This window comes from Thalassospira mesophila, assembly GCF_002115755.1.
GTDB classification, from domain to species: Bacteria; Pseudomonadota; Alphaproteobacteria; order Rhodospirillales; family Thalassospiraceae; genus Thalassospira; species Thalassospira mesophila.
Genome location: NZ_JFKA01000001.1, coordinates 170,368 through 285,710 on the forward strand (window position 1 = coordinate 170,368; position 115,343 = coordinate 285,710).

The 115,343-nt window shown below is 54.2% G+C and carries 105 protein-coding genes and 2 tRNA genes (1 of these 107 running past the window's edge); 60 read left to right on the forward strand and 47 right to left on the reverse strand.

The window, feature by feature from the left end; translation table 11 throughout:
- Window positions 1-107: 107 nt before the first annotated feature.
- From TMES_RS00790 to TMES_RS00850, 13 genes are all read left to right on the forward strand, one after another.
- Window positions 108-938: a pyruvate, water dikinase regulatory protein gene (locus TMES_RS00790; RefSeq protein WP_085578505.1), complete on the forward strand. Its 831-nt coding sequence runs from the start codon at window positions 108-110 to the stop codon at window positions 936-938.
- Entirely contained in the window at window positions 935-1,531 is a 597-nt protein-coding gene (locus tag TMES_RS00795) for a Maf family protein (protein WP_085578506.1), read from the forward strand. The genes TMES_RS00790 and TMES_RS00795 overlap by 4 nt, the downstream gene beginning before the upstream one ends.
- Before the next feature lie 50 nt (window positions 1,532-1,581).
- Complete coding sequence (locus tag TMES_RS00800) at window positions 1,582-2,448, forward strand: shikimate dehydrogenase (protein WP_085578508.1); 867 nt, start codon at window positions 1,582-1,584, stop codon at window positions 2,446-2,448.
- Between the two features lie 20 nt (window positions 2,449-2,468).
- A complete protein-coding gene (gene coaE, locus TMES_RS00805) occupies window positions 2,469-3,092 on the forward strand; it encodes a dephospho-CoA kinase (protein ID WP_085578510.1) in 624 nt (207 codons plus the stop codon).
- The gene (gene dnaQ, locus TMES_RS00810; RefSeq protein ID WP_085578511.1) at window positions 3,073-3,768 is read left to right on the forward strand and encodes a DNA polymerase III subunit epsilon; all 696 of its coding nucleotides are present in this window, start codon (window positions 3,073-3,075) and stop codon (window positions 3,766-3,768) included. Before coaE ends, dnaQ begins: the two co-directional genes overlap by 20 nt.
- Before the next feature lie 25 nt (window positions 3,769-3,793).
- Window positions 3,794-4,648, forward strand: a complete 855-nt coding sequence (locus TMES_RS00815) for a substrate-binding periplasmic protein (protein WP_085578513.1) — start codon at window positions 3,794-3,796, stop codon at window positions 4,646-4,648.
- A gap of 268 nt (window positions 4,649-4,916) precedes the next feature.
- On the forward strand, window positions 4,917-5,735 hold the full coding sequence (locus TMES_RS00820) for a (Fe-S)-binding protein (protein ID WP_085578515.1): 819 nt from the start codon (window positions 4,917-4,919) through the stop codon (window positions 5,733-5,735).
- Between the two features lie 3 nt (window positions 5,736-5,738).
- Window positions 5,739-7,169 (forward strand): LutB/LldF family L-lactate oxidation iron-sulfur protein, encoded by a 1,431-nt coding sequence (locus TMES_RS00825; protein WP_085578517.1) that lies wholly within the window; start codon window positions 5,739-5,741, stop codon window positions 7,167-7,169.
- A gap of 15 nt (window positions 7,170-7,184) precedes the next feature.
- The gene (locus tag TMES_RS00830; protein WP_085578519.1) at window positions 7,185-7,913 is read left to right on the forward strand and encodes a LutC/YkgG family protein; all 729 of its coding nucleotides are present in this window, start codon (window positions 7,185-7,187) and stop codon (window positions 7,911-7,913) included.
- A 463-nt stretch (window positions 7,914-8,376) separates the two neighbouring features.
- Window positions 8,377-9,069 carry a Smr/MutS family protein gene (locus TMES_RS00835; RefSeq protein ID WP_085578521.1) on the forward strand — a complete coding sequence of 231 codons (693 nt, stop codon included), beginning with the start codon at window positions 8,377-8,379 and terminating at the stop codon, window positions 9,067-9,069.
- Window positions 9,066-9,422, forward strand: coding sequence for a helix-turn-helix domain-containing protein (locus TMES_RS00840; protein WP_085578523.1), 357 nt, complete (start codon window positions 9,066-9,068; stop codon window positions 9,420-9,422). Before TMES_RS00835 ends, TMES_RS00840 begins: the two co-directional genes overlap by 4 nt.
- A 259-nt stretch (window positions 9,423-9,681) precedes the next feature.
- The gene (rho, locus tag TMES_RS00845; protein WP_085578525.1) at window positions 9,682-10,947 is read left to right on the forward strand and encodes a transcription termination factor Rho; all 1,266 of its coding nucleotides are present in this window, start codon (window positions 9,682-9,684) and stop codon (window positions 10,945-10,947) included.
- Window positions 10,948-11,308: 361 nt separating this feature from the next.
- Window positions 11,309-11,869 (forward strand): HD domain-containing protein, encoded by a 561-nt coding sequence (locus TMES_RS00850; RefSeq protein WP_085578527.1) that lies wholly within the window; start codon window positions 11,309-11,311, stop codon window positions 11,867-11,869.
- A gap of 85 nt (window positions 11,870-11,954) precedes the next feature.
- Here the strand turns inward: TMES_RS00850 and TMES_RS00855 are convergent, their stop codons facing one another.
- Window positions 11,955-12,452, reverse strand: coding sequence for a methylated-DNA--[protein]-cysteine S-methyltransferase (locus TMES_RS00855; protein ID WP_085578529.1), 498 nt, complete (start codon window positions 12,450-12,452; stop codon window positions 11,955-11,957).
- 346 nt (window positions 12,453-12,798) lie between these two features.
- Window positions 12,799-14,853, reverse strand: coding sequence for a thioredoxin domain-containing protein (locus TMES_RS00860; RefSeq protein WP_342746297.1), 2,055 nt, complete (start codon window positions 14,851-14,853; stop codon window positions 12,799-12,801).
- Between the two features lie 285 nt (window positions 14,854-15,138).
- Here TMES_RS00860 and TMES_RS00865 point away from each other — a divergent pair, with 285 nt between their 5' ends.
- The 7 genes from TMES_RS00865 (at window position 15,139) to TMES_RS00895 (ending at window position 22,279) form a co-directional block, all read left to right on the forward strand.
- Window positions 15,139-15,387 carry a DUF6489 family protein gene (locus TMES_RS00865; protein WP_085578531.1) on the forward strand — a complete coding sequence of 83 codons (249 nt, stop codon included), beginning with the start codon at window positions 15,139-15,141 and terminating at the stop codon, window positions 15,385-15,387.
- A 6-nt stretch (window positions 15,388-15,393) separates the two neighbouring features.
- Complete coding sequence (locus TMES_RS00870) at window positions 15,394-15,723, forward strand: (2Fe-2S) ferredoxin domain-containing protein (RefSeq protein WP_085578532.1); 330 nt, start codon at window positions 15,394-15,396, stop codon at window positions 15,721-15,723.
- A 205-nt stretch (window positions 15,724-15,928) separates the two neighbouring features.
- Window positions 15,929-17,338: a tRNA uridine-5-carboxymethylaminomethyl(34) synthesis GTPase MnmE gene (gene mnmE / locus TMES_RS00875; protein ID WP_245835150.1), complete on the forward strand. Its 1,410-nt coding sequence runs from the start codon at window positions 15,929-15,931 to the stop codon at window positions 17,336-17,338.
- Between the two features lie 158 nt (window positions 17,339-17,496).
- Window positions 17,497-19,383 carry a tRNA uridine-5-carboxymethylaminomethyl(34) synthesis enzyme MnmG gene (gene mnmG / locus TMES_RS00880; protein ID WP_085579748.1) on the forward strand — a complete coding sequence of 629 codons (1,887 nt, stop codon included), beginning with the start codon at window positions 17,497-17,499 and terminating at the stop codon, window positions 19,381-19,383.
- Between the two features lie 207 nt (window positions 19,384-19,590).
- Window positions 19,591-20,232 carry a 16S rRNA (guanine(527)-N(7))-methyltransferase RsmG gene (rsmG, locus tag TMES_RS00885; RefSeq protein ID WP_085578536.1) on the forward strand — a complete coding sequence of 214 codons (642 nt, stop codon included), beginning with the start codon at window positions 19,591-19,593 and terminating at the stop codon, window positions 20,230-20,232.
- Window positions 20,229-21,044: a ParA family protein gene (locus TMES_RS00890; RefSeq protein ID WP_085578538.1), complete on the forward strand. Its 816-nt coding sequence runs from the start codon at window positions 20,229-20,231 to the stop codon at window positions 21,042-21,044. The genes rsmG and TMES_RS00890 overlap by 4 nt, the downstream gene beginning before the upstream one ends.
- Window positions 21,041-22,279, forward strand: coding sequence for a ParB/RepB/Spo0J family partition protein (locus TMES_RS00895; RefSeq protein ID WP_085578540.1), 1,239 nt, complete (start codon window positions 21,041-21,043; stop codon window positions 22,277-22,279). The genes TMES_RS00890 and TMES_RS00895 overlap by 4 nt, the downstream gene beginning before the upstream one ends.
- A 165-nt stretch (window positions 22,280-22,444) precedes the next feature.
- On the opposite strand, the gene holA is transcribed toward TMES_RS00895, so the two are convergent.
- The 4 genes from holA to TMES_RS00915 all read right to left on the reverse strand — a co-directional run bounded on the left by holA (window position 22,445) and on the right by TMES_RS00915 (window position 25,360).
- Complete coding sequence (holA, locus tag TMES_RS00900) at window positions 22,445-23,476, reverse strand: DNA polymerase III subunit delta (protein ID WP_085578542.1); 1,032 nt, start codon at window positions 23,474-23,476, stop codon at window positions 22,445-22,447.
- An 18-nt stretch (window positions 23,477-23,494) separates the two neighbouring features.
- Entirely contained in the window at window positions 23,495-23,887 is a 393-nt protein-coding gene (locus TMES_RS00905; protein ID WP_245835151.1) for a hypothetical protein, read from the reverse strand.
- A gap of 121 nt (window positions 23,888-24,008) precedes the next feature.
- Complete coding sequence (locus tag TMES_RS00910) at window positions 24,009-24,785, reverse strand: hypothetical protein (protein ID WP_143589496.1); 777 nt, start codon at window positions 24,783-24,785, stop codon at window positions 24,009-24,011.
- 11 nt (window positions 24,786-24,796) lie between these two features.
- The gene (locus TMES_RS00915; RefSeq protein WP_245835152.1) at window positions 24,797-25,360 is read right to left on the reverse strand and encodes a DUF3576 domain-containing protein; all 564 of its coding nucleotides are present in this window, start codon (window positions 25,358-25,360) and stop codon (window positions 24,797-24,799) included.
- Window positions 25,361-25,502: 142 nt separating this feature from the next.
- On the opposite strand from TMES_RS00915, the gene TMES_RS00920 reads away from it, so the two are divergent.
- The gene (locus TMES_RS00920) at window positions 25,503-26,648 is read left to right on the forward strand and encodes a porin (protein WP_245835153.1); all 1,146 of its coding nucleotides are present in this window, start codon (window positions 25,503-25,505) and stop codon (window positions 26,646-26,648) included.
- A gap of 840 nt (window positions 26,649-27,488) precedes the next feature.
- A complete protein-coding gene (locus tag TMES_RS00925) occupies window positions 27,489-28,541 on the forward strand; it encodes a porin (protein ID WP_085578549.1) in 1,053 nt (350 codons plus the stop codon).
- 116 nt (window positions 28,542-28,657) lie between these two features.
- Here the strand turns inward: TMES_RS00925 and TMES_RS00930 are convergent, their stop codons facing one another.
- Window positions 28,658-29,899: a glycosyltransferase family protein gene (locus tag TMES_RS00930; RefSeq protein ID WP_085578551.1), complete on the reverse strand. Its 1,242-nt coding sequence runs from the start codon at window positions 29,897-29,899 to the stop codon at window positions 28,658-28,660.
- Window positions 29,900-29,976: 77 nt separating this feature from the next.
- Window positions 29,977-30,600 (reverse strand): thiamine phosphate synthase, encoded by a 624-nt coding sequence (locus TMES_RS00935; protein WP_085578553.1) that lies wholly within the window; start codon window positions 30,598-30,600, stop codon window positions 29,977-29,979.
- A gap of 50 nt (window positions 30,601-30,650) precedes the next feature.
- Here TMES_RS00935 and TMES_RS00940 point away from each other — a divergent pair, with 50 nt between their 5' ends.
- On the forward strand, window positions 30,651-31,364 hold the full coding sequence (locus TMES_RS00940) for a YggS family pyridoxal phosphate-dependent enzyme (protein ID WP_085578555.1): 714 nt from the start codon (window positions 30,651-30,653) through the stop codon (window positions 31,362-31,364).
- A gap of 231 nt (window positions 31,365-31,595) precedes the next feature.
- Here TMES_RS00940 and TMES_RS00950 read toward each other — a convergent pair whose 3' ends face one another.
- Entirely contained in the window at window positions 31,596-32,285 is a 690-nt protein-coding gene (locus TMES_RS00950) for a response regulator transcription factor (RefSeq protein ID WP_085578559.1), read from the reverse strand.
- 240 nt (window positions 32,286-32,525) lie between these two features.
- On the opposite strand from TMES_RS00950, the gene ribA reads away from it, so the two are divergent.
- Complete coding sequence (ribA, locus tag TMES_RS00955; protein WP_143589497.1) at window positions 32,526-33,662, forward strand: GTP cyclohydrolase II; 1,137 nt, start codon at window positions 32,526-32,528, stop codon at window positions 33,660-33,662.
- Between the two features lie 211 nt (window positions 33,663-33,873).
- Window positions 33,874-35,313, forward strand: a complete 1,440-nt coding sequence (locus TMES_RS00960; protein ID WP_085578563.1) for a hypothetical protein — start codon at window positions 33,874-33,876, stop codon at window positions 35,311-35,313.
- Window positions 35,314-35,457: 144 nt separating this feature from the next.
- Here TMES_RS00960 and trpS read toward each other — a convergent pair whose 3' ends face one another.
- The 4 genes from trpS to mutS form a co-directional block, all read right to left on the reverse strand.
- Window positions 35,458-36,459, reverse strand: coding sequence for a tryptophan--tRNA ligase (gene trpS / locus TMES_RS00965; RefSeq protein WP_085578565.1), 1,002 nt, complete (start codon window positions 36,457-36,459; stop codon window positions 35,458-35,460).
- A gap of 326 nt (window positions 36,460-36,785) precedes the next feature.
- Entirely contained in the window at window positions 36,786-38,336 is a 1,551-nt protein-coding gene (gene murJ, locus TMES_RS00970) for a murein biosynthesis integral membrane protein MurJ (protein WP_085578567.1), read from the reverse strand.
- Between the two features lie 367 nt (window positions 38,337-38,703).
- Window positions 38,704-41,445 carry a [protein-PII] uridylyltransferase gene (locus tag TMES_RS00975; RefSeq protein WP_085578569.1) on the reverse strand — a complete coding sequence of 914 codons (2,742 nt, stop codon included), beginning with the start codon at window positions 41,443-41,445 and terminating at the stop codon, window positions 38,704-38,706.
- 254 nt (window positions 41,446-41,699) lie between these two features.
- On the reverse strand, window positions 41,700-44,420 hold the full coding sequence (mutS, locus tag TMES_RS00980; protein ID WP_245835201.1) for a DNA mismatch repair protein MutS: 2,721 nt from the start codon (window positions 44,418-44,420) through the stop codon (window positions 41,700-41,702).
- A 137-nt stretch (window positions 44,421-44,557) separates the two neighbouring features.
- Between mutS and TMES_RS00985 the strand changes: the two genes are divergently transcribed.
- The gene (locus tag TMES_RS00985) at window positions 44,558-45,061 is read left to right on the forward strand and encodes a hypothetical protein (RefSeq protein ID WP_085578573.1); all 504 of its coding nucleotides are present in this window, start codon (window positions 44,558-44,560) and stop codon (window positions 45,059-45,061) included.
- 45 nt (window positions 45,062-45,106) lie between these two features.
- Here TMES_RS00985 and TMES_RS22190 read toward each other — a convergent pair whose 3' ends face one another.
- Window positions 45,107-45,466 carry a hypothetical protein gene (locus TMES_RS22190; protein ID WP_143589498.1) on the reverse strand — a complete coding sequence of 120 codons (360 nt, stop codon included), beginning with the start codon at window positions 45,464-45,466 and terminating at the stop codon, window positions 45,107-45,109.
- On the opposite strand from TMES_RS22190, the gene TMES_RS00990 reads away from it, so the two are divergent.
- A complete protein-coding gene (locus tag TMES_RS00990; protein WP_085578575.1) occupies window positions 45,416-47,683 on the forward strand; it encodes an NADP-dependent malic enzyme in 2,268 nt (755 codons plus the stop codon). The two genes, TMES_RS22190 and TMES_RS00990, sit on opposite strands and share 51 nt — an antisense overlap.
- A gap of 159 nt (window positions 47,684-47,842) precedes the next feature.
- Window positions 47,843-48,295: a hypothetical protein gene (locus TMES_RS00995; protein WP_085578577.1), complete on the forward strand. Its 453-nt coding sequence runs from the start codon at window positions 47,843-47,845 to the stop codon at window positions 48,293-48,295.
- A gap of 126 nt (window positions 48,296-48,421) precedes the next feature.
- On the opposite strand, the gene TMES_RS01000 is transcribed toward TMES_RS00995, so the two are convergent.
- The 7 genes from TMES_RS01000 to TMES_RS01035 form a co-directional block, all read right to left on the reverse strand.
- Complete coding sequence (locus TMES_RS01000) at window positions 48,422-49,411, reverse strand: glucosaminidase domain-containing protein (protein ID WP_085578579.1); 990 nt, start codon at window positions 49,409-49,411, stop codon at window positions 48,422-48,424.
- 482 nt (window positions 49,412-49,893) lie between these two features.
- Window positions 49,894-50,466, reverse strand: coding sequence for a NifU family protein (locus TMES_RS01010; RefSeq protein ID WP_085578583.1), 573 nt, complete (start codon window positions 50,464-50,466; stop codon window positions 49,894-49,896).
- Window positions 50,467-50,615: 149 nt separating this feature from the next.
- Window positions 50,616-51,590, reverse strand: a complete 975-nt coding sequence (locus TMES_RS01015; RefSeq protein ID WP_085578585.1) for a DUF2333 family protein — start codon at window positions 51,588-51,590, stop codon at window positions 50,616-50,618.
- Window positions 51,591-51,660: 70 nt separating this feature from the next.
- The gene (locus tag TMES_RS01020; RefSeq protein WP_085578587.1) at window positions 51,661-52,203 is read right to left on the reverse strand and encodes a L,D-transpeptidase family protein; all 543 of its coding nucleotides are present in this window, start codon (window positions 52,201-52,203) and stop codon (window positions 51,661-51,663) included.
- 276 nt (window positions 52,204-52,479) lie between these two features.
- Window positions 52,480-53,004 (reverse strand): inorganic diphosphatase, encoded by a 525-nt coding sequence (gene ppa, locus TMES_RS01025; protein ID WP_085578588.1) that lies wholly within the window; start codon window positions 53,002-53,004, stop codon window positions 52,480-52,482.
- Between the two features lie 165 nt (window positions 53,005-53,169).
- A complete protein-coding gene (locus tag TMES_RS01030; protein WP_085578590.1) occupies window positions 53,170-54,018 on the reverse strand; it encodes a glycosyltransferase in 849 nt (282 codons plus the stop codon).
- A gap of 101 nt (window positions 54,019-54,119) precedes the next feature.
- Window positions 54,120-55,049 carry a LysR family transcriptional regulator gene (locus TMES_RS01035; RefSeq protein WP_085578592.1) on the reverse strand — a complete coding sequence of 310 codons (930 nt, stop codon included), beginning with the start codon at window positions 55,047-55,049 and terminating at the stop codon, window positions 54,120-54,122.
- A 248-nt stretch (window positions 55,050-55,297) separates the two neighbouring features.
- Here TMES_RS01035 and TMES_RS01040 point away from each other — a divergent pair, with 248 nt between their 5' ends.
- Window positions 55,298-56,257: a DMT family transporter gene (locus TMES_RS01040; RefSeq protein WP_085578594.1), complete on the forward strand. Its 960-nt coding sequence runs from the start codon at window positions 55,298-55,300 to the stop codon at window positions 56,255-56,257.
- A 21-nt stretch (window positions 56,258-56,278) separates the two neighbouring features.
- Here TMES_RS01040 and TMES_RS01045 read toward each other — a convergent pair whose 3' ends face one another.
- The 3 genes from TMES_RS01045 to TMES_RS01055 are packed head-to-tail and all read right to left on the reverse strand — an operon-like array spanning window position 56,279 to window position 57,913.
- Entirely contained in the window at window positions 56,279-56,626 is a 348-nt protein-coding gene (locus tag TMES_RS01045) for an antibiotic biosynthesis monooxygenase family protein (RefSeq protein WP_085578596.1), read from the reverse strand.
- Complete coding sequence (locus TMES_RS01050) at window positions 56,623-56,952, reverse strand: NIPSNAP family protein (protein ID WP_085578598.1); 330 nt, start codon at window positions 56,950-56,952, stop codon at window positions 56,623-56,625. The genes TMES_RS01045 and TMES_RS01050 overlap by 4 nt, the downstream gene beginning before the upstream one ends.
- Before the next feature lie 46 nt (window positions 56,953-56,998).
- Entirely contained in the window at window positions 56,999-57,913 is a 915-nt protein-coding gene (locus tag TMES_RS01055) for a DMT family transporter (RefSeq protein ID WP_085578600.1), read from the reverse strand.
- A gap of 83 nt (window positions 57,914-57,996) precedes the next feature.
- Here TMES_RS01055 and TMES_RS01060 point away from each other — a divergent pair, with 83 nt between their 5' ends.
- The gene (locus TMES_RS01060; RefSeq protein ID WP_085578602.1) at window positions 57,997-58,692 is read left to right on the forward strand and encodes an ArsR/SmtB family transcription factor; all 696 of its coding nucleotides are present in this window, start codon (window positions 57,997-57,999) and stop codon (window positions 58,690-58,692) included.
- Here TMES_RS01060 and cobB read toward each other — a convergent pair.
- From cobB to hrcA, 3 genes are all read right to left on the reverse strand, one after another.
- The gene (gene cobB / locus TMES_RS01065) at window positions 58,659-59,420 is read right to left on the reverse strand and encodes a Sir2 family NAD+-dependent deacetylase (RefSeq protein ID WP_085578604.1); all 762 of its coding nucleotides are present in this window, start codon (window positions 59,418-59,420) and stop codon (window positions 58,659-58,661) included. The genes TMES_RS01060 and cobB overlap by 34 nt on opposite strands.
- 144 nt (window positions 59,421-59,564) lie before the next feature.
- Window positions 59,565-60,206 carry a nucleotide exchange factor GrpE gene (gene grpE / locus TMES_RS01070; RefSeq protein WP_085578606.1) on the reverse strand — a complete coding sequence of 214 codons (642 nt, stop codon included), beginning with the start codon at window positions 60,204-60,206 and terminating at the stop codon, window positions 59,565-59,567.
- Between the two features lie 52 nt (window positions 60,207-60,258).
- Window positions 60,259-61,317, reverse strand: coding sequence for a heat-inducible transcriptional repressor HrcA (gene hrcA, locus TMES_RS01075; RefSeq protein WP_085578608.1), 1,059 nt, complete (start codon window positions 61,315-61,317; stop codon window positions 60,259-60,261).
- 262 nt (window positions 61,318-61,579) lie between these two features.
- Between hrcA and rph the strand changes: the two genes are divergently transcribed.
- The 14 genes from rph (at window position 61,580) to ptsN (ending at window position 74,211) form a co-directional block, all read left to right on the forward strand.
- The gene (gene rph, locus TMES_RS01080; RefSeq protein WP_085578610.1) at window positions 61,580-62,296 is read left to right on the forward strand and encodes a ribonuclease PH; all 717 of its coding nucleotides are present in this window, start codon (window positions 61,580-61,582) and stop codon (window positions 62,294-62,296) included.
- Window positions 62,297-62,383: 87 nt separating this feature from the next.
- Window positions 62,384-62,980 carry an RdgB/HAM1 family non-canonical purine NTP pyrophosphatase gene (rdgB, locus tag TMES_RS01085; RefSeq protein WP_085578612.1) on the forward strand — a complete coding sequence of 199 codons (597 nt, stop codon included), beginning with the start codon at window positions 62,384-62,386 and terminating at the stop codon, window positions 62,978-62,980.
- A 130-nt stretch (window positions 62,981-63,110) separates the two neighbouring features.
- A complete protein-coding gene (hemW, locus tag TMES_RS01090; protein WP_085578614.1) occupies window positions 63,111-64,298 on the forward strand; it encodes a radical SAM family heme chaperone HemW in 1,188 nt (395 codons plus the stop codon).
- Between the two features lie 156 nt (window positions 64,299-64,454).
- Window positions 64,455-64,541 (forward strand) — tRNA-Leu (locus TMES_RS01095).
- A gap of 93 nt (window positions 64,542-64,634) precedes the next feature.
- The gene (locus tag TMES_RS01100) at window positions 64,635-65,585 is read left to right on the forward strand and encodes a glycosyltransferase family 2 protein (RefSeq protein ID WP_245835154.1); all 951 of its coding nucleotides are present in this window, start codon (window positions 64,635-64,637) and stop codon (window positions 65,583-65,585) included.
- Entirely contained in the window at window positions 65,582-66,865 is a 1,284-nt protein-coding gene (locus TMES_RS01105; RefSeq protein ID WP_245835155.1) for an O-antigen ligase family protein, read from the forward strand. Before TMES_RS01100 ends, TMES_RS01105 begins: the two co-directional genes overlap by 4 nt.
- A 147-nt stretch (window positions 66,866-67,012) precedes the next feature.
- Complete coding sequence (locus tag TMES_RS01110) at window positions 67,013-67,624, forward strand: ribonuclease D (RefSeq protein ID WP_085578616.1); 612 nt, start codon at window positions 67,013-67,015, stop codon at window positions 67,622-67,624.
- 133 nt (window positions 67,625-67,757) lie between these two features.
- Entirely contained in the window at window positions 67,758-68,732 is a 975-nt protein-coding gene (locus tag TMES_RS01115) for a KpsF/GutQ family sugar-phosphate isomerase (RefSeq protein WP_169718821.1), read from the forward strand.
- Window positions 68,733-68,734: 2 nt separating this feature from the next.
- A complete protein-coding gene (lptC, locus tag TMES_RS01120; protein ID WP_085578620.1) occupies window positions 68,735-69,445 on the forward strand; it encodes an LPS export ABC transporter periplasmic protein LptC in 711 nt (236 codons plus the stop codon).
- A complete protein-coding gene (locus TMES_RS01125) occupies window positions 69,442-70,311 on the forward strand; it encodes an LptA/OstA family protein (RefSeq protein WP_085578622.1) in 870 nt (289 codons plus the stop codon). The genes lptC and TMES_RS01125 overlap by 4 nt, the downstream gene beginning before the upstream one ends.
- Window positions 70,312-70,383: 72 nt before the next feature.
- Window positions 70,384-71,151 carry an LPS export ABC transporter ATP-binding protein gene (gene lptB, locus TMES_RS01130; RefSeq protein ID WP_085578624.1) on the forward strand — a complete coding sequence of 256 codons (768 nt, stop codon included), beginning with the start codon at window positions 70,384-70,386 and terminating at the stop codon, window positions 71,149-71,151.
- Window positions 71,152-71,375: 224 nt separating this feature from the next.
- Window positions 71,376-72,950, forward strand: a complete 1,575-nt coding sequence (gene rpoN, locus TMES_RS01135) for an RNA polymerase factor sigma-54 (protein ID WP_085578626.1) — start codon at window positions 71,376-71,378, stop codon at window positions 72,948-72,950.
- A 161-nt stretch (window positions 72,951-73,111) separates the two neighbouring features.
- Window positions 73,112-73,708: a ribosome hibernation-promoting factor, HPF/YfiA family gene (gene hpf, locus TMES_RS01140; RefSeq protein WP_085578628.1), complete on the forward strand. Its 597-nt coding sequence runs from the start codon at window positions 73,112-73,114 to the stop codon at window positions 73,706-73,708.
- Window positions 73,709-73,746: 38 nt separating this feature from the next.
- Complete coding sequence (gene ptsN / locus TMES_RS01145) at window positions 73,747-74,211, forward strand: PTS IIA-like nitrogen regulatory protein PtsN (RefSeq protein ID WP_085578630.1); 465 nt, start codon at window positions 73,747-73,749, stop codon at window positions 74,209-74,211.
- Between the two features lie 133 nt (window positions 74,212-74,344).
- Here ptsN and TMES_RS01150 read toward each other — a convergent pair whose 3' ends face one another.
- The 3 genes from TMES_RS01150 to TMES_RS01160 all read right to left on the reverse strand — a co-directional run bounded on the left by TMES_RS01150 (window position 74,345) and on the right by TMES_RS01160 (window position 79,210).
- The gene (locus TMES_RS01150; protein WP_085578632.1) at window positions 74,345-75,916 is read right to left on the reverse strand and encodes an AmpG family muropeptide MFS transporter; all 1,572 of its coding nucleotides are present in this window, start codon (window positions 75,914-75,916) and stop codon (window positions 74,345-74,347) included.
- A 181-nt stretch (window positions 75,917-76,097) separates the two neighbouring features.
- Window positions 76,098-77,906, reverse strand: a complete 1,809-nt coding sequence (gene typA / locus TMES_RS01155) for a translational GTPase TypA (protein ID WP_085578634.1) — start codon at window positions 77,904-77,906, stop codon at window positions 76,098-76,100.
- Between the two features lie 308 nt (window positions 77,907-78,214).
- Window positions 78,215-79,210, reverse strand: coding sequence for an adenosine kinase (locus TMES_RS01160; RefSeq protein WP_085578636.1), 996 nt, complete (start codon window positions 79,208-79,210; stop codon window positions 78,215-78,217).
- A 654-nt stretch (window positions 79,211-79,864) separates the two neighbouring features.
- Between TMES_RS01160 and TMES_RS01170 the strand changes: the two genes are divergently transcribed.
- The gene (locus TMES_RS01170) at window positions 79,865-80,314 is read left to right on the forward strand and encodes a MarR family winged helix-turn-helix transcriptional regulator (RefSeq protein ID WP_085578641.1); all 450 of its coding nucleotides are present in this window, start codon (window positions 79,865-79,867) and stop codon (window positions 80,312-80,314) included.
- 1 nt (window position 80,315) lies between these two features.
- On the forward strand, window positions 80,316-81,713 hold the full coding sequence (locus TMES_RS01175; RefSeq protein ID WP_245835156.1) for a multidrug effflux MFS transporter: 1,398 nt from the start codon (window positions 80,316-80,318) through the stop codon (window positions 81,711-81,713).
- Window positions 81,714-81,868: 155 nt separating this feature from the next.
- On the opposite strand, the gene TMES_RS01180 is transcribed toward TMES_RS01175, so the two are convergent.
- Both TMES_RS01180 and TMES_RS01185 read right to left on the reverse strand, forming a co-directional pair.
- Window positions 81,869-82,861 (reverse strand): SirB1 family protein, encoded by a 993-nt coding sequence (locus TMES_RS01180; protein ID WP_425444039.1) that lies wholly within the window; start codon window positions 82,859-82,861, stop codon window positions 81,869-81,871.
- 53 nt (window positions 82,862-82,914) lie between these two features.
- Window positions 82,915-83,511, reverse strand: coding sequence for a BON domain-containing protein (locus TMES_RS01185; protein ID WP_245835157.1), 597 nt, complete (start codon window positions 83,509-83,511; stop codon window positions 82,915-82,917).
- A 455-nt stretch (window positions 83,512-83,966) separates the two neighbouring features.
- On the opposite strand from TMES_RS01185, the gene TMES_RS01190 reads away from it, so the two are divergent.
- Window positions 83,967-84,989, forward strand: coding sequence for an aldo/keto reductase (locus tag TMES_RS01190; protein WP_085578647.1), 1,023 nt, complete (start codon window positions 83,967-83,969; stop codon window positions 84,987-84,989).
- A gap of 79 nt (window positions 84,990-85,068) precedes the next feature.
- Here the strand turns inward: TMES_RS01190 and TMES_RS01195 are convergent, their stop codons facing one another.
- Entirely contained in the window at window positions 85,069-85,971 is a 903-nt protein-coding gene (locus TMES_RS01195; protein ID WP_085578649.1) for an AraC family transcriptional regulator, read from the reverse strand.
- Window positions 85,972-86,010: 39 nt separating this feature from the next.
- On the opposite strand from TMES_RS01195, the gene TMES_RS01200 reads away from it, so the two are divergent.
- A complete protein-coding gene (locus TMES_RS01200; protein WP_085579758.1) occupies window positions 86,011-86,418 on the forward strand; it encodes a DUF2000 family protein in 408 nt (135 codons plus the stop codon).
- A 23-nt stretch (window positions 86,419-86,441) separates the two neighbouring features.
- Here the strand turns inward: TMES_RS01200 and TMES_RS01205 are convergent, their stop codons facing one another.
- Window positions 86,442-86,852: a YraN family protein gene (locus TMES_RS01205; RefSeq protein WP_085578651.1), complete on the reverse strand. Its 411-nt coding sequence runs from the start codon at window positions 86,850-86,852 to the stop codon at window positions 86,442-86,444.
- Between the two features lie 5 nt (window positions 86,853-86,857).
- Complete coding sequence (gene rsmI / locus TMES_RS01210) at window positions 86,858-87,871, reverse strand: 16S rRNA (cytidine(1402)-2'-O)-methyltransferase (RefSeq protein WP_085579760.1); 1,014 nt, start codon at window positions 87,869-87,871, stop codon at window positions 86,858-86,860.
- A 53-nt stretch (window positions 87,872-87,924) separates the two neighbouring features.
- Here rsmI and TMES_RS01215 point away from each other — a divergent pair, with 53 nt between their 5' ends.
- Window positions 87,925-89,214 carry a penicillin-binding protein activator gene (locus tag TMES_RS01215; protein ID WP_245835158.1) on the forward strand — a complete coding sequence of 430 codons (1,290 nt, stop codon included), beginning with the start codon at window positions 87,925-87,927 and terminating at the stop codon, window positions 89,212-89,214.
- Between the two features lie 64 nt (window positions 89,215-89,278).
- Here the strand turns inward: TMES_RS01215 and nth are convergent, their stop codons facing one another.
- On the reverse strand, window positions 89,279-89,920 hold the full coding sequence (nth, locus tag TMES_RS01220) for an endonuclease III (protein ID WP_085579762.1): 642 nt from the start codon (window positions 89,918-89,920) through the stop codon (window positions 89,279-89,281).
- A 308-nt stretch (window positions 89,921-90,228) separates the two neighbouring features.
- Between nth and TMES_RS01230 the strand changes: the two genes are divergently transcribed.
- From TMES_RS01230 to dnaJ, 3 genes are all read left to right on the forward strand, one after another.
- On the forward strand, window positions 90,229-90,720 hold the full coding sequence (locus TMES_RS01230) for a DUF2244 domain-containing protein (RefSeq protein WP_085578657.1): 492 nt from the start codon (window positions 90,229-90,231) through the stop codon (window positions 90,718-90,720).
- 314 nt (window positions 90,721-91,034) lie between these two features.
- The gene (gene dnaK, locus TMES_RS01235) at window positions 91,035-92,945 is read left to right on the forward strand and encodes a molecular chaperone DnaK (RefSeq protein ID WP_085578659.1); all 1,911 of its coding nucleotides are present in this window, start codon (window positions 91,035-91,037) and stop codon (window positions 92,943-92,945) included.
- A gap of 106 nt (window positions 92,946-93,051) precedes the next feature.
- Complete coding sequence (gene dnaJ / locus TMES_RS01240) at window positions 93,052-94,191, forward strand: molecular chaperone DnaJ (protein ID WP_085578661.1); 1,140 nt, start codon at window positions 93,052-93,054, stop codon at window positions 94,189-94,191.
- Window positions 94,192-94,426: 235 nt separating this feature from the next.
- On the opposite strand, the gene TMES_RS01245 is transcribed toward dnaJ, so the two are convergent.
- From TMES_RS01245 to TMES_RS01255, 3 genes are all read right to left on the reverse strand, one after another.
- Window positions 94,427-95,119, reverse strand: coding sequence for an O-methyltransferase (locus TMES_RS01245; RefSeq protein ID WP_085578663.1), 693 nt, complete (start codon window positions 95,117-95,119; stop codon window positions 94,427-94,429).
- Between the two features lie 169 nt (window positions 95,120-95,288).
- On the reverse strand, window positions 95,289-96,128 hold the full coding sequence (locus tag TMES_RS01250) for an AraC family transcriptional regulator (RefSeq protein WP_085578665.1): 840 nt from the start codon (window positions 96,126-96,128) through the stop codon (window positions 95,289-95,291).
- Between the two features lie 174 nt (window positions 96,129-96,302).
- Complete coding sequence (locus TMES_RS01255) at window positions 96,303-97,220, reverse strand: NAD(P)/FAD-dependent oxidoreductase (protein ID WP_085578667.1); 918 nt, start codon at window positions 97,218-97,220, stop codon at window positions 96,303-96,305.
- Between the two features lie 175 nt (window positions 97,221-97,395).
- Between TMES_RS01255 and TMES_RS01260 the strand changes: the two genes are divergently transcribed.
- On the forward strand, window positions 97,396-97,866 hold the full coding sequence (locus TMES_RS01260) for an Rrf2 family transcriptional regulator (RefSeq protein WP_085578669.1): 471 nt from the start codon (window positions 97,396-97,398) through the stop codon (window positions 97,864-97,866).
- 23 nt (window positions 97,867-97,889) lie between these two features.
- On the opposite strand, the gene TMES_RS01265 is transcribed toward TMES_RS01260, so the two are convergent.
- Window positions 97,890-98,813, reverse strand: coding sequence for a LysR family transcriptional regulator (locus TMES_RS01265; RefSeq protein ID WP_085578671.1), 924 nt, complete (start codon window positions 98,811-98,813; stop codon window positions 97,890-97,892).
- A 94-nt stretch (window positions 98,814-98,907) separates the two neighbouring features.
- Here TMES_RS01265 and TMES_RS01270 point away from each other — a divergent pair, with 94 nt between their 5' ends.
- Together TMES_RS01270 and dapB are read left to right on the forward strand one after the other, a co-directional pair.
- Window positions 98,908-99,807 (forward strand): aldo/keto reductase family oxidoreductase, encoded by a 900-nt coding sequence (locus TMES_RS01270; protein WP_085578673.1) that lies wholly within the window; start codon window positions 98,908-98,910, stop codon window positions 99,805-99,807.
- 180 nt (window positions 99,808-99,987) lie between these two features.
- On the forward strand, window positions 99,988-100,788 hold the full coding sequence (gene dapB, locus TMES_RS01275) for a 4-hydroxy-tetrahydrodipicolinate reductase (RefSeq protein ID WP_085578675.1): 801 nt from the start codon (window positions 99,988-99,990) through the stop codon (window positions 100,786-100,788).
- A gap of 164 nt (window positions 100,789-100,952) precedes the next feature.
- Here the strand turns inward: dapB and polA are convergent, their stop codons facing one another.
- Window positions 100,953-103,784: a DNA polymerase I gene (gene polA / locus TMES_RS01280; protein ID WP_085578677.1), complete on the reverse strand. Its 2,832-nt coding sequence runs from the start codon at window positions 103,782-103,784 to the stop codon at window positions 100,953-100,955.
- 183 nt (window positions 103,785-103,967) lie between these two features.
- Between polA and TMES_RS01285 the strand changes: the two genes are divergently transcribed.
- Complete coding sequence (locus TMES_RS01285) at window positions 103,968-104,837, forward strand: hypothetical protein (RefSeq protein WP_085578679.1); 870 nt, start codon at window positions 103,968-103,970, stop codon at window positions 104,835-104,837.
- Between the two features lie 264 nt (window positions 104,838-105,101).
- Here TMES_RS01285 and TMES_RS01290 read toward each other — a convergent pair whose 3' ends face one another.
- From TMES_RS01290 to TMES_RS01310, 5 genes are all read right to left on the reverse strand, one after another.
- The gene (locus TMES_RS01290) at window positions 105,102-106,412 is read right to left on the reverse strand and encodes a bifunctional folylpolyglutamate synthase/dihydrofolate synthase (RefSeq protein WP_143589500.1); all 1,311 of its coding nucleotides are present in this window, start codon (window positions 106,410-106,412) and stop codon (window positions 105,102-105,104) included.
- A 2-nt stretch (window positions 106,413-106,414) separates the two neighbouring features.
- The gene (gene accD / locus TMES_RS01295) at window positions 106,415-107,347 is read right to left on the reverse strand and encodes an acetyl-CoA carboxylase, carboxyltransferase subunit beta (RefSeq protein ID WP_085578681.1); all 933 of its coding nucleotides are present in this window, start codon (window positions 107,345-107,347) and stop codon (window positions 106,415-106,417) included.
- Between the two features lie 54 nt (window positions 107,348-107,401).
- The gene (gene trpA, locus TMES_RS01300) at window positions 107,402-108,250 is read right to left on the reverse strand and encodes a tryptophan synthase subunit alpha (protein ID WP_085578683.1); all 849 of its coding nucleotides are present in this window, start codon (window positions 108,248-108,250) and stop codon (window positions 107,402-107,404) included.
- The gene (gene trpB / locus TMES_RS01305) at window positions 108,247-109,470 is read right to left on the reverse strand and encodes a tryptophan synthase subunit beta (RefSeq protein ID WP_085578685.1); all 1,224 of its coding nucleotides are present in this window, start codon (window positions 109,468-109,470) and stop codon (window positions 108,247-108,249) included. Before trpB ends, trpA begins: the two co-directional genes overlap by 4 nt.
- Window positions 109,471-109,596: 126 nt before the next feature.
- The gene (locus TMES_RS01310) at window positions 109,597-109,773 is read right to left on the reverse strand and encodes a zinc-finger domain-containing protein (protein ID WP_085578687.1); all 177 of its coding nucleotides are present in this window, start codon (window positions 109,771-109,773) and stop codon (window positions 109,597-109,599) included.
- Window positions 109,774-109,908: 135 nt separating this feature from the next.
- On the opposite strand from TMES_RS01310, the gene TMES_RS01315 reads away from it, so the two are divergent.
- The 4 genes from TMES_RS01315 (at window position 109,909) to TMES_RS01330 (ending at window position 114,308) form a co-directional block, all read left to right on the forward strand.
- Window positions 109,909-110,883, forward strand: coding sequence for an ABC transporter ATP-binding protein (locus tag TMES_RS01315; RefSeq protein WP_085578689.1), 975 nt, complete (start codon window positions 109,909-109,911; stop codon window positions 110,881-110,883).
- A gap of 130 nt (window positions 110,884-111,013) precedes the next feature.
- Window positions 111,014-112,180, forward strand: a complete 1,167-nt coding sequence (locus TMES_RS01320) for an alpha/beta hydrolase (RefSeq protein WP_245835159.1) — start codon at window positions 111,014-111,016, stop codon at window positions 112,178-112,180.
- Window positions 112,181-112,277: 97 nt separating this feature from the next.
- A complete protein-coding gene (locus TMES_RS01325; protein WP_085578691.1) occupies window positions 112,278-114,014 on the forward strand; it encodes an adenylate/guanylate cyclase domain-containing protein in 1,737 nt (578 codons plus the stop codon).
- A 217-nt stretch (window positions 114,015-114,231) separates the two neighbouring features.
- Window positions 114,232-114,308: transfer RNA gene (locus TMES_RS01330), tRNA-Arg, on the forward strand.
- 371 nt (window positions 114,309-114,679) lie between these two features.
- On the opposite strand, the gene TMES_RS01335 is transcribed toward TMES_RS01330, so the two are convergent.
- Window positions 114,680-115,343, reverse strand: the 3' portion of a protein-coding gene (locus TMES_RS01335) for a glycosyltransferase family 4 protein (protein WP_085578693.1). It continues 446 nt past the right edge of the window; only the last 664 of its 1,110 coding nucleotides appear in the window; the start codon falls outside the window, past its right edge — the gene reads right to left on this strand; the stop codon is at window positions 114,680-114,682.

The window sequence follows — 115,343 nt, forward strand, 5'->3', positions numbered from 1 at the left end:
TCGTACCCGTTATGCACATTTATCCACAGGCGCGACTCCGATTCTGGAAAAAGTGATTTTTAAGTGCGTAAAAAACAGGCAATCCCGACAATCCCGATGGAGCAGATATGAGCGACCAAACCAGCATTTTTCATCTGCACCTTGTTTCTGATTCCACCGGCGAAACTGTCGACGGGGTTGCAAGGGCCTGTGTAGCCCAGTTTCCCGATGTTCAGGCCCACGAACATGTGTGGCCGCTGATTCGGACCGATGCCCAACTGGCCCGGGTGCTTGCCGATATTGAACGCCATCCGGGCATTGTTCTTTATACGGTTTTTAACAGTGAAATTCGCCGCAAGCTGGAAGAAGGCTGTCGCCGCATTCAGGTGCCGCACAGTCATGTGCTTGATACCACCATCACCATGATGGCCGGTTATCTGGGGCAGCAGTCGCGCGGGCGCATTGGCGCGCTTCATAAAATGGACGAGGATTATTTCAATCGTATCGAAGCGATTGATTACGCCCTTAGCCATGATGACGGGCAGGCGACCTGGGATTTGGAAGATGCCGATGTGGTAATTGTTGGTGTATCGCGCACCTCAAAAACACCAACATCGGTTTATCTGGCCAATCGCGGGATCAAAACGGCAAATATTCCGTTTGTGCCAGGTTGCCCGGTGCCACCGGAGCTGGACCAGCTTAAAAAACCGCTGGTGATTGGCTTAATCAAGGATGTGGACCAGCTGGTATCGATCCGCAAAAACCGTTTGCGCCAGATTGAACGGGGTGAAGGCGGCGATTATGTTGACCCGGTTGCTGTTCGGGCCGAGGTTTTTCAGGCGCGGCGTTATTTTACCGAGCGCAACTGGAAAATTATCAACGTTACCCGCCGCTCGATCGAAGAAACAGCAGCGATGATTATGGCGATCCTGAATGATCGCCGGGAGGAAAATGAATGAACCGTCTTATTTTGGCATCCAGCAGCAAGGCCCGGCAGCAAATGCTGCATAATGCCGGTGTCGATTGCGAAGCCGTTGCCTCGATGATTGATGAAGACGGATATAAGCAGGCGATGAAAGCCGAAGGCGCATCGGCAATGGAAGCCGCTGAAACCCTGGCGGAAATGAAAGCCTTGCGCATGTACCGCCAGCGGCCCGAAGCGATCGTGATTGCTGCCGATCAGATGCTGGAATGCAATGGTGTATGGTTTGACAAGCCAATGGACCGTGATCAGACACGGGCACAATTGCGCGCCTTGCGCGGCAAGCGCCATCAATTGGTATCGGCGGCGGTGGTTTATAAGGAAGGTTCGCGCATTTGGGGCAAAATCGACACTGCCCATTTAACCATGCGCAATTTTACCGATGAATGGCTGGAATGGTATCTGGACCAGGCAGGCGAAGACATTTTTCACTGCGTTGGTGGTTATCAGCTTGAAGGGTTGGGCGCCCAGCTTTTTACCGAGGTCAAAGGTGATTATTTCACCGTTCTGGGCATGCCGCTTTTGCCCCTGATCGGGTTTTTGCGCGATCATGGCATATTGAAAGCGTAGTTTGAGATGTCTGATTGCCTGAATTTGCCCAAAGCAGTGGAAAACCATTTATGAGCACCCCGGTCACTATTCACACATTATCTGGCACATCGCGATTGGCCGGTGTTATGGGTTGGCCTGTTTCCCATTCCAAATCACCGCGTTTGCAGGGTTATTGGCTGGCACAATACGGGGTGGATGGCACATATATGCCCTTGCCCGTTTTGCCGGAAAATTTTGCAGCTTCGGTGAAATCGTTGCGTGATCTGGGCTTTGCCGGGGTTAACGTGACCATTCCCTATAAACAGGCTGTTTTCGCCGTTTGCGATGAATTGACTGATCGGGCCAAACGCATTGGTGCGGTAAATACCGTTACATTTTCGCCCGATGGTAAAATACAGGGCGATAATACTGACGGTTTCGGATTTATCGAAAATTTGCGCCAATATGTGCCCGATATAGATTTTTCATCCGGCCCGGCCGTTGTTTTAGGGGCAGGCGGGGCATCGCGGGCGGTGATTGTGTCGCTGCTGGATGAAAATTGCCCGCAAATTCGCCTGACCAACCGCACCGCCAGCCGCGCCCATGAACTTGCCCGCGAAATTGGCGATGACCGGATTACGGTAGTGGATTGGCCAATTGCCAAAACAAGCCTTTGTGATGCCGCCTTGCTGGTCAATACCACCAGTTTGGGCATGGTCGGGCAACCGGCACTGGAAATTGACCTGGGCGGCTTGGCCCAAAGCGCGATTGTGACCGATATTGTCTATGCGCCGCTTAAAACCAACTTGCTACTAGGGGCCGAGGCCCGGGGCAACAAGGTGGTTGATGGTTTGGGCATGTTGCTTCATCAGGCCCGGCCGGGGTTTCACCGCTGGTTTGGCGTTGACCCTGTTGTCACATCAGAGTTGCGTGAATTCGTTCTTTCGCCGGTTTAAGAATAAAGGCTGTTTTCAAAATGGATATTCTTGGTCTTACCGGGTCTATCGGTATGGGAAAATCGACGGCGGCGGGCATGTTTCGTTATCTTGGCGTGCCAGTTTATGATGCCGACGCCAATGCCCATGATTTGATGGCACCGGGCGGGGCGGCGTTTAGCGATATTGCCATCCTGTTTCCCGACGTGATTGTTGATGGTAAAATTGACCGGCAAATATTGGGCGGGCATGTTTTTGGTAATGCCGATGCGCTGGCACAGCTGGAAGGTATTTTGCACCCGCTGATAAGGGCGAAACGCGATGCCTTTATTCGCAATTGTCGGCGGGCGGGATATGCGGTGGTGGTGCTTGATGTGCCATTATTGTTTGAAACCGGTGGTGATAAACAATGCTATTATGTTGCGGTGGTGTCGGCACCGGGCTTTATTCAGCGCCAGCGCGTGTTACGCCGGGGTGGGATGAGCGAGCGGAAATTTGCCGGGATTTTGCAAAAACAGTTGCCTGACCCCCAAAAACGCCGCCGGGCGGATTTTATTATTCCCACCGGGCTGGGTCGTGCGGTGACATTTAGATCCATTCAGTCCATTATCGGGCACTTGAACAATCGGAATAAACGGACCAAAAATGCGCGAAATCGTTCTTGATACCGAAACCACCGGCCTTGACCCCTATTCCGATCACCGGCTGGTTGAAATTGGCTGTATTGAACTGATCAATCACATGCCGACGGGCGAGCATTATCATCAATATATCAATCCGCAGCGCTCCATGCCCAAAGAAGCCTTTGATGTGCACGGATTGGGCGATGAATTTTTGGCAAAGCAACCGGTTTTTGCCGAAGTGGTCGATGATTTTATTAAATTTATCGGCGATGATTCAAAGCTGATCATTCATAACGCTGCGTTCGATATGAAGTTTTTGAACGCCGAACTGGGTTGGTTGAACAAACCGTTGATTGCCAAAGACCGGGCGATTGATACGGTGCAAATGGCGCGCAAAAAATTTCCCGGATCCCCGGTTAGTCTGGATGCGCTGTGCCGCCGTTTTAAAATCGATAATTCCAATCGTACCTTGCACGGGGCGTTGCTTGACTCCGATTTGTTGGCACTGGTTTATCTGGAATTGCTGGGTGGGCGCCAGCACGGGCTTATCCTTGATCCCAATGCGCAGGCGCAGGCGGACAGAGACCAGGCGGTGCGGGCAGGGCAGACCTCCAAGCCATTTCGCGCGCCACGCCCGCATGTTGCAAAACCCGACGAGCTTGCCGCGCACCAAGTTTATATTGCTGAAAAAATCAAAGATGCAGTCTGGTTAAAATAACAAATATCGTTTCGGGGCGGGGGTGATGGGTCAGAAAAAGGGGCGGTTTTTCTGTGTGGCGAAATGGGCAAGTTTTAGTCTTGTTCTAATGTCATTCGGGGTCGGGTGCCGCGCAGGTGCACAAACACCGCCGGTATCTGCGGGAACACCTTATATTTTGCATCAAAGTTACCCGCAAAATGCTGAAGAAGGCCGCCCGGAGCAGCTGTTTTTTGACGAACTGGTACGATCGCTGTTTAAAAACGCGAAATTGCCCTTTATCGAACAGCTTCAACAACCGTGGAAGCGGGCCTATCAGGAAACCCTGTATGGCCCCCGGCACGTTGTTTACCCCACCACCCGCACGGCGGATCGTGAAAACGAACTTGAATGGGCTGGCCCGATAAGCCGGACAGTGTGGAATTTATACGGGATGAAACATGCCGGTTGGGCGGGACGACAGCTGGCCGATATTTTTGCATCTGCCCGTATTGGTGTGGCCATGGGCTCGGCCCGGGAAGATTATTTAAGATCACGCGGGGCTAAAAATATCGTCGCGGTTCAGCGTGATGACCAACTGTTGGCGATGTTGCTGGCCGACCGGATTGATGTTTTGGCGATGGGGGCGTCCTCGCTTGGGTTTTTAACCAGCGATGCCGAGGCCCGGGCCGTTGGGCGGCTGGCAAGTTACCGGGTTTGTTATCTTTATGTCGCGTTGAGCAAGGATAGCCCGCCGGGTGATGTTGCAAAATTACAGGCCAGCCTGGACCGGTTTTATCTCGACGGGCATTTTTTGGCGATGCGTCGGGATTTTAAATTAAATGCCGACCCGCACAGCGATTTTATCCAATCGCTTTTGCATCCTGCGAGCCACAATATTGGCTGCGTTGATATGAATTAAAGATTATCTCTAAATCAGGAATAATCATTTATATCTAAATAATGATTTACCGGCAAAATCGCATCGATAATCCTGCTGATATCATCCTTGCCGGGCGGGCCAACAAGGCTTTTGCAGATTTGCGCGGGTTATCTTATCGCCATCGCGTGTCATCAAGTGCTGGACCGTGGTTTTTAAAATTGGTAATACCAGTTAGATGTTTTTGGCAAAAGAGCAGACAGACCCCGCATCGTCATGTTTGCCAGCGCCTATCAGAGAGGGAACCAGGATGTCTTTCGCGCCATCATCCACGTCTACGCCGTCCTCCACACCGGATCCCACGCCAAAGCCACGGGTTGGCCTGTTTGTGACCTGTCTGGTTGATATGTTTCGCCCAACGGTCGGTTTTTCGGCGGTCAAGCTGCTTGAAGAAGCGGGTTGTGTTGTTGATGTGCCGATGGAACAGGTTTGCTGTGGTCAGCCTGCCTTTAATGCTGGCGATCTGGCATCGGCGCGCAAGGTGGCAAAGCCCCTGATCGCGATGTTTGCCGACCATGATTATGTGGTGGCTCCCAGCGGGTCCTGTGCGGGCATGATGATCAAACATTTTCCCGAACTGTTTGCCAACGACCCCGAAATGGCTGAACCGGTAAAGGCGCTGGCGGCAAAAACCTGGGAACTGGTATCGTTTCTAACCGATGTGATGAAACTGCAAGGTGTTGCCGCCGCCTTTGATGGCAGCATTACCTATCATGACAGCTGTTCGGGCCTGCGCGAATTAAAGGTCAAGGAACAGCCGCGAAAATTGCTGCGCTCCGTCACGGGATTGTCGATTAATGAATTACAGGAACCTGAAACCTGCTGCGGTTTTGGCGGGACTTTTTGCGTTAAATACCCCGAAATTTCCGGCAAAATGGTTGGTGATAAAACCACCGATATTAAAAACAGCGGTGCTGACATGCTGCTGGCGGGGGATATGGGCTGTTTGATGAATATGGCCGGTAAACTGCGCCGGGAAGGGTCTGACATGGAAGTACGCCATGTGGCCGAGGTGTTGGCCGATATGACAATGGCAGCACCGGGCATTGCCGGATCGGAAAAGGGCTAGGTCATGGAAAATTCGACATCCCCCAAATTCAAACAAAACGCCCATGATGCCCTAAACGATGCCAGTTTGCAGCGTGCCCTTGGCCGCCTGAAAACCGGGTTCAAGGACAAGCGCACGGCCGCCATTGCCCAATTGCCGGAATTCGAGCAATTGCGTGACGCCGCGCGTGACATAAAAAACCACACCTTGGCCAATCTCGACCATTATTTAACGGCATTTGAAGCCAATGTTATTGCCAATGGCGGCCATGTGCACTGGTGTGCCGATGCCGAGGAAGCCCGGCAAACGGTTTTGAAAATTTGCCAGGACAAGGACGCCAAATCGGTCCTGAAGGGCAAGTCGATGATTTCCGAGGAAATCGGCCTGAATGCCTTTTTGGAAAAGCAGGATTTGAAGGTCGTTGAAACCGACCTTGGCGAATATATCATTCAACTGCGCAACGAACCGCCCAGCCATATTATCGCCCCCGCCATTCATGTTCATAAAGAACAGGTGGCAGACAGTTTTCGCGCGACCCACAAGGGGCGTGACATTAACCGCCCGCTTGATGAACCGCGCGAATTGCTTGATGAAGCCCGCGAGGTAATGCGCGAGCATTTTTTTGCCGCCGACGTCGGTATTACCGGTGCCAATTTCCTGATCGCTGAAACCGGCACATCGGTCATTGTTACCAATGAAGGCAATGGCGATTTAACCCAGACCCTGTCCAAAGTGCATATCGCGATTGCCAGCCTGGAAAAGGTGGTGCCAACGCTTGAGGATGCCTCGACGATTTTGCGGGTTTTGGCGCGCTCGGCCACCGGGCAGGAAATGTCATCCTACACCACATTTTCGACCGGTCCGCGCCGGACCGAAGACCTTGATGGTCCCGAAGAATATCATGTGATCTTGCTCGATAACGGCCGGTCCAACATGCTGGGCACCGAATTTCAGGACATGTTGCGCTGTATTCGCTGTGCGGCGTGCATGAACCATTGCCCGGTTTACGGGGCGGTGGGCGGCCATGCTTATGGCTGGGTTTATCCCGGCCCGATGGGGTCGGTTTTAACGCCGTCGCTGATCGGGGTGGAGGAGGCTGGCCATTTGCCCAATGCCTCGACCTTTTGTGGCAAATGCGAAGAAGTCTGCCCGATGCGGATTCCCTTGCCGAAAATGATGCGGCATTGGCGCGAACGCGAATTTGAAAAACATCTGGGCCCGCAATCGATGCGGTTCGGGATTCAGGCGTGGGCGTGGATGGCGAGCCAGCCAAAGCTGTATCAATTTGCCACCGGAATTGCCGCCAGGGCCTTAAAATTAATCGGCGGCAGTAAACGTGCCATTCGCAAATTACCGCTGGCCAGTGGCTGGACCGATATTCGCGATTTGCCCGCCCCGCAGGGTAAAACATTCAAACAGCTTTGGGCGGAACAGCAAGCCGCGAAAAAAGCCTGATCCCGGAGCGTTAAAATGACCGATCCTTCATCATTGTCACCTTCTTCGTCGCGAAGTGCCGTTTTGGGCCGTATTCGCAAAAATCTGGGCCGGGCAGCTGGCCCGCAGGATGCCCCGGCCGAGGTTGTAACGCGGCTTGCCAACCCGCCGCGCAATGTTATGCCTGCACGGGGGCAAATTCCTCATGACCAGCAATTAAACCTGTTTGTCAAAATGGCCGAAGATGTGAATGCCAGTGTTCGCCGGGTTGAAAATAGCGATGCCATTGTTGGTGAGGTATCGCGCTATCTGGCCGAGCATAATCAGCCTGCGGTGGTGCGCCTGGCACCCGATGCGACGATTACCGGGCTGGACTGGAATAAAACAACGCTGGAAACATCTTCTGGTGTGGCCGGGCCGCTTGATATGGTGAGTGTGACGCCGGCTTTTGCCGGTGTTGCGGAAACCGGCAGCCTGATGTTGCGCTCCAGCCCTGATCAGCCCTATACGCTTAACATGCTGCCCGATACCCATATTGTTGTGGTTCGTGCCAGCCAGATTGTTGGCACGTATGAAGAAGTGTGGAGTTTGCAACGGCAAAGCCAGGGCCGGGGCACCATGCCGCGCACGTTTTTGTGGGTGACGGGCCCGTCGCGGACTGGTGATATTGAACAGACCTTGCAGCTTGGCGCACACGGTCCCCGTCGCCTGCATATTATTCTGGTTGATGATACCGGCGAGACATCTGTGGGGCAGCCTGATTAACTCGCCACAACATGCCGCTTACCGGTGTGTGAAGCTGATAATCGGACCATGACATTATCGAACGGCAATGACCGGGGGCCTTTGGCCTCCGGTTTTTGTGTGATGCACCCTGTTTTGTTTGGCTTTTTGGTAAATTTCGCATGATTTACCTGTTTCCCGGCGGTGCATTTTTAAAACAATGCGGCTATATGTTAGAGCATATTTCCTTTAATAAGACCCATTCTGCCCGCGCATTTTGCTGCTCGGCAAGGAGAAGTCCGCAGGGCGTAACGGGGTTACGGACAAGGATTTCGACGTAGCCGAGCAGCAAAATGCGCGGGCCCGGAGGGTTCAATTTTGACGGCGTTTGACGGCGTTACACCGCTTGCCCGATGCGCCGCATCGCGCGGCGCGCTGTGCCTTGCCAAACGGCACGTCAAAATTAAACAAAATGGGTCTTATTAAAGGAAACATGCTCTAGCCAATGACAGATCGCAAGAACCACAAAAAGCGCCGCAGCGTGACAGAGTCGGAGAAAGCCCTTTGGCAGGCTTTCACGCATGATGTCACGCCTTTGCGTGCGCGTCGCAAGGGTTTAAGCGATGAAGACGCCAGCGCGTTTGAAGAGGCGTTAGGGACAGATGCCAGTTTTTCGGGCGGTGAGACGGCTTTGCCACCCACTGCATCCCTGAGCGCTTCGGCGACATCATCTTTGGGTGATGAAATTTCGCGCTCCGAGGCGACGCGGCTGGCGCGCAATTTGCCATCTGCCCGCGATGCGGCGCGCAAACCGGTGGCAAAGGCCAAAGGACTGGAAGAATTGCAGACCGGCAAAACCGCCGGGATTGATAAATCGACCGCCGATAAATTTAAAAAGGGCCGCATGGCCATTGAAGGCCGGATCGATTTGCACGGCATGACCCAGGAAGTGGCGCATCATGCCTTAAATTCCTTTATTGAAATGGCATGGCGCAACGACAAGCGCTGTGTGCTGGTAATTACCGGCAAGGGCAGCCGGGCCGACGAATATGGCCGGACGGGTCTTTTGCGGCAGCGATTGCCCCAATGGCTCAGCGCACCGCGTTTGCGCCCGCATATTCTGGCCGTGACCCAGGCGCAGATCAGCCATGGCGGGGCAGGTGCCTTTTATGTTTTGTTGAAACGGAGACGCGTGTGACACCTTTTGGCAATCGCATTCGCGAATTGCGAACGCGCCACAACGTAACCCTGACCGAAATGGCAAATGCCCTGCAATTGTCGCCAGCTTATCTGTCAGCATTGGAGCATGGGCACCGCGGGCGGCCCAGCCCGGGACTGGTTCAGCAGATTTGTGGTTATTTTAATTTGATTTGGGATGAAGTCGATGAGATAAAGCGTCTGGCGCAATTGTCTCATCCCAAGGTGACGGTTGATACCGCCGGTCTGGAACCTGCTGCGACCGAACTTGCCAACCTGTTGGCCGAACGCATTGCGGGATTAAATCAGGATCAATTGACGCGGATCTTGCGAATTGTGCAGGAACGCGGTTGAAAAAGCCCGCCAGTGTGACCTCAATCACAATGACGACAGGTGTTTTGCCCAAACCGGTTTGACTAATCGTCGAATCGGCGTTATCAGTTTCCCATGTTTTGTTACTCTTACACGAAACATTCCTACCTTAAGCAATCAGCGGTTTATAGTCGGTATTTGAACGTCGTATTTTTTAATGCGGCATAGAAAACTGCACTCAAATACCACCCTCCTTACCAATTCGCCCTTCCCCGGCAATTACAGATCATCATACGCACATATGCATCTCCAGGACCTGAAACTTAAATCTCCGACCGAGCTTCTTGCCCTTTCGGAAGAGCTCGAAATTGAAAACGCCAGCACCTTGCGCAAGCAGGAGCTGATGTTTGCCATTCTCAAGCAACTTGCAGAAAACGACCACGCCATTTATGGCGAAGGTGTTCTGGAAGTATTGCCCGATGGTTTTGGCTTTCTGCGGAGCCCGGAAGCCAATTATCTGGCGGGACCGGATGATATTTATGTCTCGCCAAGCCAGGTTCGCCGGTTTGGCTTGCGCACCGGTGATACTGTGGAAGGGCAGATCCGTTCCCCGAAGGAAGGTGAACGTTATTTTGCCCTGCTGAAAGTGGACAAGGTCAATTTTGATGCGCCGGAAAAAGTCCGTCATCGTATCAATTTTGATAACCTGACCCCGCTTTATCCGGATCAGCCCCTGAAAATGGAGCGTGATGTGGACCAGGACGGCAATAACAGGGACATCACCAACCGGGTGATCGAACTTGTGTCGCCGTTAGGTAAAGGTCAGCGCGCCCTGATCGTGGCACCGCCGCGCACCGGTAAAACCGTGATGCTGCAAAATATTGCCCACGCGATCGAGGAAAACCATCCGGAAGCTTATCTGATCGTTCTTCTGATTGATGAACGCCCGGAAGAAGTGACCGATATGGACCGCTCGGTAAAAGGCGAAGTTATCAGCTCGACCTTTGACGAACCGGCACAGCGCCACGTTCAGGTGACCGAAATGGTCCTGGAAAAGGCAAAGCGCCTGGTCGAACACAAGCACGATGTTGTCATCCTGCTCGATTCGATTACGCGTCTGGCGCGTGCATACAACACCGTTGTGCCGAGCTCAGGCAAGGTTTTGACCGGTGGTGTCGATGCAAATGCCCTGCAGCGCCCCAAACGTTTCTTTGGTGCGGCCCGTAATATTGAAGAAGGGGGATCGTTAACGATCATTGCGACCGCCCTGATCGATACCGGCTCGCGCATGGATGAAGTCATTTTCGAAGAGTTTAAAGGGACGGGTAACTCCGAACTTATTCTCGATCGGAAACTGGCTGACAAACGTATCTTCCCGGCGATTGATATCCTTAAATCGGGTACCCGTAAGGAAGAGCTGCTGGTTGGCAAAAGCGAGCTTTCCAAAATGTGGGTTCTGCGCCGTATCCTCAACCCGATGGGTCCGCAGGACGCGATGGAATTCCTGCTTGGCAAGCTTAAATCGACCAAGAATAACGATGATTTCTTCGATTCAATGAACGGCTAGGCCGTTGGTGCTGGAATATCGGGCATATTGAACGAGACGAATTAAAACGGAGTCCGGTTTGGGCTCCGTTTTTTTGTGTCTGGTTTTGGCTTTGTGTTTTGGCAAATTGTTTCACGGGAAACATTTTGGGCTGGGATGGGGATGTGTCGTTTTACCCTGCCAATTCGAACATACAGATACTGCATGAATGATTGATCCTGCGGTGGTGCGTTGATGCCTGGCAAACTGGCGACACGCTGATGAGACCATGGGACGGGGCAGGGGCGTGCAGCGTGCGATGTGCAGATCGGGACTTGCAGCTTTTGCCAAGGCATGGGACGCTGGCATCTATCATCTATCATTCACTATGACCGTCAGGAAGATGCAGCTTCTTTTAAAATCTGTCGATTTTGCCGCCCGTGCCCATCGCGACCAGCGGCGCAAGGGCCCGGCCGACGAGCCCTATATCAATCATCCGATTGAGGTTTCGCGTTTAATTGTGGAATGCGAGCCAGATACCGCCGAAGATGTGCTATGTGCCGCACTATTGCACGACGTGATCGAGGATTGCGGCGCGACACACGGCGAAATTGCCGCCTGTTTCACTGAAAATATCGCAAATATCGTTCTTGAAGTCAGTGACGATAAAGCCTTGCCGCGCGATGAGCGCAAAGCCATGCAAATTCAATTGGCTCCCCGGCTTAGTAACGATGCCAAACTGGTGCGGCTGGCCGATAAAATTGCCAATGTCGGGGCGATGTTAACCGATACGCCGATTGGCTGGGACCGGACACAGATTTTATATTATGTCGATTGGGCCGAAAACGTTATTGCCCCGTGCCGCAGTGTCAGCCAGCGATTAAGCGACCGTTTTGATGCCATCGCCCGCGATGTTCGGGCATGGCATGCGCGTGATGGTGATGGTGAAAAAACCGGTTTTTAAGGATGATTTTTCCGGTTGATGCCTCACGTAAATGCAGTGTAAGGCAAGGGCCTTTATGAAGGACGTTTGCCCGCCAAGCGAGGAATTAAAGGTCAAAAGCTGTTTGCTGGCTGGCCTTTTTCACCGGGTAAAGATCAACACCTTCAAGTTTCAGCAGGGCTTCCTTGGTTTCCAACCCGCCATCGCCCGAATACCCGCCCGGTTTTCCGCCAGTGGCAAGAACACGGTGGCAGGGGATCAGGATGGGAATGGGATTTTTGCCGCACGCCATGCCAACGGCGCGAAATCCTTTTGGCGACCCGGCTATGCGGGCAAGATCCTGATAAGTAGCGGTTTGTCCCAGTGGAATATCACACATTGCCGCCCAAACCGCTGCCTGAAAAGGCGTGCCACCTGGTGCCAGGGGCAGGTCAAATCTGGTTAGTTTTTGGGCAAAATAGGCGTTGATTTGCGATTTGGCCTCGTCCAGCACCGGGCTGGTTTCCATATCTTCGACAAAACCCCAATCCAGCGAGACAATCTGGCCGTCAAATTCAAAAATTGTCAGCGCGCCAACCGGGCTGTTGAAAGAGATCTGGGGCATTGTGGCTCCTGTCTTGGCGGAAAATTGCGGCGTCAAATCGTTTTGAATGTCGCTTATATGCCGGTTTTACAGCCAGCCTTGCAAGCAATTTGCGTTTGTGCCGAACCGCATTGATTGAACCTGATTAATGCGGCCCTCAATTGGCGGGTGGGCTCTTGTTAAGTTCTTGCCTGCTGTTGCGACACAAGCCGCGCGGCGGCGTCGCGGCTTACATTTCTCCCGATGCTGTTCTGGTCGGGTTCGACGCCTGTTGGTGCCGCAATTTATTGTAGCCGCTGCAATTTTACACGGATTAATCCCTGTTTAGGGATTATCGACATGTCGTAATGTGTGAAGAAAGCCGTTTTTACGCGGCTTCGTTGCCATCCGAGATATCTTTAAGGTGTTTGGCCAGGGTTTCGGCATTGGTAATCGGTACGGAGCAAACCGGGCCCTGGCAGATATAGGCGGTTGCTTTGCCGTCAATGCGGGTTTTACCAAAGGCCGGATGATCTGGCGGAAGATCCTGATCATCGCCGATCAGGGTAACGGCCCGATGCGGCAGGTAACGGGCAAATACCGCCCGGCGCATGGCGTAAAGCCCGGCACTGCCAGAGGGGGCCAGAATAACAATTTGCAGCGGGTTTTGGAGCATTTCGGCACCAAGTAACAGACCGGGCATACTGGGGAACTGGTCGCGCAGGCGACCGCCAAAGCAGGCGAGGGTGGTATCGGCCCGGGTTTGATAGCGGGTTTCGCCTGTCAGGGCATAAAGACGTGCCAGATTTTGTACCATGATGCCATTGCCCGAGGGAACCGCGCCGTCACTAACAGGTTTGCTGCGCACGACCAGATCATTGCTGCTGGCTGCAGACTGGAAATAACCGCCGCGTTGCGTGTCGGCAAACTGGGTTTCGACCTGTTCGCTCCAGCCCACGGCATCGCGCAGATAAGATGCCGAACCTGAAATTTCAAACAGGCGCAACGAAGCGCGAATCATATGGGCGTAATCTTCGAGCATCGCGGCATGTTGCGCCCGCCCGGCACGATAGCTGTGTAACAGGGTGTTATTATTACCAAGAGTCTGCTTGATAAAATTATAGGCAAGTTTAGCGTAATCGAGCCATTCGGACCGGTGAAAAACCATGGCAGCTTCGCAAAGTGCGGCAATTGTCATGGCGTTCCAGTCGGTCAGAACCTTGTCATCCCAACCCGGGCGGACGCGGTTGTCCCGCGTTGTCATCAAGGTTTGACGCATTTTGGCAAGCGAGATTTCAGTTGGATCATCTGCAAGCGATAACCCCGACCGGGTCCGGTTCAGGATGGTGTGACCTTCCCAGTTGCCTGACGGGGTAACGTCGTAATAGCGGTTGAACAATGCGCTATCCTGATCGGCGAGCAGGTCATCTATCGCGGATTTGTCCCAGACATAAAATTTGCCTTCTTCGCCTTCGCTATCGGCGTCAAGGCTGGCGCCAAAGGCGCCGCCAGAAACGCGCATTTCCCGCATAATCCAGTCGATTGTTTCTTCGATGCGCTGCGCATAAAGCGGGTTGGTGGTAACGCGCCACGCATCGCACAGCACATCGATCAGCTGGGCATTGTCATAAAGCATTTTTTCAAAATGGGGTGCCAGCCATTGGTCATCGACGCTGTAGCGGGCATAACCGCCGCCCAGATGGTCGTAAATCCCGCCTTGTGACATGCGATCAAGGCTTAACGTAACGGCATTTTTCAGGTTTTCGTCGCCGGTGCGGTTGGCGGTGCGCCATAAAAAGGCCAGCAGGGTTGGCTGCGGAAATTTGGGCGCACCCTTGGTGCCGCCATTTTCCATATCCATCAATTGCAGGCTGCTTTTGCCAAATTCATCAATGGTTTCAAGCAAGGGTACATCGCCGCTGCGGGTATTATTCATGCGTACAAGGGCAGTATTGATCTGCTTGACATTATGGGCGACGTTTTCGGGTTCGCTGGCATAGATATTGGCGATTGATTTTAAAACGTCATCAAATCCCGGCCGGCCATATTTGGCGTGTTTGGGAAAATAGGTTCCCCCCCAGAACGGCTCGCCATTCGGGGTTAGAAACATGGTGAGCGGCCATCCGCCCTGTTGGCCCAGCAAGGCCAGGGCATTTTGATACAAGGCATCAAGGTCTGGTCGTTCTTCGCGATCAAGTTTGATATTGATGAACAGGTCGTTCATCAGCGCGGCAATTTCCGCATCCTCGAAACTTTCATGGGCCATGACGTGGCACCAGTGGCAGGCCGCATAGCCGATTGACAGCAAAACGGGTTTGTTGGCCGCCTGTGCCGCAGCAAGCGCCTGTTCGGACCAGGGTTGCCAATGGACAGGGTTTGTCTGGTGTTGCAAAAGATAGGGGCTGGTTTCGCGCCCCAGATTGTTGCGGTCAAGATCCATCATCACGCGTGTCCCATGCTGTTCCGATTGCGTTTGGCGGTCCTTCGCGTTAGGGCGACGATATGGCGATGTCGCCCCGGAAAGGGTAAATTCGCAAATTCTTATCTTCCCAAAATACGAGCAAAACTATTGAAAAGAAAGGGAAATGCTTTGCACAATTGCCATATAAGGGAAATGCGACGAATATGGGATATGCGAAAAGCGTGGTAATGCCGCACAGACGCGCCTTTCAGGATTTATACACTGTCATTGCCATAGAATAAAAAGTGCCCGTCAGGAGGTCAGGTTATGAAAATTTCAGTTGATATCGATTGCAGCCCGGAAGAGTTGCGCACATTTTTTGGGTTGCCCGATGTGCAACCCATGCAGCAAGCGCTGATGAAGGAAATTGAAGAGCGGATGAAGACCAATCTGCAAGCGATGGACCCGGAAACGATGTTAAAAACCTGGTTGCCGCAGGGCATGCAGAACTGGGAACAGATGCAAAAAGCATTCTGGAACCAGTTTAACAATGGCGGCCCCATGAAGAAGGATTGATCGAGCTTGAGTGATACAGAACATTTCTATCAGTCCCATATTTTTGTCTGCCAGAACGAAAGACCAGACGGGCATCCACGCGGATGTTGCCAGGCCGCCGGGGCAACCCGGTTGCGCAATTATATGAAGGTTCGGGTCAAGGAACTTGGTATTGCGGCTGCCCGTGTGAATACCGCAGGCTGCCTTGACCGTTGTGAACTGGGGCCGGTAATGGTGATTTACCCGCAGGGAACCTGGTACCGCTATGACAATCAGGATGACATCGACGAAATTCTTCAGACACATCTGATAGAAGGCCGGGTGGTTGATCGCTTGCAATTGCAGCCTGATCAGTAAGATAGATCTCTATGATTTGGCCCCTTTTGTAGGGCGCGATGGCGCCGTGCGGTTTATGAAGTCATTGGCAAGGATTCGTTGGGACTGTTTGCGGACGGATGATCCTGGTGATCGCTTTGGATCGACGATATTTGACAAGATTTAACAAGGCCGCCACTAATCGGGCGGCCATTTTTGACATCGCCAAAATACGGAACATATGGTTTTGCACGCTCGCACGGATACGATTGATACAATTTTCGCCTTGTCTAGCGGCGCAGGACGCGCAGGCGTTGCGGTTATTCGCCTGTCGGGGTCGCAGTCGCTGCCGGTGTTATGCGCGCTTTTGGGGCGCGATACACCGCCACGCGCGCGGGTGGCGGTGTATGCACCCATTGCCGACCCGCAAAGCGGCGAGCGGCTTGATGATGCCATTGCCTTGTATTTTGCCGGTCCGGCCAGCTTTACCGGCGAGGACGTCGTTGAACTGCATGTGCATGGCGGACGGGCGGTGATTGAAGGCGTGCTGGACTGTCTTGCCCGTCAGCCCGGCTTGCGACTGGCGGAGCCGGGGGAATATAGCCGTCGTGCCTTTCAGAACGGCAAAATGGACCTGACCGAGGCCGAAGGCATTGCCGATTTGATTGATGCCGAAACCGCCGCCCAGCGCCGCCAGGCCGTGCGCCAGATGGCCGGGGAACTGGGCCAGCTTTATGAAGACTGGCGCTTGCGCCTGATGCGCGCGCTGGCCCATATCGAAGCCGATATTGATTTCCCCGACGAAGATTTACCTGATGGTATTGTTGCGGTTTTGCGCAGTGATTTGCAGCGGATTGCCAATGAAATTGCCGGGCATCTGGCCGACAACCGGCGTGGGGAGCGGCTGCGTGAAGGCTTTCAGATTGTTATTCTTGGCGCACCCAATGCCGGTAAATCAAGCTTGTTAAACCGGTTGGCGCGGCGCGATGCGGCGATTGTTTCTGACATTGCCGGCACCACGCGCGACGCCATTGAAATCCATCTCGATCTCGGCGGGTTCCCCGTCACGATGGTCGATACAGCGGGCTTGCGCGAAACAGGTGACGCGATTGAAACCGAAGGGGTTCGCCGCGCGACAGAACGAGCAGAAAATGCCGATCTTCGGCTTGTGGTAATTGACCGTGCCGATTGGCCGAGGATCGACGGCGAGGCCGCGCGACTGATAGATCGCAACACGGTTATCCTGATCAACAAGGCGGATCAGGTGGATGACGGTATTACGGCCTCCCCGTCACATGATCAGTCCGCCGGGCTGGTGTGGTCGGGTGTGGACGCTGCGGGGGCAGTGCTGGAGCTACCGGTTTTGGCGATATCGGCTATGACCGGGGCAGGGATGGAAAGCCTCTTGCAACTGCTGGAAAGTCGCGTAAAAGAGGGGCTCGATTTTGCCGGGCCTGTCCCGTTGACGCGGATGCGTCATCGCCGCGCCCTGGAACAGGCACTGTCCCATCTTCACCGTGGTTTGGGGACTGATATTGCCGAACTGGCTGCCGAGGATATTCGCTTGGCAGTGCGGGAAATCGGGAAGATTACCGGACGTGTTGATGTTGAAGATTTGCTCGATATCATCTTTGGTGATTTCTGCATCGGTAAGTAATTATCGGGAAATAGGTTTAATTAGCTATGTTTCACGTGAAACATTACCGATTCCGATGTTGAAATAATAACCAATTAAGTTGACCTTATAGGCGATCCGGGCATTTTGCCTTGTGGATTGTCTTGCTAAAAACCGCCCGTTGCGGGCATGAGGAACTGATGTCACAGAACCGTTTTGATGTGATTGTGGTCGGTGGTGGCCATGCCGGATGCGAGGCCGCTGCGGCTGCCGCGCGCATGGGGGCTAAAACTGCCCTGGTCACACACCGTGCCGACCGTATTGGCGAAATGTCCTGTAACCCGGCCATCGGCGGGTTGGGCAAAGGCCATATGGTGCGCGAGGTTGACGCGCTTGACGGTGTGATGGGCCGCGCGATTGATCGCGCCGGTATTCAGTTCCGGATGCTTAACCGCTCCAAGGGGCCCGCTGTACGTGGCCCGCGCGCTCAGGCTGACCGCAAGCTGTATCGCACTGCTGTGCAGGATATTCTGGCAGAACAGCCAAACCTGACGGTGATTGAAGCCGCCGTTGAGGATTTGGTTATTGATGAAGATAACCGGGTCGGTGGCGTTATCACCGGCGAGGGCGCGCAGTATCTGGCCGGCGCAGTTGTGCTGACCACCGGAACGTTTTTGCGCGGCATTATTCATATTGGCGAAGAAACCATGGCGGCGGGCCGCATGGGCGATGCGCCGTCCATGGGATTGTCCGATACGCTGGCGAAATACGAATTTGCCCTTGGCCGCCTTAAAACCGGGACACCGGCACGGCTGGATGGCCGGACAATTGAATGGCATCGGCTGATCGAGCAGCCCGGCGATAACCCGCCAGAACCGTTTTCGTTCTTAAATGACACGATCACGGTGCCCCAGATTTCGTGCTATATGACGCATACCACCGAAGAAACGCACAAGATTATTCGCGATAACCTACATCGTGCGCCGATGTATAGCGGCCAGATCAGCAGCAGTGGTCCGCGTTATTGCCCGTCGATCGAGGATAAGGTGGTTCGTTTCGCCGATAAATCCGAACACCAGATTTTCCTTGAACCCGAGGGGCTGGATGACCCGACGGTGTACCCTAATGGCATTTCAACATCCTTGCCCAAGGATGTTCAGTTGGCCCTGTTGGCCAGTATTCCCGGGCTTGAAAAGGTCGAAATTTTCCGTCCCGGCTATGCCGTTGAATATGACTTTGTTGATCCGCGCGAGCTGCGCCATACCCTTGAAACCAAGAAAGTCGCCGGGTTGTTTTTCGCCGGGCAAATCAATGGCACCACGGGTTATGAAGAGGCCGCAGGGCAGGGTTTGATTGCCGGGGTTAATGCCGCGCTGGTGGCTGATGGTGGCGAACAGCAATTTGTTCTCGACCGGGCCGATGCTTATATCGGCGTGATGATTGATGATCTGGTGACGCAGGGCACGCGCGAACCTTATCGGATGTTTACCTCGCGGGCGGAATATCGTTTGATGTTGCGGGCCGATAATGCCGACCAACGATTAACCGGGTTGGGTATGGCTATTGGCTGTGTCGCATCGACGCGCCAAAATGCCTGGACCGATAAGCGGGATGCTTTGGCGTCTGCCAAGCAGCGGATCGGCGATTTGGCGGAAACCCCCAACCAACTGATCAAACACGGGATCAGGGTTAATCAGGATGGGGTCCGTCGCAGTGCCTTTGATTTGTTGGCATACCCGGATATTTCATTCGAACAGCTGGCTATTGTTTGGCCGGAACTTCGCGATGTTGCCCCGTCAATTCGCGATCAACTTGCCATCGATGCCCAGTATAAAGGCTACCTTGATCGCCAGGCTGCCGATGTGGCGGCATTTCGGCGCGATGAAGAATTGCGGTTGCCGCGCAACCTTGACTATGAACGGGTAGGAGGGCTCTCTACCGAAATTCGGTTGAAGCTGCAGCAAATTATGCCGGAAACCATCGGTGCCGCCTCGCGCATTCCGGGTGTTACCCCGGCGGCGGTTACGGCACTTCTTGGCCATATTCGCTCGCATCGTCATCAGGCGATTAATCAAAAATCCGCCTGACAGATTGGTTGGTCGAGCCATAAAACGTTGTGAAATACTTGTTTTGCGACGGATGCGCAGGTATTGAACGTAAATATTAAAGCCGCCGATGTTTCACGTGAAACATCGGCGGCTTTTTTTTTGAAAAATATCGTCATAAACGCTAAAAACCGACGGGAAACAAAAACAACGCTGGCGTGACGCTCAAACCAGTTTTATAAGAAATTCATGCAAACAAATACAGAATCCGTCAAAAAATGGTTTGAGACTGAACTTCATGTTTCACGTGAAACAATGTCTCGCCTGGAGCATTATGCCGATCTGGTCGTGAAGTGGCAGCCAAGTATTAATATTGTGGGCGCCAGCACAGCCGAAGACGTATGGGCACGTCATTTACAAGATTCAGCACAAATTTGGCCGCATCTTGCCGATATTGCCCAAAAATCCGATACAAAAATTGTTGATTTTGGCTCCGGCGCCGGATTTCCCGGTGTGGTTTTGTCCATACTGGGCGCCAATCACGTCACCATGATGGAAAGCGTTACCAAAAAAACGATCTTCCTGACAGAGGCCTGCCGTTTATGTGACTGCCTGGGTAAAACCCGTGTTGCCCGCGAACGGATCGAAGCCGCAAAGCCGGAAAATGCCGATATCATTACCGCACGTGCATTTGCACCCTTGCCAAAATTATTGGACATGGGGCAGCGCCACTTAAAACCGGGCGGAAAATATGTGCTGCTAAAAGGACGTGCCTTTGAAAGTGAACTGGCCGACGCGCGAAATGCCGGGTGGCGTTTTTCTGTAACAACCTTTCCGGGGCTTGTTGATCCGGAAGGCGTGGTGATGATCCTTGAGGGAGTAGAGCGATGACAGATGTGATTGACTTGCCCGTAAATACCGGTGGAAACCGCCCTCGTATTATTGCCGTTGCCAACCAGAAAGGCGGAGTGGGTAAAACCACCACCACGATTAATCTGGCAACGGCGTTGGCGGCTGTCGATCAACGCGTTCTGATTGTCGATCTTGACCCGCAGGGCAATGCCAGTACCGGCTTGGGATTGCGGCCATCGGAACGCGATATTAGTTCGTATGATGTGTTGATTAATGGTGCGAGTTTGATGGAAGCCCGGCGGCCGACGGCCATTCCCCGGCTTAATATTGTGCCATCGGGCATGGATTTATCGGGTGCCGAGATTGAGCTGGTTGATTTTGAACGCCGGGAGATGCAGCTTAAAGAATCGCTGTCGCGTCTGCCGCAAGATGTTGATTATGTGCTGATCGACTGCCCGCCATCATTGGGCCTGTTAACGCTAAATGCGCTTGTGGCATCCGATGCAGTTTTGGTGCCGTTGCAATGCGAGTTTTTTGCGTTGGAAGGGATCAGCCATCTGGTGCGGACCATTAAACGGGTGAAAAAGGCGTTTAATCCCAAGCTGGAAATTCAGGGCATCGTGTTGACGATGTATGACAAGCGCAATAATTTGTCGGCGCAGGTTGCCAAAGATGTCCGGGATTATTTTGGCGATGTCGTTTATAGAACCGTTATTCCGCGCAATGTGCGTGTTTCCGAAGCGCCCAGCCACGGCGCACCGGTCCTTGTTTATGATATTAAATGCCCCGGTTCGAAGGCTTATCTGAATTTGGCAAGTGAAGTCCTGAAACGCGAAGGAGTGAAGGCATGAGTGAGACAAAAAAACGCGGTTTGGGACGAGGCCTTTCGGCATTGCTGGGCGAAGAAGACGATGAAGTCGGGGCGGCGGTGAGTGGTGGGGCGGCTGGTTCGGCCGAGCCAGTGCATCCCGGCCCCGGTGGCACGACACAGTTGGTTGCCATTAGCGATTTAGCACCATCACCGTTTCAGCCGCGCAGCAATTTTGATGACGAGGCGATTGACGATCTGGCGGCATCAATCCGTCAGAAAGGCATTATTCAGCCTATTTTGGTGCGGGCCTCGTCGACCGGTGCGACGGTTTATGAAATTATCGCCGGGGAACGGCGCTGGCGGGCCGCCCAACGGGCGCAGTTGCACGAAGTGCCGGTATTGGTACGCGAATTTGACGACCGCGAAACCGCCGAAATTGCCCTGATCGAAAACCTGCAACGCCAGGATTTGTCGGCTTTGGAAGAGGCAGAGGGTTATAACCGCTTAATGGCGGAATTTTCGCATACCCAGGAAGCCTTGGGGCAGGCGCTCGGTAAAAGCCGCAGCCATATTGCCAATAGTTTGCGGCTCTTGTCGTTGCCGTCGCCAATTAAACAAATGCTGTCTGACAAGGTGTTAAGTGCGGGGCATGCACGGGCGTTGTTAGGCGCTGATAACGCGGTAGAGCTGGCAACCCAGATTGTTAAAAAAGGCCTGAATGTTCGCCAGACCGAAAAACTGGTTAAAACAGACGGCGGTAAGGCATCGCGCCCCAAGCGTGAAAAAGGGGCCTCGGGCCCCCAAAAAGACGCCGATACGGTGTCGCTGGAACGCGATCTAAGCAACATGCTGGGCCTTGCCGTTAGCATTGATTTCGACGGGGCAGGCGGCCGCCTTACGGTTCGCTATGATACGCTTGAGCAGCTTGATGATATTTTGCAGCGCTTAACGCATGGTCGTGCGGACAGTATCACCCCTGATGAGGGTGCGCCTGGCGCTGCCGAGTCGGCAGATGATGACAATGAATTCGACTCGATGTTTATTGATGATTCCAGCGACGATCATGCAAGCGATGGTGCATCGGATGAAGATATAACCAAGGAGCTCGAATCGATTGCTGATACATCTGGTATCACGCTTGATTTGAGCAAGGATGAAGACGACAGCGATCATCGGGTGTCGGCACCCGAAGCAGATGCACCGGTTTCACGTGACGAAATCGACGAGGCCGTATTTGCCGATGTTCTTTCAGAACGTAATAAAGACCGTTCCTGATATCAAAACAAACAATGCTGCGCTGCAATATGGCCGGATTTCCTTTTGGAGACCGGCTATATTTTTGTCATCAGAACTGATGTTGTTGCATCAGGATACCGGGTTTCCCTTGCGTTAGCAGCGAGTCGGCTATGTTGGCTGACAGCAGGCTTATGACATCGTGCCTTAACGCCGCCCCTGTTTTTGACGGGCAACCGTAACCTTGATCATGGCGCGGTGCGCCAGCGTTTCCGGGATGGCGAGGCCGCTTTTGCAGTCCTTTTCAGCCTCGAGGAAAATTTGCAAGGCGCGCTGGATGTGCGATAGTGGCCAATAGGACAAATTGGCACGAAACTGGTCTGCTGCTTTGAAAAAGAGCGGCGGGCGCAGCGACTTCATCGCCTGTTCAACCGACATTCCCTGTGAAACTTGCCCTTTAACCAGATGCAATTTCTGAAAATAGCCGATCATCATGCGCAAAGCCCCGACCGGGTTAAGGCCCTCTTCAACCAGCCGGGTCAGGGCGGTGTCAAGATTGGCAACATTGCCAGCCGAAACAGCCTGAAGCACATCATCATAATGGCGAGCAGAACTGTCGCCAATGCAGGCCATCGCATCAGCCAGAGTGACCTGCGGCTGATTGAGGGCATAAAGGGCGAGCTTTTGCAGTTCGTTGCGCGAAATCATGCGGTCGCTGCCGAGATTGGCAATCAGAAAGCGCACCGCATCGCGTTCGATCTGAAGATTATGCTCATCCATAACCGATTTGATCAGCCCTTCGAGATCACGGCCCGAGTCGGCATAACAGGGCAGGGCCATGCCATTGCCGGCCTTTTCAACCGCCTGACGCAGCTTTGATCGTGAAGGCAGGCTTCCGGCCTCACACACAATCAAAGCGTCTCCTGCCGGGTGTTGTAGGAAATCGGCGATGATTGGGGCCTGGGCATCGCCCACATCGCGGAGTCGCACAACCCTGCGCCCGCCTCCAAAGCTGATGGCGGCGGCCTCGTCGCGCAGGCGCCCGCCATCTTCTTTTAACTGGGGCGGCCCGAGTTCGATGATACGAAAGGGATCTTTGAGGTCGGCGACCACTGTTTTGGCCAAAGTCGCGCCACGTTCGCGCACAAGACCTTCATCTTCGCCATAAATCAGGATCAGTTGGGCCTTGGCGTCGGGCGAGCGTAAAAACGAATCGACCTGGGCTGCTTTAAGTTTCATTGAATTCCGGCATCAAAATCAGTTGGCACCGTGGATACCAATCGCAACCTGGTTTGCAATCTGGCGGGCCAGATTGCGCGCGGCATCTTCGCGGGCTGAGGATTTGGCTTCAAGACTGGCGAAATCGGACTGAACGAGGTTGAAGCTGGTTCGGGCGCGTAACGTACCGCTGCGCAGGATTTTCGTATCGGAAATCCGGACCAGTTTGTAAGCGCCAGACAGAATATAGTCAGAAACGGTTGCTTCGTTTTGTTTGGTGAAACCAAGATCATTGGTGGTTTCATCAATTTCAATCGACAGCTCATAGAGAGGCGACGACGTTTCGCCTTTCGGTGTCAGGTTTTCAAGCAGCACATTCCGTGTAAGTTGCCCGACACGATCATTGATCACATCAATTTTGACCCGCGACATGTCGTTCGTTTCTGATTGATTGCTCTGATTTTGCGCATATAGCGGCCGAAATCCGCACGCGCCAAGGGCAGGAATGCTCAGACAAAGAAACAACAATATGATCGGGCGCAGCGACATCTGTTCAGGACTCCGGTTGCTCGGGTATTTCTACGATCCCATAGCGATACAATAATTCATGTCCGATGTAAGGGCAAAACAAACACAAGAGTATCAGAAAGCTGATTTGGGCCTGATTTTCGACATCTGCAGGCTGCTGTTTGATTTTTTGAAACAGGCTGCGCAGTGATGCGATGGCGATATGAAGACGGCAGGCGACGATAGCATCCGTGATCTGGCTTATTTCCAAGGTTAAATCCGGTTTGTCATCGGCATTATAATGCGCGTTGTTAATCGCGGCAGTGCCAAAGTTAGCGCCGATTAGATTTGTATCGGGTGTGTCAAAAAATGCCCAAACCTGACGCAACCAGCGCCATTGTCCGACCAGATCTTCAAGTTCAAGCCGTCGAGGCCGGTGCAGGGGAACGTCGGACAGGACCGCCAGCGTAACGATATCGGGGCCAACCTCGCGGGTCAGGTCTTCAAGACCTGGAATATCATCCTGAAATATGATCGGCGCGGCAGTGATGTTGACGTCGGGATTGCTAATATCGGGCAAGTTTAGATCGGTAACCCTAATTGGGTTTCTGCTTTCAGGCCGCCTAAAATGGTGCCGGACATTGTGATTTATATGCAACGCAATATTAGTACGAAATTTTGCTGTATCGCTGTATTTGGCCGTTAAAGTCGCGATATGGGGGATGTTTTGCGTCGATAAAAACAATCCCCATCGGCTTTTGAGCGAATGGGGATTGTATGTCGGCGAAACGTAGCGTTCTGCGATGTGCTGGGATAGCGCCATAAAATCAGGATTTACTGGCTGCTGGCACTGTCGATACGCAATTGGCGGGCACGGGTCAGAATAGAATCTTCCATTGCCGTTACCGTTTTCGGATCAACAACGGCATCGGCCCATTCATTTCCACCTGCGCGAACCTGACGGAAAATGGAAACTTTAACGGCGTCCGAGCGCAACGCGGTGCCAAGAATATAACCGGTAATCTTGAACCGTTCATTCGGGGTCTCGGCCGGGCTGTACCAGTCAGTAATAATGACACCGCCAAAAGGATCTGCCGAGTTAAGCGGCATAAAAGAAAGGGTATCAAGGGTCGCGCGCCACAAAAAGCTGTTTACGCCGATGCCGGAACCATTGTCCTGTTTCTTGGTATCATTACCGAAAATGTTAAGGCCGCTATCGCCAAAAACACTTCCCTGTTTTTTCATATCCGCCCGGGTGGCGGAACGGCCCAGAACACGGTCATTGCCCGGGGCGGAACCAGGATAGTTGTCATAGTCTGACTGCGACGCTCCGCCGCAAGCAGCAAGGGCGGAAACCAGGGTGCAAGCGGCAATCAATTTTAATTTGGAAACAGTCACTTTGTGCGGCCTTCTGATCAGTCAATGGCAATGCTGAGCGCACTATAAGCAGCAAATGCAGGGAGGGCAAAGGAAACAAGTGTGTCCTTTTCGCCACAGCGCGTGAAAAATGTTACATTGTCGCCACAGTTTGGTTGACGGGGTGGAAAAATGCTGGCTCCATAGCGTCGAACCGGGCGGCAAAATAATTGTCGTTCACACTTCAAATAACCGCTTAAGCGGGTTGAAGAAGACGTTGAGGGAAAAGATGAAAAAGATTCTTATTGCGACCAGCGCACTCGTCGCTGTTGCTGTTGCAGGCCAGGCACAGGCCTCTGAAAAAATCAAACTGTCGGTTGGCGGTTACATGGAACAGTGGGCAGGTATTGCTTCGCAGGACGATTCTGCAAGCAACATCAACGCATTCCAGTCTGATACCGAAGTTTATTTCACTGGTTCAACCACGCTTGATAACGGCATTGAAGTTGGCGCTGTTATCCAGCTTGAAGGTGAAACCTCAGGCGATCAGATCGACGAACAGTACCTGTACATCAACGGTTCTTTCGGTCAGGCTCGTATGGGTGAAGGCGATGGCGCTGCTGCTGCCATGGGTATCACTGCTCCGGCCGTTGGCCCGGTTGGCGTGAACGACGGTGACCTGTCAAACTGGGTCCAGATCGATGCAATGCCTGACACCGTCTGGGATGCTGGCGATGATCCCAAAGTTACCTATTACACCCCGATTATGGGCGGTTTCCGCGCTGGTGTTTCGTACACCGACAGCAGCGATGCCAAAAACGACGGCCCTGGCAACGATACCGGCCAGAATACCACTGGTGGCATGCCGGTTGTATCGCTTGGCGTTGAATATAACGGCGACTTCGATGGTTTCTCGCTTGGCCTGTCGGCTGTTGGCGAACATCAGGGCGGCGGTGAATGGTTCAGCGTTGGTACCAACCTTGGTTTTGGTAACTTTACCGTTGGCGGTTCTTACGGTGTGAAAGCCAAAGACTACGGTGTTAATGACAACGTCGCTGACAAAGCTGATGACACCACTGGTTTCGACATTGGTGTTGCTTACAAGATGGATGCAGCTTCGGTTTCCCTGTCTTATGCAAATGGCGACATTGTTAACGATGCTGCTGGCAATGGTTCTGACATCGATACCGTTGATCTCGGCCTCGCATATGCTCTTGGCGCTGGCGTTGATTGGAAGACCTCGATCTTCTGGTTCAATGCTGACGGAAAAGGCAACATTTCTGACAATGACGGCTACGGCGCCGTTACCGGTATCAAATTGTCCTTCTAATCTTCAGATTAGTTGTACGAATTGGGAAGGGAGCATTTTTGCTCCCTTCTTTTTTTGTCTGAATTTTCTTTCTTGATAGATTAGCCGGTGGTTTCGCAAGGTAACTGCGAATGCGAGTTATATGATGCTTTCCGAGATGAGAAGCGGTTGGATGGAGCATTGCGTTAGTCTCGGAATTTTTTAATGGACACCTTATATTTGGGCTGTTTTCAGGGCTTACTGTGTAAATTGCCAGTTCGGGCTGCAAAATGGCTGCGATTACAATGTGTTCGAATCGTTGTGATTTTAAATTGATGGCGTTTGAACAGGGGTTTAGCCAAATCTCTGTGACATTCTTTGTGTGAAGCGTTCTGGCTCTGTAAAAATGAGCATTCGTCGCCAGATGAATTAAAAGCAGGATCCCTCATTTCCTGAAAATTTGAACCTCTATATTGGCGGAATGTCATTGCCACTTTGCTGCGTATGGAGTCGTGCTACAGGCCCGTTTTGGGATTTTTCACGGGTCTCTGCGGGCATCCGTATTGGCTTTCACGTCAAATAGTCGGCTGTGCCAGTTTGAAATGCGGCAAAATAATGACTGGCGGTCATTAAATCTTCTTATTTTAGTTTAAGCAATGCCATGTAGCTCATCGGAAATGGCAATCCATGTACATTTTTTAGCGGATCGCACCGAATGGACGGATAGACTGTGATCTTTTTATCACGCGCTGGGTAAAAACATCACGCTTGCTGTCGCTTTCAATTGACCAGCGGTCATTTATTGGATTAATTGGCTCTCAGCAAACAGAAAAATGTTCTGCTAACCAACGCCAACAGCGTTTGTTTTCAATGAGGGAAAAGATGAAAAAGATTCTTGTTGCGACCACGGCTCTTGTCGCCGTTACCGGTTTTGCCGTTTCTGCCAGTGCATCCGAAAAAATCAAACTTTCGGTTGGCGGTTACATGGAACAGTGGGCTGGTATCACCGATCAGTCAGACGGCTTTGACAACGTCAATGCTTTCCAGTCCGACACCGAAATCCATTTCAAAGGTTCGACCACCCTTGATAACGGCATCGAAGTTGGCGCTGTTGTTGAACTTGAAGGCGAAACCTCAGGCGACCAGGTTGACGAACAGTACCTGTACATCAATGGTTCTTTTGGTCAGATCAAATTGGGTGAAGATGATGGTGCCGCCGACGACATGGGCATCACTGCACCGGCAGTCGGCCCGGTTGGCGTCAATGACGGCGATTTGACCAACTGGGTTAGCACCTACCTTCCCGATACCGTACCGAGTGATGGCGATGATCCCAAGATCACGTATTTTACCCCGGTCATGGGCGGCTTCCGCGCTGGTGTTTCTTACACTGATAGCGACAAGGCCAAAAATGCTGGCGGCACCGGTGGTAATCTGGGTCAGGGTACAACTGAAGGTCTTCCGGTTGTTTCTGCCGGTCTGTCTTACGACCATGATTTTGATGGTGTTGCACTCGGCCTGTCCGCTGTTGGCGAACATAAAGGTCAGGGTAACTGGTACGGCCTTGGCGCGAATGTTGGTCTTGGCAACTTCACCGTTGGCGGTTCCTGGGGTCACATCGAAGACGATTATGGCATCAACGATCGCCAGACTTCTGGTGATGAAACCGATACCTATGACATCGGTGTTGCTTACGCCATGGACGCCGCAAAGGTATCTTTGAGCTACGCATATTCTGATTACGGCAATCGTTCGAGCAGCTCGACCGTTTCAAATACCGGCGAAATGAGCACGGTTGATCTTGGTCTTGCTTATCAGCTCGGCGCTGGCGTTGCATGGAAATCATCGATCTTCTGGTTTGATGATGACAACGACAATTCTGCTGCCGACAATGATGGCTACGGTGCTGTTACCGGTCTGCGTCTCGACTTCTAATCAAGTTGACGATCAGAAATCGCAAGAAAGAGGGTGCCTTTGGTGCCCTCTTTTTTTGTTTTATGTATCCATTTAACGATCGAAAGACTCGCAATACGTTCCCAATCAAAGGAACTTCATCTTAGCACGCGTGCCGAGATATCTGTTTTTACAAAACCCTCGAACGCCTCAAAATGTGCCGTAAGGTGACGCACACACGGAACCGGTTCTATCGTGGTCAGGTGCTGAACAAGGGCCGCATCCCGGCGGGTTGGCAGGGAAACCAGTGCGTCTTTGGAAACCGAGAGACTTCCCATACAGCCAATTTCGCCCTTTTCTGTGGCGTGCAGTTTGGCCAGTCCGCAAGGGGCGGCGCAATAATCGCCGCGATAGTCGCTTTGCCAGGCTTTGATATTGGTAAACCGGCCATGCAAAACAGCAGCCGAGGCCGAGGTATAAACACCGGTTCCCGGAACTCCGAACAGCTTGGTAATATGCGCGGGTCCGCTGTCGGCTACCACGACGTAACCTTGGCTGGCGATAAAGCCAATCAGCCCGCCAATGGTTTTAAAGCCATCAATCAGCTCGACATTGCCGGGCAGGGTACCAATGGCAGATTTATAGGCATCCTTTACCCCCTGATAGGCATTGAGAACAATTGATACCTTGGCCGCTTGCCCGCTGAGCGCCAATGCGGTGCGGGCAACAAATTGCGGTGGCAAGGTGCGCAGGGGGGACGATGCCATTGGCAAAATACCGATGTGTAAGCCGTCCACGCCGGGGGATGATCGTGATGATCGGGATATATCGGGAAGGGCGACAGGCGATATGCCAAACTCGCGGCACAGAACCCCTTCGCAATCAACCGGGGCAATCGCAATATCTTTCCAACCGGTCATTTCCGAAAGATCAATAATGGCATCAAACCGTTTTAACCGGGTGGCGGATATGAATAATTGGAAAATTTCGACATTTTCCATGGTGGCAAAGATATCGCTGGCACGGCCCGTGTTTAACAGCCCGATTTTACAGGCCGGATAAGCCGCCCGAAACGCGCGCAAAAACATCACCATGCCGACGCAATCGCCTAACGCATCGGCGGGAACCAAAAACAATACCCGCTTGCGGTCAAAGGTTTGCTGCCAGTGTGGCTTGGCCAGCACATCGAGATAGATATTGTCAGACACAATTTTAACCGATGCCGCCGTTGGTAAAACCTGCTGGCGCAAAAGCGAGGATACCCGGGTTATATAGCTGGCACTGCCATCGGATTGCTGGGCGATGTTTGTCGCAACATTGGGCAAGCCAAAGCTGAAAGGCTGCTTTGTTTTAAAACGGGTAAAACGGGCGCGCGACGGATGCAGGGAATGTGAAGCCAAAGTAGTGTCCTTTGGAAGGCGGCGAGGAAACAAGGTGGACCAGACGGATAAAGCGGCAAACAACAATGCAAGGCAATTTAGGTGGCAAAGCTGATCCCGGCAATGCCGCAAACTGGCGCGGATTTAATCTGGTATAAGCGATCAAAACGGATCCCGCCAAGGGCATAGGCCGCACAGCCACTTTGCGCCGCCAATGCCGCTAACCGGTGAAAAGTCGGGGCGGGCATTGTTTTGGCACCGGGATGGCTTTTGGTGGGAAATACCGGTGAAATAATCACGGCATCCAGACGGTGAATAAACGGACGCAAGCGATTGAATTGCGCCAGCCCGTGCAGGGAGGCACTGATCGCAAAATTGTGTGTGCAGGCAAGGTCAAGGAGGCGTGACAGGTGTTTTTGCCCATGGTCTGGCACATGAATACCGTCGGCTTTTACTCGAACTGCCAGGGCAACATCACTGGCCACAAAAAACAGATGCCCATATTTCCGGCAGGCACGGCGGATGCTGTTTGCCATTCTGGCCCGCTCGGGATGGTTATAATGACGAAAAATTACCATGCTGTGTGTGGGCAACCGGGCAAGGGCCGGGCGAGGGTCGGGCAGGCGCTGGTCGTCTGTCATGACGATAATGGCAGGCAAGGCGCTAGCAGGGGCGTTACGCAAATTGAGTTGCCGGGCAAGCTTTGCTAGTTTGGGCTCCATTGCGTTGTAACGTCCTTTCTTTTGGGCACTGAATCGGGATCTTGCATATTATGAGCGATCATAGCGTTTCGTCGGGCGATGTCGATATCGCCGCCAACCTTGCCCTTATTCAGGGCAACATAGATCAGGCCGCCACGTCTGTCGGGCGCGACAGCAGCGCGGTTACCCTGGTTTGTGTCAGCAAAACCCACGATGCAGATCATGTGCGCGGAGCGCTTGGTACCGGACGCCGTATTTTTGGCGAGAACCGGGTGCAGGAAGCCGCCGAAAAATGGCCGCAGTTAAAACAGGATTTTAGCGGTGTTGAACTACACCTGATCGGCCCTTTGCAAAGCAACAAGGCGCGCGAGGCCATGGCCCTGTTTGATGTCATCGAAACCCTGGACCGGCCTAAACTGGCCCGTACATTTGCCCGCCTGCGCGATGAAACAGGCCATTGTCCGGAGCTTTATATTCAGATCAATATCGGGTGCGAAGCGCAAAAGGCAGGTATCGCCCCGCAAGATGCCGATGATTTTATTGCCCAATGTGTGAATGAGTTGAAATTACCTGTGACCGGTTTGATGTGCATTCCGCCAGTGGACGAAGAACCGGCCCCGCATTTTGCGTTGCTGGGGAAAATTGCCGATCGCCATGGCTTGAAGATCCGCAGTATGGGCATGAGCAGCGATTACGAGACCGCAATTCGCCTTGGCGCCACCCATGTCCGGATTGGGACGGCAATTTTTGGTCATCGCGCCTATAATATCGACCAAAACGGCTGAAATAGCGCCGGATTTGACCAAAAAATCGGGTTTTGGCGACTTTTTGCTAAAATGCGGATGCGTGAAAATTTACCGGGATTGCAGGGCGAAATTCCGGCTGCGATAGCAAGACGGTGGGCGATCCGGTTTGTGAAAAAAATTGTGCTGTTTTTTAAGATGCGGCAAAAAAACCGCCTGCAGGATAACAATGCCATCATCGTTATCCTGCTTTTTGAATGCCGGTCTTTGCGCTCAGGGGACCAGTTTATAGCCACCAGGCTCTGTCACCAGAATAGTTGCGTTTGACGGGTCTTTTTCGATTTTTTGGCGCAACCGGTAAACGTGGGTTTCCAGCGTGTGCGTGGTTACCCCGGCATTGTAACCCCAGACTTCATCAAGCAGGGTTTCACGTGAAACGGGTTTATCGCCGGCGCGAAACAGAAATTTCAGGATCGAGGTTTCTTTTTCCGTCAGGCGAATTTTCTTTTCAGTTGTGGTTTCGATCAGAATTTTGGCGCTGGGCTGAAAGCTGTAGGGGCCAATGGCAAAAACCGCGTCTTCGCTTTGTTCATGCTGGCGAATATGGGCACGAATACGGGCCAGCAACACATTCAAACGGAACGGTTTGGTGACATAATCATTCGCACCGGATTCAAGACCTAAAATGGTGTCCGAATCGCTGTTGGCACCGGTCAGCATGATAACGGGGGATTTCACCCCGGCGCGCCGCATCAGTTTGCAGACATCGCGGCCATCAATATCGGGCAGGCCAACATCAAGCAAAATGACGTCAAAATAGTTGTCTTTAACGGCTTCAAGCGCTTCCTGGCCGCTATGGGCAACAACGCAATCAAATTCTTCATGCAGGCGAAGTTGTTCGGTCAGTGACTGGCTTAACGCCGTGTCATCTTCAACCACTAAAACCTGTTTTCCTGTCGTCATTGCCATCCCTTGCTGGTCCCTAAATTCGGTCTATATTCAGGCCCTGTTCTTTTTTGTGGCAATTAGGTGTGCGTTGCCTATTTGCAATATAAACGAGTCTCACACTCTAATCGTCACTTTTTCAAGAACAAACTGTTTTGGCTTTAGACATTGACGAACGAATGATCCAGCCCCATACCGGCCTGATCGCGATGTTGTGATCGCTTTGGCCCTGAAACGGTATTAAAATTAAGTATGACGATGACCACGCCCAACAGCCTTTCGGCCCGTTCCGAAATTTCAACAACCGAGCTGATTTCGGTTTCCCGTGCCGTTGCCGACTTGCGCCGGGGCGAAATGATATTGATCCGGTCTGCCAAAAGCGCAATCGCCGCGATTGCGACCGAGCCCTTGTCTGATCACGGGCTGGAACGTTTGCGTGCGATTGCCCTAAATGCCGCCGACATTGCCCTGGTGTTGCCGCGCGTGCGCGCTCGTGCCCTTGGCCATGTTGATGCCAACAGTGGTTTTTGTGCCCTGCAACCGCAAAATCATGCCAATGTCGATTGCCTGACATTGGGGGTTTGGGCCAATCCGCTGCTTGATATGGTTGAAAAACCAGTCGCAACCTGGCGCACCACCCAATCCGACGAAGATGCCGCCATTCGACTGGCAAAGCTGGCACGTCTGTTGCCCGCCATTGTCAGCGTGCCGGTGGACCCGGCAAAAATTGATGAATTTGCCACCCGTGAAAACCTGCTGATTTTGGCGGAAGAATGGGTAAATGGCTATGAAGATGCTGCTGCCGGGTCGTTGCGCCAGGTAAGCGAAGCGCGTGTGCCGCTGGAAAATGCGGAAAATACCCGCGTTGTCGCCTTTCGCCCGGCCGATGGCGGGCAGGAACATATTGCCATTATCATTGATGAACCGGCAGCCGACGTGCCGGTATTGGTGCGTTTGCATTCCGAATGTTTTACCGGCGATCTGATCGGGTCGTTGCGTTGTGACTGTGGCCCGCAATTGCGCGGTGCCATTGCCGAAATATCGGCCAGTGGCAAAGGCGGCATTGTTTTGTATCTGCGTCAGGAAGGGCGCGGCATTGGGCTGGTCAATAAATTGCGTGCCTATGCCTTGCAGGACCGCGGTTTTGATACGCTCGATGCGAACGAAGAACTGGGTTTTGATGCCGATGAACGGGTGTATCGCCCGGCGGCCGAAATGTTACGCCAGCTTGGTTTTTCATCGGTGCGGATCTTAACCAACAACCCGGAAAAACTGCGCGGGCTGGAAAGCTGGGGCGTTGAGGTTAGCGAGCGTGTGCCGCATAAATTTCCCTCGAACGGCCATAATGCGTTTTACCTGCAAACCAAAAAAGAACGGGCCGGGCATTTGTTTTAAAGGCAGGCTCCGCCCGGTTCGGTTTGATCTTTGATGTAAAAACATCCGCATGTCCCGGCAGCTTCTGCCGGGACATTTGTTTGTGCGGGTCTTTATGCCGGGTTTCTGGCCCTTTGATCGGGGCTATTTTGGGGCAGAATCCTGAAAATAACGCCGAAAATCCCAATTTGGCATCATGGTTGCATATCTCTTTGCCAAGAGGAGGATCGCGATGTCGATAGGTGCAGATTGGCGGCAATTATCGCCCGGTGCAGGGGCACAAACGGCAAATGGCGCACAACAAGGTGCAGCCAAAACCGGTGCAACTGCGCAAGAAGCAGATGAAAACGGTGAATCGGGTGGATTTGCCAGTTTCCTGTTTGGCGATGATGGCTTTGATTTTGGCGACATCATTGATGTGATTAATCCCCTGCAACATATTCCGGTTGTTGGGGCGCTGTATCGCGAATTGACCGGCGACCAGATGGGCAATGCCGCCCGCGTTGTTGGTGGCGGCCTGTTTGGCGGTATTTTTGGCCTGGCCGGGGCGGCAATTGATGCCGCGGTTGAGGGAACCACTGGCGAAGACACGGGCGCACATGTTCTTGCCCTGTTTGAGGGCGATGACAGCGATGCTGACCCTGCCGCTGCAACCGCAGTGGCGCAGAACGATGATGGCGCTGGCAGTGCCAAAACCGGTTTGGAAAGTGCTGCCGCGACGCAAGCCGGGGCCAATGGTCTGGTCTTGCCGTGGTCGGTTGGCGATACCTCAATGGCATCGGTCATGGCCGGGAATCAGCCGGGCGCACAACAGGCCCAAAATCAGGCGTTACCTTTTGGTAAAGCATCGTCGGGGGCTGAAAATGTTGTCCAAAATCCGGGGGTAACGCCGGTATCGGCCGCCAGCCAAGCGGCATTTTCTGCCGGGATGCCCTTTGCCGGGGCAAATAATGCGGCCGCGGCAACGCAAAACCCCAATTCATCCTCGTCCTTTGAAGATGCCGCAACCCAGGCCGGTAAATCAGCCGACCCGGCAGAACTTGCCGTTACTTTGGCGCGGGCAGGGCACAGCGATTATGCCTCCAAACTGTTGGCACAGCGCGACCCGGTTACGTCATCTGCGCGCTTGTCGGGCAATGTTCATATCAATCATGACAAGGGTGCGACGGTGTGGCAGCGGGCCGGAAATACCGGTCGTGTTGCCGGCCCGGTATTTGGCAATGAAATTCAGGGTGAATTGATCAAGGCGCGATCCCAACAGAGCGCGTTTTCGGACAATATAAACCCCGCGATGATGACCGATGCCGTCGCCAGCGATGGTTCGGCAAACGGCCCGGTATTGTCGGCTGCTGAAATGGCAGCCCGGTTTAATTCGGCGCTTGGGCTGGGGCCTATGGCTCAATCAGATAATGACACGGGCGGGAATAACAATGCCCCGTCACGGTCACGCAATGACAACCAACCGGTTGCCCACAATAACCCGCGTGGAACGGCCACACAGCCAATGGCAGCCAATGCCGACACGTTGGAGGCGCATCCTTTGGTGCGCGAAGCCGAACAGCATAATGCCGGTCAGGCCCCGGTTGGGGCATGGTTTAGCCAGACCATGATGGATGGTTTGCAAAAATACCAAGCCATGCAAAAGCAGCAAAGATCTGGTGGTTCGATCTGATCAGGCAATTTTTCGAATTTTGGGCCGTCAGATGCAGCCGCGCTGATCATAAAAGGCCCGATCCCGGTTAAGCCAGGATCGGGCCTTTTATGATATTTACGCTCAGCAACGGCCTGACATAAGGCCGATCAGCAGGGTTTGGTATCAGCCGTTGAGAAAGCCGACCACTTCCTTGACCTCGCGCAGGATCGGCTGGGCAATGGCGTTGGCGCGTTCGGCCCCCTTGGAAAGGGTGGCATCGATATAGGCGGTATCGTTTTTCAAACGGGCCATTTCTTCGGTGATCGGGGCCAGTTTTTCGACCACCACGTCGGTCAGGGCCTGTTTAAAGCCGGAAAACTGAATGCCGCCATGTTCGGCCAGCACATCTGCCACCGGTTTATCGAGCAGGGCGGCATAGATGGTGACCAGATTGCGGGCTTCGGGGCGTCCTTCCAGACCTTCTGCTTCGGACGGCAGCGGTTCGGCATCGGTTTTGGCCTTGCGGATTTTCTTTGCCAGGGTATCGGCATCATCGGTCATGTTGATACGCGCCATGTCCGAGGTATCGGATTTGGACATTTTTTTCGTACCATCGCGCAAAGACATCACCCGGGTAGCCGGGCCTAAAATCAGCGGTTCCGGTGTCGGAAAGAAACCGTCGACCTTGAAGTCATTGTTGAATTTAATTGCGATATCGCGGGTCAGCTCTAGATGCTGTTTCTGGTCTTCGCCCACCGGCACATGGGTGGCCTTATAGGCCAGAATGTCAGCCGCCATCAGGCTGGGATAGGCATATAGGCCCAGGGATGCGTTTTCGCGGTGTTTGCCAGCTTTTTCCTTGAACTGGGTCATGCGGTTTAACCAGCCCATACGGGCGACACAGTTAAAAATCCACGCCAGTTCGGCATGGGCGGAAACCTGGCTTTGGTTAAACAGAATGTGTTTTTCCGGATCAATCCCCGATGCAATCATGCTAGCAGCGAGTTCGCGGATGTTGGAGCGCAATTCGGTCGGTTCTTGCCAGACGGTGATGGCATGCAGATCGACGACGCAATAAATGCACTCAAAGTCGTTCTGAAGGGTGACCCAGTTCCGAATAGCACCCAGATAGTTGCCAAGATGAAGATTGCCGGTGGGCTGTGCGCCCGAAAAAACACGTTGCATGTGTATCGTCCATTTCAGGAAGGTTCAAAAAAGGTCCGCATGCTCCGCCAGGTTGTGGACACCCGCCGGCGGACGAGCATCCGAACAGAGCGCGGAGTTAAGCCCCCCAGCGCCAGCAGGTCAAGGCACTTGTCGCCAATCGCGAAAAAATGCCGTTTGCCATCATGTTGCTGGGCACCTTTCCTAAAGCTCGCTGATCGAAACCGATCAACGAGCCCCTTAATCGGCGGGCGGGCTCATTGAGCCCTTGCCTTTTACGGCACGGGCCGCGCGGTGCCGTCGCGCCTAACCAGATCTCCAAGAGTCATTCTCATAAAGACCTGATATTAGGCCGGATTGCCGCGCCGCAGGGTTGATTTAAGTTCGCGAAAGCTGGTGGCACCGCTAAGCTGGGCGATCACGGCGTAAACCACCATTCCGGCAATGACCACCCCGGCCATTGTCACCATGCGCATAAGGGCGCTGTCATTGGCATGCCACAGGGCAAAAATTGCACCCCATAAGGTCAGGCCCATCAGGGCCGATGACAGTAAAATACGGGGCAGGCGGCGTTTTAAGCGCGGGTCAAGCACCAGATGTTTGCGTTTATGCAGGGTTATTCCCAGCGAAACGGCATTGATCCAGGCTGAAACGGCCGTGGCGGCCGCAATGCCCAGATGGCCGAAAAACGGCATTAACACAACGATCATACCGATATTAAGCAACATGCAAATAATGCCGATACGGATCGGTGTTTTGGTGTCTTCGCGGGCGAAAAATCCCGGTGCCAGCACCTTGACCAACACCGATGCGGGCAAGCCGCAGGCAAAAATGGTGAGCGCCATGCCGGTCGCACTGGTTTCGGTGGCGGTAAAGGCCCCGCGCTGAAACAAAACATTGATAATCGGAATGCCCATAACCGCCAAAGCCACCGCCGCAGGCAGGGTTAGCAACAGCGCAATTTCAATGCCGCGGTTCTGGCTATACATCGCAATCGACGGATCATTGCCCTGTAACTGGCGCGACAGGGTGGGCAACATGGCGGTGCCAATGGCAATGCCAATGACGCCAAGGGGTAATTGATGGACCCGATCCGCGTAATAAAGCCAGGAAACCGCCCCGTCTGACACCATGGATGCCAGCATGGTGTCGATCAGCAGGTTTAACTGATAAACACCCACCCCGATCATGCCCGGGATCATGCGCTTTCCCAGCAGCTTTACCTTGTCGTCGAGCCGGGGCATTTGCCAGCGAATGGCAAATCCGGCGCGTTTGCAGGCAATCATCAGCCAGACAAACTGGCCGATCCCGGCCATCATCACCCCCCATGCCAGGGCATGGGACGGGGTTTGTGTTATCGGGGTCAGGCCCAGAAGGGCACCGATCATGAAAATATTTAAAACAACCGGGGCGGCGGCGGCGGCGGCATAGCGATGCAGGGTATTTAAAATGCCCGACATCAGGGCTACAGCCGAAATAAACGCCAGATAGGGGAATGTGATGCGCGATAATTCGATGGCAAGGTGGAGTTTTTCCGGGTCTTCGGAAAAGCCGGGGGCAAAAACCATCATCGCCCACGGCATGATTATTTCGATAATTGCCACCAGAAAACCGGTTATCACCACCAGAATTGACAGGGCATTGGCGGCAAAATCGCGTGCTTCCTCGATGCCGTGTTTTTCAATATCGCCCGCCAGTAGCGGAATAAACGCCACCGAAAATGCCCCTTCGCCAAACAGGCGGCGAAACAGGTTGGGAAATTTAAAGGCGACGAAAAACGCATCGGCCATGCCACCCGCACCCAGCATTGCGGCAATCAGAATGTCGCGGGCAAAGCCCAGCAACCGTGACAGCAGGGTAAAGCCACTGACGGTGGCAATTGAACGAACAAGCGACATGGTGTTCTAATCCGACGGGTTCTGAGGGTTATAGATGCAGCAGATGCAATTTTTCAGCCGCGAGATTGCCACTGGAAGGTGAAAGAATAGGTAATTTTGTCGCGAGATGGCACCGCACCCTCACAAAATATTTATGGCTTGTGACGGCTGTCACAGGCTTATTGACTTAGCCCGGTATATTGTAATGAGACTAGGTTTCGTTGGGACACGAGCAGTTGCAATTGACTGACGAGAGCAAAAAACAGGGACCCCCGACCTGTATAGCTCTGAGCAAGCCAATCCGCGAAAATCGCGGATATCAGTTGGTGGTGATACCCTTGCTCTCGTCATGTCGTTCCCGTGAGGTATTTCCCCTTAATAACCGACATCACCCGTCATTGTTCAAAATATCGGTCAGGTTTTCCTTGATCTGAACAAATTTGGTTCGGCTGTCGATTTTCAAACCAAAAACATCCTTCACATAAAAAACGTCAACCGCGCGTTCGCCAAAGGTCGAAATACGGGCCGATGCAATTTGCAATGACAGGTCTCGTAACACCCGGGTGATGTCATACAGCAAGCCCTGGCGGTCGCGTGCGGTCACCTCAATAACGGTGTGGGTCCGGCTGGCCTTGTTATCGATAATAACGTTGGGTTCGACCTTAAACACCGCTGTTCTGGCTTTGTTATCAACAACCTGGCGTTTTTTAATTTCGCTGCTGGGGCGCAATTGACCGGAAATAACCTGTTCCAGTGTTTTGCGCAGCTTTGTAATGCGGCCCTTGTCGTTAAAGGCTTCGCCATTGGCATCCTGAATCCAGAAGGTATCAAGCGCCATGCCGTCGCTGAGTGTCAGGATTTTGGCATCAACAATGCTGGCACCACATACCGCCATTGCCCCGGCAATTTGCGAAAACAGGCCGGGATGGTCGGTCGTGTGAACCGTGATTTCGGTGGCATCCATATCGGTTTCAATGCGGGTATTAATCGTAATATCCGCACCGGATTTTTTGGCATCCCGGGTCAGTTCGGCATGGCGCATCTGGGTTTCGGTATCAAAGCTCAGCCAGTAAGACGGATATCCACGCTCGATGAAATCTTCGATATCCTTTGTGTCCCAGCCTGTCAGGGCTTCGCGGACCTTGTTTTGGGCCCGCGCCACGCGCGAATCGCGGCTATCGGCGTTTAACCCGCCGGATAACAAATCATCGGTGGCATAATAAAGCTCGCGCAGAAGGCTGGCCTTCCAGCCGTTCCAGACATTGGGGCCAACCGCACGAATATCGGCAACGGTCAAACACAGCAACAAACGCAAACGTTCTTGTGACTGGACCAGATCGCCAAAGGCCCGAATGGTGGTGGGGTCGTTCAAATCGCGTTTAAACGCGGTCGCACTCATCCATAAATGCGCTTTCACCAGCCACGCCACGGTTTCAGTATCCGCCGGGCTGAGGCCCAGGCGTGGGCACAGTTTTTCGGCCACCTCCGCCCCCAGTTCGGAATGATCGCCGCCGCGCCCTTTGGCAATGTCATGTAACAGTGTGGCAACATATAGAACCTGGCGCGAAATGACCTTGTGAATGACCGATGTTGCCACCGGGGCTTCTTCGGCAAGGTCGCCACATTCGATCTGGTTGACAATGCCAATGGCGCGGATGGTGTGCTCGTCGACAGTGTAGGTATGGTACATGTCATACTGCATTTGCGCGACGACACGGCCAAAATCGGGCACAAAACGGCCCAAAACACCGGCTTCGTTCATTTTGCGCAGCGGAATATCGGGCGTGACCTTGTGGGTCAGAATTTGCAGGAAAACGGCATTTGCCGCCGGGTCCTTTTGCAAGTTCTGGTCAATCAATTGCAAATTTTGCGTCACCCAGCGCAGGCTTTCGGGATGAATACCGACCCCGTTTTGATGGGCGACCAGAAACAGCCGCAACATCTGGATCGGGTCTTGCCGAAAAACATCGCGGCTTTCAACGGCCAGCCGGTCATTGCGCAGCTGAAAACCGTCAATTTCCTTGTTGCCAAAAAAGCGCGCCGGAAACCGGATCAGCGGGCGGCGCTGATGGCGTTCTTCCAGGGCCGCACAGAAAATGCGGGTCAGATTGCCCACATGTTTGACCATCAGGTAATAGTGCTTCATGAAGCGTTCAACACCACTGGCACCGGCATGGTCGGTATAGCCAAGATGGGCGGCAATTTCGCTTTGCATGTCAAATGTCAGGCGGTCTTCGGGCCGGTCCGACAGGTAATGCAGCCAGCAGCGCACCGACCATAAAAAGTTCTGCGCCTTTAAAAACCCCTGCGCTTCTTTTTTGGTCAAAACGCGCTGATCCACCAGTTCCATTGGCGTGTTAACGCGATACAGGTATTTGCCAATCCAGAACAGGGTGTGCAAATCGCGCAGGCCGCCTTTGCCGTCCTTGACGTTGGGTTCAACCACATAGCGCGAATCGCCCATGCGAATATGGCGGTCATCACGTTCGTTCAGCTTGGCTTCAATAAATTCAAGGCCGCTGCCCTTGACCAGTTCTTCCATAAAACGGGTGCGGAACTGGTCGTAAATGGCTTCATCGCCCCAGACATAGCGGCTTTCTAACAGGTTGGTGCGAATGGTGATGTCCTGTTTGGCCATGCGCAGGCAATCATCGACCGACCGGGTGGCATGGCCCACCTTCAGGCCCAGATCCCACAGCATATACAGAATATATTCAACAACCTGTTCGCCGTGCGCGGTTTGTTTGTAGGGAAACAAAAACAGGATATCGACATCGGAATGCGGCGCCATATCGCCCCGGCCATAGCCGCCAACAGCAACAACTGACATGCGTTGTTCCTTGGTCGGGTTATGCAGGGGATAGGCAAATTCAATCGCGTAATCATGAATCAACCGAACGATCTGGTCGATCAGAAAGCTGTAGGAAAAAACGGCATTGTGCCCGGAATTGCTCTCTTCAAAGCGCGAACGAATTTCATCGCGCCCGTGCTGCAGTGTTTCCTTTAAGCAGACCAGAATGGCAGCGCGTTGCTTGAGCGGTTTTAAATCATTGTCGCGGCCGATATCGCCAAGTTTGGTATAAACGGTGCGACGGTCGATAATATCACGCTGGTTTTTGATTTTTAGCATAATGGAATGCGGTGTCCTTGGTCCGGGCTTGCAGGGAACGGGCACGTTTCGGGCGCAGTCAGGCATGGTGTGGCCGCAGCGGCATTATCTTTTGCCTGGCCGGGCAATAACAGGGCAATAGCCTGACGATTTTTGCCCGCCATACCCTGTATTACCAGCAAAATATTCGCCAGCTTGCCCTTTTATATATCTGGCAAAAAACCGTTTTTTCCAGTGCCCGCCTGAAATGACTTCAAACAAAGCAGGCAGCCCGATCAGGTCGCCGCCTGCTTTTGCAAGGCACGCAACCGGTACAGGGCATCTAGCGCATCACGCGGCGACATATCGTCGGGGTCCATATCGTCCATGGCGCTCAACAGGGCTTTTTGCTGGTCTGACAGGGCCGGTGCGGATGATTTTTCTTCCTTTTCCACCTGCGCCATGGCGGCGGCAAACAGGGGTAAATCATCGGCCAGTTTGGCAACACCGCTGCCCTGTTGCCCTTTTTCCAGGGTTTTAAGCACCTGTTCAGCGCGTTTGATCACGGCCTTGGGCAACCCGGCCAGCTGGGCGACATGAATGCCATAGGACCGGTCCGCACTGCCGGGGCCAACTTCGTGCAAAAACACAACTTCCTCCTGCCATTCCTTGATCAGCATGGTGTGGCACGATAAATGGTCCAGCTTGGCGGCAAGGGCGGTTAATTCGTGGTAATGGGTGGCAAAAAGCCCCCGGCATTTATTCACTTCATGCAGGTTTTCCACCACTGCCCACGCGATGGACAAACCATCAAAGGTCGATGTTCCCCGGCCGATTTCATCCAAAATCACCAACGACCGGTCGGTGGCCTGGTTAATAATGGCGGCAGTTTCGACCATTTCGACCATAAAGGTCGATCGCCCGCGCGCCAGGTCATCGGCAGCACCGACCCGCGAAAACAGCCGGTCAATCGCCCCGATATGGGCCGATTGTGCGGGTACGAAAGCCCCAATTTGCGCCATCACCGCGATCAAGGCGTTTTGGCGCAAAAAGGTCGATTTACCTGCCATGTTGGGGCCGGTAATCAGCCATAATTTTTGTTCGTCTTCCAACCGGCAATCATTGGCCACAAACGGCGATTCGCCGGCATTTTTCAGGGCCGCTTCCACCACCGGGTGGCGTCCGGCGCGTATGTCAAACGACAGGCTGTTATCAATGATCGGGCGCACACAGCCCTGATCGCGGGCCAACTCGCCAAGGGAGGATGACACATCCAGTCCGGCCAGTGCCTGCGCACACCGGGCAATCGGGTCGGCATGAACCAGAACCGATGTTACCAGATCGGCAAACAGGTCAAGTTCCAGCGCCATGGCCTGATCGCCAGCCTTGGACACCCGGCCTTCAAGTTCGGACAGGGCAACGGTGGTAAAACGCACCGCATTGGCCATGGTCTGCCGATGAATAAATTCATCAACTTCCATCATCTTGTCGCCCTGTTTGGCGGGCACCTCGATAAAATAGCCCAGAACGTTATTGTGTTTGACCTTCAGGCTGCTAATCGCAGTTTGTTCGATATAGCGGGCCTGCAAATTGGCGATCAGTTTTTTGCTTTCGCTTGAAAGCATGCGCAATTCATCAAGCGGCGGGTGATAGCCCGTGGCAATAAAGCCGCCATCGCGCGCCATTAACGGCAGGCTTTCGGCCAGTGCCCGGCGCAGTAAATCGACCAGATCGCCATGATGACCCATTTCCGATAAATGGTCGTTTAAGGACGCGGGCAGGGTATCAAGGCTGTTGCTTGCCGGGTGATCGAGCAGATTGCGAATGGCAAAGGCGCAGGCCAGACCATCGCGCAAGGATGCCAGATCGCGCGGGCCACCCCGGCCAATTGACAGGCGCGATAGCGCACGTTCAATATCGGGGCATTCTGACAAGGACGCGCGTAAATCGGTGCGCAAATCATCGTGGTCATGAAAATAGCTGACCAGATCAAGGCGGCGGTTGATGCTGTCGGCCTCGGTTAACGGCGCTGACAGCCGGGCAGCCAGCAACCGTGCCCCGGCCCCGGTGCGGGTGCGGTCAATCACCGATAACAGTGATCCCTTGCGCTCGCCGGTTTGGGTCTGGGTCAGTTCAAGGCTGCGCCGGGTTGCGGCATCAATTTCCATTGCCGCGCCCTGTGCCATTCGTGTTGGCGGCGACAGGCGCGGCATCTGGCCCTTTTGGGTCAGCTCAATATAGTCAATCAACGCACCGGCGGCCGAAAGCTCGGCGGTTTCAAACCCGCCAAAGGCATCCAGGGCGGCCACGTCATACAGCTTTTTCAGGCGCAATTCGGCATTGGCGGGGTCAAACCGGGCGGCAGGCTGCGGGGTGATGATGTTTTTATAATCGTTATACAGGTCGAACATTTCCGACCGGTTCAACAAACGGTCCGAAATCAAGACTTCGCCGGGGTCAAGCCGGGCAAGGGCAGCGCCCAGACCGGGCAGGGTGCAGGGCTGCACATAAAAATCACCGGTCGAAATATCGAGCCACGCCACGCCCATTTTGCCGCGCACATCGGCAATGGCCGCCAGATAATTATGGCGACGCGCATCAAGCAGGCTGTCTTCGGTCAGGGTGCCAGGTGTAATCAGGCGCACCACATCGCGTTTGACCACCGATTTTGCGCCGCGTTTTTTGGCCTCTGCCGGGTCTTCCATCTGTTCGCATACGGCGACGCGAAACCCCTTGCGGATCAAACGCTGCAAATAGGTTTCGTGGCTATGAACCGGAACCCCGGCCATGGGAATGTCGTTTCCCTGATGTTTGCCACGTTTTGTCAGGGCAATATCAAGGGCTTCGGCGGCTTTGACGGCATCGTCAAAAAACAGCTCGTAAAAATCGCCCATCCGGTAAAACAGCAGGCAATCCTGATACTGTTCCTTCAGCTCAAGGAACTGAACCATCATCGGGGTTGCGCCATCGCGGTTAAAATCGGGTGCGGTCATGGTTTTGTTGCTTGATCCGGGCATCTTGTTCATGGAAGCCTTGATACCAAACCCGGCCGCACTTGGCGAGGGGGGCCGTTATTTTGCCCTAAAGTTTTGCAATATATGATAAAATACTTGTATGAATTTCTATCGGACCAGTGACCCAGGAGAAAACAACAATGTCTGAACAACACACCACAGCCCAGGTGCCGGAACTGGTCGGCCTGTTTGATACCAAAGAATCCTTTGATGCTGCGGTACGCGCCCTGACCGATGCCGGGTTTGCCCACACGGACCTGTCAGCGCTTAGCACGCACGAGTCAATTGATGTGGCAGGCAAGGACGGGCAAACATGGTCAGACGTGCTGACCGCGATGTTTGGTGAAGTCAAATACGAGGTGCCTTTGGTGGCATCGGGCGCGATTGCGCTGTTTGGTGGTGCTGCAACGGCGGCACTGGCACTGGCGATTGGCGCGGGTGTTGGCACGATGGCCCTGACCGATTTTATCGGCGAAGTAACCTCGACCCCGCATACCGAAGATTTTGCCAAGGCGTTGAAAGAAGGCTCGGTGGCTCTTTGGGTCCGTATTGATCCCGAACACGTTGGCGCCGAAATTCAGGCCCGCGAAATTTTTGCCCAAAATGGCGCGAAGGATGTGCATATTCACAAGGCTGGTGAATAATCGCCCCAGAATGTGCCCGGATGGAAAAGTGAATTTGGCCTGATATCAAAATATTGGGGCAAATATCCAATCCATCGCAATAAATCGCAGTAAACAGCCAAAGGCGTTTCGCAGGTCGGAACGCCTTTTTCTATGGAAAACACCCGTAAAAACCGGGTCCGGGCGGGCCGATTTTTTCAAAATGCTGCGTCGCAACATATGGAAAAGATTGGGAAAATTTGATTTTTCATCAACTGGTCCTTTGACCAGCGTGCGGAACCCTGATTTATTACGTACTTCCCTCAGGCAGTCCCACAATCTGTTTGCGGGGCTCACAGCTTTCCTCACCCACCATGCAAGCATCAGTGAAGACATATGGAAGAAAAAGAAATTAAAGTTCGTGACCGTGAAGCGCTGCTGTTTCATTCAAGTGGCCGCCCCGGAAAAATCGAAATTACCGCCTCAAAGCCGCTGACCACCCAGCGAGATTTGTCTTTGGCATATTCGCCCGGCGTTGCCGTGCCCTGTCTGGAAATTGCCAAAAACCCTGCCACCGCCTACGACTACACATCCAAGGGCAACCTTGTTGCTGTCATTTCCAACGGTACCGCCGTTCTCGGGCTTGGCAATCTTGGCGCGCTGGCGTCCAAGCCGGTGATGGAAGGCAAGGCGGTTTTGTTTAAACGCTTTGCCGATGTTGACGGGATGGATCTTGAAGTTTCCACCGAAAATGTCGACGAATTCGTTAATTGCGTGCGCTTTTTGGGGGCGACATTTGGCGGTATTAACCTTGAAGACATCAAGGCGCCCGAATGTTTCATCATTGAAAGCCGCCTGCGTGAGATTATGGATATTCCGGTATTCCATGATGACCAGCACGGAACCGCGATTATTGCCGCCTCGGGCCTGATCAATGCCTGCGACCTGACGGGCCGTAAACTTGCCGATATCAAGCTGGTGGTGAACGGTGCCGGTGCGGCGGCCATTGCGGTGGCCGAACTGGTCAAAAGCATGGGTGTGACGCCCGATAATGTCATTATGTGCGATTCACGCGGTGTCATTTACAAGGGCCGCGAAGCCGGGATGAACCAGTGGAAATCGGCCCACGCCGCTGATACTGATGCCCGTTCGCTTGAAGATGCGATGAAGGGGGCCGATGCCGTATTTGGCCTGTCGGTCAAAGGGGCGATTACCCCGGCGATGGTTAAAAGCATGGCCAAACAGCCGATTATCTTTGCCATGGCCAACCCGGACCCGGAAATTTCGCCCGAAGATGTTGCCGAAATTCGCAGCGATGCGATTTGCGCAACCGGCCGGTCGGACTACCCCAACCAGATCAACAATGTGCTGGGTTTCCCCTATATTTTCCGTGGTGCGCTTGATGTTCAGGCATCCACCATTAACGAGGAAATGAAAATTGCAGCCGCCAATGCGGTGGCAGCACTGGCGCGCGAAGATGTACCTGACGAAGTGGCTGCCGCCTATTCGGGCCGTCGTTTGCAATATGGACCGGAATATATCATTCCCGCCCCGTTTGACCCGCGCCTGATCATTGCGATACCCAAGGCCGTTGCCCAGGCGGCAATGGATAGTGGCGTTGCCCGCAAGCCGATTTTTGATATGGCGGAATATGAAAATCAGCTGCGTAGCCGTCTGGACCCGACAGCGGCCCATTTGCAGCTGATTTCCGATTATGTCCGTGCGCATCCCAAACGCATCGCCTTTGCCGAAGGCGAAGAAGAAACTGTTATTCGCGCGGCTGCTGCGTTTCGCAATTCCGGTTATGGCACGCCCATTCTGGTGGGTCGTGAAGACCGCATTTTGGAAACGGCAAAATCGCTGGGCATTGAAAGCCTGGACGGGGTTGAAATTACCAACGCTGCCCTGACCAATGACAATCGCAAATATGCCGAATTTTTGTATCAGCGGTTGCAGCGCAAAGGCTATTTGTGGCGCGATTGCCAGCGCATGGTAAACCAGAAACGTAACGTGTTTGCCGCTGCCATGGTGGCGATGGGCCAGGCCGACGGCATGATTACCGGGTTAACGCGGAACTTTAACCGCAGCTTCACCGATATCAGCACCGTGATTGATGCCAAAGACGGTGAAATTCCGATGGGCCTGTCGATTGCAATTGCCAAGGGCCGGACGGTGTTTATTGCCGATACCCGCGTTCATGACGAACCCGATGCCGAGCAACTGGCCGAAATTGCCATTCAGGCGGCGAAAAAAGCCCGGCAGCTGGGCCATGAGCCGCGTGTGGCAATGATTTCGCATTCCACATTTGGCAATCCCTGGACCAAGGATACCGACCGTATCCGCGAGGCGGTTGCCATTCTGGAAGGTTCGGATGTCGATTTTGAATTTGATGGCGATATGAGCGTCGATGTCGCGCTTGATACCGAACTTTTGAAACTCTATCCGTTCTGCCGTTTGTCCGGTCCGGCCAATGTTCTGGTGATGCCCGCCCTGCATGCGGCCACCACGGCATCCAAATTGCTGGGTAAACTGGGCGGTGGTACCGTGATTGGCCCGGTCATGATTGGTTTGGCCAAACCGGCCCAGATCACCCAGATGGGGGCGACGGTGAACGATCTGGTTAATCTGGCCGCCCTTGCGGCACACGAAGCCGAACACGGCTAGGACGGGACGGCGCAAACTCCCTGATCATGGCCCTGGGTTGTGCATGGGGAAAAAGATATGTTTTGATATGGCGGAAATCGGCAAAATCCGATTTCCGCCATATCTGTTTCACAGATGGATGTTATTAATCGCGGACAAAATAAGGAAGGATTTCACCTGATGCAGCGTTTTGCCCGTATTTTTGCATTTTTACTGATTTTTCCGGTGCTGGCGGGGTGCAATGACGAAGTCAAAGCCGAACCTGGCCCCGATGAAATTACCACGGCCGTGATTGAACGTTTTCGCAACGACCCCTATGCCCGGGTGGCTCATGTGGAAAATGTTCATAAAACCAACAGTGTCAGCGGCGGGGATGGCGTGGTGACTGTCATGGTCAGCTATGACATGGTTTTTGATCGCAGCATTTCCGACTTTGCCGATGACGTGGTGGAGCAAAGCAAGCAGGCCGAAAATCTTGATGCTGCCGGTGCCGCTGCCCGTGATGCGGTGGATGTTTTGAAAATGAAAATGCTGGCCCTGAAAGAAGGCGGCTTCACCGTTGGTGACCGGCGCGGGGTCAGCAATGAAATTCGTTTGGTGAAGTCGGAAAAAGGCTGGATCTATCGGCCATAATGGCGGGGAAAATGCTCTGCGCGCACTGATCCCTTCCAGGCGATGCGGCGCATCGGGTTTGTGAAAAAGGGTGCCGCATCTGGCACCCTTTTTTGGTCTGTATCGGTGTGTTTTATCGCGCTGCCATCAGCCTTGCAGGGATGCCAGCAAATTGGGCGGCGGCGGTACATCGTCCACCGCGAATTTCATGCCATCAAGCGTATCAAGGTCATTGGCCCTCATAATCGCATGCAGGGACTGAACGTAATCTTCGCCGCGTTCCGAATATTTGATCAGGGTTTTGGCAAGTTCCCAACCGGTAATATCGCTTCCCTCGGCGCGGCGATTGGCACGTTCTTCGCGCAATGCCGCGTAGGCAGGATGGGAATTGATATTAACGGCATAGGCCCGGACCGAATCCATCAGCGTATCAAACGCTTTGATGACGTGGGTTTTCCCCGTTTCGCGGTCTTCGGGAACAATGCCTTCTTCCTCGTTATAGGCCCATTGGCCAAACAGGGCATTGCCCTTGCGGACAAAGCGCGAGGTGCCCCAGCCACTTTCTTCAGCCGATTGCGCTAAAATAAGCGAGGGTGGAATGATGTCGATCCGTTCAAGCAGGGCAGCGATGCCACCGCCGTCAACGCGGTAGCGTTTCATCATTTTCTCGACCCATTTTTGCTGGGTCGGGGTGGCGGGCACACCGGCATATTCATTGCTTTGGATTGATAACAAACGATCACGGCGGGCGGCAATTTCCTCGTTTACCCGCAAGGCAAGCGGCAAAATGATGCGCAAAAAGATCTGTTTGCGCTCCGCAACCGAGCTTAGATCACGCAGGCCCTTGGGCACACGTTTGATATAAACCCGCGGGATGTCTGTCGTCGTGCCAAGCTTGTAATCAATGCTTTTGAAATACTGGTCCAGTGCGACCACTTCGGGGTCGCGCTGATAAAGCTTTTTAACCTTGGGCTTTTCCGGTTTAACCGGCACCACGACCGAGGCGTCAATAATCATGCCAGCCGGTTTCGGGGTGATATCGAAGCCGCCAAACATCAGCACATACTGTAATCCCACCGCGCCGACAATCGACGCAAGTGCGACTTTATTGAATGTACTTTGATTTGCGCTACTCATTCATCTCTCTCCAGGATCATTGAACCTGTCCGTTTTTTGCGCGTGAATATCTATGACCGGGTCGCGGTATTGGTGCAATCCGAAAAAATACACACGGCAAAAACCCCCGCGAATGCTTGCGTTGCGTATCAAGACAACAACGCATGGCGCGCAAAAAAGATCGCACGCGAGGATAAAATAGTTACGAATCGGTTAATGACGGATGCTTCCATCCCGTTTTATCAGGTCAAAACACTGTGTTTTGTTGCCTGAGCCTGTCGCACCACAAACTATAGTGTGGTTCACCACTATGTATTCAAGTGATGTTGTTCCGGTGCTGCGGGCACATGCGGAACAAATCTTCTGGCCGACAGGGGCGTCATTTTCGCGCCGACACTTCATCGGTTACGGCTTTTGCTGTTTGAAAAACCCATAACCGATGAATTCGGCGCGAATGTGTAAATATTTTGGTCAGACAATGACCGCTAGGCTGTAAACAGCGATCAGTATTCCGCCATCACCGGCTCAACCGCCTGCACTTCCGGCACGTAATAGCGCAGCATGTTTTCGATGCCCATTTTCAGGGTCGCTGTGCTGCTCGGGCAACCCGAGCATGCCCCATGCATTTCAAGATAGACAACACCGTCTTCAAACTTGTGAAAGACGATATCGCCACCATCCTGCGCCACGGCCGGGCGAACGCGGGTATCAAGCAGTTCCTTGATCTGGGTTACCAGTTCGTCATCGCCTTCGGCAGCCGAACTGGTTGCCTTGGTGGCATCGCTGCCCTGATCCAGAACGGGCTGACCCGACGTGTAATGCTCCATGATCCCGCCAAGAATTTGCGGTTTCAGGGTCTGCCATTCGCGGCTGTCTTCTTTGGTGATGGTAATAAAGTCACCGCCAAGAAATACACCGGTAATGCCTTCGACTTCGAACAGCTTGCGCGCCAGCGGCGATTTTACATGTTCGTCATTGGCGGTGAAGTTCGCAGTGCCCTGACGGCCCATAACTTCTTCACCCGGAAGAAATTTCAGGGTGGCGGGATTCGGGGTGGGTTCGGTCTGTATGAACATTTTCACCAAGTCCTTTTGCTGTGGCGCCGCAGTCATTGCTGTCGCGGCAGCCCTCATGTCTTTACCTTTAGCCTCTAAATGGGCCAATTTTCACAAAAGATCAAGTCCGACCATGCAACTCAGGTATTCGCAAAAATACTATATTGCGCCTAGCGTTGCAGGATACTGATGATTTCATTCATCTGGGTGCGTGCGCGCAACAGGTAAAAACCCAGTCCGGCAAGATGGTTGGGCAGGATAATGCCATCGGCGGATCCGTTAATCACCATGATCGGGTCAAGTTGCGAGGCCGCCTGCAAGGATGCCACCATTTCTGCCCAAACCTGGCTGACCTGGCGCTCATTAAGGATGTTTTCAAAATCGGTGCCAAGATCGCGCAAAATCAGGCTATAGGCGTAAAGTCGGCCTTTGGTCGCATAAAAAACATCATCTGCCGTGGTATCAAAAACCGACGGATGGGCAACCTTGTTATCAAGCAGGGCGGATGCCGAGCCAAGGTCGTTGGAAAAACGCGCCAGTGTTTCCTGCAAATTGTCGGCACGGCGTTCGAACGCGGCATTACCGGCAGCCAGGCGTTCGTTATAGCGCCGTAACGCCGCAATTGCCTGGCGATATTGCTGTTCGGATGACACACCGGGCAGAAGCGAGATGCTGGGGTCAAACACCCATTTGTCGCCGCGGAATTTTAAAACGCCAGCAGCATTATCAAGATCGCTGTCAACCTGGCTGGAACCGCGCGCCCGACCGATCTGGTCGGAAAGCTCGATCGAGAATCGCGACAGCGCATAAATAATGCCGGTCTGGAAGTTTGGCATATTATCAAGGGCGGAACCGGGCATGAAAAACGGATCATTCGCCGTCCATTGATGCTGGTTTACCTCGCGGTCGATCAGGCCGATGGCGGTGGCAACGGCATGGCTGCCGCCCTGATAATCGCCGCTGAAATCGGGGTTGTCGTCGATCTTTTGGACCATCAGCATCCCGACCGGGTAATAGATCAGGCACAGAACAACAATTACGGCAAAAGCCCGCAGCCAGAAACGCCCGCTGCCGAAAAATTTGCGCATTTTTGCGCCAAATCCTTTGATGCCGCCCTTGGTGTATAGATAATCGTCTTCGATCATGTTTTGTCCCGGTCTGATAAATGTGCGGCTTTGAAACTAGGGTGTTGCAGGGTTGGCTGCAAGGGTATGTTCATTTTTGGCCAATGCAAAGGCGGGTGGAAACAGTGCAATTTGCTAAAATGGCGATCAGATCATTTTTTGCCAGCGCAATACATCCCTCGGTCCCGTCATAGGCCGGGCGGGCGATATGCATAAATATCGCCGACCCGCGCCCCGCTATGGCAGGGCTGTCATTGTGATCAAGAGCAACGATCACGTCATAGATATGGTCCTCGCGCCAAAGCTTTTCGTGGCTTTTGGCAAAGGGCAGGCGTACCGGGCGGTTATAGGCATCACTGTGCGGGTCATCACACCAGCCATCGTTTCGCACGAGCTGATAAACGGGCAGGGCGGTTTTAACGGGCGGGAGTCGGTCCGCACGATACATCACATAGCGCAAATTCCAGATACCGGTCGGGCTCGCCCCGTCGCCTTCGGTTTTGTCCGCGCGCATCCCGGTCTTGCCGATTGCTGCACGATAGGTTTGCCCGGCAAAGCTGAGGTCGCCGTCGGCATTGACGACAATGTCAGTATCTTTGCCATTTTTGGCAGGGTTCGGGGCAACACTATCCATCAAGTCCTACCTGTTACAGGGGCACGGTACGCGGGCGGGATCAGAGGACCAGCGCGAAGATACATGAAGACACATATTGCGTGGCTTGTATGGCGCATATGTGACGCCGACGGCCATCTGATAGCAGAAAGTTGGTGTTGCTTTGTGTGCGGGTGATCTGACCAGATATATCACACCGGGCTGCTTGCAAGGATGAAAACAACAACGCCCCGCATTTCTGCGAGGCGCTGATGTCGTTTATGCCTGTCGTATTGGAACAATCCGCAACAGGCGAAATTATTTTGCGAAACGTTCAATCGCAGCATTGATCAGCTCGGCGGCGGTGTCTGCACCTTTCCAGCCGGTGACCTTTACCCATTTGCCTTTTTCCAGATCCTTGTAGCGTTCAAAGAAATGCTGGATCTGGTCGCGCAGGATTTCGGGCAGGTCTTCGTGCGATTTGATGTCCTTGTAATAAGGATCAACCTTTTCGTGCGGCACGCAGATCAGTTTTTCGTCCATGCCGGCTTCGTCTTCCATCATCAGCACGCCAATCGGGCGCGCCCGAATGACCGAACCGGCAACAACGGGCTGGCGGAACATGACCATGGCATCAACCGGGTCGCCATCGTCCCCCAGGGTGTTGGGAATGAAGCCGTAATTGACCGGATAATACATCGAGGTATGCAGGAAACGGTCAACGAACAAGGCACCGGAATCCTTGTCGACTTCGTATTTTACCGGCCCGCCCTGCGGGATTTCGATAACAACATTGACGTCCCAGGGAACGTCTTTACCAACCGCAATCTTGCTGAGGTCCATCGGGGAAACACCCTTTCGCGTTTGCTTCAGATCGCCCGTTGCCGGGCTTTGATATTGGATCCACCTGCGCGCCTTTGGCGGGCGTGCAAAAATGATGCGGCCCTTTTATCGCGAAATTCGCCATGTTCCAAGAACGCGCTTGTGCGTCATTGGTCGGGTATGAATTTATTCGGCGGCTTCGGGGGATAAAAACATGCTTTTCCCCGGTAGAAACCGGGATGTGTCCTGCTCAAGATTCTTGAAATGAACCCCGTTATTATCAGAACCGGCATGACGCTGGGTAATTTTGCGCCCATGAAACAGATGCAAAACCGGCGAGCTGTATTCCAGATTTATGCGCCGCAAACCGGACCTTAGCAACCGCAGGACAAAATCCGAATCTTCCATCCCGTGACCTTCATAGGCTTCATCAAAGCCTGCAACCCGGTCAATATCGCTGCGGAAAACAGCAAGATTGCAGGTTTGAGCCTTTTTCCAGCAATTTTCGTGTTTCCACAGGCTTTTGTCAGACTGTGGCATCGGCACAAACTGGAACGGGCGGTTACATTGCCCGCCCAACCCCAGCCCGAACAGGGCAATACGGGGCCATTTGTGAAAAGCGGGTTGTGCGCGCAACAAAAATTCGGTGAAGCGACGCTTTAGAAAAACCCGTTTGCCGGTCACAAAGCAGCCCGGGGTTGCGGCCTGGCGATGGCGGGCAATAAAATCGGGCATGACACAGCAATCACCGTCGATAAATACCACCAAATCGCCATGACACAGCGATAGCGCCCCGTTTCTGGCGCGGGCAACGCGAAAACCGGAGTCTTCTTGCCAGAAATGATGAACGGGGACGGGGGAGTTTTCTGCAAAACTGTCGATAAGATTGCGGGTTTCGCTATCGGAGCCGTCATCAGCAATGACGATTTCAAAATGCCGGTCTTTCTGGTCAGCCAATGACTGTAAAACCATGGCAAGTGCGGTAGACCAGTTATAGGTGGTCACGATAACCGATACCAGATTTACCTTAGACATCTTCCCCCCGGTCGAGATCTGATTAACGCCAGCATCACTCTGAACAATATTGTGCCCAAAAGTTGTACAGGTCCGGCGGGTGTTTCGCAACCAGATGAAGGTTACAGATGTGTGTTTTCGCGCGACTGCGGGCCGATCTGGTCGCGAATCCAGCTTGCGGCAGCCATCACGGCGGGGTCGCGTTCGCGCGACGGGCGGATCAGCAACCGGTACCACCAGCTTGACATGAAATCGGGAAAATTCAGCGCGACCAGTTCACCGCGATCAACATATTTGCGCGCCACCACATCGGTGCTCGCCACAATGCCGTGGCCTTCGCGGGCGGCTTCCAGCGCCCAGATATGGTGACTGAATGTCCAGCAATCGCCCAGGGCGAAATTTGTTTCCTCGAACCAGGAATTGATTTGCGAAAACTGTTCGCTGTCGCTGTCGATCAGCAAAATATCGCGCGGTTCAAGGCGTGCGACATCGACATTGTTTTTGTTAAAGCCGCGCCGTTCCAGCCATTGCGGGGAGACCAGGGCATGGTAAATTTCCGGCGTTAAAAGCTCCATCGTCCAGCCTTCCGGGCCGGGCAGGTCCTTGGGCGCGATTTGCAGGGCGATGTCAATTTCAAGCGGATCAAGGTCGTCGTCAAATTCGATTTTACGAAACTGAACCGGAATATCGCCCGGAATTGCGCTGCGCAGACTTTCCAGTTCTTCAATCAGGATGCTCAGGGCCGGGGTTGCCAGCGCACCAATGCGAATGGCCCGGCCCTTGTCAGGGCCGATTTCGCTGGTGATGCCGGAAATATCATCAAGGGCAGCGGTTAAGCGGGGCAATAACTGGCGCGCCGATTTGGTTAACGATAATCCGCGTCCCTTGCGCACAAACAGCACAACACCAACGCTTTCCTCAAGCTGGCGCAACTGGTGGCTGATTGCACTTTGGGTAACATTCAGCTCCTCGGCGGCATCTTTCACGCTTTGATGGCGGGCGGTGGCTTCAAAGGCGACAAGGGCGCGAAGGGGCGGTAATTTGCGACGCATGATGGTTTTCCGCTAACAGGCATTGTGGGCTGGTTCTGTTTAACAGGAGCGGTGTTTTGTTTGGCACAAAATTTTCTCATCGGTTGGTGAAAACTCTTCATTCGTTTTTTTCAAGCGTTCCGGGCAAGATGCCATCCAGAGAGGGTTTCCAGACCCTATGTCTCCTTGCGCCACCCGCAGTATCTGACTGATCCAGGCTTTGGAAACTCCCTCTTTACCCTTTTCAGATCGAATACAGGAAATTGGTCATGACCCGGACGCTGGCGCGCCTGAGCGGAAATTTGCGCGGCGTTTTATGGATGACAGCCGCAATGGCATCGGGCGTTTGTGTCGATGTCTGCGCCAAGCTGGTCGCAGCTGAAATTCCAACCGCCCAGATTTTGGCGATGCGCGCCATTCTGACCGTGGTGGTTTTTGTGGTTATTGTGATGTGTATTGGCACACGGCATGTGCGCACCCGCCGGCCGATGGCGCATATCGCGCGCGGGGTGCTGTGGTATGGCTCGCTTTTTTGCGTGTTTTTTGCCCTGCGGCAAATGAGCATCAGCGAGGTTAATGCCTATCTGTTCATCGAAGCCTTGCTGACGGTCATGCTTGCGGTGGTGTTTTTTGGTGAAAAACTGACCGGTCGTAAAATTGCTGCCACCTTGCTGGGGCTGGTCGGTGTCTGGGTGATGTGTGTGCCCAAAATGAATGGCTTTGGCGTACCGCTGGGCATTGCGGCGGCCTTGGTCGGGGCGTTTTGTTTTTCGGCGCAAACCCTGTTTGCCAAAATTATGGTTCGTACCGAAACCAACTTTTCCATGTTGTTCTGGCCCCAATTGATTGCCGTGGTGATCTGGTTGCCCGTCGCCATTATCATGTGGAAACCGGCGGGATTTGCCGATTGGGCGTTTTCGGGCGGGGCCGGTTTTTTTGCCATGTCGACCAATTATATGGTGTTGCGCGCGGTGCGCGTGGCCGATGCCAGTGTTATTTCGCCCGCTGCCTATACCGCATTGCCATTTTCCATCGCCATGGATCTGATTTTTTTCGACATGTTGCCGATGCCGATTGTTTTTGTCGGTGCCGGGCTGGTGGTGTTTGCCGTGACGCTGCTGGATTTTAAAGGCGGGGTCAAACCGGCCATTGCCGATGCCGATGATGCAAAATCCCTGACAGCAAAAGCCCCGTCGGCGGGTGATTGTACCGCCGACGCGCGGGTTTGATCCTGTTTGCCGGTATAACGCTTATCTGTCGTGATGATGATGCGAATCGGTTGGTACGTCGTCACGCGCGGTCATGCCGTAATCACGCATCACATCGGCAACCCGCAGGCGGTAATCCTGAAAGACCTGGTTACGGCCTTTGTTTTGGGCGGCGCGATGCTCGCCAAGGTTTCGCCATGCCTTAACCGCCTCTTCATCGCGCCAGAACGACAGCGATAAAATTTTGCCCGGCGTGGTGATGCTTTCAAACCGTTCAATCGATATAAAACCGTCAATGTCATCAAGCAAAGGCCGCAGTGCGCCCGCGATATCGAAATACTCGTTTATCCTGTCAGGTTTGGGCATTACTTCAAAAATAACAGCAATCATGGTGCGATCCTTTTGCCATGCGGGCCAGAGGCCAGGCGGTAAAACTGCCGGTCTTCGCGGCGAATAAACTGTTCTTTTTGCGCAAAGCGGTAATTTTCCTGCCCCAGCGGATCATTTTGCAAGCGCTGGCGATAGGTCTCATAGGCCGCCAGATCGGGCAGCGAATAAACTCCGTAGGCGGTGGTGGTGGTGCCTTCATGCGGGGCGAAATAGCCAATCAGGTCCGCCCCGCAACGCGGGATCGCCTGGCCCCAGTTGCGTGCATACTCCGCAAAGGCCTCTTTTTTATAAGGGTCAATTTCATAGCGGATAAAACAGGTCAGCATTTTAAGGCTCCTTGGTCGCGCAAAAATTAAACTGATGGTCAGGAAATTATGCGGGTTTGGCAGCAATCGGGTGCGGTTTGCGCGGCCAGTTAATAATGGCGACTCCGATCAGGGCACAGAAAATGCCAGCCAATGTCAGCGGGCCGATTGTCTCGCCCAGCAACAAAACCCCCAGCGCAACGCCAATTCCGGCGCGCAAATAGCTTTGGCTGGCCACCCCCATTGATCCCAGTGTGCGCACCAGCCGGAAATAAATCATCAAGGCGACACCGGTGCAAAATACCGACAGCACAAGGACTGCGATAATTGTTTGGGGTGCTGGCGTTAAGGTCCATGGCTGGTCAAGCAACAGGCTGGCCGGGAGCAGACAGATACTGGCCCAGATCATGGTGCCCGCAGCTGTGACAGTGGCGGGAAGCTTGCTAAACCGTTTGCCATAAATGGCACCGCAGGCATACAGCAGGGCGCCGAGCAATATGGCGGCCTGTCCGCCAATATCGGCCCCAAGGCCGTTTAAAACACCGGGGCCGACAACCATGATCACGCCTGAAACACCCAGCATTGCGCCGATCAGTTTGGTTTTGTTGACTGTTTCGTGGCGGGTGACAAACAGGGTGATGAAAAACAGAAAAACCGGCGATGTGGAATTCAGCACGCTGGCAAGCCCGCTATCGACATATTGCTGGCCCCACGCCAGAACCGTCCAGGCTCCGATGGAATTGAAAATTGCCTGCAGCAGTAACATTCGCCATGTTTTGCCATCACGGGGAAATTTGTCGCCTTGCCAGATAACAATGCCGGTCAAAAACAGGGCAGCAATGCCTACCCGCATCGCAATCAGGGTGATGGGGGGAATGTCCTCAAGCGCAATTTTGATGAAAATATAGGACGAACCCCACAAAAGGGCGAGAATAGCCAGCAACAGAAACTCGGTTGCCAAGGTGGTTTTAGGGCTGTGCATGATGGATCCTGCATCGGGGAAGCATAAGAACTTTGGCCATTATGCTGATTGTGCGACCGCGATGTTTCGATTAGCATCGAACTATGAAAGAAGGACCGGACATTGCCCGTGTGGCAGCATTAATTGGTGATCCGGCGCGGGCAAATATGCTGACTGCGCTGATGGCGGGCCGTGCCTTAACTGCAACCGAGCTGGCACAGGAAGCCGGGGTAACGGCGCAAACGGCCAGTTCCCACCTGGCAAAACTGCAAGAAGGCGGCATTGTTGAAGGCCGCAAGCAGGGGCGGCATCGGTATTTCACCCTTGGTAATGCCGATATCGTTGAATTGCTGGAAACCTTGATGGGCATTGCCCAGCGCACCGGTCATAACCGGGTGCGCACCGGGCCCAAAGACCCGGCCTTGCGCAAGGCCCGCATTTGTTACGACCATTTGGCCGGGGAAATGGGGGTGGCCTTGTTTGAAAATCTGCAACAGCGCCAGCTGGTCAGTTTTGAGCCCGGCGGCGATATCAAACTGACCGACGCCGGGGCAGGCTTCGTCACCGCCTTTGGCCTTGATCTGGACCATATGCGGCAATTGCGCCGCCCGTTATGCCGCGAATGCCTGGACTGGTCGATGCGTCGGTCGCATCTGGCCGGGGCGTTGGGGGCGGGGCTGTTGCAACGGATGCTTGATCTGGGCTGGGCGCGGCGGTTACGCGATTCGCGCGTGGTGGATTTTACCCCTACCGGTGAGCGGGCTTTTTACGATTTGTTTTCGTCCCTGCCCAATAGCTGATCGACAAACGCCGGAACCGTTTGGGTGGCCGGACCATAAATACCGTTATCAAACAGGCTGGCCCCGTCGCTGGGTTCAAGGTTGATTTCGATGGTTTCCGCTTCGGCCTGATGGTGGGCAAATTCAACAAACCCGGCGGCGGGATAAACATTTCCCGATGTGCCAATTGATATAAACAGCCCGCATTTTTCCAGCGCGCGGTAAATCCGCTCCATTTCCAGTGGCATTTCACCAAACCATACAATATGGGGCCGCAAGCTTCCTTTATGGCCGCATTGGGCGCACTTATCCTCGCTGCCAAGGTCATCTTGCCACGGGGAAATGGCGTTGCAATGAAGGCACTGCACCTTGAACAGTTCGCCGTGCATGTGGATCAGGTTTTGGCTGCCCGCGCGACCGTGCAAATCATCAATGTTTTGCGTCACCAGCAACACATCGCCGGGCCAGTTTTGTTCCAGATCGGCAAGGGCATGGTGCGCGGCATTGGGGATTACGGCGGGGTCATGCAGAATTTTTCGCCGGTCATTATAAAAGCTGTGGACCAGGGCGGGGTTGTTTTCAAACGCCTCGGGCGTCGCAACTTCGGAAATATCGTATTTCGCCCAGATCCCGTCGGGGTCGCGAAAGGTATGCAACCCGCTTTCGCGTGATATGCCAGCCCCGGTTAAAATAACAATCGGGGCGGCCTCATCACGCAAGACATCTATGACAGCGCGCGAAAGTGACATGACGAACCCTGTATTTATGTGTGATTACAATTTGTTTAACTCAATATTTGAATTAATTTATCAATAGTGTCGGCCAAGCTTAAAAAAAATGGCCCAATCACCAGGGGTGAGGGGCCATTTTTGCGAAATCAATGTGTTAGCCGGTTATGCGGATGTATCAACATTGCTGCCCGGTTCGCTGCCCGCATCGGGCGCAGAACCTTCGGGTTTTTTGGCAACGCCAACCATTGCCGGGCGCAACAGCCGGTCCTTGATCACATAACCTGCCTGCATCACCTGGGCGACATGGCCTTCGGGATGCTCGGCACTGGGCATTTCAAACACGGCCTGATGTTTGTTCGGGTCCAGCTTTTCGCCCAGCGGTTCCATCTTTTTGATGCCGTTCTGCTCGAACGACTTCAACAGGGTGCGCTCGGTCATTTCAACGCCTTCGATCAGCGTTTTCATGGCTTCGTTCTGATTGGCACCATCGCCGGCGGCTTCAAGGGCGCGACGCAAATTGTCGCCGACATCCAGAAGATCGCGGGCAAATTTGGCAATCGCGTAATTGGCCGAATCCTCGACATCCTTTTTCGCCCGACGGCGAATGTTTTCGGCTTCGGCGGCGGTCCGTAACATGCGGTCCTTCAGTTCGGCATTTTCAGCCTGAAGGGTCGCGATCATTTCATCGGCTTCACTTGCCCCGTCCTGCGCAATGTCTTCCTGCGCGGCTTCTTCGGCGGCAACCTGCTCGGCCGGTGTGGCATCCTGCATTTCTTCGTTCGTGTTTTTTGCGGTTTCCGTCATGTGTTGGACTACCTTCACTTGTTGTGTGGCCTGGCACGCAGCGCCACAAAATTTAACCAATCAGTCGCCCGACCAGTTTGGCGGTATAGTCGACCAGCGGAATAATGCGGGCATAATTGATCCGCGTCGGTCCGACAACCCCGATTGCGCCGACAATGCTTCCTTCGGCGTTCTGATAGGGCGATATCACCATCGACAAACCCGATCCACCAAACAGCTTGTTTTCGGTGCCGATAAAAATCTGAACCCCTTCGGCGTCTGATGTAACGTCCAAAAGCTCGATCATCTGGTCTCGGGCTTCCAAAACATTAAACAGCCGTCGAACGGTTTCAAGCTGTTCGATGGTCGCAATATTTTCCAACAGCTGGGATTGCCCCTTAATGATCAGGGATGAATCTTTCACCCCGCCTGCCCAGGTCGCAATGCCTGCATCAATCAGATTAGCCGATAAAACGTCCAGCTCGGTCTGAATGCGGTCGCGCTCGCGTGCGACCAGAAGGCGTGCATCATCAAGAGTCTTTCCAGCTAGCTGCGTATTTAGATAATTCGCCGCTTCTGTCAATGCCGAGGTCGGCAAATTGGCCGGAACATCGACAATGCGGTTTTCCACACTGCCATTTTGCGCGACCAGCACTGCCAGCACCTTGCCCGGTGAAAGAGGCACAAATTCGATTTGTTTAAGGCGTAATCCGTCGGTTTTCGGCGCAACTACCAACCCGGCACAGCGCGACAGACCCGATAACATGCTGGTGGCTTCACCCAGCATTTCATCAAGGGAATAGCCCGCCCGTTCGCAGTTTTTGGTTAGCTGGTCGCGCTCGGCATGGGGAAGGTCGCCAACCTCCATCAGGGCATTTACAAACAGCCTTAATCCTTTTTCGCTGGGCAAGCGCCCGGCAGAAATATGCGGCGCCACCAAAAGCCCCTGATCTTCAAGATCGGACATGACATTGCGCACGGTGGCCGCCGAAAGCTTTTCCGACATCCGCCGCGCGATGGTGCGCGAGCCGATCGGTTCACCGGTTTCAACATAGGCGTCCACGATCTGACGAAACACCTCGCGGGATCGTTCATTCAGATCGCCCAGCATTGTGTTGTCCATAAGCGCCATTTAAAACCTTGTTACATGCGGTTTTGCTATATTTACCTGAATTTAGACAGCGCGTATCGCGTCGTCAATTGCGCGCTGTTGCAGGGCAGGGCGGAGAATTTGGTTGATTGTCCTTTGTACGATTGTTTTCGGGCCAGGGATACAGGCGAAACCGGCGAAAATGCTGGACCTTTGGGGGATGGAGCATTAGCTTGGCCCCATTCCAGATCTGGTCCGGATATGGCTCCGGTCTCTCTATTCATTTTGTTATGAGGTTCCCTTCATGCGTCCTTCCGGTCGTTCCCTTGATCAGCTTCGCGATATCACCATCGAAACCGGTGTCAGCAAATATGCCGAAGGCTCCTGTCTGATTAAATTCGGCGATACCCATGTTTTGTGTACCGCAACGGTTGAAGACAAGGTGCCGGGCTGGATGCGCAATTCGGGCAAGGGCTGGATCACCGCTGAATATGGCATGTTGCCGCGCGCAACCGATTCGCGCATGCAGCGCGAAGCCACCCGTGGCGGCCAGTCGGGCCGGACCCAGGAAATTCAGCGTCTGATTGGCCGTTCCATCCGCGCAGTAACCGACCTTAAAGCCATGGGCGAAATGCAAATGCGCCTTGATTGTGATGTTATCCAGGCCGATGGCGGCACGCGTACAGCCTCCATTACCGGGGCCTATATTGCCGCTCATATCGCCTTTCAGGGTGTTCGTCGTTTGGGCATGATCAAGGAAATTCCGTTTACCCATGCCGTTGCCGCCATTTCATGTGGCCTTTACAAAGGCACGCCGGTTCTCGACCTTGATTACGCCGAAGACAGCAATGCCGGGGCGGATGCCAATTTTGTGCTGGCCGGGAATGGCGGGCTGGTTGAAGTGCAGGCCACTGCCGAAGATGTACCGTTTGAACGTGATGCCTTTGATCAGATGCTTGATCTGGCGCGTAAGGGCTGTGACGAGCTGTTTGCCAAACAGCGCGCGGCTTTGGGCCTGTGATTTGGTGATTGGCCATTTACCATCTGGCCAGGGATGAAACCCGTTCAATCGTAATAATTCTTAATCCAGATACCTGCAGGCCGGAAAATGGTACGTCGCTTTACGGAAAAAAAGCTGGTTATTGCCAGCCATAACAAAGGCAAGATCGTTGAAATTGCCGAACTTCTGGCCCCTTTCGGGATCGAAGTGGTGTCGGCGGGTGATTTGGGCCTGCCCGAACCCGAAGAAACCGAAAACTCGTTTATCGGCAACGCGCAATTAAAGGCGCTTGCCGCGGCACGGGCGGCAAACCTGCCGGCCTTGGCCGACGATTCGGGCATGGCAGTGTGGGCGCTGGATGGCGCGCCGGGCATTTATTCGGCCCGTTGGGCCGGCCCGGACCGCGATTTTGATATGGCGATGCAAAAGGTGCAAACGGCGGTGGGTAATCATCCCGACCGTCGGGCCGATTTTATCTGTGCCCTGTCGCTGGCCTGGCCTGATGACCATGTTGAAAATTTTGAAGGCCGGATTGAAGGCGATCTGGTTTGGCCCAAACGTGGAAAAAACGGCTTTGGCTATGACCCGATGTTTCAGCCCCGCGGGTATGAGCAAACTTTTGGCGAAATGCCTGCGGCCAAAAAGCATGACATGAGCCACCGGGCCCGTGCCTTTAATTTGCTGGTGAAAGCCTGTTTTGCATAACGGCCTGTTTCGCCTTATCTGATATCAGGCACCGTCGGTTGATATCGTCGGTGCCTGAATTTTATCAGCCATATTAATCGGCCCCGCCCCCAAGGGGCCAGTCTTCCCGCTGCCATGAAAGACCATACCGTTGATAACGCCCGAAACCGTCCCGTTTGGCATTTATATCCATTGGCCGTTTTGCCTGTCGAAATGCCCTTATTGCGATTTCAACAGCCATGTCGCCAATCATGTGGATCATACCCGCTGGCGGGCGGCGTTGCGGGCGGAACTGGCGGTGGGTGCGGCCCGTCACCCCGACCGGGTTGTGGGATCAATATTTTTTGGCGGGGGCACGCCGTCCCTGATGGACCCGGAAACAGCCGGGGCGCTGATTGCGGATATCAAAACATACTGGCGGGTGGCTGATGATGTTGAAATCACGCTTGAAGCCAACCCCGGCACGGTCGAGATTGACCGTTTTTCCGCCTTTGCTGCCAATGGTATCAACCGGGTGTCGCTGGGTATTCAGGCGTTAAACGACCGCGATCTGGAATTTCTGGGTCGGGTGCATAACGCTGCTGAAGCCCGACGTGCCCTTGATGTGGCAGCCACGGTGTTTGACCGATTTTCGTTTGACCTTATTTATGCCCGACCCGACCACGACCCGACCGCCTGGCGCCGCGAATTGCGCGAAGGGCTTGAAATCGCCAACGGGCATATCTCGCTTTATCAGCTAACGATCGAGCCGGGAACGCGGTTTTATACCCTGCATCAGCGCGGCGAGCTAAAGGTTCCGGGCGAAGACCTTGCCGCCGAGCTTTACGACATTACCCAGGAAGAAACCGAACTGGCCGGGTATGGCTGTTACGAGGTTTCCAACCATGCCAAGCCGGGGCAGGAAAGCCGCCATAATCTGGTTTACTGGCGCTATGGCGATTATCTGGGCATTGGCCCCGGCGCGCATGGGCGTGAAGCCGTGGTCGGTGCTGACGGGCAGATTACGCCGATGGCGGTGCGCCGCCACCGTGCGCCTGATATCTGGCTGGACCGGGTTGAAAAACTTGGCCATGGCACCCGGGAAGAAGTGGTGCTGGACCGTGACGAACGATTGATTGAAATGGTGATGATGGGCTTGCGCCTCAACGAGGCGATTCCCCTGTCGCGGTTTGACCGGGTGGCGGGGGCTGGCCCGCGTGATGTGCTGGATGCTGAACGCCTCGAAACCCTGATCGTTTCGGGCGATCTGGTGTGTGACGGGGCCGGTTTGCGCGCCACACAGCAGGGCCGTAACCGGTTGAACGGCGTTCTGGGCTATCTTTTCGAACCTTCGGTTTAAGGGGAATGGCGGATTTTTGCCGTTTTTAGGGCTTGGCAAAAAAACAGCGAAAAGATCGGCAGAAACTTTGAAAAAGTTTGTTGACACTTGTTTGTCAGCGCGTATATTCCGCCCCGTTCCGGACGACAAATCCGGAGCAAACCAGACAGCCCCTAAGCCCAGGTGGCGGAATTGGTAGACGCGCTGGCTTCAGGTGCCAGTGGCCGCAAGGTCGTGGAAGTTCGAGTCTTCTCCTGGGCACCATACCCCAGTACATCTAACGATGTGCTGGGGTATTGTCGTTTCGGGGTGGTTTTTGTCTTTGCAGTGGGTTGCCGATATCGCTAGAACAGCTTAATGCAGATTTGGCGAATGGGGGCGCGGGTGCCAGATATCAGTTATGTTCTGCCGGTTTTTAACAAGGCCGCCGCCCTGCCGTTTTTTATCCAGTCCCTGTGTGATCAGACCGGGGAATTTTCCGCCGAATATATTTTCGTTGATGATGTTTCAAGCGATGACTCGCTTGCTGTGTTGCGTGCGCGCACAGCGGATATGGCAAATGTGCAAATCATTGAAAACACCCGCAATGCTGGCCCGGCCATCCGGCTTAATCAGGGGGCGGCACTGGCGAGTGGCAAATATCTCGCCCTGTTTGATTGCGATGAAGTTTTGGCCCCCAATGCCATTGCCACTTTGCTGAGCCTTGCCACCCGCCATGATGGCGACATGGTGCATGGCAAATGGCATAAAACCAACGATCCGATTGAGCAGATACAGGCCGTGGTGATTGCCCCCGATGTGACAAGCACGGTGTTTGAAAACCCGCTGGAGCGGGTGTTGGGCCGGGGGATTGTACGCATGACCTGGCTTGTGGAACGGGCCTTGTTTTTGCAGGCTGGTGGATGCGATGAGCAAGTGTTTGTACAAGATGAATCGCTGCCATTGCGGTTGGCCGCCCATGCGCGCTGCCTGGTCGATAGTGCGGCGATTGTTACCTGGGTGCCCGATGCCGGAAGCCATTTGTCGGATAACAAAATTCAGCAGCATCACGACCGCTTCATGACGTTTTATCATTTTTTGCGCCAAAACCCTGATTTACCGACCAAAAACCGGGCGCAACTGGCAATGAAATGTGTTTCTGCCGCGCGTAAAGCCTTGCGCGACGGGTGTGCCATGCCCGGTTTCAAAGTTCAGTTTGCCTATTTGGCGGCCAAGCTTGGCCTGTTATCGGCGGACAGCCCCCTGATTGACACTTTCCATGACGCCTTTGCCCAAGTTCCCGCCATCCGGAGGCCTGATAACCCGTGACCAAATTTGCCGTTGCCCTGCCTTACAGTGATAAAATTGAACGTCGCCTGCATTTGGCGGCGTTGGTGTTTTTGTGTCTGATCCCGACTTTTTTGCTATTTGCCCGCGGGGCGGCCGATGTGTCGCTGGTGCTGGTGGGGCTGCTGTTTCTGACCCGCAGTACATTGCGGCATGACTGGGCGTGGGCACGCCAGATCGATATTGCGGTTTTGTTGCTGGCTTTGCTGATGCTGGTGGTTGTGGTGGCCCCTTTTGGTGAATATCCCGGTAAAAACTTGTCGCGCGGGCTGATTTGGGTGCGATTTGTGGTATTTTATGCCGCCATTAGCCGCTGGGTTCTGGTCGATAAGCTCGCAATCCGGGTGGTGTGTTATGCCACCTTTGCCGCCCTGATGGTTGGGGCGCTTGATGGGGTTTATCAGTTTATTACGGGCTATTCGCTGTTGGGCGGACAGGGCATGGTTGCAAACGGAAATCGGCTGACCGGGCCGCTCGACCGCCCCAATATTGGCAGCTATTTGTCAAAGCTGGCATTCGGCGTTATGGCGCTGGCTTTTGTCGCGCGTGAGCAACTGGGGGAAAAACGTCCGCTGGCGATCGGGGCCGGGGTGATGGTGCCGGTGCTGGCGGTTATTTTTCTTAGCGGGGAGCGTGCCGCCAGTGTTTTAACCCTGATGGGGCTGGTTGCGGTTGTGATCGGTCTGTTTATCAGCGGTGGTCGCGCCCGGGTGCTGTCGATATTTCTGGGTGCGGTTGGCGTTGCCGGAATTGGCCTTTTGTTATCGTCAAGTGATCGTATCGCCGGGCGGGTGGCGGCATTGGGAGCGGTTGTATCGGATTATGCAGACTCGATTTATGGGCAACTGGCTCTGATGGGCTGGCGCTTTTTTACCCAAAACCCTTTGACCGGTATTGGTATGGGCAGTTTTGAAAAAGTTTGCCGCGCGCAACAGCCGCCGGAATCGCTGCAATTTGGCTGTTACCCGCATCCTCATAATATTTATGCCGAATGGCTGGCCAGTAGTGGCCTTGTCGGAACGGTGCCATGGCTGGCTTTTGTTGGAATTGTCATTTGGGCGGGGCTGCGCTTGATCCGCGCAGGGCATACGCAAACGGTGCTGGTGGCGTTGTATCTGGCGACCTTGAATGCCTCGTTTTTTCCCTTTGCCGCGACCCAAAGTGCCTTTTCAAACTGGCCCGCGATTTTGGCCTGGATGTCAATCGGCTGTGCGGTGGCGGCTTTGAATGTTTTTAAACGTTCCTGTCCCACCACGGCCTGAAGCCCCCGCTTTTACAAATACGATGTCTGACGGGCGAAATTTTGCCTGTTTTACGAGCAATATCGGTTGATCCGGGGTGTCTTTTGCATCGCGGGCGCGGCGTTGCTGTGTTAAGACAGGGCCAAACTTTCAGACCGGAGAATCGCGATGACAAACTACCTCCATCACGGAGATTTGCCCGACGGGCTTGATCTTGGCAAAATTGTTGCGATCGACAGCGAAACGATGGGGTTGAACCCGCATCGCGACCGTTTGTGTGTGGTGCAATTGTCGTCTGGCGACGGAGATGCGCATTTGGTCAAATTTGATGGCGCTGATTACAGCGCGCCGAATTTGAAAAAAATGCTGGCCGATCCTGACGTGCTGAAACTGTTCCATTTTGGCCGTTTCGATATTGCCGTGATGGATGCTTATCTTGGTGTGCGCTGTGCGCCGGTTTATTGCACCAAAATCGCCTCGAAACTGATCCGTACCTATACTGACCGTCACGGGTTGAAGGATCTGGTGCGCGAACTGGTGGGGATTGAAATTTCCAAACAGCAGCAAAGTTCGGACTGGGGTGCGCCCGAGCTGACCGACGAGCAAATCGCCTATGCCGCCAGCGACGTTTTGTATCTTCATAAAATGAAAGAAGAGCTTGATCGTCGCCTGAAACGCGAAGGCCGTATGGAAATTGCCCAGTCCTGTTTTGATTTCCTGCCGACCCGTGCCAGCCTGGACCTTGCAGGATGGGCTGAATCAGACATCTTTGCCCATTAGGACCCTGTTTGTTGCCCGTTATTTTTTGGCGGGCAGTGATCCCGGTTATTGACACATTTTTGCGCCAGTGAAGCCCGGTTGTTGATGACATCGCAATCGGGCCGGGTGCGGACCGATGATAATAAAGAAGCCCATGACAGTTACCGAAGCTGAAAAAAACGATATTGCCGTTGCCCGCAAGGTCTTGAGCCTTGAAGCTGCTGCCCTTGAGGAGCTGGCACAATCGTTAAATGGCGATTTTTGTCGTGCTATTACCCTGATCGAAGGGTTAAAGGGCCGACTGGTGATAACCGGCATGGGCAAAAGCGGCCATATCGCCAAAAAGGTGGCTGCCACGTTTGCCTCAACCGGCACGCCGTCGTTTTTTGTTCATCCCGCCGAGGCCAGCCATGGCGATCTGGGCATGATTGGGCAGGATGACGCGGTTCTGGCAATGTCCAATTCGGGTGAAACCCCCGAACTGTCCGATATTATTGCCTATACCCGGCGCTTTCATATTCCACTCATCGGCATGACCCGCCGGGCGGAAAGCTCGCTTGGCAGTCAGTGCGATTTTCCGCTGGTTCTGCCCAACAGTGTCGAGGCCTGCCCCAACCGTCAGGCCCCGACCACATCGACCACAGCAATGCTGGCGCTGGGCGATGCCCTGGCCGTGGCCCTGATGGAACGGCGCGGTTTTAGTGCCGACGATTTTCGCACATTTCATCCTGGTGGCAAGCTGGGCCAGCGTTTGTTGCGGGTACGCGAAGTGATGCATGGTGCGGACCAGTTACCAACCATCTCGATGAAGGCCCGCATGGCTGATGCGCTAATGGAAATGACGGGCAAGTCATTTGGCTGTGTCGGTGTGGTGGACGATGCCGGGAAACTTGCCGGGATTGTGACCGATGGCGATTTGCGCCGTCACATGACTGATGATCTGGTGTCGCGCCCGGTTGAAACCGTGATGACGTGCAATCCCAAGGCGATTACGGCTGATTTGCTGGCGGTCGAGGCGCTGGCGATTATGAATGATCGCAGTATCACATCGCTGTTTGTGGTGGATGATCAGGGTGTGCCCTGTGGCCTTGTCCATATCCATGATCTGTTGCGTCTCGGAGTAGCCTGAACATGTGCGCGGATCGTTCAGATACACCGGAAAGCGAGGCGCATAACCCGCGGTCGCGTGACCGGATGTCGTCGACCCGGCGCAATGTTAAAATCAATCCGTTTCGCCGCAGCGTTGTTTTGATGCTAAAGTTAATTCTGCCGATGGTTGCGGCGGCGTTGCTGGCACTGGTAGTTTTGTGGCCCCAGATCGAACAGGTACAGGAAAACGGGTTTCATCTTGGTTTTTCCAGCTCGCCCGATGATCTGATGGAAAATGTTGCCATGAGCAATCCGCGGTTTTTTGGTGTGGATGGCAACCGGCAACCTTTTACCGTAACGGCAACCGAAGCCGTCGAGCAGCGCAAGGATGGTGAAAGTGCGATGGAGCATGTTTTGCTCGACCGTCCGCAGGCCGACATGACGTTAACCGATGGCACCTGGGTCGCCTTAACGGCAGACAAGGGGTTTTATACGGAAAGTAAGGGCAAGCTTGATTTAAATGGTGCTGTTAATATGTATCACGACAAGGGGTTCGAGATTCATACAGAAAGTGCCGAAATCAGGTTAAGTCAGGGCAATGCCAGCGGCACCGACCCGGTCGACGGGCAGGGGCCGTTTGGAACGATTAAGTCTGATTCAGGGTTTGAACTGGAAAATAAGGGGTCTGTTATTCATTTTCTGGGCAAATCGAAACTGACGATATTTGATAAGGCAATGAAAGGGAAATCATGATCAGAACGCCGCACGGGGGTGGGTTGTTATATGCGGCGACGCTTGTGGTTGGGCTTGCCTGTAGTGCCGCGACCAGCCCGGTTTTTGCAGCGCCGCTGGGCTTGACCCAGCAAGGTGCGGGCGGCCTTGATGTTGAATCCGATAATGGCATTGAATGGCGTCGCAACGACAGTGTGTTGATTGCGCGGGGCAATGCGTTTGCCCGCCGGGGTGATTCAAAGGTCAATAGCGACGAATTGCGGGCTTTTTATCGTGAAAGCGATGCCGGAACCGAGATTTACCGCTTGGAAGCACATGGTCATGTAAAATTATCGACCACGACCGATGTTGCCACCGGCGATCTGGCCATTTACGACATCGATCAGGCGGTGGTGGTGCTGACCGGGGATAATTTGACATATAAAACCCCGACCGAAACCCTGACCGCCAAAGACAGCCTTGAATATTGGGAAGCCAAACACATGGCGGTGGCGCGCGGTAATGCCGTTGCGACATCCGAAGGGCGCAAATTGCGCGCCGATGTGTTAACGGCCCGGTTTATTCAGTCTGCCAAAGGCGACAACGAACTTGAACGCATTGATGGCTATGGCCATGTTACCATTGAAACCGCCACAGATTTTGTTGTGGGGGATCAAGGGGTTTATGATGCGAAAACGGGTATCGCGACCTTGACCGGATCGGTTAAGATCACGCGCGGCAAGAACCAGTTGAACGGGGATCGCGCCGTTGTCGATTTAAAAACCGGAATTAGCCGCCTGATGGCAGATGGCAAGGGAGACGGTAAATCACGGGTGCGTGGCTTGCTGGTTCCTGATAATGAAAAGAAACCCGAAGCAGGCAATAAGCCCGCTGGTAAAACAAACTGACAAAGGGTCGGAAAGACAGTGTTCTGGTCTCGTAAAAGCACAAATAAACCAGGCGCAGATGCGTCTATTGCCATGCCCGACGCCGAAAGTGCGGGCGGGCCGCGACTGGTAAGTGCAAATAAGGGGCTGGTGGCACATAATCTGGGCAAGAGCTTTAAAAAGCGCCCGGTCCTAAAGGATGTTTCGATTTCGGTTCAGCGCGGCGAGGCCGTGGGCCTTCTTGGCCCGAACGGGGCGGGTAAAACCACCAGTTTTTACATCATCACCGGGCTGATTTCCCCCGACCGTGGCAGCATTTCGATGGATGGCCGCGATATTACGATGATGCCGATGTATCAGCGTGCGCGGATGGGCATTGGCTATTTGCCGCAGGAAGCATCTATTTTTCGCGGTATGACGGTTGAACAAAACATCATGGCCGTGCTTGAAGTGGTCGAAAATGACCGCATCAAACGCGAACAGAATCTGGAAGATTTGCTGGCTGAATTTGCCATCGAGCATTTGCGCCGCACGCCTGCCCTGGCCCTTTCCGGGGGCGAACGCCGCCGCTGTGAAATTGCCCGTGCCCTGGCCGCCCATCCCAATTTTGTGCTGCTAGATGAACCGCTGGCCGGGATCGACCCGATTGCAGTGGGCGATATCCGCGATCTGGTGGGGCATTTGAAAAACCGGGGAATTGGCGTTCTGATTACCGATCATAACGTGCGTGAAACCCTCGACATTATCGACCGGGCCTATATTTTGCACGATGGCCGGGTGCTGATGGAAGGCGGACCAGACGAGATTGTACGTAATGTCGATGTGCGCCGTGTGTATCTGGGCGACAGATTCAGTCTTTAAGACAATAAAACAATTTAATATTTGGCTGTTCCTGTCTTTTTCGGACTGATAACAATTGATTTGATCAATCACCGTGTGCCTGTATGGGGACTTGCGGCCAGGTTGTTCTGACACTGATATTTCATGAGCCCATACCGCGTCGTTACATATAGAAACGCGGACGGGCGCTCAAAGGCAAGGCACGGAAATGGGGGAAAGCGGATTGATACGGGGTAGGTACTGATATGGCCCTGAAGGCAAGGCTTGATCTTCGTCAGTCACAGTCTCTTGTCATGACGCCGCAATTGCAGCAGGCGATCAAACTGTTGCAATTTAACAATATCGAACTTTCCAATTTCATCGACAGCGAGCTTCTGGAAAACCCGCTCCTGGAACGGGCCGAACCCGGCCAAACCTTTGCCGAAACCGGTGATGATGCGGTTGGCAATGGCGAGCCGGGCCTTGATACACGCGCCATTGACGATTTTCGCGACCGCGAGGATTTGCGCGGCACCGACCGTCTGGCTAGCAGCGACAGCATGGGGTCTGAGGCCAGCAGCCCGCTTGATTGCGCCCCGGACGCGCTTTATGACGGCGAAGGCGAGATCACACCCGATGGCGCCCCGGTCAGTGCCAGTCACGATTATTCCCAGCCCTATAGCGCGGGCGGCGGCTCGATGGCCGGCGGCGACAGCGATGATTTGCCGGGCTTAGAACAAACCCTTGCCGATACCATCACCTTGCGCCAAAGCCTTGATGATCAGCTTAATCTCGCTTTTTCTTCGCCCGTGATGCGTATGATTGGCAGTTATCTGATCGATATGCTCGACGAAAAAGGTTATGTCGCCGGAGATATCAGCGAAGTTTGCGAGTCCCTTGGCTGTGAAATGTCGCAGGTTGAAACCGTGCTGGCCCGGATGCAGGGGTTCGAGCCGGTGGGTATTTTCGCCCGCAACCTGCCCGAATGCCTGGAATTGCAATTGCGCGACCGTAACCGGTTTGATCCGGCAATGGCGGCGTTACTCGGTAATCTGGAATTGCTGGCACGGCGCGAATTTGACCGGCTGCGCCGTATTTGCGCGGTGGATGGCGATGATCTGGCCGATATGATCGCCGAAATTCGCACGCTCGATCCGCGCCCGGGCCGTACCAGCGACGGCGATCCGGCAACACCGGTTATTCCCGATGTGCTGGTGCGGGCCGGTAACGCCGGTAGCTGGTTGATCGAGCTTAACAGTGATGCCTTGCCACGGGTGCTGGTGAACGAGGAATATGTCGCTGAAATCAGTGGCGGGATTCGCGGTCGTCAGGAAAAAAGCTTTGTAAACGAGCGGTTGCAAACCGCCAATTGGCTGGTCAAGGCCCTGCATCAGCGTGCAACAACGATTCTCAAGGTCGCCTCCGAGATCATTCGTCAGCAGGACGGGTTTTTCAATCACGGGGTTTCGCATCTGCGCCCGTTGATTTTGCGCGATATCGCCGAAGCCATCAGCATGCATGAAAGCACGGTGTCGCGGGTGACAAATGGCAAGTTTATGGCGACCCCGCGCGGCATATTTGAACTGAAATATTTCTTCACCACCGCAATTTCGTCTTCGGATGGTGGAGATTCCTATTCATCTGAATCGGTACGTCATCGGATCAAGTCATTGATAGATGCGGAGAATCCGAAAAAAATTCTGTCTGACGATAAACTTGTCGAACTTCTGCAAAAGGAAGGGATCGACATTGCCCGGCGAACAGTGGCAAAATACCGTGAGGCAATGCGGATTCCGTCGTCCGTCCAAAGGCGGCGCGAGAAAAAAGCACAGGTACGATAGCTGCCTGATGCCAATAAACAATGCCTAAGGTATTGAAACATATTGGTGAATACCCAAATGTTGACTTGGCATTGGCGACGGAATATGGTGCCGCCACCTGATTGAGGGGCACCATTGTTCGCAGATGTACTGGAAGTCACTCAACTGGGGATAGGCGATCCATGCAGATTACAGTAATTGGCAAGCAACTTGACGTTGGCAGCGCTTTACGTGAACACGTCGTCGAGACCTTGGACCTTGCGGTAGAGAAGTATTTCGATCATGCGATCGAGGCCACGGTAACGATTACCAAACAGGCGCATCTTTATCACATACAGATTTCGGTCCATGTCGGCAAAGGCATGCTGGTTCAGGCGAAAGCGGCGGCTACCGAGGTGTATCCTGCCTTTGATGCAGCTTGTGAAAAGGTGGCCAAGCGTTTGCGTCGCTATAAACGGCGGTTGCGTGATCACCATACGGCCCGTGATCAGTATGAAGATGCCTTGATGGATGCGCGTCATTACGTGATCCAGCAGGAAGATGAAGATCATTCTGACGACGATCATGTAAACGGCTTTGATCCGTTGATCGTTGCAGAAACACCCGATCGCATTGATACGCTCTCCGTTGGTGAGGCGGTCATGCGTCTCGATTTGGGGGATATTCCGGCGCTTATGTTCCGGAATGGCAAACATGGCGGATTGAACGTTGTGTATCGTCGGGCCGATGGCAACATTGGCTGGCTTGATCCGGCTGATGAAAAAGCCGGGGCAGCCTGACGAACGCGACCTCTGGTCCAAACAACGCAATGCGAAAGATGGACATTTCAACAATTCTCTCCCCGTCAGGGGTTATTCCGGCATTGCGTTCCGGTGCCAAGAAGGCTGTTCTCGAGGAACTCGCAGAAAAAGCAGCCGAGGTTACCGGACGTGATGCAGGGCAGATTTTCTCTGTTTTGCTTGATCGTGAAAAGCTGGGCAGCACCGGTGTTGGTGGTGGTGTGGCGATTCCGCATGGCAAACTGGGCGATCTGGACCGGCTTTATATGGTATTTGCCCGTGCGCAAAATCCGATCGAATTTGATGCTGTCGACGAACAGCCCGTCGATCTGTTTTGCATGCTGGTGGCCCCCGAAGAAGCTGGCGCCGACCATTTGAAGGCTTTGGCACGTATTTCGCGGTTGCTGCGCAATCAGGGTATGTGTGAAAAGCTGCGCGGGGCTGCATCGGCTGATGCAATCTATGCGTTGCTGACCCAGGACGAGGCCGAACAGGCCGCCTGAAAAATATCGCATTGACCGGCCCGGCTAACATCGGTCCGGCAACGAAAAACCCCGCTTTTGACAAGCGGGGTTTTTGTTTGATCAGGGGCGACTGTGCGGCTGGCGATGCCGGGCCATCTGTGTCGGGTATCTGCTAACGAGCCGCGGTTTTGACCTGTCTGGATTTTGGATGTTCAACATCGGTCAGGCGGCCTGCCAGAACCACCAGCACTAAAACCGGTAATCCCAATATGGCGGTGCCAATGAAAAAGGCCTGATAACCAACGGCGTCAACGGCGGTCCCCGAAAATCCGGCAATGACCTTGGGAAACAGGGTCATGAGGGAGCTGAAAATGGCGTATTGCATGGCGGTAAACGAAATATTGGTCAAGCCCGACAGATAGGCAATAAACGCCGCCGTTGCCAGGCCCCCTGAGAGGTTATCGGCCATGATCACGACGGCAAACATGGCGGTATTGGTCGGAATTTGCGCCATGATTGCAAACAGGATGTTGGTGATTGCCGACAAAAGCGCGCCCAGAAACAAAATCCTGATCACGCCGTAACGCACCGATAGCACCCCGCCAAGAAAACTGCCGGCAATGGTCATGAACAGGCCGAATGTTTTTGAAACCGCCGCGATCTCTTCCTTTGAAAAGCCGATATCGGTGTAAAACACATTGGCCATGACCCCCATGACAATATCGGCAATGCGGTAAAAGCCGATTAATGCCAGAACAAGGATCGCAACCTTGCCATAGCGGTCGATGAAATCCTTGATCGGGGCGACATAGGTTTCACGCACCATATCGCGCGGGGTAATTCCGGCCAGCGTGGTTATCCATGCCACCGCAATCGCCAGCATAACAGCGACAGCAAGTTGCAGCGCACCGCCCAGAAATCCGGCCAGTTCCGTGGTCATGCCACCGCGAACCCATGCGTCCTTTAGCGGTGCGACCATGCCGCCGACATAGATATTGGCAGCAATGAAAGTGATGATGGTTAGCGCAAACATCAGCAAGAAGCGGATATAGTCGCTGGTGTGATGGAAATACTTGCTGTCCTTGCGCACCACATCAGGTTCGTTGACCAGCAAGGTGGTCAGAACCCCGACACACATCGCCAGCGCCATGCAGCCATAGGCCACGCGCCACGCCAGTGGCTGGTAGGTGCCTTCCCCTTCGATCAGGGCGGCGATGGTCAACGCACCGGCCCCGGCGACAATCATGCCAATGCGATATCCCGCGATATAGGCTGAACTCATCATTGCCTGCAAATCGACATCGACGGCCTCGATACGATAAGCGTCAATGACGATATCCTGCGTCGCCGAGGCAAACCCCAGGGCAACGGCGGCAAAGGCCATCATGGTCAGGTTTTGGGCCGGGTCGGTTAGCCCCATCCATAATATGGCCGCTATAATGGCGGTTTGCGCAACAATCAGCCAGCTGCGCCGCCGCCCCAGTGTGGTGTGAAGGATGGGCAGGGGCAGGCGGTCAATCAACGGGGCCCAGACAAATTTGAAGGAATACCCCAAAGCCGCCCAACTGAAATAAGTCACCGTGGCACGTTCCACCCCGGCTTCGCGCAGCCAGATCGACAGGGTGGAAAATATCAGCAAAATGGGAATTCCGGCGGAAAACCCTAAAAACAGCATTGTAATAACCCGTGGATTGGTCAGCGCGTGAAACGCCTCACCCCAGCTTCGTTTGGTGTGGCTATTCATTTTTCCCCCTGAATATCCGTCTGGCTTTTGCCGACCATATGGTGCCATCGGTTAAAGAATGCCCAAAGCATCGTAAGATCGCAGCTAAAATATGACAGTTATTCGGGGGCCAAACGCAACAAGGCCGGTCCATGGGGACCGGCCTTGTTCGTATAACCAATAAACCGTCGTTTAAACGGTGTTAGTCTTTCTTGCGGCTTTCGCGCTTGCGGGTATTGGGATCGAGGTGCAGCTTGCGAATACGGATGCTTTTCGGGGTCACTTCGACCAGTTCGTCGTTCTGGATGTAAGCAAGGGCTTCTTCCAGGCTCATCTGGCGCGGCGGGGTCAGGGTGATGGCGTCATCCTTGCCCGATGCGCGAACGTTGGTCAGCTTCTTGCCGCGCAGAATGTTTACTTCCAGATCATTATCACGGTTATGTTCACCGATCACCATGCCCTGATAGACGCGTGCGCCCGGCTCAATAAACATCATGCCACGATCTTCCAGGCCCCAAAGGGCATAGGCAACGGCGTCGCCCTGGTCGTTGGAGATCAGAACACCGTTACGACGGCCCGAAATGGCACCCTTAACCGGGCCATAGGAATGGAACACACGGTTCATAACGCCGGTACCGCGGGTATCGGTCAGAAATTCACCATGATAACCGATCAGGCCACGCGACGGGGCGAGGAACAGGATACGGGTCTTGCCACCACCAGATGACCGCATGTCGGTCATTTCGGCCTTACGCAGGCTCATTTTTTCAACGACCGAACCGGCATATTCTTCGTCAACGTCAACCTGAACTTCTTCGAACGGTTCAGACATAACGCCGTCGATTTCCTTGATCAGAACCCGCGGACGCGAGATCGACAGTTCAAATCCCTCGCGGCGCATGGTTTCGATCAGAACGCCCAACTGCAATTCGCCACGACCGGCAACTTCAAAGGCGTCCTTGTCTTCGGTTTCGGTCAGCTGAATGGCAATGTTGCCTTCAACTTCACGTTCGAGACGGGCGCGGATGATGCGGGAGGTAACCTTGTCGCCTTCCTGACCGGCCAGCGGCGAGTTGTTGACCGAGAAGGTCATCGCCAGGGTCGGCGGATCGATCGGCTGGCTGGTAATCGCGACTTTGACTTCGGCGGCACAAATGGTATCGGCCACGGTGGCGTCGGTCAGGCCGGCAATGGCGATAATGTCGCCTGCTTCGGCTTCTTCCTGCGGGACACGTTCCAGGCCGCGGAAACCCATCAGCTTGGACAGGCGGCCGGTTTCAACGGTGCCATCACCGCGCAGAACCTTAACCGGCATGTTCAGTTTGGCGCGGCCCTGTGCAATACGACCGGTCAGGATACGACCAAGGAAGTTATCGGCATGCAGCATGGTTGCGATCATGGCGAAAGGTGCGTCAACGACGCCTGTCGGGGCCGGAACATAGCTGAGAACCAGATCCATCAGCGGGGTCAGGTTTTCTTTCGGGCCTTCGGGGTTTTCAGCAGCCCAGCCATCACGGCCAGATGCATAAAGAACCGGGAAGTCGAGCTGTTGGTCATTGGCTTCAAGCGACACAAACAGATCGAAAATTTCATCAAGCACTTCTTCAGCGCGCTGATCGGGACGGTCGATCTTGTTGATGATCACGATCGGCTTGAGGCCAAGCTTCAGGGCTTTACCCAGAACGAACTTGGTCTGCGGCATCGGGCCTTCGGCCGAGTCGACAAGCAGAACAACACCATCAACCATCGACAGAATACGTTCAACTTCGCCACCGAAATCGGCGTGGCCAGGGGTGTCGACGATGTTAATGCGGGTTTCACCCCACTGGATGGCGGTCGGCTTTGCCATAATGGTAATGCCGCGTTCACGTTCCAGGTCGTTGCTGTCCATCGCGCGTTCATCAACGCGCTGGTTGTCACGATAGACGCCGGACTGGCGGAACATGGAGTCAACCAGGGTTGTTTTACCGTGGTCAACGTGGGCGATAATGGCGATATTGCGCAGCTTCATGGGCGCGGACTCCGTATAACAATGCCGCGCGCCGGTGGTACCTAGCGCATCGGTCAGAAACAAGATTGGGCGATATATATGGTGAAGGCGGGGTGCTGCTCGCTTACGTGCGGCGCATCACCTGCCCTGCAAATGCCAGAGTGCTTGATTTGTTAAAAATACAACACGGACGCCGGGTACATGCGCTATTGGCCGCAGATTGTCAATGCTTTGCAACTGCGAAATGACGGGCATGTGCCGATTTGCGGCGTATTTCTGCGGGACGGCAGGTTTATTGCCGTCCCGTGAAATTTTGTATTTGCAGTTGCTTAGGCCGGAATGGCCCCCTGGCACAGGGTTTTAAGGTCTGCGTCCGGGCGGGCCCCCATATGCGAAATTACCTCGGCGGCGCAGATTGATCCCAGCCGCCCGCAGGTGGCAAGATCGAACCCTTGCGTGTAACCATAAAGGAAGCCCGAGGCAAAAAGGTCACCCGCACCGGTGGTATCAACCACCTTGGCAACCGGTTCGGCCGCAACCTCGATAACGCTATCGCCCGAAACAATAACCGATCCCTTTTCACTGCGGGTCAGGGCGGCTACCTTGCAATGGCGGCGTACTTCGATCAGGGCTTCGTCGAATGTATCGACTTCATAAAGCGATTTGATCTCGTCTTCATTGGCGAAAAGAATATCGACATGATTATGGACCAGATCGCGAAAAGAGTCACGGTGGCGGTCTACACAAAATGAATCCGATAACGTGATCGACACCTGACGGCCCGCTTCATGTGCGATTTTCGCCGCCAGAACGAAAGCTTCCTTGGCCTCGTCGCGGTCCCACAAATAGCCTTCCATATAAGTGACCTTGGCTGACTTGATCAGGTCGGCATCAATGTCGTTTGGGCCCAGTTCGGTGCAGGCACCCAAAAAGGTATTCATGGTGCGGTGACCATCGGGGGTCACAAAAATCAGGCAGCGCGCTGTTGAAGAGCCGTCGCTGGCAGCCTTGGTATCAAAATTGACGCCCATGGCGCGAATGTCATGGCGAAACACCGAGCCCAGCTGATCGTCACGGACCTTGCCAATATAGGACCCTTTGCCGCCCAGCGCCGCAATCCCGGCCAGCGTGTTGCCAGCAGAGCCGCCAGACATTTCAACGCCCGGTCCCATTTCGCCGTAAAGCGCATCGGCGGTTTTGGTGTCGATCAGGGTCATGGCATTTTTGACCAGCTTTAAACGGGTCAAATCATCTTCGGTGCAATGGGTCAAAACATCGACGATGGCGTTGCCAATTCCGACAACATCAACTGTGGGTGCGCTCATTTAGGGTTCCTGCTGGTTGGGTAAAGGGGCCGCGATCATCGCCGGGCAATTTGCGCGGCAGTATAATGGTTCGGCTTTGCGGTGCAAGTTTTGCGACCGTTGCTTACCCGGTTGTTTGGTTGCGGGTATAAAAAATAAAACTTCATATGTTGTTTTATGGCGGCAAAAACAGTTCGGGTGTGGATCGTTTTGCCATTTGCGCCGGTCCCTTGCCCGGAACAAATTTGCGTTTATGGCGTTTAAAAATCCGCCCTGGTGCCAAACCTCATCCGCTGGCACGGGCAATTGCAGCAGGGTTTTCCGCGGCGTGGTGGCAGAATCTCAATGTTTCTGCGGCTTTTTCGCCTGACCCATTTTCGCTTATGATCCGGGCAAAGTTTGCCAAAAACATATCGATTAAGAAGATTAAAGACTTTCTGATTACGGATATTTCCCTGTTTCAGGGCGAATCATGCCTGTGTCGTTCACATGCAAACTGTTTTGTACCCATTTAGGGTTAGTTGTATAGCGATAATTTTTCACGATATATGATCAGTTATTTAATCTTATAAATACATATATCCTTTTCGGTGGCTGCTTTATGGCGCGTGATTGCAGTGCTGATAATTACATTGTATACCAATAGATGAGATATCATCTAATTAAGGTGCCGTTGTGATTAATAACCCGAATTATCCCAAATCAGGTTTTGGCCCACTGCTGGCGCAAGCCGCCCGGCAATGGCGCCGGGCGGTGGATTTGGGTTTGCAGCCCTTTGGCCTGACCGAAGCAACATGGTTGCCGCTGGTGCATCTGGCGCGCGCGCCAGAGCCGTTACGGCAAAAACAACTGGCCGAAGGGTTGATGCTTGATGGATCGGCCGTTGTGCGGCTGCTCGATTGTTTGCAAAAAAACGGCCTGATTGACCGGCGCGAAGAAGCCGAAGATCGCCGTGCCAAAACAATTGTGATTACCGATGCCGGCCGCGTCATGGTCGAGAAGGTTGAAACCGCCGCTGCCAATGTTCGAGGTCATGCCTTAAGCGGACTTAGCGACGAAGACATCACCACAACCCTGCGGGTGCTGTCCCATGTGGCCCGCCAGACCAAAACCGGTGCCGCGTGATATGAACAAGATCCCGCCATCGCTCACCGGCATTGCGCCCGATGTTGCCCGTACCTGCGATAAACATTCTGAAAGCGAAACAAGTTGCGAGGCCCACAGCTTCGCCAGCCAGCCGTCGGGCCTGGGATCAGACGCGCAAACTGCCGCCTCCAATATTGATGGCCGTGCAGACGAGGATAGCGGTGCTGAAATGTCTGCCGATACACCGGGCATAGTGTCGCGTGCCGCCCCGCTTTGGCTGCTGGCGCTGGTGACGTTTAGCGGCACCCTGGCGATGCACATATTTGTTCCGGCTTTGCCGCTGGCGGCGGCAGACCTGGGTGCCGCGCCTGGTGCCATGCAAATGACCATCAGTATTTATATTCTGGGATTGGCGGTTGGGCAGTTAATTTATGGGCCGGTATCGGACCGTTTTGGCCGCAAGCCAACTTTGCTGGTCGGCCTTGCCTTATATAGTGTGGCCGGGTTTGGCGCGGTTTTTGCCCCCGAAGTTCACTGGCTGATTGCGGCGCGCCTGTTTCAGGCCCTTGGCGGCTGTGCCGGTTTGGTGCTGGGCCGGGCAATTGTGCGCGATACCTGTGCGCCCAGGGAAGCCACCCGTCGCTTGGCCCTGATGAATTTGATGGTCACACTGGGACCGGGTTTTGCCCCATTGCTGGGCGGCGTCATGGCCGGGGATTTGGGCTGGCGCTCGGTACTGGTGTTTTTATGTGTGCTGGGTGTGGTTAATGTCGGGCTGACATGGCGGCTTTTGCCCGAAACCGGTGGCAACGCCATGGCCAGCGAAGGCTTGGCTGTGGTGCGAAACTATTTCAGCCTGCTGCGATCGCCTGCTTTTCTGGGCTATGCCGTGGGTGGTGGCTGTGCGACCACGGCGATGTATGCCTTTATCGGTGCGGCCCCGTTTATTTTTGTCCATCAGTTGCACCGTTCAACCGACGAAATCGGTCCCTATCTGGCGGTTTTGATTTTAGGGGTCTGGTTTGGCAGTTTGCTGGCCGGGCGCTTGATTCGCCATGTGCCCCTGCGCCGGTTACTGGTGGTTGCCAATCTGGTTAGTGTTGCGGCGGCCTTTTCGCTGCTGGCGGTGGTTTTAACCGGAAACCTCAGCGTTTTTAACGCCGTCGGACTGATGTTTTTATTCACATTGGGGGCCGGTACAGCATCGCCCGCCGCTTTGACCGAAGCCATCAGCGTTAACCCCCAGGTGATTGGCTCGGCATCGGGGCTTTATGGCAGTACGCAAATGGCGGTCGGGGCGGTTTGTACCGCCCTTGCCGGGATTGGCGACAACCCGGCACTGGCAGCTGCGGTTGTTTTGTCGGTAGCGGGGATTGTATCGCAACTGTCATTCTGGATTGCCTTGCGCCACGCGGCACCCTCGCAACCCGATGAATGAAGGCCAGGGTAGCAAGGGCGATGATGTTGCGAACCGGAAAAATTATCATTTGATCTGCGATCACGCCACGCCATGCAATGCCTTTGCCTGCGGATGTGACGGTCTGCTGCATTGTTTGTTGGTCATCAGGCACTCATCACTGCTATAAAATCGCTTTAGGCCGGGGTGGGGTCATCTGGCATGTGCGGAGCTTCATTGCCAGTCGCCGGGGCTGGCGTTTCACCAGCCGGGGGTGATTTTTGCGGGTGTAATCGCACAACAGTTTCGTCGCTGCGAGGGGGCTGTTTTGGGGGCTTTGTATCTTTTGAATTTTCGTCGGGTGTGATCCCCGCAATCCGGTCGCGCAATTCGGCGGCAAGGCTGCGGATGCGTTGTTGGTGGCGCGGATCGTGGTTTAGCGCCAAAAATTGTTCAAACGCAGCCAATGCCTGTTGATCATTGTTTAAGCGGGCATGAAGGGTGCCGGTCTGGTGCCACAGGCCGGGTTCATCGGGGGCGATGATCAGGCAGCGTTCAAGAATGGTGGTGGCATAGGCCAGGTCGCCACTGCGCAGGGCCCGAACCTTGATGTTATTTTGCAGGCGCAACAAAATCGTTCTTTCGGTGGCTTCGCGGTAATGCTCGGGCTGTAATTCGGCATCAAGGCCCTGAAAGGCTTTAAGCAATTCGCGCAGTTCAGCTGCACCCAGCACAATGCCGTTATGGAACGGGTCAATTAACACGCGTTCGCCGTGCGCTTCGAGGCGCAACAAAAAATGGCCGGGAAAATCAATGCCGGTCATATCAAGGCCGCACCGGGCGCAAGCGTGCAAATACAGCAACGCCAGGGCGACGGGCAGGCCGCGTTTGCGGTCGATCACGCACATCAAATTGGCATTGTCGGTATCGTCGTAGTTTTCCTCATCGCCCTGATAGCCATGATACCCGGGAATGACATGTTGCAGGGCAATGGCGAGATCCATCACACGCGGCAAACTGCCGCCGGCCCCGGCGGCATCGACAATGGTGCGTTCAAGGTCGGCACAAATGTCATCTAGCCGGGCCAGATAGGGCGATATATCGCGCTCGGGTTTGTCCAGACTGGCAAGATACAGTGCGGCCTCGGCGGCACTGGCATCAGGATAATTTCCTGCGGCGTAGGATTTCAGCCAGTCTAATGCCGGTTTCTGACGGTCTGTTTCGGGGATGACGCCTGCGATTTTTATGTCCTCTTGCGTGTGGGGTCGTCCTTCAGCCGAACGAAACTGACAACCTTTTTAACATAACTCGTTGCGCGCACATGCGAAATAACCCGATCAAGCTCGTCCTTGTTCTGGGCAATCCCCATCAGATAAACAGTGCCGTCAACGGTTTCTATATTGTAGTTAATCGCATAAACGCGGCTGTCAAACATCAGTGCTGTTTTTATGCGCGTGCTGATCAAAAGGTCGTTGGCGCTATCGATCAGGCCAAGTTCGCCGCCGACGTGCAATTCGTTGATGACGCGCTTCACGCCATCGGTTTGCCAGGCGGTTTTTACGGCGGTCATTTCAATGTCGGCAGTTGCAACGTGGCCGGCCAGCAGCACTTCGCCTTCAACCACTTCAATTTCGATATCGACAAACATCTGCCTGTCGATTTCCAGATATTTACGCCACAAATTGGCGTTGATGGCATTGTCGCTGACCGAGTTTTTAAAACCGCGTTCTTGCATCGCGGCCACCCCGGCGGTGGCACCGGCTCCCACCACCAACGATGTGCAGCCGCTATTTGCCAGCAGCAATATGCCCAGCAAAAGCCCGGAGCTCCATCGCGTCAAAAATTTGTGCCTGTTATCTCTTTGTCCCGGATCATGATGATTGCCCGGTTTGGAAATAGACGTCATTGAACTACCTGTCCGCCCCATTACAGCAGGTACTATGCGCCACGGATGTTAAGGAGTTTTAAAAAAAGCAGGTTTGCACAGGGCGTCATGGCTGTTTGCGCGATTATTGTGGAAAAGTGCTGAACTGTACCGGCAAAATTCCCGGGGGATGCCCTGTCGGGACCCGTGTACGAACCAATGCGCAAACAAGATGAAATAATCCGCTTCGATCCTTGCCTGATCCTCCAGACCCCATTGCCAGTATGCCTGACGAGGTTATGTTTAACGGTGTCTTTCGTTGCATTGTACGGGGCTTGCCGATTGTGACATCTGGTTGTTGCCATCTGTTGCGGGCAGGTTTTGAAAAACCGGTACAATCCTTCTTCCCCGCTTAAGAAAGGACCGAACCGTTGAAATATAACAAACTTGGTCAAACAGGGCTTTATGTGTCGGAACTGTGCCTGGGCACCATGACCTTTGGCGGTCAGGGCGAGATGTGGCAGAAAATCGGCCAGGTTCAGCAAAACGACGCCGACCAACTGGTGAAAACCGCCCTTGATGCCGGGATCAATTTTATTGATACCGCCAATGTCTATGCCGAAGGGAAATCGGAAGAAATTACCGGCCAGGCCTTGAAAAACCTCGGGGTGGCGCGCGAAGACGTGGTGGTCGCCACCAAGGTTTTTGGTCGTATGGGCAGTAATGTCAATTCCACCGGGGCCTCGCGCCATCACATCATGGATCAGGCCAGGGCCAGCCTCAAACGATTGCAGCTTGATCATATCGACCTGTATCAGATCCACGGGTTTGACAGCGCCACCCCGATTGAAGAAACGCTCGATGCCCTTGATACTTTGGTAAAACATGGGCATGTCCGCTATATCGGCGTGTCTAACTGGGCGGCATGGCAGATTGTAAAGGCGTTGGGCATTTCCGAACGCCATCATCTGGCGCGGTTTGCCTCCTTGCAGGCCTATTACACGTTGGCCGGGCGTGATCTGGAACGCGAAATTGTGCCGATGTTAAAATCGGAAAATGTCGGGCTGATGGTCTGGAGCCCGCTGGCGGGCGGCTTGCTCAGCGGTAAATATGACCGCGATCATGAAACCGATGGCGAGGGCCGCCGCGCCAGTTTTGATTTCCCGCCGGTGAACCGCGACCGTGCCTACGATTGCATTGATGCGATGCGGGTGGTGGCCCAAGCCCATGATTGCAGTGTGGCGCAAATTGCCCTGGCGTGGTTGCTGCATCAACAGGCCGTCACCAGCGTGATTGTCGGGGCCAAACGCACCGAACAGCTGGAAGATAACATCAAGGCAACCGGCATTAAACTGACTGGTGCGGACCTTGAAACCTTGAACGCGGTCAGCGCCTTGCCTGCTGAATATCCGGGCTGGATGCTGGAACGTCAGGGTGGGTATCGCAACGGCTGATCCGGGTTATTGCAGATAAAAAGATCCTGTTTAAAACCGGCGGGCAGCAATGCCTGCCGGTTTTGTTGTATAGCCGATATTACCCGGCAACCAGCGGTGCGGTTGGTGCGGGCGGGGCGTTTTGCGGGCGGATCATTTCGGCCCAGCGGCCCGGCGTAATGCCAAAGGCCTGTTTGAAATGGCGGTTGAGGTGGCTTTGGTCGGCAAAGCCGGTTTCTGCCGCGATGGCGGCCAACGGTTCGCCCTGTGCAATCATTAATTTTGCCCGTTGTAACCGGCGCATCACCAAAAACCGGTGCGGGGTGGTGGCAAAGCAGGCCTTGAACTGGCGGATCAAGCTATAGCGATCCAGCCCGGTGACGTCTTCCAGCTGGGCCGAGGTGACCATCTCGGTGCTGTTGGATTCCAGAAACTGGCGCGCACGTTCCAGCCGGGGGATGGCAAGGTTTTTGCTGCGGCGAATCGGCTGTTTTGCGTGGCGCGACAGGCCTTCGGCGATACCGCATATCAGTTGATCAATCAGCAATGCGTCAAGGTCGCTGTCGAGATGGGCCAGCATTTCTAACAACGTTGCACACAAGACCGGGTCGGAAAAGACCGGCTGGCCGACAAAGGGCAAGCTGGCGGCATTTTCACCGAGCCCGCGCCGCAATAACGAAGGTTCAAGATACAACATGCGATAGCGCAAACCGGCATCGGTGGCGGCCCCGCCATCGTGGATTTCATCGGGATGCAGCACAATGATATTGCCTGGTTGGCTAAATTGTTTGGCCCCCCGATACGAAAATGTTTGTACCCCGTGCAACGTTACCCCCAGCGCATAGGTATCGTGGCGATGTGGGGAAAACATATCGCCGTAAAACTGCGCCTCGATCCGTTCAATGCCGGGCAGGGAAGGGGCGGTTAAAAACCGTTCGCGGGTGGCAAGGTTGCACAAACGTTCAATACCGTCGCTATCGGCGGCGGGTACAAGCGTGGTCATACATCTCCCCTTTCACCAGCTATGCGGATTATGACGTTCATGTTTGATACCAAAGTTGCCATCGTGTTGCGAAACGACCTTGAAAGCTGGCAGTCGCTAAATGTGACGGCCTTTTTGATGAGCGGGATTATCGCAAAATTTCCCGAAATCATCGGCGAAGATTATGTGGATCGCAATGGCAATAAATACAATCCCATGTCGATCCAGCCCGCCATTGTTTTAGCCGCAGACCAAGCAACCCTTGGCAAAATCCATAATCGCATCATTGATCGCGGCGTTCCGGCGTCGCTTTATATCGAAGAAATGTTTTCAACCGGCCATGATGCCGCCAACCGCGAGGTTTTTGCCCAGTTTGCCCCCGATGATGCCAAGGTGGTTGGCATTGCCCTGCGGGCGGAAAAACGGGTGGCCGATAAAATTATCAAAGGGGCCAAAATGCACCCGTGATCACGGGTCATGGGCGTTGATATTTACGGCCCCATCCAGACATTGATATGATGGCGGATGCGGCCCCGGGGGCGCACTGTCATCACATCCATCCGCAGGTCGCCAGCATGGCCGGTTTTGGCGGCAAACCCCTGCAGGCTTTGGGCGATGCGGTTTTGCTGGCGCGCGGTGACAGCAAACAGGGCGGCATTTTCAGAGGCGCGCTGTTTGACTTCAATCGCAATCAGAATGCCCGATTTACGAGCGATGATGTCTATTTCGCCGCCCACACCCCGATAACGCCGGGCAAGTATCCGGTATCCCTTGATCCATAAATACAAACAACACAGGCTTTCAGCCTGGCGACCGGCCTTTTCGGCGCGGGCACGGGCACCTGCCGATTTGGTTTTACGGTCTGGCACCGGGCCATGTTGCGGGTGGGGGGATGGACCCATGACGGTTAATCATCCTGCCCCAGTTCAAGGGCACGATTATAAAGGTCGCGTTTTTTAAGCCCGGTTTCACGCGCCAGAATATCGGCGGCATCCTTGGTCCGGTTGCTTTGCAACAGCACGCGCAACCGGTCGTCGACTTCATCGGCCGACGGCGCGTTGGATCCCGCCGGGGCGGGGCCAACCACAATCACCACTTCGCCCTTCGGCGCACCGGCTTCGTCATAATGGGCGACCAGCTCGCCAAGTGTGCCGGGGCGGACTTCCTCGAACATTTTGGTGAGTTCACGGGTGACGGCGGCGGGGCGTTCGGCCCCAAGGCAATCGGCCATGTCACGCAGGCAGGCGGCCAGACGTCTGGGGCTTTCAAGAAAAATCAGCGAGCCGGGAATATTGGCAAAGCGGGTCAGTTCTTTTTGCCGCGCCATCGATTTGGGCGGTAAAAACCCGCCATAAAAGAAATGGTCGCTGGGCAGGCCTGATAAAATCAGCGCGACAATCGGGGAACAAGCCCCGGGGGCCGTCGTTACGCTATGGCCTGCCGCCTGACAATCACGCACCAGCTTATATCCCGGATCATTGATCAGCGGGGTTCCGGCATCGGAAATCAGGGCGATGGCCTGGCCTTTGCCAAGCCGATCCATGATTTCCGGGCGCATTTTTTCGGCGTTATGTTCGTGATAGGCAATACGTTTGGTCTTTATGGCGAAACGTGACAGAAGTTTGCCAGATGTGCGGGTGTCCTCGCACAAAATAATTTCGGCCCGTTTAAGGATATCGACCGCACGAAACGTAATATCGCCCAAATTTCCAATTGGAGTAGCAACCAGATAAAGCCCGGCCGATAATGGCAAGGTTTTGTCATTCCCTGTTTGATCCGGTTTACTTGCCGGATCGCCCGCATTACCCTGCGAAGAAATAACGCCATTGGGAGGTGAAGAGAGTGGGTTTTCCGAAACTTCATCCGTCTGCGACGAGGAACGGGAATTCGGCGTGGCGCCGGTTTGCGTGCCGGACGGCATCTGTGTTGGTCCTTTCGCTAGGGCTGGGCGCGTGCAGTTCGGACCTGACTAGCATGGATTCAAATCGTGAGCCAGCGCCTGTTGTCACCAATAACGGCCCCGATACGGCCACACGTGCGCCCAATCAGGGCTTGATTGGCGAACCCAGCCCGTTTGACGGCATGCCGGGCGACGGTCAGGTTCTGTCGGGTCTTTATAACGACGAAGCTGCCACCACCGATAAACGGGTGGCATTGTTATTGCCTTTATCGGGTCCGCACGGCGATTTGGGCCGGGCGATGCGCCATGCCGCCGAACTGGCATTGTTTGATGCGGCGGGCGATGATTTTGTCTTGATGCCGATCGATACCGAAGGCAGCTATGAAGGCGGGCGACTGGCGGCGCAAAAGGCGATTAATGCCGGTGCCAAGCTGATTTTGGGTCCGCTGTTTTCCGACTCGGTCACCGGGGCCGGTGAAATTGCCAAACAGGCCCATGTGCCGGTTCTGTCCTTTTCCAACAATATCCGTGCCGCCGAACCGGGCGTCTGGGTTAATGGCCTGTCGCCGGAAGACCAGATCAAACGGGCCGCAGCCTATGCGGTCAGCCAGGGCAAATATCGTTTCGCCGCCCTGTTGCCGCAAAACGATTATGGAAGGCAAATTTCGGCCTCGCTGGACGGTATCATCACCAGTGCCGGTGGCAGCATGGGGCAGGTGGCATTTTACCAGCCCGGCAGCGATGCGATGGAGCAAACGGTCAAGGATTTTGCCAATTATGGCTCGCGTCATGCGGCTTTGCTGGCACGCAAAAGAGAGTTGGAGGCCGATGGCTCCAGCGCTTCGGAACGGGCCCTGCAGCGGCTTGAAGGGCTTGATACCCTTGGCGATCCCGATTTTAACGCGTTGATCTTGCCCGCGACCGGCGGTGATTTGCGTCAGGTCTCGGCGTTGCTGGCCTATTATGATGTCGATCCGGGAACGGTTCAGTATATCGGGACGTTTGGCTGGAATGATTCAAGCCTGTTTGCCGAACCAGCCCTGAGTGGCGGGGTTTTTGCCGCCCCCGAACCGGGCAACTGGAGCGCCTTTTCCAGGCGCTATAGCAAAACATTTGGCACGGCACCGCCCCGTATTGCCAGCCTGTCTTATGACAGCACGGCACTGGCGGCTGTTCTGGCAGGATCAGCCACCGGCATCACCATGGACGGGCTGACCAATGTAACCGGGTTTTCCGGGATCGATGGTGTTTTTCGTTTAAATGCCGATGGCCGGACCCAGCGCGGGTATGCTGTGATGCAAATCTCGCGCAGTGGCGCGAAAATGGTCAGCCCGGCTCCGGCGGCATTTGATGCGGTATTTTGATCTGTTCGCAGTCTGATCGAACAGCCTGAACCGCTAAACAAACCACATAAATTCACCCGCCCGGTTATTCCGCGGCGGGTGTTTTGTCTTTGAAATTGCAAAGGTCGTTGACAATGCAGTCCGGGCAACGCGGGCTGCGGGCCTTGCAAATGTAACGGCCATGCAAAATCATCCAGTGATGGGAATGATGTAAGAACCGTTTGGGGATTTTCTTTTCCAAAGCCTTTTCCACCGCCAGCGGGGTTTTGCCCTTGGCCATGCCGGTGCGATTGCCAAGGCGGAAAATATGGGTATCGACCGCAATGGTCGGTTCGCCAAAGGCAATATTGCGCACCACATTGGCGGTTTTACGGCCGACACCGGGCAGTTCTTCCAGCGCGTCCTGATCATTGGGAACAATGCCGCCATGTTTTTCGACCAGAATTTTCGCCGCCGCCATAATGTTTTTGGCCTTGCCGCGATAAAGGCCAATGGTGCGCACATGGCTGATCAGGGCTTCTTCGCCAAGGGCGAGCATGTCTTGCGGGGTTGCCACAATTTCAAACAGCTTTTTAGTGGCCTTGTTCACCCCCACATCGGTGGCCTGTGCCGATAAGGCGACCGCGACAAGCAAGGTATAAACATTTGTGTAATCCAGCTCGCCTTTCGGTTCGGGGTCGGCATCGGACAGGCGCTGGAAAAATTCTTCGATGGCGGCTTTGCTCATCGGGCGCGAGGTTGGAAGGGGCATGGCTCTCTGCTTTTTATGGCGCTTTGGTAATGGCAGGATAACGGAGCAATAACGGACCGTCCGGTTTTTGATTGTTGCTATTTATATGTCGCGGGAGCGGGAAGGTCGAATTTTGTTTGTGATCAGGCTGGAGTGATTCCAGATTTTCCGACATCATAAGGTGTTGCCAATGGCAATCGCGTTGACCCTGAAGATGGCCAAACCGGAACAAGCACCCTGAATTTTCACCCTTGCGGGGCGAATTGCGGGGGCAATGCCGGGTCTGGCGCAGGATGTGATACAACATGGCGAACATACCGCGTACCGAAAAACCGGTTTTTAAAACCGACCTTCACCCGCAACGATCGTTAACGCGGCGCGGGGCACGCAGGCTTGTTTTGTGTGTGGGCGGGGTGACCACATCGCTGGGGGTGTTGTTCTGGTCGATGGGGGCGTGGCCCATTGCCGGGTTTATGGGAATTGACGTTGCGCTTTTGTCTTTTGCGTTCCATTTAAACTTTCAGTCCGCCCGGCGCGGCGAGATGATTGAACTGCGGCGCAGTGTTTTGCGGCTGACCCGCATATCGGCACGCGGGGTGCGCGAGGAATTTGATTTTCAGACCTACTGGGTGCAGGTGGTGATGACGCCACAAGATGCGACGCGCAGTATTCTGGTTTTGCGCAGCCATGGCCGCGATATGGAAATTGCGCCGTTTTTGGGCGAGGATGCCAAGCAGGAACTGGCAAATACCCTGCGCGAGAAGCTTTTAATTTGTCGGGGCGGGATGGCTGTTTGATGATTGTGTGAAAAAACACCTGTGGCCAAACCGACAGAAAAATCGCATAAATCGGGCTGAAATGGCTGGAAATGCTGTTGTTGAGCCAGACTTTGGGACCAGTTATGGCCAGACTGCGGCAGTTTGCGGCGAAAAAACCGTAAAGAATCCCCATTTTCACGGCTTGCGACTTTGTTTTGACTTTCATATATAGGTGCGCGGGGTGATTGCCCCGTGGACAAAACGCTATTACAACCATTGGTCCCAGGAGGTCCTGCGCGGCGCTTCAAGGCGAAGGCTGCGGGACGGGCCGGCCGCTAAAAGAGGAACGAATTATGGGCAAGATTATCGGTATTGACCTTGGCACCACCAATTCCTGCGTTGCAGTGATGGATGGTAAAGAAGGTCGGGTTATTGAAAACAGCGAAGGCGCACGTACCACGCCGTCGATGGTGGCTTTCACCAATGATGGCGAGCGCCTTGTGGGTCAGCCGGCAAAACGCCAGGCTGTGACCAACCCGGAAAACACCCTGTTTGCGATCAAGCGCCTGATTGGCCGTCGCATGGGTGATGCGGAAGTCGAAAAAGATAAAGACCTGGTACCGTACAAAATTGTCGGCGGTGAAAACGGCGACGCATGGGTCGAAATCAATGGCGAGAAAATGGCGCCAAGCCAGATCTCCGCAATGATCCTGCAGAAGATGAAAGAAACCGCCGAAGCCCACCTGGGCGAGCCGGTAACCGAAGCGGTTATTACCGTTCCGGCATATTTCAACGATTCGCAGCGTCAGGCCACCAAGGATGCCGGTAAAATTGCCGGTCTTGAAGTCAAACGTATCATCAACGAACCGACTGCTGCGGCCCTGGCCTATGGCCTGGACAAAAAAGAAGGCGGCACCGTTGTTGTTTATGACCTTGGCGGCGGCACCTTTGACGTCTCGGTTCTTGAAATCGGCGATGGCGTTTTTGAAGTTAAATCAACCAACGGCGATACGTTCCTTGGTGGTGAAGACTTTGACAAACAGATCATTGATTATCTGGCTGACGAGTTCAAAAAAGAACAGCAGATCGACCTTCGCAAGGACCGTCTGGCCCTGCAGCGCCTGAAAGAAGCCGCTGAAAAAGCCAAGATCGAACTGTCTTCCTCGATGCAGACCGAAGTCAACCTGCCGTTCATTACCGCAGACCAGGCTGGTCCGAAGCATTTGAACGTCAAACTTACCCGTGCCAAACTTGAAGCACTGGTTGGCGATCTGATCGACCGCACCATGACGCCTTGCAAGGCGGCGCTCAAGGATGCCGGTATTACGGCAGGCGAAATTGATGACGTGATCCTGGTGGGCGGCATGACCCGTATGCCCAAGGTTCAGGAACGCGTTAAGGAATTTTTCGGTCGCGAACCGCACAAGGGCGTGAACCCTGATGAAGTTGTGGCACTGGGTGCTGCTATTCAGGGTGGTGTCTTGCAGGGTGACGTTAAAGACGTTCTGCTGCTTGACGTAACCCCGCTGTCGCTGGGTATTGAAACCCTTGGTGGTGTGTTTACCCGTTTGATCGACCGTAACACCACGATCCCGACCCGCAAGTCGCAGACTTTCTCGACGGCGGAAGACAACCAGACGGCTGTGACCATTCGTGTGTTCCAGGGTGAACGCGAAATGGCCGCCGACAACAAGATGCTGGGTCAGTTTGACCTGGTTGGTTTGCCGACTGCACCGCGTGGGGTGCCGCAGATCGAAGTCACCTTTGACATTGATGCCAACGGCATCGTCAATGTGTCGGCCAAGGACAAGGCAACCAACAAGGAACAGCAGATTCGCATTCAGGCATCTGGTGGTTTGTCGGACGACGAAATCGAAAAAATGGTCAAGGATGCCGAATCCAATGCCGATAGCGACAAGCAGCGCAAAGCGCTGGTTGAAGCCCGCAACCAGGCAGAAGCCCTTGTTCATTCGACCGAGAAGAACATTGCTGAACATGGTGACAAGGTTGACGCCAACACCAAATCAATGATCGAGGATGCCTTGGCTTCGTTGAAGGAAGCCAAGGAAGGTGAAGACCCCGAGGTGATCACCACCAAGATCAATGAACTTCAGCAGGCCGCCATGAAACTTGGTGAAGCCATGTATCAGGCCCAGCAGGCAGAAGATGGCGATGCGCCAGCATCTGATTCTGCTGACAAGGCTGACGATGGCGTTGTGGATGCCGACTTTGAAGAAGTCGACGACACCAAAAAAGACAAGTAAGACGACCGGTGCGGTCGTCTAGGCACGCCGCCCTGTAACTCGTGACGGGCCGTTCAGCACAAATGTTAAATGTGTGGACGGCCCGCCCGTATTTCCGGAGTAACGGATGGCGAAACAGGATTATTATGCGCTTTTGGGCGTGAGCAAGGATGCCAGCGCAGCCGAGCTCAAAGCTGCCTATCGTAAAATGGCAGTCAAATACCACCCGGATAAAAATCCGGACGATTCGGTTGCCGAAGCAAAGTTTAAAGAAGTTAGCGAAGCCTACGAGGTTCTTAAAGACGCCGAGAAACGTGCAGCCTATGACCGGTTCGGCCATGCGGCCTTTGAACAGGGCGGCGGCGGCGGCGGTGGCCCGTTTGGCGGTGGTGGTTTCGGCGGCGGCGGGTTTGCCGACGTGTTCGACGAAATTTTCGGTGCCATGGGCGGCGGTGGCCGCCGGGGTGCGTCGCCCAATCGCGGGGCCGATCTGCGCTATAACATGGCGATTTCGCTCGAAGATGCCTTTAATGGCAAAAAGTCGGAAATCACCATTCCCGGCTCGGTTCAGTGCGACGCCTGCGATGGCAGCGGCGCGGAATCGGGGTCTCAACCGGTAACCTGCCCGACCTGTAATGGTCACGGCAAGGTACGGTCCCAGCAGGGCTTCTTTACGGTCGAACGCACCTGTCCGTCCTGTCATGGCCAGGGCAAGATCGTTAAAAACCCGTGCAAGGTTTGCCACGGGGCGGGTCGTGTTGAAAAACAGAAAAACCTGCAAGTAACGATTCCTGCCGGGGTTGAAGACGGCACGCGCATTCGTTTGGCTGGTGAAGGTGAAGCCGGCGCCCATAACGCGCCGTCGGGCGATCTGTATATCTTTTTGGATATTCAGCCGCATCGCTTTTTCCAGCGCGAAGGGGCCAATCTGCTATGCCGGATTCCGATCCCCATGACCAAAGCGGCCCTAGGCGGAACGATTGAAGTTCCGACCATCGAAGGCACGCGCACGCGCATTAACATCCCGGCGGGCACCCAGTCTGGCCAGCAGTTGCGTTTGCGCAACAAGGGGATGACGGTGCTGCGCTCGCAAGCGCGCGGCGACATGTTTGTCGAGGTCAGCGTCGAAACGCCGGTTCATTTGTCGGAACGGCAAAAAGAGCTTCTGAGCGAATTTGACGACATTTCGCGCAAAGATGGCAGCCACCCTGAATCCGAAGGGTTCTTTTCCAAGATGAAAGAAATCTGGAAAGACCTGACGGATTGAGTTCCGTGGCCTGACGGGCTTGCGGATGCCATTGGCATCACGTTAAGAGCATAAACCCCCGCATGATTTTTGAACTGACCCCCGAAAGTTGGACACCAACCTTCGGGGGTTTTTCGTTGGTTGTTTTACATAGTCCGGCAGACGTCAGGTGACGGGCATGTAGAACTTTACAGTGACGGGCGGGGGATCAAAATTTCCCCGCTGTCATAGAAATATCGGTGCCGGAATGCGCGGATTATCTTGTTTTGATTGTATATTCATTGCCGCGCCCCGAATCGAATGGCAGCGGAAGCGAGAGATAACCGTTTTGCGGATTACGGACATAATCAATATAGCCCGAGGCTTCTTTTAGCGCATTTTCACCGATGATTACGGCACCTGGTTTCAGGTGAGGTTCGAGCAGTTTGAGAATGGGCAGATACAAAGTGAAGGCCCCGTCGAGCATCACCATGTCGATGTCGCCGCCAACGCCGGGTTTGAGGGTTTCACGGGCATCACCGACCCGAAACTCGACCAGATCGGCCAACCCGGCGGCGGCGACGTTTGCCTTTGCCCGCTTGGCTTTGCCAGGTTCGAACTCGGTTCCGATCAGGCTGCCGCCGCCCATGTCATGCAGTGCTGCGGCCATATAGATCGCGGAAATTCCCATTGATGAACCGAACTCTACAATACGCTTGGCCTTGCAGCTTCGTGCGCACATATAGAGAAACTGCCCAAATTCGGCAGAAACATTGAGGAAGTTTCCAGCAAAACCGTGATAAAGCCCTTCCAAATCCCGGTTTTCGGCATCAATGAATTGGGCGATTATTTGGTCATGGCTGGTGGCCTTGTCCTCATAGGATCGCGCTAACTGTTGGTCGGCGGCGTCTGCTTCGTTATGCAGGCGTTTGAGAATTTCGGCGACGGTGCCGCTGCTAAGTGAACTCATATTCTGGCTCTTTCAAAAGGGGTTTTTCCGATAACCGATTGAAGCCGGGTCGATCGGTGTCAGGGCCAAAATACGTTTTCCATGATGTGACTACATTAGGAAAAAGTGACAAAATATTGCTATTTATGGTCAATGGGTTTTCAGGAGCCATGTGCGCATGGCATCTGGTTCATATAGCGGCACGGCGGTCCGCCAGATATCGTGCCGGGGGTTTGCCCAATGCCTTGCGGAACATGGTAACAAAGGCGCTTGCACCCTCATAGCCAAGGTCAAGTGCTACGTTCTGGACCGATGCCCCCTGGTCAAGGCGCTGCAATGCCGTGAGGATGTGGAGTTGCTGGCGCCAGCGGCCAAAGCTCATACCTGTTTCGCGTTGCAGGGTACGGGTCAAGGTGCGCGGAGCAATGGCCAAACGCTGCGCCCAATCGTTGATTGTTGCGCGGTCGGATGGATTGGCCATCATTGCACTGGCGAGTTTGCGCAGCTTGGCATTGACCGGCATCGGGAAGTTCAGCTTTTCAACCGGTGCCAACGAGAGCTGGTCAAGTAACACTGTGGCCAGACGCCCGTCGGTGCCGTCTATATCGTACATCACGGGCATGCGGGTGGCGTGCATGATCAAATGCTCCAGCAAGGGCGAGATCGACAGGGTGCAGCAATGGTGAGGCAATACCGTTGCGGTATCGGGCTCCACAAACAGGCAATAGACCTCGACATTTCCGGCGAAGGAAACGCTGTGCGTCATGCTACCGGGAATCCACACCGCACAGCGTGGTGGTACAATCCAGACACTTTGGTCTGCCTCGCACTTAACGACGCCCCGCAGGGTCAGAACAAGCTGGGCTTTGCGGTGTGCATGAATGGCCAGCTCCATTCCCTTGGTAACCATTTCGCCGCCAATGGCGACAACAGCGCGAGGTACTTCCTCGGGCGAGAAATCAGCGCCATCCGTGCCGTCAGCATCATCATAAGCGTCCGGGGCGTTTTCATTTTGACGATAATACGGCATGGCGGTGGCTATTGATCCGAATGTGAATGACTGGATAGGGCAATATTAGTCGATAATTGTGACTTTAAACATAAAAGCCCCCGAAGGTTGATGTCCAACTTTCGGGGGCAGTTCATTTTCGGGGCCGTTGCAATTTTTGGTGCGGGCGTTTCATTCGCCTTGTGGGGGTCGTTTTTACGCATCATCCCAGAACATAAGCGAGTGGTGGGCGGCGGCACCGGCACGACCGCCATTGCCCACAGCCAGCGCCACCGCCCCCGCACCCAGCATGTTGTCGCCGCAGGCAAACACGCCGGGAATGGATGTTTCCATCATGGCGTCGGTTTGGATAAAGGCGCCAAGAGGCCCGTCGGCAAATGTGCAACCAAGCTGCTGTGCGAGCGGGCTTGTGACATCGGTGCGGGTTTGAATTAACAGACCGGCCAGGTGGATTTGGCGGCCATCTTCAAGGATCATTGTGGCCTTATCGCCGGTAATTTTGCGAACGGGTGTGCGTTCCAGCGTGACATGGCGGCGTGCGAGTTGGGACAGTTGGGTTTCATCGGGATCAAACGCGTTATTGAGAAAAAGGGTGGTCGGGCCCCAGTCGGGCAGCATCAAGGCCTGATGCATGGCCAGTGCCGAGCTTGCCAGAACGCCCATTGCTTGCTGGTTTAGCTCGTAGCCGTGGCAATAGGGACAATGAAAAACCGACCCGCCCCAGCGTTCGGCGATACCGGGAATATCGGGCAGGGTGTCGGTAACGCCGGTGGCCAGGATCAGGGCACGGGCCGATAATTTAAGGCCATCTTGCGTTTCAACTTCAAGCAGGCGACCGCTGCGCCGGGCGGTAATGGCAAGGTCGTTTTTCCAGCTGAGCGTAGGGTATTTCATAAGCTGGGCACGGGCATCGGCGAGGATGTCGTTGGGCGCGCGGCCATCCTGCCCCAGAAAACCGTAGGAGGCCTTGGCAAAGCGGTTGCGGGGCAAACCGCCATCAAGCACCAGAACATTTTTGCGGGCGCGAACCAGTTGCAAACTGGCAGACATACCGGAAAAACTGCCGCCAATGACAATGACATCGTAATCATAGACACCGTAATCGTATTCCATGACGCGTCCTTTCAAGGGTGAATTTGCGGATCAAAATAACCGCGATATTTTATGTAACTTATGAAGTTTCATAACCGGGGTAAAAGGAACTCGTCAAGAAAATTTGTAACTTTGTTTGTTACGTGTGATGAAATTTGCTAGAAAGCGCCAACAACCAGCCAGGAGAGTGACCCCGATGCGACAGGACCATCGTCTTTCGCGGATGTTGCATGTGCTGATCCATCTGGATCGCCATCGCAAACACGCAACGTCCGACGAAATTGCCGCCATGTTGCGCACCAACCCGGTTGTTGTGCGCCGGACATTGGGGGGATTGCGCAAGGCGGGACTGGTGACGTCGGAAAAGGGGCATGGCGGCGGCTGGCGGCTGGCGCGGGGATTGGCCGATATCAGCCTGCGCGACATTTATGCCGCCTTGGGCGAACCGCCATTATTTGCCATTGGCAATGCGCAGGATGACCCCGATTGTCTGGTGGAAAAAGCAGTCAACAGCGCGATTGACGACACACTGGGTGAGGCACAGGCCCTGATGCTGGACCGGTTTGCAACCGTTACCCTGGCCGATATTGCCGCCGACTTTGACCGGCGACTATTGGATTACCCCGCCGAAGCGCAGCGCTTTGGGCATGTCCATATCGAGGAATAAACCAGATTATCAGAGGCGGGATTTTATAATTCGCGGGCAGCAGGTGACACAGGCCAGGCGCGGACAAAATCGATAAAGGCGCGCAAGGGGGAGGGCACCAGCCGCCGCCCCGGATAATAAAGTTTGGGACCGGGAAAGGATGGCCACCAGTCTTGCAGGATCGGAACCAGTGATCCGTCGTTAAAATAAGGCTGAAGCCAGCCTTCAAACAGATACATAATGCCGATGCCGGCTTTGGCGACATCAACGGCCAGATCGGTTCCGCCACCGGGCCGCATGATGAAGGGGCCGTTTACGGCGACCTCAACCGTTTCGCCGTCTTTTTCAAATTCCCACGGAAACATTGCGCCACTGGCAAAGCGACCGCGAATACAAGCATGGTTTAAAAGGTCTTTTGGATGTTGCGGGGTTGGGTGTTGCGCAAGATAGGACGGTGCCGCGGCGGCGGCAAAACGCTGTTTGCGAGGGCCAATCGGAAGGGCGATCATGTCTTGTTCCAGCCGTTCGTCATAGCGAATGCCGGCATCGCAACCCGCTGCCATCAAGTCGACAAAACTTTCCTCGGTAATGACTTCAAGCAGGATATCAGGATAACGGGCGAGAAAGGCCGGGATGATTTCGCGCAATGCCAGCCGCGCAGCACTGACCGGTATATTCAGGCGTAATGTTCCTGCCGGGCGGTCGCGATAGCCATTCACCACATCAAGCGCATTTTCAACTTCGCCAAGGGCAGGTGCCAGCCGCTCAAGCAAGCTTGAACCTGCCTCGGTCAGTGAAACGTTGCGGGTGGTCCGGTTAAACAACCGCACCCCAAGGCGGGTTTCAAGGCGGCGAATGGCATCGCTAAGCGCAGATGCACTGCCGCCGCTAAGCCGCGCACCTTCGCGAAAGCCATTGGCACGGGCAACCGTGATAAAAGCATTCAATTCGCCGAGATCGATATTCATTGTTCAGATATCCGTACAAGTTGTTCTGATTGTGCCTGATTGTCGATCAGCATGGCAAGGACTAGCTTTGGGGGAGCCACAAAGGAGGTTTCACATGTCTATTATTGAACAGTCGGGCACATTCGAAATTGCCGGCCATAGCGTAAAACGGATGGGATATGGGGCCATGCAACTGGCAGGCGCTGGTGTTTTTGGCCCGCCGCGCGACCCGGAGGGGGCAGTTAATGTGCTGCGCGCCGCCCGTGAGGCCGGGATCAACCATATTGATACCAGCGATTTTTACGGCCCCCATGTGACCAACCAGCTGATTAAAAAGGCGTTGCATCCTTATGCTGATGATTTGCTGATTGTGACCAAGATCAGCGCGCGGCGCGATGAAAAGGGCGGCTGGATACCGGCATTGTCAGCCGATGAGCTGACCGCTGCGGTGCATGATAATTTGCGCAATTTGGGCCTTGAGGCGCTTGATGTGGTTAATTTCCGCAGCATGCACGGTTTGCACGGCCCGGCAGAGGGCTCCATCGCTGAACCGTTTTCGGTGTTGGCGGATTTGAAAAAGCAGGGGCTGATCCGGCATTTGGGCCTTAGCAACGTGACGCCAACGCAAATTCGCGAAGGGCAGGCAATTACCGATATTGCCTGTGTGCAAAACCAGTATAATCTGGCGCACCGCCATGATGATGCGTTGATTGATGATCTGGCAAAGCAGAATATCGCCTATGTGCCGTTCTTCCCGCTGGGCGGGTTTTCGCCGCTGCAATCGCAGATTTTATCCGATATTGCCGCCCGCCTGAACCTGACGCCGATGCAGGTTGCCCTTGCCTGGTTGTTACAGCGTGCGCCGAATATTTTGCTTATTCCCGGCACGTCTTCGTTGGCACATTTGCATGAAAATATTGCAGCGTCGGCTGTTACCCTGACCACGGAAGTTGTGGCCGAACTTGACGGTGTCTGGCTGGCTGCGAAGGAAGCATCAGGAGAGGAGCATTCTTAAACGATCAAACCGGTCGCGGTTTTAAAAACACGGTCCGTTGGACAGAAACGGGGTAGTGCCATACGCGCCACCCTTTTTGCAGGGATGGTCGTTTCTGCGCGGTTCCTGTCATTTCATCGTGTCATGTGATGTGCTAAAGCAAACATCATATTGGATGGAATTTGCCTTTGGGAGGCCAGAATGAAGATCGGGATTGTCGGATGTGCCGGACGTATGGGACGGATGCTGGTTGTGGAAACGGCCAAAACCAAAGGCTGTGACATTGGCGGTGGCACGGATGTGCCGGGTGGTTCGTTTGTTGGCAAGGACATTGCCCTGATTGCCGGGTTGGAAGAATGCGGCATTGCCATTGGCGATGATCCCAAAGCCCTGTTTGGCGAGGTTGATGCGGTGATTGATTTCACCACCCCGACCGCCACGATGAAACATGCGGCATTGGCCGCCGAAACCGGAACGGTTCTGGTGATTGGCACCACCGGCCTGTCGGCGGATCAAAAAGCGGAATTAAAACAGGCGGCGCAAAAAACCGCGATTGTTTTTGCCCCGAATATGAGTGTCGGCGTTAATCTGGCCTTTGCCCTGGTCGAAAAGGTTGCTGCGATCCTTGATAAGGAAACCGCCGATATTGAAATTGTGGAAATGCACCACAAACACAAGGTTGATGCGCCATCGGGCACGGCATTAGGGCTGGGTGAAGCCGCCGCCAGGGGCCGCGGTGTGGCATTGGATGATGTGGCCGTACGGTCGCGCGACGGGCATACCGGCGCACGCGAAGATGGTGCCATTGGCTTTGCCACCCTGCGCGGCGGCGATGTGGTGGGCGAGCATACTGTTATTTTTGCCTGCGACGGCGAACGTATTGAAATTACCCACAAGGCATCGTCACGCGAAGTGTTTGCCAAAGGTGCTGTGCGGGCCGCCAAATGGGCGTTTGGCAAGGATGCCGGGCTGTATTCGATGCAGGATATTCTGGGGCTGTAAACAGGCCGGATAATCACCGGCGATAGCTGCTGATAAGTGTTTAACATTCGGGGCTGCAGGCGTTGCCGCCCCGTTTTTTGTCAGTCGGCCAAGACAAAGCCCCAGCGAAGGATTATTTCGCTGGGGCTTTATTGTTGTTTTGCACCGGTTACCGAATTTTTTGATTAGTGGGCGTCGGCCCAGCTATTGCCAATGCCGGCATCGGCGATCAACGGCACGGTCAGGTGGGCGGCATTTTCCATCACATCGCGAATGACTTTTACCGCCCGTTCGGCTTCGTCATCCGGCGCTTCAAAAATCAATTCATCGTGGACCTGCAATAACATGCGGGTTTTAAGCCCGGCGTCGGTCAGGGCATCGGGAACCGCGATCATGGCGCGTTTGATGATGTCGGCCGCACCGCCCTGAATCGGGGCGTTAATTGCGGCCCGTTCGCCAAAGCTGCGCCGCATGCCGTTTTTATCATTGATGCCATTGATGTAAATTTTCCGACCAAACAGGGTGCGGACCATGCCGTGGGTTTTGGCAAAATCCTTGGCCCGTTCCATATAATCGCGAATGCCGGGGTAAATCTCGAAATAGGCTTCGATAAAGGCTTTGGCTTCTTTTTGGGGAATGCCCAGCTGGTTTGCCAGACCAAAGGCCGAAATGCCGTAAATGATGCCAAAGTTAATCGCCTTGGCCTTGCGCCGCACCATCGGGTCCATGCCTTCAATCGGCACACCAAACACCTTGGATGCGGTCGAGGCGTGAATATCCTCGCCGTTTTTAAAGGCGGTGCGCAGGGCATCGATTTCGGCAACATGGGCCAACAGGCGCAGCTCGATTTGCGAATAGTCGGCCGATATCAGCTTGCAGCCCTTATCGGCGATAAAGGCTGTGCGAATTTTACGGCCTTCCTCGCTTCTGATCGGGATGTTTTGCAAATTCGGCTCGTTCGACGACAAACGACCGGTATTAACATTGGTTTGGCCATAACTGGTGTGAACCCGCCCGGTTTTCGGGTTGATATGGGTCGCCAGTGCGTCGGTATACGTGCTTTTGAGTTTGGAAAGCTGGCGCCAGTCCAAAATGCGGGCAGGCAGGTCGTGGCCCTGTGCGGCCAGCCCTTCCAGCACATCGGCCCCGGTTTGCCAGGCACCGGTTTTGGTTTTTTTGCCGCCGGTCAGGCTCATTTTTTCAAACAGGATTTCGCCCAACTGCTTGGGGCTGCCCAGATTGAAAGGTTCGCCCGCCATTTCGTGAATGGTTTTTTCCAAAACGGCCATGCGGGTGGCGAAGTCGGACGACAGATTACGTAAAATATCAGCATCAATCTTTACGCCAATGCCTTCCATTTTCGCCAGCACCGGCACCAACGGCCGGTCCAGTGTTTCGTAAACGCTGGCCATATGTTCCTGCGCGATGCGGGGCTTTAGAATCCGGTGCAAACGCAGGGTAATATCGGCATCCTCGGCGGCGTAATCCAGCGCCTTGTCGAGTGGTACCTGATCGAACGTGATCTGTTTTTTGCCAGAACCGGCGACATCGGCAAATTTGATGGTTTTATAACCCAGATGCAAATCGGCCAATTCGTCCATGCCATGGCCGTGGCTGGTACCATCAAGCACATAAGACAGCACCATGGTGTCATCAATCGGCGCGACATCGATGCCATAGCGGGCAAAAATGATTTTGTCGTATTTGATGTTCTGGCCGACTTTTAAAATACCGCGATCTTCAAGCAGCGGTTTCAAAAGCTCGATCGCGCGCTTAAGCGGGATTTGTTTGGGAATGTCTTTGGCCGGGGCGGCTTCTTTTGGCTCGCTGTCAAAGTCAAAGCCGCCTTGTGCGGCACCGGTTGCAACCGGCGCGACGTCATCATCACCAAGGCCATGACCCAGCGGGATATAGCAGGCCTCGCCCGGTTTAATGGAAATGGAGATACCAACCAGTTTGGCCTGATGGGCATTAAGCGAGGTGGTTTCGGTATCAACCGCCAGCGTGCCTTCATAATCGGCCTGCGCGATCCAGTGTTTCAGCCGTTCTTCGTCCTGCACCAGTTCGTATTGGGCCTTGGTCACACTGACATCATTGACACCGGTGCCAGCCTCGGTCAGGCCATTGGCATCAACCGTGCCGCTGTATTTGGCCTTAACCTTGGCGGCCAGCGATTTGAAGCCATGGGTGGCGATAAAGGCCAGCAACACATCGGGGTCGGGTTCAAGCAGGTCAAAATCATCGACCGGGTGGGTGACCGGCACATCGGTTTTAAGGGTCACCAGATCGCGCGAAATACGGGCCAGATCGGCATTTTCGATCAGCTTTTCACGGCGTTTGGGCTGTTTGATTTCGCCTGCCCGTTCGAGCAGGCTATCAAGGTCGCCATATTCATCAATCAATTGGGCGGCGGTTTTAACCCCAATGCCGGGCACGCCAGGTACGTTATCCACCGCATCACCGGCCAGCGCCTGAACATCAATCACCTTGTTTGGTGCTACGCCAAATTTTTCCATGACCTCGGCGGCGCGAATGGTGCGGTTTTTCATCGCATCAAACATTTCCACCCGGTCGGTCACCAGCTGCATCAAATCCTTGTCCGATGATACAATAATGACGTGGGCCCCCTGTGCCTCGGCCTGGCGGGCATAGGTGGCGATCAGATCGTCGGCTTCGAACCCTTCAAGCTCGATGGATGGCAGGTTAAAGGCGCGTACCGCATCGCGGATCAGGCCAAATTGCGGGATCAGTTCTTCGGGGGGCGGCGGCCGGTGGGCTTTGTAAGCCGGATAAAAATCGTTGCGGAACGTTTTGCCCTTGGTATCAAAAATAACCGCCATATGATCGGGGCGGGTATCTTCGCGCAGTTTCATCAGCATGGTGCAAAACCCGTAAACAGCATTGACGGGGATGCCGTCCGGGCTGCTCATGGGGGGCAGGGCGTGAAACGCGCGGAAAATAAAGCCGGACCCGTCAACAAGGACGACGCGGCGGAGGGGCTGGGCAGAATCGGTCATACGATGGATGCTCGTTTTTCTCGATGAATTGGGTGGCCCGCAGAATGCCGTATAAGGCGGGCGAAGTCGAGTAGGGTGACACCGAATTGTCCAACACATCGCTTTGTGCTGACAATAACGGGTTAGGCTTGTTATGTTTTGGTGTGTAGCATACGCAACATGCACGGCAGGGATTTGAGCCAAGTGGTCAGGCGTGAGCAAAAACCGGTAAACCGGCGCGGCGAAAAGCCCGTTTATCAACCGTTCGGCAAAGGTGTCGAGGCGGCAGGGTTAACACGCGACCTTCACGACGACATGAAACTGGAAACCCGGCGTAAAAACAGCAAAAAAGCCGCCAAAGCCGAAAAAAAGGACCGCGCCAAGGCCAAACGTGCGCGCGGTGAAAGCTGGTTTTCGCGCGGACCATTAGTGCGGGCTTTTTTAACGCTGCTGCTTTTTGGCGGTGCGCTGCATGGATTATTTGTGGCGTTTGGCATTTACGACCGCAATCAGACCCTGTCAAACGGGGCGCAGTTTTTATTGGTGATCAAGCTTCTGGTCTTTGTGACCCTGATGCATCTGTTTTATCTGATGCTGATGCATTACCGCCCGATCCGCCACAAGGTGCGGGGCTTGTTTTTTATGGCGCTGGCCCCGGTGGCCGCTGTGTGCATTTTCATGATTTATGGCGGTGCTGGCATGTTTGGCAGTTTTTTGCCGATCCTGCAATTTCTGACTCTGACCATCGGGGTGGGCGGATTTATTTTATATGTTGTTGCCTATACCTGGCTGTCGGGAAAGTCGGTGCGCCGGGGATATCATATCACCCCGAACGGAGATTGGCCGGGCCGGGGCGGGGCCGATGGCTCGGGCGTGTCGGGGGGAAGATCCGGGGGTATGTCGGGGGGCAAGTCCGCAGACCGGGCGTCGCGGCGGGGCGGCAAAGCCGTTGCGTCGGCGGCCGCAAAATCAGGCAGCGATGATGCGAACCGGCCGGGCTGCACAAACCGAAGGATGGCTTCTTATCCGCCCGTAAACGGCCCGCGCAAAGGCATTGAAATCCCCGAAATATAGTACATTCGTACTGGTTGGTATGATTTAGAGTATTGTTTTACAGTGATATTTCTATAAACCTGCGCAGAATTAAAAATTGTGCCCGGCCTGGTATGTATTGCGCGAGATCGGGGTGATTAAAACGGATCTGGCGGCCTTCAGGCAGGGGGGGGCTGGTGGCGGCCCGTGTTTGTCATGGCGAACACAGCGTAATAGTCGTGCCTGACCAAGCCTATTCCGAGCTATTCTCAGAAAGGATTGGGATTATCATTTACGGATTATAAATTATGAATGGTCGGCCAGAACATGCCCGGCCAGATACAGCGAGCCCAATATCAACACACGTTTGATGTTGGGGAATTTGTTTCGCAATACCAACAAACCCGTTTGAACGCCATCGGTTGCGACCGCCGGAATACCCAGTTCCTTGGCCACGCTGACGATGTCGGCGGCATTGTGGGACTGGTGTTCGTCGCCGGGAATGACAACGCCTGCCAACCCGTCAACCAGGGCGGCGAAGGGCTTTAAAAAGGCCCCGACATCGCGGTTGCTGAGCATGCCCATAATGACCACGGTTTGCCCGTCGACCGGGTTGCGCGCCAGCCAGTCGGCAATTACGGCGGCGGCGGCAATGTTGTGGCCGCCATCGACAACCAGTTCGGCACCTTCGGGCAAAATGCGAAACATCGGGCCTTTGCGCAGGCGATGAAGCCGGGCGGGCCAAACGGCATTTTTCAGACCACGGGATATTGTTTCAAAATCGATGTTATCAGCGCCCGCCGGGGCAATACCGGCACTGCGTGCGGCAACAGCGGCGACCATGGCGTTGATATATTGATGCCGCCCGGGCAGGGCCGGGGCGGGTAAATGCACAGCTTCGCCGTCAATATGGATGTCAAAGCCATCGTCATTTTCGGCGGTGATGGCAAAATTGGTAATTAACGGCGTGCCAACCTTGCCCGCATGGCGGGTGAGCACATCAAATGCCGGTAAAACCTGCGGCGCAATCACACAAGGCGCACCGGGTTTCATGATCCCGGCCTTTTGGAAGGCGATTTTTTCGACCGTGTCGCCCAGAAATGCCTGATGATCGATCGAGACCGGGGTAATCACGCACAGGGTGGGATTAGGCAAAATATTGGTGGCATCAAAGCGGCCACCAAGCCCGGTTTCCAGCAACAACACATCGGCTTCAACCCGGGAATAGGCCAAAAAGGCCGCCGCCTGGGTGATTTCGAAATAGGTGATCTGCGCACCGGCATTGATGGTTTCGACTTCTTCAAGCAGATCGCACAGATTTTTTTCAGAAATCTGTTTGCCTGCCAGCACGATGCGTTCGTGAAAGGTCACAAGATGCGGCGAGGTCGAGGTATGAACCCGCAGACCTGCCGCCTCGTAGATAGCGCGCAGATAGGCAAGGGTCGAGCCCTTGCCATTGGTACCTGCAATGTGAATAACCGGCGGAAGTTTCAGGTGCGGATCGCCGAGCTTTTGCAACAGGGTTGCAATTCGCCCCAGGGATAAATCAATTATCTTGGGGTGAAGCAGGCCTAACCGGTGAAGAATGGCACTGCTTCGCGATGTGGACACCTGCATGGTCAGTCAGCTTTTTCCGCAGTTGCATCTTTGTTTTTGCTATCGGCCTTTTTACCATCCTTGATCGGCACCACCGATGCCCCGGGTTTGGGACGACGGATCATGTCGATCAGGCGGCCAAAGGTCGCGTTCAGTTCGCTGCGCGGTGTCACCATATCGACCATGCCATGTTCCAGCAAATATTCGGCTGTCTGGAAGTTTTCCGGCAGTTTTTCGCGAATGGTGTTTTCGATCACGCGGCGGCCGGCAAAGCCGATTTGCGCGCCCGGCTCGGCAATTTGTATATCGCCCAGCATGGCAAAGGATGCCGAAACACCGCCCGTGGTCGGGTCGGTCAGCAATACGAAATAGGGCAGGCCCTTTTCCTTGACCTTTTCAATCGCGGCCGTGGTCCGCGCCATTTGCATCAGCGACAAAATACCTTCCTGCATGCGCGCCCCGCCCGATGCCGGAACGATAATCAACGCAGCATCTTGCACAATCGCCAGTTCGGCGGCAGAAACAATGCCTTCACCAACCGCTGTTCCCATTGACCCGCCCATAAAGGAAAAGTCAAAAACAGCGATTACGGTGGCATGGCCGCCGACGGTGCCATGGGCAACCGCCAGGGCGTCTTTGAATTCTGCTTTGGCCTGAGCCGTTTTCAAACGATCAATGTATTTTTTCTGATCGCGAAAACGCAGCGGATCCACCGGCACCGAGGGCAACTCGATGGTTTGGTATTTGCCACTGTCAAACATCAGTTCGAGGCGATCACGGGCGGAAATCCGCATGTGATGGCCGCAATGCTGGCAGACATGGTTGTTCTTGGCCAGGTCGCGATGAAAAATCATCTGTTCGCAGGACGGGCATTTGTGCCAGAGATGTTCCGGCACTTCGCTGCGGCGAACCAGTTTCTGAATTTTGGGTCGGACGAATTCAGTCAGCCACGACATATCGGATATTGATCCTCGGTTTTGCCTAAATCGGTCTTGCTGGTGTGGGCAACATTATTTGCGGGCGTTGCGCACACCATCGGCCAGTTCACGTACCAGACCAGAGACCACAAGGGCGGTGTTATCGGTGGCCTTGCCGTTTTCGTCAAGGCTTTCGGCTATTTTTGATACAATTGCCGACCCGACGACGGCCGCATCGGCCACGCGGGCGACCTCGGCAGCCTGGGACGGCGTTTTAATGCCAAAACCAACGGCAATTGGCAAATCGGTGTGGCGGCGCAGGCGCGCCATGGCCTCGATGATTTGCGCGTTGGTGGCCGATCCGGCCCCGGTCACACCGGCAACCGATACATAATAAACAAAGCCGCTGGTGTTTTGCACCAGTTTGGACAGCCGTTTATCATCCGATGTTGGCGTGGTCAGGCGGATAAAGCTCAGGCCTTTTTCCACGGTGGGAACGCAAAGTTCGTTATCTTCTTCGGGCGGCAGGTCAACCACGATCAGGCCATCAACCCCGGCATTGCGCGCATCTTCAAGAAATTCGTTCACGCCGTAAATGTAGATCGGGTTGTAATACCCCATAAGAATAATGGGTGTTTCATGGTCGTGATCGCGAAAACAGCGCACCAGCGACAGGGTTTTGCGCATATGCATGCCTGCGGCCAAGGCCCGGTTCGATGCTTCCTGAATGGCGGGGCCATCGGCCATCGGATCGGTAAAAGGCATGCCCAGTTCGATCACATCCGCACCGGCTGCGGGCAGGGATTTTAAAATTTCAAACGAGGTTTCCGGGTCCGGGTCGCCAGCGGTGATAAAGGTAACCAGCCCGGCGCGATCTTCTGCGCGCAGTTTTTCGAACCGTTTGGCGATGCGGTCCTTGCCGCCAATGATTGCGTCGCTCACAGTTTGACTCCCAGTGCTTCAGCCACGGTAAAGATATCCTTGTCGCCCCGGCCACTCAGGCACATCAGAACGATCTGGTCTTTGTTCATTTTTGGCGCGGTCTTAATGATCTGCGCGATGGCATGGGCACATTCCAGGGCGGGAATGATGCCTTCCTTTTCTGAACACAGGGTAAAGGCCGACAGGGCTTCTTTATCCGTGATCGACACGTAATTGACCCGGCCGATGTCTTTTAACCATGAATGTTCGGGGCCGATGCCGGGGTAATCCAGCCCGGCGGAAATCGAATCGGCTTCCTTGATCTGGCCGTCATCATCCATCAGCAAATAGGTGCGGTTGCCATGCAGAACGCCGGGGCGTCCGGCGGTCAGGCTGGCGGCGTGGTGGCCGGTATGTACACCGTGCCCTGCGGCCTCAACCCCGGTAATGGCAACGTCCTTGTCATCCAGGAACGGATGGAACAGACCCATCGCGTTTGACCCGCCGCCAACGGCTGCAACCAGTTCGTCGGGCAGGCGGCCTTCGGCTTCAAGGATTTGCGCCTTCGATTCGTTGCCGATCACACACTGAAAATCACGGACCAGTTCGGGGTAAGGATGCGGCCCGGCAACGGTGCCAATGATGTAAAAAGTATCGGTAACGTTGGTCACCCAGTCGCGCAGCGCTTCGTTCATGGCATCTTTAAGCGAACGCGAGCCCGATGTAACGGGTTTAACCTCGGCACCGAGCAAACGCATGCGAAACACGTTGGGCGACTGGCGTTCAATGTCCTTGGCCCCCATGTAAATGGTGCAAGGCAGGCCAAAACGGGCACAGACGGTGGCGGTGGCAACACCATGCTGCCCGGCACCGGTTTCGGCGATGATGCGGGTTTTGCCCATGCGTTTGGCCAGCAGGATTTGACCAATGCAATTGTTGATTTTATGCGCGCCGGTATGGTTGAGGTCTTCGCGCTTGAAATAGATTTTTGCCCCGCCCAGATGCTCGGTCAGGCTTTGGGCGAAATAAAGCGGGTTTGGCCGACCCACATAATATTTCAGGAAATAATCCATTTCCTTGCGAAACTCGGGGTCTTCCCTGGCGTCCTTATAGGCTTGCTCCAGCTCGAGGATCAGCGGCATCAGGGTTTCGGCGACGAAACGTCCGCCAAACTGGCCAAAATGCCCGTCCGGGTCGGGCAGGGAGCGAAAGCTGTTTATCGAGGTTGGAGCAGACGTCATGGATAGTCCCCGTTTATAGGCCGCAGTAACATTACCGCGACGGGTGAGGCGGGCAGATGAACACATTAACCGCAAAGGCAGACCTGAATGTAGTGTCAGGCAGGATCATTGCCAGGGCAGGTGACCTTAGTGGTCGGCATGTGCGAGGGTTTTGTCGAGAATATATTTTTTGGAACAATAGGGGCAAACCACCTCGCCTTTTTCCTCAAGATTGAGATAGACGGTCGGGTGACCCAGATGGCCTTTACCGCCGTCACAGGCAATATTAAGGCTGCCGACTTTAATTTCTTCGGTGATCTTCATATATCTCGTTCCCAGTTCGCGCCGATATTGACCCCGGTTCGACCGGGATGATACCCATAGCGCATATTCAATCAACACTTCCGCATCGGTTTAGCGCAATTGCGCGATGTGGAAAAGAGCGGAGATCATGCATTTATGAATGCAATGCCCGATTATGCGATCGAGGTCGAGGGTCTGACCAAGGTCTATAAAAGTGCGCAAGGCGAAAAGCTGGCACTTGATAACGTTTCACTGAAAATTCCCCGGGGCTCGTTTTTTGCCCTTTTGGGGCCAAACGGGGCCGGAAAGTCTACTTTTATCAACATCCTGGCCGGTCTTGTCACCAAAAGTGGCGGCACGGCAAAAATCTGGGGCCATGACATTGTTGACGAGATGCGTCTGGCGCGTTGTGCGATCGGGATCGTGCCACAGGAACTGAATCTGGACGCATTTTTTAGTCCGCGTCAGGCGATGGAATTGCAGGCGGGCCTGTATGGTGTGCCCAAAGCCGAACGCCGGACCGATGAAATTCTTGATGCGATTGGTTTGCTTGATAAGGCGGATTCGTATGCGCGCTCGCTGTCGGGCGGGATGCGTCGCCGGCTTCTGGTTGGCAAAGCGATGGTGCATAACCCGCCGGTTCTGGTTCTTGACGAGCCGACAGCCGGTGTCGATATCGAGCTGCGTCAGCAATTGTGGGCCTATGTCAAGGAACTGAACAAGGCGGGCGTCACCATTGTTCTGACCACGCATTACCTTGAAGAAGCCGAAGAGCTTTGCGATGAAATCGCCATTATCAACCAGGGCAAAGTGATTGCCCATGAAGGTAAAAACACCCTGTTGCGGCGGATTGACCACAAAGCCCTGATCCTGACGGTGAAAGGCACGATTGGGGCGATTCCCGATGCCCTGAAACCGTGGGGTGCCGAACAAAAGGGCGAAAGCCAGATTGCCCTGCATTATCGCCCCAGCGAAAACAGCATGGCTGATATTTTGCGCGCGATTCAGGCCAGTGGCTTGGAAATAAATGACCTTTCGACCGATGAAGGCGATCTGGAAGATATCTTCCTGATGCTGACCCGCGCCAATAACAAATCGCTGGCCGAAGGAGCCGCCGGACGGGCCGCCTGATATTAACGGATTGGTAAAATGCCAACCGGCCTGAAAAGCGCGAAAATTTTGCGACTTATCCCGGCAAGATCATGTCATCTTGCCGGGATTGTTGTTTTAAGCGGCCTGATTTATCGGTGATTACGGGATTATGAATCGAACGCAGCTAAAAACGTCATTTTTTCCGAACGGTACGATTAATGGTGCCGGAGCCGTTATTGCGGTGATGCTTTTGCTGATGGCGGGCTGTGCGCCGTCGTTACGCCCGGCGGGGGCGCCTATGGCCACGATATCGTTTATGGCCGGGGATCAGGCCATTTCCCGCGATACGCCGCCAACCACCCCGTCGTTTTTTCGCACCATTGATGGCACCTTGCTGGCGATGCAGCGCTGGTTGCCGGTATTGCAGGCCACAACGCCCGGCGCGCTTGCTGGTGCGTCTACGGCTGCCGGTACGGCACAACAACCACCTGACACGCCTGACGCGGTTATTTTGGGCCTGCATGGCTTTGGCGATTATGCCAATGGCTTTGCCGAGGCGGGTGAACAGCTGGCACGGCTTGGCGTTGCGGTTTATGCCTATGACCAGCGCGGATTTGGCCGGTCGCCAACGCGCGGGTTCTGGCCGGGACCCAACAGCCTGGTGCAGGATGCCAGCGATGCCTTGACGATATTGCACAGCCTTTACCCTGGCACGCCTGTTTATTTAACCGGGGTGTCGATGGGGGCGGCGGTGGCGATTATAACCGCGGCAAGCCGCCCGCAATTGCTGGACGGGGTTATTCTGGTGTCGCCCGCGGTGTGGGACCGGGCCGATATGCCGTGGTATCAAACCATGCCGCTGGCGGTTTTATCGCACAGTTTGCCGTGGTTGCCGGTTTCGGGGCGCGGGCTTGAAATTTGGCCGTCCGATAATATTGAAATGCTGCGTCGTCTCAGCCGGGATTCTCATATGTTATCGTCGGTGCGGGTTGATATGGTGGCAGGCGTTGCCGATTTAATGGATATGGCGCGGTTGCGGGCGGGCGATTTGCATGTACCGGTTCTGGTAATGTCAGGACGCAATGACCAGGTTATTCCGCCTGCGGTGATGGCATCTTTCGTCGGTGATCTGCCTGCTATGGCAAACAAGGGCCGACGTGATAAGGGATCGGCAACGATTTGTGTGTATCAGCATGGCTATCATATGTTGCTGCGTGATCTGAACGGGCCAAAGGTGATTGATGATCTGGCGGACTGGGTGTTTACAGGGTACCTTGAAAACGCTGATTGCCATCAAAAAGGATTGCTTTTTGACCGCAAGGCCGTGATCAGGTAACATTTTGAAGCATTTGAAAAATAAGGGCTGACAAGCGAGAGTGCGCGTATGATTGCGCATTTTGTTTTCAGCCCGCTGCGGAAGGATCAGGACCGGTATGCTGCGGACCGTTCGAGCAAAGTTCCTGGGTGTCGCGGGTTTTTTTGTCGTCTGCCTGACCATTGGAACCGGGTTTTCGGTGATCCAGTCTTTGGGTATCAATGGCGACCTTGAGGCGGTTTCGCGTTATGTTACGCCGGTTAAAGATGCGCTTTCCGATGTGCGCGCCCGCCAGCTTGAACAGATTTCCCTGCTCGATCGCTATATGCGGGTGCTTGAAAGTGACGGTGCCGAGGCCTCGTTATTAAGCGGCATTGAAATAGAAATCAGCGCCAAACAAACCCAGATCGGACAGGCTTTTCGCAAGGCATTTACCTCGGCTGCCCTGGGGCGGGCGCAGGCCAGTACGCATTTTGACCAAGGGGTTTTGTTAAACCTTGATGTGCGGATGCGCGAATTTGCCGATATTTCCTCGCAATTTAATATCGGGGTGGAAAAGCTGCTCGATTCGGTGCGTGGGGGCGATATTTTAACCGCCCAGCGCCAGGAAAACATTGTTCGCGGCATTCATCGCAATATTGTTTTGAACCTGCGCAGCGAAATTTTGCGCCTTGAACGTTATGTCGCCGAGACGGTTGAGGCCGTTTCCGAGCGCGAGGATTTTCTGATCCAGGCTGAATTTATCATGATGCTGGTCGCCGGGATTGTCGGGCTTGGTCTGGCCTATTATCTGGGGGTCGGGGTGGCGCGCACGGTTGCCGATACCACCAAGGCGATCAACAGCGTGCAGTCGGGCAAGCTTGATACCAATCTTGATTTTAAAGGACAGGGTGACTTTTCGGCCCTTGCCAATGCCTTTAACCGCATGACGCGGGAATTGCGGGTGCGGTTTCGCATGCGCGAACGGTTTGGCAAATATGTTGATCCCAAGGTGCTAGGCAATTTGCTGGCCCAGGAAACCGCTCTGGAAACCTCGCAAAAGCGGGTGATGACGGTGAGTGTGGTGAATCTGACCGGGTTTGACTGGCTGGCCGAACATACCGAACCCGAACAGCTGGTTGATTTCCTTAACGATTATCTGACCGCGATGACCGAGCCGATTTCGGGCCATAGCGGCATTATCGACAATTTCATTGGTGACCGGGTGATGGGTTTTTGGGGCCCGCCCTTTTGCAATGAAAAAAGCCATGCCTTGCATGCCTGCAAGGCAGCATTGGAGCAAGTGGCCCGTTTTAACGCCCTTAAAACCAAATATGCCGATCTGATTGGCGATCATGGCCTTGATATCCGCATTGGTATTGCCACGGGCGAGGTTGTTGTTGGTTCGATCGGCACCGATAAATCGCGGGCCTATACCGTGGTGGGCGATTGTGTGAACTATGCGCACCGCCTGGAAAAAGCCAACCGGATTTATGGCACACGTATTCTGGCCTCGAATGAAACGGCGGACCTGGCATCGTCTGATGTGGAAATGCGCGACCTTGACCATGTGGTGCTGCTGGGCACCGAGCAGGTGGTGTATTTGTATGAAGTACTGGCCGAAAGCGGGCATTTAAGCGAGGAGCGCCGCGAATGGCGCAAGAATTACGAAACCGCGATGGGGTTTTACCGCGACGGTACGTTTGATCAGGCCTTTCCGCTGTTTGAAAAGGTGCTTGAATTTAACGACGCCGATTTTGCCGCCCAGTTGATGATGAATCGCATGGAACGACTGAGCCGGCGCGAGCAGGACCGCGAATGGAATGGCACCTGGGTGGTGCGTGATCCTTATGAACGGCGCGATGTGGAAAGTTGATCACGAGATGAACGGCTGTGCGCATGACTATACGCGCATGAATATAAATGTGCGCAGGCGTTGTTTTCCGCTGTGATCTCGGAAAGCGTTTATGGCGCAGTGATGCGCCTTGATGATAAAATCAATTATGGGGGAATGAATTGTTCAAAAACCCTTGCCCGCCCGATGCAAAACCTGTATCACCCAAACCGCTTGGTCAGAACAGACAAAGCCACGTGCACCCGTAGCTCAGCTGGATAGAGCGTTGCCCTCCGAAGGCAAAGGCCACTGGTTCGAATCCAGTCGGGTGCACCATTTCCTTCCAGTGAAAATCGAACCGTACTTGTTAGGCCGATTCACGCCAGGTAATTCTTTCGGTGAAAACCCGAAGCTACACTTCCCTTGAACGCGGCATGTTTTATTTCTCTCGGATTGTCCTTGTTGACCTCAAATCCAGGAGGAGTGCATCGCATATCGTCTTGACGCTGCGAGCACGATCTTCCCGAATGGCCCTAAAGTGTACCGTGACGAAGGGCTGATTACTCGGAGGACCTCTGCTAAATATTTAGCAGAATGGCAATGTGATATCTTGGCAATTTATCGATATGATTGTTCTCTTCCGGTGCCACGTAAATTTCGAACCTGCTTGGTGCCGACAGTAGGCAAGTTTATCATTGTGTCGGAAATTATCCTTTAGACGATACGTCTTTAAGTAACTCTTCCCAGCGATCAAGGACTTTTGAAAGGCTGAAGTTTCTTGGCAATTCGTTACCACGAACGACCAATGCTTCTCGCGCTGCATCGTCCATCATTAATCTCTCCAGAGTCTCTGCCAGCGAAGCGACACGATCCGGGCCGGAAACCAGCACACCATTATGCTGTGGTTGGATCAGTGTGTTCACTCCGGCGCAATCGGCAAAGCCAACCGCAGGCAACCCATGGAGTAATGCTTCGATCAACACTAACCCCAGGCTCTCATATAAGGACGGCAAGACAAAGAGTTGCGCCGATGCATATTCTTCCGAAATATGGGGTGTTGCGCCGGGTAGAAATATTCGGTTCGACATTTCCAATTTCTTGACGCACCGTTCGAGCTTTTCGCGCAATTCACCATTGCCAACTATCCGCAAATCCCAATCGGGCAATCGTGGCGCAATGCGGGCAAAGGCTTCTATCAGTGTGATATGATCTTTCTGATCTGCAAGGCGCCCCACCGAGAGTAACGTTTTACGAGTTTTTCCTTGCCCGGTAACGTCGGCGCGCCGGTTAACCTCGATTGTTACCGGATTGGAGATCGCCTCCATTATATTGCGCAAATTTTTCGGGTATTCGCGCCGGACCTGATCCGAA

Excerpts from the sequence above, each read along its gene's own strand:
- TMES_RS00790 (WP_085578505.1), top strand. The coding sequence starts at position 108 with ATGAGCGACCAAACCAGCATTTTTCATCTGCACCTTGTTTCTGATTCC.
- TMES_RS00795 (WP_085578506.1), top strand. The coding sequence starts at position 935 with ATGAACCGTCTTATTTTGGCATCCAGCAGCAAGGCCCGGCAGCAAATG.
- TMES_RS00800 (WP_085578508.1), top strand. The coding sequence starts at position 1,582 with ATGAGCACCCCGGTCACTATTCACACATTATCTGGCACATCGCGATTG.
- coaE (WP_085578510.1), top strand. The coding sequence starts at position 2,469 with ATGGATATTCTTGGTCTTACCGGGTCTATCGGTATGGGAAAATCGACG.
- dnaQ (WP_085578511.1), top strand. The coding sequence starts at position 3,073 with ATGCGCGAAATCGTTCTTGATACCGAAACCACCGGCCTTGACCCCTAT.
- TMES_RS00815 (WP_085578513.1), top strand. The coding sequence starts at position 3,794 with ATGGGTCAGAAAAAGGGGCGGTTTTTCTGTGTGGCGAAATGGGCAAGT.
- TMES_RS00820 (WP_085578515.1), top strand. The coding sequence starts at position 4,917 with ATGTCTTTCGCGCCATCATCCACGTCTACGCCGTCCTCCACACCGGAT.
- TMES_RS00825 (WP_085578517.1), top strand. The coding sequence starts at position 5,739 with ATGGAAAATTCGACATCCCCCAAATTCAAACAAAACGCCCATGATGCC.
- TMES_RS00830 (WP_085578519.1), top strand. The coding sequence starts at position 7,185 with ATGACCGATCCTTCATCATTGTCACCTTCTTCGTCGCGAAGTGCCGTT.
- TMES_RS00835 (WP_085578521.1), top strand. The coding sequence starts at position 8,377 with ATGACAGATCGCAAGAACCACAAAAAGCGCCGCAGCGTGACAGAGTCG.
- rho (WP_085578525.1), top strand. The coding sequence starts at position 9,682 with ATGCATCTCCAGGACCTGAAACTTAAATCTCCGACCGAGCTTCTTGCC.
- TMES_RS00850 (WP_085578527.1), top strand. The coding sequence starts at position 11,309 with ATGCAGCTTCTTTTAAAATCTGTCGATTTTGCCGCCCGTGCCCATCGC.
- TMES_RS00855 (WP_085578529.1), bottom strand. The coding sequence starts at position 12,452 with ATGCCCCAGATCTCTTTCAACAGCCCGGTTGGCGCGCTGACAATTTTT.
- TMES_RS00860 (WP_342746297.1), bottom strand. The coding sequence starts at position 14,853 with ATGATGGATCTTGACCGCAACAATCTGGGGCGCGAAACCAGCCCCTAT.
- TMES_RS00865 (WP_085578531.1), top strand. The coding sequence starts at position 15,139 with ATGAAAATTTCAGTTGATATCGATTGCAGCCCGGAAGAGTTGCGCACA.
- mnmG (WP_085579748.1), top strand. The coding sequence starts at position 17,497 with ATGTCACAGAACCGTTTTGATGTGATTGTGGTCGGTGGTGGCCATGCC.
- rsmG (WP_085578536.1), top strand. The coding sequence starts at position 19,591 with ATGCAAACAAATACAGAATCCGTCAAAAAATGGTTTGAGACTGAACTT.
- TMES_RS00890 (WP_085578538.1), top strand. The coding sequence starts at position 20,229 with ATGACAGATGTGATTGACTTGCCCGTAAATACCGGTGGAAACCGCCCT.
- TMES_RS00895 (WP_085578540.1), top strand. The coding sequence starts at position 21,041 with ATGAGTGAGACAAAAAAACGCGGTTTGGGACGAGGCCTTTCGGCATTG.
- holA (WP_085578542.1), bottom strand. The coding sequence starts at position 23,476 with ATGAAACTTAAAGCAGCCCAGGTCGATTCGTTTTTACGCTCGCCCGAC.
- TMES_RS00905 (WP_245835151.1), bottom strand. The coding sequence starts at position 23,887 with ATGTCGCGGGTCAAAATTGATGTGATCAATGATCGTGTCGGGCAACTT.
- TMES_RS00910 (WP_143589496.1), bottom strand. The coding sequence starts at position 24,785 with ATGGCGCTATCCCAGCACATCGCAGAACGCTACGTTTCGCCGACATAC.
- TMES_RS00925 (WP_085578549.1), top strand. The coding sequence starts at position 27,489 with ATGAAAAAGATTCTTGTTGCGACCACGGCTCTTGTCGCCGTTACCGGT.
- TMES_RS00935 (WP_085578553.1), bottom strand. The coding sequence starts at position 30,600 with ATGGAGCCCAAACTAGCAAAGCTTGCCCGGCAACTCAATTTGCGTAAC.
- TMES_RS00940 (WP_085578555.1), top strand. The coding sequence starts at position 30,651 with ATGAGCGATCATAGCGTTTCGTCGGGCGATGTCGATATCGCCGCCAAC.
- TMES_RS00950 (WP_085578559.1), bottom strand. The coding sequence starts at position 32,285 with ATGACGACAGGAAAACAGGTTTTAGTGGTTGAAGATGACACGGCGTTA.
- ribA (WP_143589497.1), top strand. The coding sequence starts at position 32,526 with ATGACCACGCCCAACAGCCTTTCGGCCCGTTCCGAAATTTCAACAACC.
- TMES_RS00960 (WP_085578563.1), top strand. The coding sequence starts at position 33,874 with ATGTCGATAGGTGCAGATTGGCGGCAATTATCGCCCGGTGCAGGGGCA.
- trpS (WP_085578565.1), bottom strand. The coding sequence starts at position 36,459 with ATGCAACGTGTTTTTTCGGGCGCACAGCCCACCGGCAATCTTCATCTT.
- murJ (WP_085578567.1), bottom strand. The coding sequence starts at position 38,336 with ATGTCGCTTGTTCGTTCAATTGCCACCGTCAGTGGCTTTACCCTGCTG.
- TMES_RS00975 (WP_085578569.1), bottom strand. The coding sequence starts at position 41,445 with ATGCTAAAAATCAAAAACCAGCGTGATATTATCGACCGTCGCACCGTT.
- mutS (WP_245835201.1), bottom strand. The coding sequence starts at position 44,420 with ATGCCCGGATCAAGCAACAAAACCATGACCGCACCCGATTTTAACCGC.
- TMES_RS00985 (WP_085578573.1), top strand. The coding sequence starts at position 44,558 with ATGTCTGAACAACACACCACAGCCCAGGTGCCGGAACTGGTCGGCCTG.
- TMES_RS00990 (WP_085578575.1), top strand. The coding sequence starts at position 45,416 with ATGGAAGAAAAAGAAATTAAAGTTCGTGACCGTGAAGCGCTGCTGTTT.
- TMES_RS22190 (WP_143589498.1), bottom strand. The coding sequence starts at position 45,466 with ATGAAACAGCAGCGCTTCACGGTCACGAACTTTAATTTCTTTTTCTTC.
- TMES_RS00995 (WP_085578577.1), top strand. The coding sequence starts at position 47,843 with ATGCAGCGTTTTGCCCGTATTTTTGCATTTTTACTGATTTTTCCGGTG.
- TMES_RS01000 (WP_085578579.1), bottom strand. The coding sequence starts at position 49,411 with ATGAGTAGCGCAAATCAAAGTACATTCAATAAAGTCGCACTTGCGTCG.
- TMES_RS01010 (WP_085578583.1), bottom strand. The coding sequence starts at position 50,466 with ATGTTCATACAGACCGAACCCACCCCGAATCCCGCCACCCTGAAATTT.
- TMES_RS01015 (WP_085578585.1), bottom strand. The coding sequence starts at position 51,590 with ATGATCGAAGACGATTATCTATACACCAAGGGCGGCATCAAAGGATTT.
- TMES_RS01020 (WP_085578587.1), bottom strand. The coding sequence starts at position 52,203 with ATGGATAGTGTTGCCCCGAACCCTGCCAAAAATGGCAAAGATACTGAC.
- ppa (WP_085578588.1), bottom strand. The coding sequence starts at position 53,004 with ATGGACCTCAGCAAGATTGCGGTTGGTAAAGACGTTCCCTGGGACGTC.
- TMES_RS01030 (WP_085578590.1), bottom strand. The coding sequence starts at position 54,018 with ATGTCTAAGGTAAATCTGGTATCGGTTATCGTGACCACCTATAACTGG.
- TMES_RS01035 (WP_085578592.1), bottom strand. The coding sequence starts at position 55,049 with ATGCGTCGCAAATTACCGCCCCTTCGCGCCCTTGTCGCCTTTGAAGCC.
- TMES_RS01040 (WP_085578594.1), top strand. The coding sequence starts at position 55,298 with ATGACCCGGACGCTGGCGCGCCTGAGCGGAAATTTGCGCGGCGTTTTA.
- TMES_RS01045 (WP_085578596.1), bottom strand. The coding sequence starts at position 56,626 with ATGATTGCTGTTATTTTTGAAGTAATGCCCAAACCTGACAGGATAAAC.
- TMES_RS01050 (WP_085578598.1), bottom strand. The coding sequence starts at position 56,952 with ATGCTGACCTGTTTTATCCGCTATGAAATTGACCCTTATAAAAAAGAG.
- TMES_RS01055 (WP_085578600.1), bottom strand. The coding sequence starts at position 57,913 with ATGCACAGCCCTAAAACCACCTTGGCAACCGAGTTTCTGTTGCTGGCT.
- TMES_RS01060 (WP_085578602.1), top strand. The coding sequence starts at position 57,997 with ATGAAAGAAGGACCGGACATTGCCCGTGTGGCAGCATTAATTGGTGAT.
- cobB (WP_085578604.1), bottom strand. The coding sequence starts at position 59,420 with ATGTCACTTTCGCGCGCTGTCATAGATGTCTTGCGTGATGAGGCCGCC.
- grpE (WP_085578606.1), bottom strand. The coding sequence starts at position 60,206 with ATGACGGAAACCGCAAAAAACACGAACGAAGAAATGCAGGATGCCACA.
- hrcA (WP_085578608.1), bottom strand. The coding sequence starts at position 61,317 with ATGGCGCTTATGGACAACACAATGCTGGGCGATCTGAATGAACGATCC.
- rph (WP_085578610.1), top strand. The coding sequence starts at position 61,580 with ATGCGTCCTTCCGGTCGTTCCCTTGATCAGCTTCGCGATATCACCATC.
- rdgB (WP_085578612.1), top strand. The coding sequence starts at position 62,384 with ATGGTACGTCGCTTTACGGAAAAAAAGCTGGTTATTGCCAGCCATAAC.
- TMES_RS01100 (WP_245835154.1), top strand. The coding sequence starts at position 64,635 with ATGCAGATTTGGCGAATGGGGGCGCGGGTGCCAGATATCAGTTATGTT.
- TMES_RS01110 (WP_085578616.1), top strand. The coding sequence starts at position 67,013 with ATGACAAACTACCTCCATCACGGAGATTTGCCCGACGGGCTTGATCTT.
- TMES_RS01115 (WP_169718821.1), top strand. The coding sequence starts at position 67,758 with ATGACAGTTACCGAAGCTGAAAAAAACGATATTGCCGTTGCCCGCAAG.
- lptC (WP_085578620.1), top strand. The coding sequence starts at position 68,735 with ATGTGCGCGGATCGTTCAGATACACCGGAAAGCGAGGCGCATAACCCG.
- TMES_RS01125 (WP_085578622.1), top strand. The coding sequence starts at position 69,442 with ATGATCAGAACGCCGCACGGGGGTGGGTTGTTATATGCGGCGACGCTT.
- lptB (WP_085578624.1), top strand. The coding sequence starts at position 70,384 with ATGCCCGACGCCGAAAGTGCGGGCGGGCCGCGACTGGTAAGTGCAAAT.
- rpoN (WP_085578626.1), top strand. The coding sequence starts at position 71,376 with ATGGCCCTGAAGGCAAGGCTTGATCTTCGTCAGTCACAGTCTCTTGTC.
- hpf (WP_085578628.1), top strand. The coding sequence starts at position 73,112 with ATGCAGATTACAGTAATTGGCAAGCAACTTGACGTTGGCAGCGCTTTA.
- ptsN (WP_085578630.1), top strand. The coding sequence starts at position 73,747 with ATGGACATTTCAACAATTCTCTCCCCGTCAGGGGTTATTCCGGCATTG.
- TMES_RS01150 (WP_085578632.1), bottom strand. The coding sequence starts at position 75,916 with ATGAATAGCCACACCAAACGAAGCTGGGGTGAGGCGTTTCACGCGCTG.
- typA (WP_085578634.1), bottom strand. The coding sequence starts at position 77,906 with ATGAAGCTGCGCAATATCGCCATTATCGCCCACGTTGACCACGGTAAA.
- TMES_RS01160 (WP_085578636.1), bottom strand. The coding sequence starts at position 79,210 with ATGAGCGCACCCACAGTTGATGTTGTCGGAATTGGCAACGCCATCGTC.
- TMES_RS01175 (WP_245835156.1), top strand. The coding sequence starts at position 80,316 with ATGAACAAGATCCCGCCATCGCTCACCGGCATTGCGCCCGATGTTGCC.
- TMES_RS01195 (WP_085578649.1), bottom strand. The coding sequence starts at position 85,971 with ATGACCACGCTTGTACCCGCCGCCGATAGCGACGGTATTGAACGTTTG.
- TMES_RS01200 (WP_085579758.1), top strand. The coding sequence starts at position 86,011 with ATGTTTGATACCAAAGTTGCCATCGTGTTGCGAAACGACCTTGAAAGC.
- TMES_RS01205 (WP_085578651.1), bottom strand. The coding sequence starts at position 86,852 with ATGGGTCCATCCCCCCACCCGCAACATGGCCCGGTGCCAGACCGTAAA.
- rsmI (WP_085579760.1), bottom strand. The coding sequence starts at position 87,871 with ATGCCGTCCGGCACGCAAACCGGCGCCACGCCGAATTCCCGTTCCTCG.
- TMES_RS01215 (WP_245835158.1), top strand. The coding sequence starts at position 87,925 with ATGGATTCAAATCGTGAGCCAGCGCCTGTTGTCACCAATAACGGCCCC.
- nth (WP_085579762.1), bottom strand. The coding sequence starts at position 89,920 with ATGAGCAAAGCCGCCATCGAAGAATTTTTCCAGCGCCTGTCCGATGCC.
- TMES_RS01230 (WP_085578657.1), top strand. The coding sequence starts at position 90,229 with ATGGCGAACATACCGCGTACCGAAAAACCGGTTTTTAAAACCGACCTT.
- dnaK (WP_085578659.1), top strand. The coding sequence starts at position 91,035 with ATGGGCAAGATTATCGGTATTGACCTTGGCACCACCAATTCCTGCGTT.
- dnaJ (WP_085578661.1), top strand. The coding sequence starts at position 93,052 with ATGGCGAAACAGGATTATTATGCGCTTTTGGGCGTGAGCAAGGATGCC.
- TMES_RS01245 (WP_085578663.1), bottom strand. The coding sequence starts at position 95,119 with ATGAGTTCACTTAGCAGCGGCACCGTCGCCGAAATTCTCAAACGCCTG.
- TMES_RS01250 (WP_085578665.1), bottom strand. The coding sequence starts at position 96,128 with ATGCCGTATTATCGTCAAAATGAAAACGCCCCGGACGCTTATGATGAT.
- TMES_RS01255 (WP_085578667.1), bottom strand. The coding sequence starts at position 97,220 with ATGGAATACGATTACGGTGTCTATGATTACGATGTCATTGTCATTGGC.
- TMES_RS01260 (WP_085578669.1), top strand. The coding sequence starts at position 97,396 with ATGCGACAGGACCATCGTCTTTCGCGGATGTTGCATGTGCTGATCCAT.
- TMES_RS01265 (WP_085578671.1), bottom strand. The coding sequence starts at position 98,813 with ATGAATATCGATCTCGGCGAATTGAATGCTTTTATCACGGTTGCCCGT.
- TMES_RS01270 (WP_085578673.1), top strand. The coding sequence starts at position 98,908 with ATGTCTATTATTGAACAGTCGGGCACATTCGAAATTGCCGGCCATAGC.
- dapB (WP_085578675.1), top strand. The coding sequence starts at position 99,988 with ATGAAGATCGGGATTGTCGGATGTGCCGGACGTATGGGACGGATGCTG.
- polA (WP_085578677.1), bottom strand. The coding sequence starts at position 103,784 with ATGACCGATTCTGCCCAGCCCCTCCGCCGCGTCGTCCTTGTTGACGGG.
- TMES_RS01290 (WP_143589500.1), bottom strand. The coding sequence starts at position 106,412 with ATGCAGGTGTCCACATCGCGAAGCAGTGCCATTCTTCACCGGTTAGGC.
- accD (WP_085578681.1), bottom strand. The coding sequence starts at position 107,347 with ATGTCGTGGCTGACTGAATTCGTCCGACCCAAAATTCAGAAACTGGTT.
- trpB (WP_085578685.1), bottom strand. The coding sequence starts at position 109,470 with ATGACGTCTGCTCCAACCTCGATAAACAGCTTTCGCTCCCTGCCCGAC.
- TMES_RS01310 (WP_085578687.1), bottom strand. The coding sequence starts at position 109,773 with ATGAAGATCACCGAAGAAATTAAAGTCGGCAGCCTTAATATTGCCTGT.
- TMES_RS01315 (WP_085578689.1), top strand. The coding sequence starts at position 109,909 with ATGAATGCAATGCCCGATTATGCGATCGAGGTCGAGGGTCTGACCAAG.
- TMES_RS01320 (WP_245835159.1), top strand. The coding sequence starts at position 111,014 with ATGAATCGAACGCAGCTAAAAACGTCATTTTTTCCGAACGGTACGATT.
- TMES_RS01325 (WP_085578691.1), top strand. The coding sequence starts at position 112,278 with ATGCTGCGGACCGTTCGAGCAAAGTTCCTGGGTGTCGCGGGTTTTTTT.